Source organism: Streptomyces tanashiensis (assembly GCF_014648895.1).
Classification (GTDB): Bacteria; Actinomycetota; Actinomycetes; order Streptomycetales; family Streptomycetaceae; genus Streptomyces; species Streptomyces tanashiensis.
Genome location: NZ_BMRZ01000012.1, coordinates 115343 through 230685, shown reverse-complemented (window position 1 = coordinate 230685; position 115343 = coordinate 115343). Strand labels below are relative to the sequence as shown.

General features: G+C 72.1%; 92 protein-coding genes and 1 pseudogene (2 of these 93 running past the window's edge). 53 read left to right on the top strand and 40 right to left on the bottom strand.

Features of this window, described 5'->3' with window-relative positions:
- From IE237_RS29430 to IE237_RS29415, 4 genes are all read left to right on the top strand, one after another.
- A protein-coding gene (locus IE237_RS29430) for an MFS transporter (protein ID WP_189805144.1) crosses the window boundary here: on the top strand, positions 1-1056 show its 3' portion. Its footprint begins 312 nt before the window's first position; 1056 of the gene's 1368 nt are visible here — the last part of the coding sequence; its start codon lies beyond the left edge, outside the window; it ends in the stop codon at positions 1054-1056.
- A 165-nt stretch (positions 1057-1221) separates the two neighbouring features.
- Complete coding sequence (locus IE237_RS29425) at positions 1222-1752, top strand: MarR family winged helix-turn-helix transcriptional regulator (RefSeq protein WP_370468311.1); 531 nt, start codon at positions 1222-1224, stop codon at positions 1750-1752.
- Between the two features lie 108 nt (positions 1753-1860).
- Positions 1861-2814, top strand: coding sequence for a formylglycine-generating enzyme family protein (locus IE237_RS29420; RefSeq protein ID WP_229842958.1), 954 nt, complete (start codon positions 1861-1863; stop codon positions 2812-2814).
- 153 nt (positions 2815-2967) lie between these two features.
- Entirely contained in the window at positions 2968-5325 is a 2358-nt protein-coding gene (locus IE237_RS29415) for an arylsulfatase (RefSeq protein WP_189805142.1), read from the top strand.
- Between the two features lie 136 nt (positions 5326-5461).
- On the opposite strand, the gene IE237_RS29410 is transcribed toward IE237_RS29415, so the two are convergent.
- Entirely contained in the window at positions 5462-6136 is a 675-nt protein-coding gene (locus tag IE237_RS29410) for a DUF998 domain-containing protein (RefSeq protein ID WP_189805141.1), read from the bottom strand.
- Positions 6137-6290: 154 nt separating this feature from the next.
- Between IE237_RS29410 and IE237_RS29405 the strand changes: the two genes are divergently transcribed.
- The 5 genes from IE237_RS29405 to IE237_RS29390 all read left to right on the top strand — a co-directional run bounded on the left by IE237_RS29405 (position 6291) and on the right by IE237_RS29390 (position 13363).
- Positions 6291-6614, top strand: a complete 324-nt coding sequence (locus IE237_RS29405) for a YciI family protein (RefSeq protein ID WP_189805140.1) — start codon at positions 6291-6293, stop codon at positions 6612-6614.
- A 74-nt stretch (positions 6615-6688) separates the two neighbouring features.
- Positions 6689-7975 carry an RNA polymerase sigma factor gene (locus IE237_RS40945; protein WP_308433123.1) on the top strand — a complete coding sequence of 429 codons (1287 nt, stop codon included), beginning with the start codon at positions 6689-6691 and terminating at the stop codon, positions 7973-7975.
- Positions 7897-8670, top strand: coding sequence for a site-specific integrase (locus IE237_RS40940; protein WP_229842966.1), 774 nt, complete (start codon positions 7897-7899; stop codon positions 8668-8670). The genes IE237_RS40945 and IE237_RS40940 overlap by 79 nt, the downstream gene beginning before the upstream one ends.
- Positions 8671-8930: 260 nt before the next feature.
- Entirely contained in the window at positions 8931-11252 is a 2322-nt protein-coding gene (locus IE237_RS29395; RefSeq protein ID WP_189805139.1) for a M9 family metallopeptidase, read from the top strand.
- A gap of 308 nt (positions 11253-11560) precedes the next feature.
- Positions 11561-13363, top strand: a complete 1803-nt coding sequence (locus tag IE237_RS29390) for an ATP-binding SpoIIE family protein phosphatase (protein WP_189805138.1) — start codon at positions 11561-11563, stop codon at positions 13361-13363.
- 106 nt (positions 13364-13469) lie between these two features.
- Here the strand turns inward: IE237_RS29390 and IE237_RS29385 are convergent, their stop codons facing one another.
- Positions 13470-13805: a YkvA family protein gene (locus tag IE237_RS29385; protein WP_189805137.1), complete on the bottom strand. Its 336-nt coding sequence runs from the start codon at positions 13803-13805 to the stop codon at positions 13470-13472.
- A gap of 244 nt (positions 13806-14049) precedes the next feature.
- On the opposite strand from IE237_RS29385, the gene IE237_RS29380 reads away from it, so the two are divergent.
- A complete protein-coding gene (locus IE237_RS29380) occupies positions 14050-14418 on the top strand; it encodes a ribosome maturation factor RimM (protein WP_189805136.1) in 369 nt (122 codons plus the stop codon).
- A gap of 146 nt (positions 14419-14564) precedes the next feature.
- The gene (locus tag IE237_RS29375) at positions 14565-15317 is read left to right on the top strand and encodes a hypothetical protein (RefSeq protein WP_189805135.1); all 753 of its coding nucleotides are present in this window, start codon (positions 14565-14567) and stop codon (positions 15315-15317) included.
- 67 nt (positions 15318-15384) lie between these two features.
- Here IE237_RS29375 and IE237_RS29370 read toward each other — a convergent pair whose 3' ends face one another.
- From IE237_RS29370 to IE237_RS29340, 7 genes are all read right to left on the bottom strand, one after another.
- Positions 15385-16623, bottom strand: coding sequence for a hypothetical protein (locus tag IE237_RS29370; protein WP_189805134.1), 1239 nt, complete (start codon positions 16621-16623; stop codon positions 15385-15387).
- A gap of 89 nt (positions 16624-16712) precedes the next feature.
- Complete coding sequence (locus IE237_RS29365) at positions 16713-18809, bottom strand: hypothetical protein (protein WP_189805133.1); 2097 nt, start codon at positions 18807-18809, stop codon at positions 16713-16715.
- Positions 18810-18907: 98 nt separating this feature from the next.
- Complete coding sequence (locus tag IE237_RS29360) at positions 18908-20944, bottom strand: hypothetical protein (protein WP_189805132.1); 2037 nt, start codon at positions 20942-20944, stop codon at positions 18908-18910.
- 150 nt (positions 20945-21094) lie between these two features.
- On the bottom strand, positions 21095-21955 hold the full coding sequence (locus IE237_RS29355) for a thermonuclease family protein (RefSeq protein WP_189805131.1): 861 nt from the start codon (positions 21953-21955) through the stop codon (positions 21095-21097).
- A gap of 67 nt (positions 21956-22022) precedes the next feature.
- The gene (locus tag IE237_RS29350) at positions 22023-23210 is read right to left on the bottom strand and encodes a peptidoglycan-binding domain-containing protein (protein ID WP_189805130.1); all 1188 of its coding nucleotides are present in this window, start codon (positions 23208-23210) and stop codon (positions 22023-22025) included.
- Positions 23211-23438: 228 nt separating this feature from the next.
- Positions 23439-23744 carry a hypothetical protein gene (locus IE237_RS29345; RefSeq protein ID WP_189805129.1) on the bottom strand — a complete coding sequence of 102 codons (306 nt, stop codon included), beginning with the start codon at positions 23742-23744 and terminating at the stop codon, positions 23439-23441.
- A gap of 47 nt (positions 23745-23791) precedes the next feature.
- Complete coding sequence (locus tag IE237_RS29340) at positions 23792-24121, bottom strand: hypothetical protein (RefSeq protein ID WP_189805128.1); 330 nt, start codon at positions 24119-24121, stop codon at positions 23792-23794.
- Positions 24122-24817: 696 nt separating this feature from the next.
- Here IE237_RS29340 and IE237_RS29335 point away from each other — a divergent pair.
- Positions 24818-26851, top strand: a complete 2034-nt coding sequence (locus tag IE237_RS29335; protein WP_189805127.1) for a hypothetical protein — start codon at positions 24818-24820, stop codon at positions 26849-26851.
- 140 nt (positions 26852-26991) lie between these two features.
- Positions 26992-27789 carry a DUF4389 domain-containing protein gene (locus tag IE237_RS29330; RefSeq protein WP_189805126.1) on the top strand — a complete coding sequence of 266 codons (798 nt, stop codon included), beginning with the start codon at positions 26992-26994 and terminating at the stop codon, positions 27787-27789.
- A 39-nt stretch (positions 27790-27828) separates the two neighbouring features.
- On the opposite strand, the gene IE237_RS29325 is transcribed toward IE237_RS29330, so the two are convergent.
- Positions 27829-29337 (bottom strand): DUF4246 domain-containing protein, encoded by a 1509-nt coding sequence (locus IE237_RS29325; RefSeq protein WP_189805125.1) that lies wholly within the window; start codon positions 29335-29337, stop codon positions 27829-27831.
- A 240-nt stretch (positions 29338-29577) separates the two neighbouring features.
- Between IE237_RS29325 and IE237_RS29320 the strand changes: the two genes are divergently transcribed.
- Positions 29578-31377, top strand: coding sequence for a S8 family serine peptidase (locus IE237_RS29320; protein ID WP_189805124.1), 1800 nt, complete (start codon positions 29578-29580; stop codon positions 31375-31377).
- 100 nt (positions 31378-31477) lie between these two features.
- On the opposite strand, the gene IE237_RS29315 is transcribed toward IE237_RS29320, so the two are convergent.
- The 3 genes and pseudogenes from IE237_RS29315 to IE237_RS29305 all read right to left on the bottom strand — a co-directional run bounded on the left by IE237_RS29315 (position 31478) and on the right by IE237_RS29305 (position 32839).
- Positions 31478-31795: a helix-turn-helix domain-containing protein gene (locus tag IE237_RS29315; RefSeq protein ID WP_189805123.1), complete on the bottom strand. Its 318-nt coding sequence runs from the start codon at positions 31793-31795 to the stop codon at positions 31478-31480.
- 464 nt (positions 31796-32259) lie between these two features.
- A pseudogene (locus IE237_RS41640) lies at positions 32260-32457 on the bottom strand (helix-turn-helix domain-containing protein); the annotation flags it as partial.
- Positions 32458-32554: 97 nt separating this feature from the next.
- On the bottom strand, positions 32555-32839 hold the full coding sequence (locus IE237_RS29305; protein WP_189805122.1) for a cupin domain-containing protein: 285 nt from the start codon (positions 32837-32839) through the stop codon (positions 32555-32557).
- 203 nt (positions 32840-33042) lie between these two features.
- Here IE237_RS29305 and IE237_RS29300 point away from each other — a divergent pair, with 203 nt between their 5' ends.
- The 3 genes from IE237_RS29300 to IE237_RS29290 all read left to right on the top strand — a co-directional run bounded on the left by IE237_RS29300 (position 33043) and on the right by IE237_RS29290 (position 35191).
- Entirely contained in the window at positions 33043-33555 is a 513-nt protein-coding gene (locus IE237_RS29300; RefSeq protein WP_229842957.1) for an ATP-binding protein, read from the top strand.
- Positions 33556-33677: 122 nt separating this feature from the next.
- Positions 33678-34529 carry an RNA polymerase sigma factor SigF gene (locus IE237_RS29295; protein ID WP_189805121.1) on the top strand — a complete coding sequence of 284 codons (852 nt, stop codon included), beginning with the start codon at positions 33678-33680 and terminating at the stop codon, positions 34527-34529.
- Positions 34530-34570: 41 nt separating this feature from the next.
- On the top strand, positions 34571-35191 hold the full coding sequence (locus IE237_RS29290; protein ID WP_189805120.1) for a VanZ family protein: 621 nt from the start codon (positions 34571-34573) through the stop codon (positions 35189-35191).
- A 97-nt stretch (positions 35192-35288) separates the two neighbouring features.
- On the opposite strand, the gene IE237_RS29285 is transcribed toward IE237_RS29290, so the two are convergent.
- The 4 genes from IE237_RS29285 to IE237_RS29270 all read right to left on the bottom strand — a co-directional run bounded on the left by IE237_RS29285 (position 35289) and on the right by IE237_RS29270 (position 50643).
- On the bottom strand, positions 35289-38348 hold the full coding sequence (locus IE237_RS29285; protein ID WP_189805119.1) for a class I adenylate-forming enzyme family protein: 3060 nt from the start codon (positions 38346-38348) through the stop codon (positions 35289-35291).
- Positions 38349-38511: 163 nt separating this feature from the next.
- Positions 38512-41889 carry a non-ribosomal peptide synthetase gene (locus IE237_RS29280; RefSeq protein ID WP_189805118.1) on the bottom strand — a complete coding sequence of 1126 codons (3378 nt, stop codon included), beginning with the start codon at positions 41887-41889 and terminating at the stop codon, positions 38512-38514.
- Complete coding sequence (locus tag IE237_RS29275) at positions 41886-47465, bottom strand: non-ribosomal peptide synthetase/MFS transporter (protein ID WP_189805117.1); 5580 nt, start codon at positions 47463-47465, stop codon at positions 41886-41888. The genes IE237_RS29280 and IE237_RS29275 overlap by 4 nt, the downstream gene beginning before the upstream one ends.
- Positions 47466-47568: 103 nt before the next feature.
- Complete coding sequence (locus tag IE237_RS29270) at positions 47569-50643, bottom strand: non-ribosomal peptide synthetase (protein ID WP_189805116.1); 3075 nt, start codon at positions 50641-50643, stop codon at positions 47569-47571.
- A gap of 551 nt (positions 50644-51194) precedes the next feature.
- On the opposite strand from IE237_RS29270, the gene IE237_RS29265 reads away from it, so the two are divergent.
- The gene (locus tag IE237_RS29265; protein ID WP_189805115.1) at positions 51195-52124 is read left to right on the top strand and encodes a RimK family alpha-L-glutamate ligase; all 930 of its coding nucleotides are present in this window, start codon (positions 51195-51197) and stop codon (positions 52122-52124) included.
- Positions 52125-52171: 47 nt separating this feature from the next.
- Here IE237_RS29265 and IE237_RS29260 read toward each other — a convergent pair whose 3' ends face one another.
- Positions 52172-52381, bottom strand: a complete 210-nt coding sequence (locus IE237_RS29260) for a hypothetical protein (RefSeq protein ID WP_189805114.1) — start codon at positions 52379-52381, stop codon at positions 52172-52174.
- A gap of 272 nt (positions 52382-52653) precedes the next feature.
- Between IE237_RS29260 and IE237_RS29255 the strand changes: the two genes are divergently transcribed.
- The gene (locus tag IE237_RS29255) at positions 52654-53877 is read left to right on the top strand and encodes an MFS transporter (RefSeq protein ID WP_189805113.1); all 1224 of its coding nucleotides are present in this window, start codon (positions 52654-52656) and stop codon (positions 53875-53877) included.
- 5 nt (positions 53878-53882) lie between these two features.
- The gene (locus IE237_RS29250) at positions 53883-54962 is read left to right on the top strand and encodes a sugar ABC transporter permease (RefSeq protein ID WP_189805177.1); all 1080 of its coding nucleotides are present in this window, start codon (positions 53883-53885) and stop codon (positions 54960-54962) included.
- On the opposite strand, the gene IE237_RS29245 is transcribed toward IE237_RS29250, so the two are convergent.
- A complete protein-coding gene (locus tag IE237_RS29245) occupies positions 54949-56115 on the bottom strand; it encodes an acyl-CoA dehydrogenase family protein (protein ID WP_229842956.1) in 1167 nt (388 codons plus the stop codon). The two genes, IE237_RS29250 and IE237_RS29245, sit on opposite strands and share 14 nt — an antisense overlap.
- A 211-nt stretch (positions 56116-56326) precedes the next feature.
- Here IE237_RS29245 and IE237_RS29240 point away from each other — a divergent pair, with 211 nt between their 5' ends.
- On the top strand, positions 56327-58114 hold the full coding sequence (locus IE237_RS29240) for a CoA transferase (protein ID WP_189805111.1): 1788 nt from the start codon (positions 56327-56329) through the stop codon (positions 58112-58114).
- Complete coding sequence (locus IE237_RS29235) at positions 58111-59766, top strand: class I adenylate-forming enzyme family protein (RefSeq protein WP_189805110.1); 1656 nt, start codon at positions 58111-58113, stop codon at positions 59764-59766. Before IE237_RS29240 ends, IE237_RS29235 begins: the two co-directional genes overlap by 4 nt.
- A gap of 66 nt (positions 59767-59832) precedes the next feature.
- Here IE237_RS29235 and IE237_RS29230 read toward each other — a convergent pair whose 3' ends face one another.
- Genes IE237_RS29230 through IE237_RS29220 form a run of 3 tightly spaced genes read right to left on the bottom strand, consistent with a single transcriptional unit; the run spans position 59833 to position 62095 of the window.
- Positions 59833-60636 (bottom strand): metal ABC transporter solute-binding protein, Zn/Mn family, encoded by an 804-nt coding sequence (locus IE237_RS29230; RefSeq protein WP_189805109.1) that lies wholly within the window; start codon positions 60634-60636, stop codon positions 59833-59835.
- Positions 60585-61463: a metal ABC transporter permease gene (locus tag IE237_RS29225; protein ID WP_189805108.1), complete on the bottom strand. Its 879-nt coding sequence runs from the start codon at positions 61461-61463 to the stop codon at positions 60585-60587. Before IE237_RS29225 ends, IE237_RS29230 begins: the two co-directional genes overlap by 52 nt.
- Positions 61460-62095 (bottom strand): metal ABC transporter ATP-binding protein, encoded by a 636-nt coding sequence (locus IE237_RS29220; protein WP_189805107.1) that lies wholly within the window; start codon positions 62093-62095, stop codon positions 61460-61462. The genes IE237_RS29225 and IE237_RS29220 overlap by 4 nt, the downstream gene beginning before the upstream one ends.
- A gap of 214 nt (positions 62096-62309) precedes the next feature.
- On the opposite strand from IE237_RS29220, the gene IE237_RS29215 reads away from it, so the two are divergent.
- From IE237_RS29215 to hypE, 15 genes are all read left to right on the top strand, one after another.
- The gene (locus IE237_RS29215) at positions 62310-64031 is read left to right on the top strand and encodes a hydrogenase maturation protein (protein WP_189805176.1); all 1722 of its coding nucleotides are present in this window, start codon (positions 62310-62312) and stop codon (positions 64029-64031) included.
- A gap of 34 nt (positions 64032-64065) precedes the next feature.
- Complete coding sequence (locus tag IE237_RS29210; protein WP_189805106.1) at positions 64066-65148, top strand: NADH-quinone oxidoreductase subunit B family protein; 1083 nt, start codon at positions 64066-64068, stop codon at positions 65146-65148.
- Positions 65149-65238: 90 nt separating this feature from the next.
- The gene (locus IE237_RS29205; protein WP_030689662.1) at positions 65239-67023 is read left to right on the top strand and encodes a nickel-dependent hydrogenase large subunit; all 1785 of its coding nucleotides are present in this window, start codon (positions 65239-65241) and stop codon (positions 67021-67023) included.
- A complete protein-coding gene (locus IE237_RS29200) occupies positions 67020-67580 on the top strand; it encodes a NifU-related iron-sulfur-binding protein (protein ID WP_189805105.1) in 561 nt (186 codons plus the stop codon). The genes IE237_RS29205 and IE237_RS29200 overlap by 4 nt, the downstream gene beginning before the upstream one ends.
- Positions 67577-68236, top strand: coding sequence for a DUF5947 family protein (locus IE237_RS29195; RefSeq protein WP_189805104.1), 660 nt, complete (start codon positions 67577-67579; stop codon positions 68234-68236). The genes IE237_RS29200 and IE237_RS29195 overlap by 4 nt, the downstream gene beginning before the upstream one ends.
- Positions 68233-68871, top strand: a complete 639-nt coding sequence (locus tag IE237_RS29190; RefSeq protein WP_189805103.1) for a DUF6084 family protein — start codon at positions 68233-68235, stop codon at positions 68869-68871. Before IE237_RS29195 ends, IE237_RS29190 begins: the two co-directional genes overlap by 4 nt.
- A complete protein-coding gene (locus tag IE237_RS29185; protein ID WP_189805102.1) occupies positions 68868-70265 on the top strand; it encodes a hypothetical protein in 1398 nt (465 codons plus the stop codon). Before IE237_RS29190 ends, IE237_RS29185 begins: the two co-directional genes overlap by 4 nt.
- A complete protein-coding gene (locus tag IE237_RS29180) occupies positions 70262-70792 on the top strand; it encodes a hydrogenase maturation protease (protein ID WP_189805101.1) in 531 nt (176 codons plus the stop codon). Before IE237_RS29185 ends, IE237_RS29180 begins: the two co-directional genes overlap by 4 nt.
- A gap of 7 nt (positions 70793-70799) precedes the next feature.
- A complete protein-coding gene (locus IE237_RS41400) occupies positions 70800-70928 on the top strand; it encodes a DUF6893 family small protein (protein WP_268253748.1) in 129 nt (42 codons plus the stop codon).
- 140 nt (positions 70929-71068) lie between these two features.
- A complete protein-coding gene (locus IE237_RS29175) occupies positions 71069-71491 on the top strand; it encodes a hydrogenase maturation nickel metallochaperone HypA/HybF (RefSeq protein WP_189805100.1) in 423 nt (140 codons plus the stop codon).
- A gap of 2 nt (positions 71492-71493) precedes the next feature.
- Positions 71494-72189: a hydrogenase nickel incorporation protein HypB gene (gene hypB, locus IE237_RS29170; protein ID WP_189805099.1), complete on the top strand. Its 696-nt coding sequence runs from the start codon at positions 71494-71496 to the stop codon at positions 72187-72189.
- Positions 72186-74651, top strand: a complete 2466-nt coding sequence (hypF, locus tag IE237_RS29165; protein WP_189805098.1) for a carbamoyltransferase HypF — start codon at positions 72186-72188, stop codon at positions 74649-74651. The genes hypB and hypF overlap by 4 nt, the downstream gene beginning before the upstream one ends.
- A 10-nt stretch (positions 74652-74661) precedes the next feature.
- Positions 74662-74979 carry a HypC/HybG/HupF family hydrogenase formation chaperone gene (locus tag IE237_RS29160; protein ID WP_189805097.1) on the top strand — a complete coding sequence of 106 codons (318 nt, stop codon included), beginning with the start codon at positions 74662-74664 and terminating at the stop codon, positions 74977-74979.
- Entirely contained in the window at positions 74976-76151 is a 1176-nt protein-coding gene (gene hypD, locus IE237_RS29155) for a hydrogenase formation protein HypD (protein WP_189805096.1), read from the top strand. Before IE237_RS29160 ends, hypD begins: the two co-directional genes overlap by 4 nt.
- A 4-nt stretch (positions 76152-76155) precedes the next feature.
- Positions 76156-77256, top strand: a complete 1101-nt coding sequence (gene hypE, locus IE237_RS29150; protein ID WP_370468310.1) for a hydrogenase expression/formation protein HypE — start codon at positions 76156-76158, stop codon at positions 77254-77256.
- A 2-nt stretch (positions 77257-77258) separates the two neighbouring features.
- Here hypE and IE237_RS29145 read toward each other — a convergent pair whose 3' ends face one another.
- The 3 genes from IE237_RS29145 to IE237_RS29135 form a co-directional block, all read right to left on the bottom strand.
- On the bottom strand, positions 77259-77489 hold the full coding sequence (locus IE237_RS29145; protein ID WP_189805095.1) for a hypothetical protein: 231 nt from the start codon (positions 77487-77489) through the stop codon (positions 77259-77261).
- Positions 77473-77730, bottom strand: coding sequence for a DUF6400 family protein (locus tag IE237_RS29140; protein WP_189805094.1), 258 nt, complete (start codon positions 77728-77730; stop codon positions 77473-77475). Before IE237_RS29140 ends, IE237_RS29145 begins: the two co-directional genes overlap by 17 nt.
- A 208-nt stretch (positions 77731-77938) precedes the next feature.
- Positions 77939-78583, bottom strand: coding sequence for an HdeD family acid-resistance protein (locus IE237_RS29135; RefSeq protein ID WP_189805093.1), 645 nt, complete (start codon positions 78581-78583; stop codon positions 77939-77941).
- A 211-nt stretch (positions 78584-78794) separates the two neighbouring features.
- Between IE237_RS29135 and IE237_RS29130 the strand changes: the two genes are divergently transcribed.
- Both IE237_RS29130 and IE237_RS29125 read left to right on the top strand, forming a co-directional pair.
- On the top strand, positions 78795-78983 hold the full coding sequence (locus IE237_RS29130; protein WP_189805092.1) for a CsbD family protein: 189 nt from the start codon (positions 78795-78797) through the stop codon (positions 78981-78983).
- A gap of 104 nt (positions 78984-79087) precedes the next feature.
- Entirely contained in the window at positions 79088-79870 is a 783-nt protein-coding gene (locus IE237_RS29125) for a CPBP family intramembrane glutamic endopeptidase (RefSeq protein ID WP_229842955.1), read from the top strand.
- Between the two features lie 27 nt (positions 79871-79897).
- On the opposite strand, the gene IE237_RS29120 is transcribed toward IE237_RS29125, so the two are convergent.
- The 3 genes from IE237_RS29120 to IE237_RS29110 form a co-directional block, all read right to left on the bottom strand.
- Entirely contained in the window at positions 79898-81619 is a 1722-nt protein-coding gene (locus IE237_RS29120; protein WP_189805091.1) for an alpha/beta hydrolase, read from the bottom strand.
- 57 nt (positions 81620-81676) lie between these two features.
- Complete coding sequence (locus IE237_RS29115; RefSeq protein ID WP_189805090.1) at positions 81677-81958, bottom strand: SHOCT domain-containing protein; 282 nt, start codon at positions 81956-81958, stop codon at positions 81677-81679.
- Between the two features lie 108 nt (positions 81959-82066).
- Positions 82067-82444 carry a DUF6325 family protein gene (locus IE237_RS29110; RefSeq protein WP_370468314.1) on the bottom strand — a complete coding sequence of 126 codons (378 nt, stop codon included), beginning with the start codon at positions 82442-82444 and terminating at the stop codon, positions 82067-82069.
- Positions 82445-82747: 303 nt separating this feature from the next.
- On the opposite strand from IE237_RS29110, the gene IE237_RS29105 reads away from it, so the two are divergent.
- The 3 genes from IE237_RS29105 to IE237_RS29095 all read left to right on the top strand — a co-directional run bounded on the left by IE237_RS29105 (position 82748) and on the right by IE237_RS29095 (position 88196).
- Positions 82748-84271 (top strand): MFS transporter, encoded by a 1524-nt coding sequence (locus IE237_RS29105; protein ID WP_189805172.1) that lies wholly within the window; start codon positions 82748-82750, stop codon positions 84269-84271.
- Positions 84272-84302: 31 nt separating this feature from the next.
- Positions 84303-85508, top strand: coding sequence for a glutaminase A (gene glsA / locus IE237_RS29100; RefSeq protein WP_189805089.1), 1206 nt, complete (start codon positions 84303-84305; stop codon positions 85506-85508).
- Positions 85509-85610: 102 nt separating this feature from the next.
- Positions 85611-88196 (top strand): CLIPPER-2 domain-containing protein, encoded by a 2586-nt coding sequence (locus IE237_RS29095; RefSeq protein ID WP_189805088.1) that lies wholly within the window; start codon positions 85611-85613, stop codon positions 88194-88196.
- Positions 88197-88275: 79 nt separating this feature from the next.
- On the opposite strand, the gene IE237_RS29090 is transcribed toward IE237_RS29095, so the two are convergent.
- The gene (locus IE237_RS29090; protein WP_189805087.1) at positions 88276-89070 is read right to left on the bottom strand and encodes an SGNH/GDSL hydrolase family protein; all 795 of its coding nucleotides are present in this window, start codon (positions 89068-89070) and stop codon (positions 88276-88278) included.
- Between the two features lie 392 nt (positions 89071-89462).
- On the opposite strand from IE237_RS29090, the gene IE237_RS29085 reads away from it, so the two are divergent.
- From IE237_RS29085 to IE237_RS29070, 4 genes are read left to right on the top strand one after another with little or no spacing between them, the layout of a single operon-like run.
- On the top strand, positions 89463-89951 hold the full coding sequence (locus IE237_RS29085) for a DUF1269 domain-containing protein (RefSeq protein ID WP_189805086.1): 489 nt from the start codon (positions 89463-89465) through the stop codon (positions 89949-89951).
- Positions 89952-90000: 49 nt separating this feature from the next.
- On the top strand, positions 90001-91095 hold the full coding sequence (locus IE237_RS29080) for a baeRF3 domain-containing protein (RefSeq protein WP_189805085.1): 1095 nt from the start codon (positions 90001-90003) through the stop codon (positions 91093-91095).
- A gap of 39 nt (positions 91096-91134) precedes the next feature.
- Entirely contained in the window at positions 91135-91776 is a 642-nt protein-coding gene (locus IE237_RS29075; RefSeq protein ID WP_189805084.1) for an FxLYD domain-containing protein, read from the top strand.
- Positions 91777-91796: 20 nt separating this feature from the next.
- On the top strand, positions 91797-92300 hold the full coding sequence (locus IE237_RS29070) for a DUF1269 domain-containing protein (protein ID WP_189805083.1): 504 nt from the start codon (positions 91797-91799) through the stop codon (positions 92298-92300).
- Between the two features lie 107 nt (positions 92301-92407).
- On the opposite strand, the gene IE237_RS29065 is transcribed toward IE237_RS29070, so the two are convergent.
- From IE237_RS29065 to IE237_RS29055, 3 genes are all read right to left on the bottom strand, one after another.
- Positions 92408-93208: a TIGR01458 family HAD-type hydrolase gene (locus IE237_RS29065; RefSeq protein ID WP_189805082.1), complete on the bottom strand. Its 801-nt coding sequence runs from the start codon at positions 93206-93208 to the stop codon at positions 92408-92410.
- A 62-nt stretch (positions 93209-93270) separates the two neighbouring features.
- On the bottom strand, positions 93271-94848 hold the full coding sequence (locus IE237_RS29060; protein WP_189805081.1) for a glycerol-3-phosphate dehydrogenase/oxidase: 1578 nt from the start codon (positions 94846-94848) through the stop codon (positions 93271-93273).
- Complete coding sequence (locus tag IE237_RS29055; RefSeq protein ID WP_189805080.1) at positions 94845-95444, bottom strand: TetR/AcrR family transcriptional regulator; 600 nt, start codon at positions 95442-95444, stop codon at positions 94845-94847. The genes IE237_RS29060 and IE237_RS29055 overlap by 4 nt, the downstream gene beginning before the upstream one ends.
- A 75-nt stretch (positions 95445-95519) precedes the next feature.
- On the opposite strand from IE237_RS29055, the gene IE237_RS29050 reads away from it, so the two are divergent.
- Positions 95520-97115: an FAD-binding oxidoreductase gene (locus IE237_RS29050; RefSeq protein ID WP_189805079.1), complete on the top strand. Its 1596-nt coding sequence runs from the start codon at positions 95520-95522 to the stop codon at positions 97113-97115.
- Positions 97116-97147: 32 nt separating this feature from the next.
- Positions 97148-98029 carry a diacylglycerol/lipid kinase family protein gene (locus IE237_RS29045; RefSeq protein WP_189805078.1) on the top strand — a complete coding sequence of 294 codons (882 nt, stop codon included), beginning with the start codon at positions 97148-97150 and terminating at the stop codon, positions 98027-98029.
- A 91-nt stretch (positions 98030-98120) separates the two neighbouring features.
- Here the strand turns inward: IE237_RS29045 and IE237_RS29040 are convergent, their stop codons facing one another.
- Positions 98121-99407 carry a DUF2254 domain-containing protein gene (locus IE237_RS29040; RefSeq protein WP_189805077.1) on the bottom strand — a complete coding sequence of 429 codons (1287 nt, stop codon included), beginning with the start codon at positions 99405-99407 and terminating at the stop codon, positions 98121-98123.
- A gap of 265 nt (positions 99408-99672) precedes the next feature.
- Here IE237_RS29040 and IE237_RS29035 point away from each other — a divergent pair, with 265 nt between their 5' ends.
- Entirely contained in the window at positions 99673-101520 is a 1848-nt protein-coding gene (locus tag IE237_RS29035; RefSeq protein ID WP_189805076.1) for a glycoside hydrolase family 15 protein, read from the top strand.
- Between the two features lie 24 nt (positions 101521-101544).
- Here the strand turns inward: IE237_RS29035 and IE237_RS29030 are convergent, their stop codons facing one another.
- The 7 genes from IE237_RS29030 to IE237_RS29000 form a co-directional block, all read right to left on the bottom strand.
- Positions 101545-103320 (bottom strand): cation:proton antiporter, encoded by a 1776-nt coding sequence (locus tag IE237_RS29030; RefSeq protein WP_189805075.1) that lies wholly within the window; start codon positions 103318-103320, stop codon positions 101545-101547.
- Positions 103321-103367: 47 nt separating this feature from the next.
- Complete coding sequence (locus tag IE237_RS29025; protein ID WP_189805074.1) at positions 103368-104426, bottom strand: cytochrome d ubiquinol oxidase subunit II; 1059 nt, start codon at positions 104424-104426, stop codon at positions 103368-103370.
- On the bottom strand, positions 104423-105907 hold the full coding sequence (locus IE237_RS29020) for a cytochrome ubiquinol oxidase subunit I (RefSeq protein ID WP_189805073.1): 1485 nt from the start codon (positions 105905-105907) through the stop codon (positions 104423-104425). The genes IE237_RS29025 and IE237_RS29020 overlap by 4 nt, the downstream gene beginning before the upstream one ends.
- Before the next feature lie 35 nt (positions 105908-105942).
- A complete protein-coding gene (locus IE237_RS29015; RefSeq protein WP_189805072.1) occupies positions 105943-106782 on the bottom strand; it encodes an SDR family oxidoreductase in 840 nt (279 codons plus the stop codon).
- A 162-nt stretch (positions 106783-106944) separates the two neighbouring features.
- Positions 106945-108549, bottom strand: coding sequence for a GMC oxidoreductase (locus IE237_RS29010; protein ID WP_370468306.1), 1605 nt, complete (start codon positions 108547-108549; stop codon positions 106945-106947).
- Positions 108550-108673: 124 nt separating this feature from the next.
- Entirely contained in the window at positions 108674-109591 is a 918-nt protein-coding gene (locus IE237_RS29005) for a cyclase family protein (protein ID WP_189805070.1), read from the bottom strand.
- A gap of 32 nt (positions 109592-109623) precedes the next feature.
- On the bottom strand, positions 109624-111153 hold the full coding sequence (locus IE237_RS29000; protein ID WP_189805069.1) for a gluconokinase, GntK/IdnK-type: 1530 nt from the start codon (positions 111151-111153) through the stop codon (positions 109624-109626).
- Positions 111154-111462: 309 nt separating this feature from the next.
- Here IE237_RS29000 and IE237_RS28995 point away from each other — a divergent pair, with 309 nt between their 5' ends.
- The 4 genes from IE237_RS28995 to IE237_RS41395 form a co-directional block, all read left to right on the top strand.
- Positions 111463-112338, top strand: coding sequence for a universal stress protein (locus IE237_RS28995; protein ID WP_268253747.1), 876 nt, complete (start codon positions 111463-111465; stop codon positions 112336-112338).
- A gap of 55 nt (positions 112339-112393) precedes the next feature.
- Positions 112394-113236: a hypothetical protein gene (locus IE237_RS28990; RefSeq protein WP_189805067.1), complete on the top strand. Its 843-nt coding sequence runs from the start codon at positions 112394-112396 to the stop codon at positions 113234-113236.
- Between the two features lie 193 nt (positions 113237-113429).
- Positions 113430-114779, top strand: a complete 1350-nt coding sequence (locus tag IE237_RS28985; RefSeq protein WP_229842952.1) for an MFS transporter — start codon at positions 113430-113432, stop codon at positions 114777-114779.
- A 51-nt stretch (positions 114780-114830) separates the two neighbouring features.
- On the top strand, positions 114831-115343 hold the start of the coding sequence (locus IE237_RS41395; protein WP_189805066.1) for a hydantoinase/oxoprolinase family protein. 819 nt of this gene lie beyond the right edge of the window; the window shows 513 of its 1332 coding nt (coding positions 1-513); the start codon lies at positions 114831-114833; its stop codon lies off the right edge, out of view.

Here is a 115343-nt window from a genome sequence, read left to right as displayed (position 1 = left end):
CTCGCCAGCTGCGCCGTCGCCCTCTCCGGCGGCATCGAGACCTTCTCCCTCTTCCGGTTCGTGCAGGGCCTCGGCATCGGCGGCGTCGTGCCCGTCGCGGCCACCTACATCAACGAGATCGCCCGCTCGGACAGGCGCGGACGCTTCGTCCTGCTCTACGAGATGATCTTCCCCGCCGGCCTCGCCGCGGCGACGCTGGTCGCGGTGTGGGTGGTGCCGCACTTCGGCTGGCGCGCCATGTTCGGCATCGGCACCCTTCCCGTCGTGATCGCCGCCCTGCTGCCCCGCCACGTCGCCGAGTCACCGCGCTGGCTCCTCGCCCGCGGGCGTACCCGGGAGGCCGAGGAGGCCATCGCCCGCATCGAGGCCGAGGTCGCCCGTGCCACCGCGGAACCGCTGCCCGCGCCCGCCGCGGACCTGTGCGAGGAGAACACCTCCCGCGGGCGATGGGCCGACCTCTTCCGCGGGCGCTATCTGCGGCGCACCGCCGTCGTGTCCGGTCTCTGGTTCGTCGCCTACTACGTGAACCACGGCATCTCCACCTGGCTGCCGTCCCTGTACACGAAGCGCTTCGGCCTGGACCTGACCACGGCGCTCGTCTACACCCTCCTCAGCAACGTCACCGGCCTGCTCGGCACACTGGTCGTCGCCCTGCTGGTCGACCGCGTGGGCCGCAGGGCCGCTCTGACCGCCGCGCTCGGCGGAGCCATGCTCTCCCTGGCCGCGCTCGCCCTCGCTGGCGCGACCTCGGGTGGTCAGGTCGCCGTCTTCGCGTCCTGCACGACGTTCTTCCTGTACGCGATCAACGCGGGTCTCTACCTGTACTCGCCCGAGCTCTACCCCACCTCCAACCGGGCCAAGGGGGCGGCCTTCGGCGGCCTGTGGAACCGCCTCGGTGTCATCGCGGGACCGGTCGCCGTCGGCGGCGTCATCGCCGCGGGCGGCAGCCTCGCCCTGGTCTTCGCGCAGCTCGCCGCGGTGGCCGCAGTCGGCGTCGTGATCGCCTGGTTCGCCGTGGAGACCAAGGGGCGGACGCTGGAGGAGATGAACGCCTGACCCGCCCGGCGGTCCTCGCGCCGGACGCTGTGGAGAGAGGCCGTGGCCCGGAGCAGGTTCACCGCTCCGGGCCGCAGCCCTGCGCTCATTCCCTCAGGGGTAAGATTCTTGGCACTGTAAGAACCCGACGGGGTATCGGCAGGAGCCGTTGCGAGGGGGATGGGGATGGCCGCATCGAAGCCCACGGACCGGGACGCCGTGGCGAAGGTGATCGAGGACTGGGCGCGCGAGCGGCCTGACCTCGACACGAGTCCGCTGGAGGTGCTCGCCCGGCTCCACCGCTCCTTCCTGCGCTACAGCACCCGGCTCACCACCTCGATCGAGCGGCACGGACTGTCCGTGGCCGGCTTCGACGTGCTGACCGCCCTGCGGCGGGCCGGGGATCCCTATCGGCTCACCGCGGGACAGCTCGCCGACTCCGGGCTGGTGTCGTCGGCGGGGGTGACCCTGAGGATCGACCGCCTGGAGAAGGACGGCCTGATCACCCGCGAACGCGACGCAGACGACCGCAGGATCGTCTACTCCCGCCTCACCGAGAAGGGCCTGTCGACGGTGGACACCGTGTTCGCCGAGCACCTCGACAACGAACGCCGGATGCTCGCCGGCCTGTCACCCGCCGAGCGCCGCTCGATCGCCCGGCTCCTGGGCAAGCTGGAGACCTCGATCCTGGCCTCGGACGAGCTCCCGGCCGAGTGACGGCGCGGGAGCCACCGAGTCCCGCACGACGACGTGGGTACCCGGACGCAGCCGCCGGGACGCGCGTCGCTGCGCGGCCGACGTCCGGAGATGGGGCACGGTGGCGGCATGAGCATCACGGTCCCGGCGCGGACGGCGGTTCCGCCCAAAGGCATGGCCCGCATTCCCGGCGGAACGTTCCTGATGGGCTCGGACGCGTTCTACCCGGAGGAGCGGCCGGTGCATCCGGTGGCGGTGGACGGGTTCTGGATGGACGAGCATCCCGTGACGGTCGCGGAGTTCCGGCGGTTCACCAAGGACACGGGGTACGTCACCGTTGCCGAGCGGGACATCGACCCCGCCGACTTTCCCGGCGCCGACCCGGACGCGCTCGTACCGGGAGCGCTGGTGTTCGGGATGACGTCCGGGCCGGTGGACCTCGACGACTGGCGTCGGTGGTGGTCGTACCGGCCCGGAGCCTGCTGGCGCAGGCCCCTGGGACGGGACAGCACGGTGCACGGGCGGGAGCTGCACCCGGTGACGCAGGTGGCGTTCGAGGACGCCGGCGCGTACGCCTCGTGGGCCGGCAAGGAACTGCCCACCGAGGCGGAGTGGGAGTTCGCCGCCCGGGGCGGCCTGGAGGGCGCGGTGTTCGTGTGGGGCGACGCGTTCACACCGAAGGGCCGCCGCATGGCCAACACCTGGCACGGAGCCTTCCCCTGGCAGTACCTCCCCGCCTCGGCGAAGCATCCCACGCCCGGCACCACCGCCGTCCGTGCCTTCCCGCCCAACGGCTACGGCCTGTACGACATGGCGGGCAACGTATGGGAGTGGACGTCCGACCACTACACCGAACGGCACCCGGACCCGGCGCCACGCACCTGCTGCGCACCGCGCAACCCGCGCGTCGACCGCCCGGCGGCGGACGCTCCGGCCGAGGAGCGGTTTCCCCGCCGGGTCACCAAGGGCGGCTCACACCTCTGCGCACCGAACTACTGCCTGCGCTACCGCCCGGCCGCCCGGACCGGCCAGAGCGAGGACACCGCCACCTGCCACCTCGGCTTCCGGTGCGTCGTCCGCTGACCTCCGCCACCGAGGGCCGGCCCGGCGCGGGTCACCCGTTCGTACGGCCAGGCATGCGGCCCCCCGGTCACGCACACAGACTGGCAGGCACGCCCTTGCCGTCGATCGGCCGCCCGGGGCGGGGAACGACTTCCACTCGCTAGGGGCTGAGCCATGTCCGACACGTTCCGCGGTGTGATCAACATCGACGTCCGCGACTCGGTGTCCGACTGGGCTCCCTACCAGCAGCCGAAGGCGCCGGAGGGCGCGCCCAATGTGGTGTACATCGTCCTGGACGACGTCGGGTTCGGGGCGATGAGCTGCTACGGCGGTCCCATCGAGACGCCGAACATCGACCGCATCGCCGCCAACGGCCTGCGCTACTCCCAGTGGCACACCACGGCCCTGTGCTCGCCCACCCGCTCCGCGCTGCTGACCGGGCGGAACCACACCACCAACGGGATGGCGTGCATCAGCGAGGCGGCGATCGGATTCCCCGGCGCGAACGGGCACATCCCGGCCGAGTGCGCGACGCTCGCCGAGGTCCTCGTGGACAAGGGCTACAGCACCGCTCTCGTCGGCAAGTGGCACCTGTGTCCGGAGGACGAGATGAACCTCGCCTCCACCAAACGCCACTGGCCCACCGGCCGCGGCTTCGAGCGGTTCTACGGATTCCTCGGGGCGGAGACCAGCCAGTGGTACCCCGACCTGGTCCACGACCAGCATCCGGTCGAGCAGCCCGCCCCGCCGGAGGAGGGATACCACTTCGGCGTCGACATCACCGACCGGGCCATCCAGTACATCGACGACGTCAAGGCCATCGCTCCCGAGCGGCCCGTCTTCCTCTACTACGCGCCCGGCTGCGCCCACGCTCCGCACCAGGCGCCACCCGAGTGGATCGAGCGCTACCGCGGCAGGTTCGACGCGGGGTACGAGGCGATGCGCGAGGAGATCCTCGCCCGGCAGAAGCGGCTCGGGCTCGTGCCCGAGAACACCGAGCTGCCCCCGGTCAACCCGATCGGCACACCCGACACCCGCAGCGGCCCCGGCGGAGAACCGTTTCCGCCCCTGGACTACACCCGTCCGTGGGACGAACTCGGTGCCGACGAACAGCGGCTGTTCGCGCGGATGGCCGAGGTCTACGCCGGGTTCCTGTCGCACTGCGACGACCAGGTCGGCCGACTGCTCCGCTACCTGGAGGACATCGACCAGCTGGACAACACCCTCTTCGTCGTGGTGTCCGACAACGGCGCCAGCGGCGAGGGCGGTCCCAACGGCTCGGTCAACGAGAACAAGTTCTTCAACAACGTCGCCGACGACCTCGCCGAGAACCTCGCGATGATCGACAGGCTCGGCAGCGTGGAGACGTACGGCCACTACCCGAACGGCTGGGCCATGGCCTTCAACACCCCGTTCAAGATGTGGAAGCGGTACTCCTTCAACGGCGGCACCTGCGACCCGTGCATCATCTCCTGGCCGTCCGGCATCGCCGCCCGCGGTGAGGTCCGCGACCAGTACCACCACGCCATCGACATCGTTCCCACCGTCCTCGACTGCCTCGGCCTCGACCTCCCCAACACCGTCAAGGGCTACCGGCAGATCCCGCTCCAGGGCGTGAGCATGCGCTACAGCTTCGACTCCGCCGCCCTGCCGTCCGCCAAGGCCACGCAGTTCTACTCGATGCTCGGCACCCGCGGCATCTGGCACCAGGGCTGGAAGGCCGTCACGACCCACCCCGCCATCAGCGGCTGGAGCGACTTCCACGAGGACACCTGGGAGCTGTACCACACCGACACCGACCGGGCCGAGCTCGTCGACCTCGCCCAGCAGGAGCCCGGCAGGCTCCAGCAGCTGATCGGCCTGTGGTTCTACGAGGCCGGCGTCAACCAGGCCTTCCCCCTCGACGACCGCTCCGCCCTGGAGATCCTCTCCACGCCCCGGCCGGAACTCACCCCGGCGCGCAACCGGTACGTGTACCGGCCCGGCGGCTCCGAGGTCCCCGAGTCCGTCGCGGTCAACGTCCGCAACCGCTCCTACTCCATCGGCGCCCTCGTCGACCTGCCCGGTCCCGGCGCCTCCGGCGTGCTGTTCGCACACGGCGGGCGGTTCGGCGGCCACGCGCTCTACGTCAAGGACGGCCGGCTGACGTACGTGTACAACTTCCTCGGTAGCGAGGAACAGCGGATCACCGCGACCGAGGAACTGCCCCGCGGGGAGAAGCTGATCCTGGCCGCGTCGTTCGAGAAGGACGGCGAGGTGTCGCCCGGTGTCGCCACCGGCGTCCTCAGCCTGCACCACGGGGACCGGAAGGTCGGCGAGGGCCGGATCAGGACACAGCCCGGCAGGTTCACCCTGGCCGGCGAGGGCCTCAACGTGGGCAAGGACGGCGGTGACGCCGTCACGGCCGACTACCCCGGGGCCGCCCCCTACGCCTTCACCGGCGGCACCCTGCACCGTGTCGCCGTCGACGTCAGCGGCGAGCCTTACATCGACCTCGAACGCGAGGCCGAGGCCATGCTCGCCCGCGAATAGGAGAGGACGGGCCCCTGAGGCCGTCATCGTCGCCGGACGAGAGGGGTGACGCGACGGGTCGTTCCCCGGGACCGCGCGGGCACGAGCCCGCGCGGTCCCGGGGAACGACCCCCGTCTGCGCCGTCGGCCGACGGCGTCAGAAGCCGCGGCGGTACTGAGCCGCGACCACGGAGAGCCAGATCATCGCGGTGATCACTCCGACGGCCAGGGTCAGGGTGCCCGCGGTGCCCCCGCTCATCGCCCAGCCGTTGCCGAGCAGCAGGGCCGTACCCGCGACGCGGGAGGCGACGGCACGCCCCCGCTGTCCGGCACGGCCGAAGTGGTGGCCCATGACGTAGCAGGCGGCGATCAGCGCGGTGAAGGTGACCGAGCCGGCGGCGAAGTGGGCGTAACTCTGCCAGGACAGGGCGGCGGGCGTCCCTTCCGGCGTACCCACGGGGAATCCGTCGACCGGGTCCATCACGAAAGCGCCCGCGGCGATCATGCCGATGCCGCTGATCCGAACGAGCCGTGGTGCCCACGTGCCCCCGGGAGTGCCGCGCAGGGCACGACGCAGGCCGACGGAGCCGACGACGGTCAGGAGACCCGCCAGCACGAAGTCGGTGATCTGGATCCAGCCGAGTGAGCCGTTGCTGAGCGCGCTCAGCGGGTGGCGGGTGATGTCGTAGCCCTCGCGCGTCGCGGCCTGGGCCAGGGCCACGGCGGCCCACAGGGGCTGCGCCACGACCGCGACGGTGAGCAGGGAACGCGTGGAGGCGGGGGAGGGCGCGACGGACGTGGTGGTCTGCGCGGGGCTCTGGACGCTGGTCATGGCGGGTGACTCTCTTCCTCTGGGGCGGACTTGCTTCTCGCTGACACGTCGATCGAGCCATGTGACAGGGAACGCGCCGCTTCCCTGTCACATGGCGATGATCGACGCTTGGGCAGAAGGACCCACCAGAACGACGAGAGAAACAGAGATCCCCATGCGCTACCTCATGACGACCAAGCCCACCGACACCGCCCCCGACGAGAAGCTGTACGCCGAGATGGGCCGGTTCATCGAGGAACTGACCGCGGCCGGCGTACTCCTGGCCACCGGCGGCCTGGAGCCCGGCGGCATCCTCGTGACCTCCTCCGGCGACGAGATCACGGTGACGGACGGGCCCTTCACCGAGGCCAAGGAGGCCGTCGCCGGCTTCGCCCTGATCGAGGTCCGCTCCCAGGAAGAGGCCATCGAGCTGGCCCGCCGCTTCCGCAGGATCGTCGGGGACGGCCAGAGCGTCGTCCAGCAGGTCTTCGGCCCCTGACCCGCGGCCACACCCGTACGACAGCACCCGCCGCGGCTTGCGACCGAGCCGGGGCGGGTGCTGTGATCGTCCTCGTGCCGGACGTTCACCGCACCGTCGATGCGGCCTGGAAACTCGAGTCGGCGAAGATCGTCGCCTCGCTCACCCGCATGGTGCGCGACGTCGGCCTCGCCGAGGAACTGGCCCAGGACGCCGTCGTCGCCGCCCTCGAACAGTGGCCGGTCTCGGGCGTCCCCGACAACCCCGGCGCCTGGCTCACGACCACCGCCAAGCGGCGCGCCGTCGACCACCTCCGGCGCTCCCAGCGCCTCGAGCGCAAGCAGGAGCAGCTCGCCCACGAGCTGGAACAGCAGCACGGCCCGGACGCGACGCCCGACGCCGAACCGGACGACGTCCTGCGGCTGGTCTTCCTCTCCTGCCACCCGGTGCTGCCGACCGAGGCGCGGGCCGCCCTGACGCTCCGGCTCCTCGGCGGTCTGACGGCCGAGGAGATCTCGCGCGCCTTCCTCGTCACCGAGACGGTGATCACCCAGCGCATCGCGCGTGCCAAGCGGACGCTGGCCGAGCGGCGCGTACCGTTCGAACTGCCGGAGCGCGACCGCCTCGCCGAGCGGCTCTCCTCGGTCCTCGAAGTGGTCTACCTGATCTTCAACGAGGGATACTCGGCGACCTCCGGCGACGACCTCATGCGGCCCGGACTCTGCCTGGAGGCCCTGCGCCTCGGCCGGCTCCTCGCCGAGCTGGCCCCGCGCGAGCCCGAAGTGCACGCCCTGGTGGCGCTGATGGAGATCCAGGCGTCCCGCGCCGCCGCGCGCACCGGCCCCTCGGGCCAACCCGTCCCCCTGCACGAGCAGAACCGGGGGCGCTGGGACCAGCTGCTCATCCGCCGCGGCTTCACCGCGATGCTGCGGGCCAGGGAGACGGGCGGCGGCGCACCCGGCCCGTACACGCTCCAGGCGGCGATCGCCGTCTGCCACGCGCAGGCGCGGAGCGCCGAGGGCACCGACTGGACCCGGATCGCCTCCCTGTACGAGGCCCTGGCCCGGATCCTGCCGACGCCGATCGTGCGGCTGAACCGCGCGGTCGCCGTCGGAATGGCGTACGGGCCGCAGGCCGGGCTCGACCTTGCCGACTCACTGCTCGCCGACGCCGTGCTCAGCGACTACCACCTGCTCCCGGGGGTCCGGGGGATCTGCTGGCGCGGCTCGGCCGCCACGACGAGGCCCGCATCGAATTCCGGCGGGCCGCGTCCCTCACGAAGAACGCCGCCGAGCGCGCCTTCCTGGAGCGGCGCGCGGACGCGCTCGGCGACGCCGCACCGCCGGGCCGGACGCTCGGGCAGGCCGCCCACGACTTCCTGAGCCGGGAGGAGCTGGACGCCGCGACGCGCCGCTCGTACGGGCAGACCCTGCGCCGCCTCTGCCGCACCCTCGGCGAGCAGCTGCCGCTCACCTCCCTGACCGCCGACGCGGTGACGCGTGTGTTCGTGACGACCTGGGGCGGGGCGGCGGCCGCGACGTGGAACCGGCACCGTTCGGCCGTCCGGTCCTTCGGCGCCTGGGCGGCCCTGGACGACCCGGCCGCCGGGCTCGACCGCCGTACGGAGACCCGCCCCCGGGCGCGACCGCTCGACTCCGCGCAGCTCGACGCGGTCTGGGACCTCCCGGACCTGCCGCTGCGCGAGGAGACCCTGTGGCGGCTGCTGCACGAGTCGGCGGCCGGCGTCAGCGCCGTCCTGGCCCTGAACGTCGAGGATCTGGACCTCGACGACCGCCGAGCGCGGGCGGGCGACACCTGGGTCGCCTGGCGCTCCGGAACGGCCCGCCTGCTGCCCCGCCTGCTCGCCGGGCGGACGCGGGGGCCGGTGTTCCTCTCGGACCGCAGACCCGGCCCGGCACGGACCCCGGGGTCGGCGGACCTGTGCCCGGAAACGGGCCGCCGCAGGCTCTCCTACGAGCGGGCCGAGTACCTCTTCAAGCAGGCGACCAGGGCACTGGACCCGGCCCGCGACGGCTACACCCTGCGGCGCCTCAAGCCCCACCGACGCGCCCGCTGAGCACCTGACCTGACCACTCCTCAGGACACCCCCTGCCCTCGGCAGGGGGTGTCCTGGTGCGTTGCGTTGCGGGGCCGGGGTGCCGAAATCGTCATCCAAGCGGTCATACAGGGGTGTTGGGGGGACCTTTCCGTGGCTCCGGTCGACGAATCCTGCCAGAGGTCTTCCAGAACAATGCGACATGTGAAATTTTACACGTCACGTGTCAGCCGCCCGTGCTTCCCCGCACGTGGCCACAACGGCCCCGGAGGCCCCCACAGATGTATCCCTTCCGGATACCGAAGACCCGCGCGCGAAGACTCCCCGTGCTCGGCGCGGCCGTATTCATCACCCTCGGCCTGTTCGCGCCGCAGAGCCAGGCCGCCCCCGCCGGCGCCACGGCCCGCACCGGTGCGCACGCCGAGGGAACCGCGGCCTCGGCGCCGCGGGCGATCCCGGTCCCCAAGTCGCCCCATGCGATCAGCGACAACCCCCGCTTCCGGCTCTCCTCGCAGGACAGTGCCGAGGAGTCCCCCCTGCGACCCGCGCCGGCCCTCAAGGCGAGCAAGCGGTCGTCGGCCGCCGCCGCGGACGCGTGCGGTGACCTGTCCGGCGTCATCAACGCCACGGGCGGCGCGCTGGTCCAACAGCTCAAGGCGCTTCCTCAGATCACCTGTACCTACCCGCTGTTCAACCTCACCGGGGAGAACGCGCGGAAGGCCTTCCGCGAAGCCCAGATGGTGACCGTCGCCGACGCGCTGCGCGACGCCTCCGCCACGTACGCGGGCAACAACAGCGCCTCCGTCGGGCAGTTGGTGATGTTCCTGCGTGCCGGCTACTACGTGCAGGACAACAACGCGGACGCCGTCGGCGCCTACGGCCCGGCCCTGGCCGGCGCGGCGCGCGGTGCCCTCGACGCCTTCTTCGCCTCCCCGCGCAGCAAGGACGTCACCGACGCCAACGGCGAGATCCTCAACGAGGTCGTCACGCTGATCGACAGCACCCACGAGGCCGGCCGGTACGCCGGCGTCGTGAAGTGGATGCTCGGCGGCTACGACGGCACCTGGCCCGGTCAGATGAACCTCGCCATGGAACACGTCGAGTGGGTCGTCGAGAACGGCTTCAAGGCCAAGAACGACGACCGCGGCTGGCGGGCCGCCCTCAAGGCCGACCCCGCCATCCTCGACACCTGGGCCGGATTCATCACCCGCAACGGCGCCCAGCTGAACCGCCTCGACGTCGTAAGCAACGTCGGCCGCCACCTCGGTCACGCCCTCGACATCCCCGAGCTCAAGGACCGGGTCCGGCCGCTCCTGAAGGACCTCATCAACCGGTACCCGAACGTCGGCCCCACCGCGCCGATCACCATGAACCTCGGCTGGTACACACGCCAGTACGACCGGGGCAACTGCGCCGCCTACGCCATCTGCGACCTGGGCGAGCGCGTGCTTCCCGCGGTCCTGCCGATCCAGCACACGTGCACCCCCGGCCTGAAGATCCGGGCCCAGGACATGTCGCCCGGCCAGCTGGCGAGCACCTGCACGAGCCTGGTCGCCCAGGACGCCTACTTCCACCGGGTCATCGGCGACAAGGGCGCGATCCCCGGTGACGTGAACACCGACCTGGAGGTCGTCGCCTTCGACGACTACACCCAGTACGCCCTGTACGCCTGGGCCATCTACAACATCGACGTCGACAACGGCGGCATGTACGAGGAGGGCAACCCGGCCGTCCCCGGCAACCAGGCCCGCTTCATCGCCCACGAGGCCAGCTGGCTGCGCCCGGACTTCCAGATCTGGAACCTCAACCACGAGTACACCCACTACCTCGACGGCCGCTACAACATGTACGGCGACTTCGAGGCGGGCATCACCACGCCGACCATCTGGTGGGTCGAGGGCATCGCCGAGAACATCTCGTACGGCTACCGCAACGAGCGCAACGCCGACGCGATCGCCGAGGCCGGCAAGAAGACGTACAAGCTCAGCGACCTCTTCGACACCGTCTACGGCCAGGAGGAGGACCCCCAGGTCAACTCGGACCGGGTCTACCGCTGGGGCTGGCTCGCGGTCCGCTACATGCTCCAGAAGCACCCCGCCGACGTCCAGACCGTGCTCGGCAAGTACCGCGCCGGTGACTGGACCGGGGCCCGCACCGTACTGAAGCAGACCATCGGCACCCGCTACGACGCGGACTTCGCGACCTGGCTGACGACCGACTGCGCGACCGCCGACTGCGGTCCGCTGCCCGACGCCCCGACCGCCGCCGCGCCGCTCTGCACCCTCAGCGACCCCCGTCAGTTCGACCAGAACTGCCGCCGGGACAACCTCGCCGCCACCACCGGCAACTACAGCTACCACTTCGTGTACCTGCCGGCCGGCGTCAAGCAGCTGACGATCACCAGCAGCGGAGGCACCGGCAACGCCGACCTGTACTACGGAGGCAGCAGCTGGGCCACCACCAGCGGCTACCAGGCGAAGTCCACCAACGCCGGGAACAGCGAGAGCCTGACGATCGACAACCCGCCGTCCGGCTGGATCTACTTCAGCCTCGCCGCCGCCCAGAACTTCAGCGGGGTGAGCCTCTCCACGCAGTCCAAGTAGGCGACGCGACGCTGCGATGAGCGAAGCGGCCCGGAGCCGCCGCTGATCGACGCGGTCGATCGACACCACGGAGAGGCGCCTGACCCGGCAGAGCGGGGTCAGGCGCCTCTTCCGAGGCCGGCCCGGAAAACGGTCACCGTGCGTGACCGCCCGGCGACCGGATGTCCCGTCCCCCCGACCACACCGCCAGGCGGAGGACCGCCGCAGCCCGTCTTCCCCGCCGACCCGGCCAGGAGCAAGCCAGTCGGCCGGAAAAGGGTGCATGCTGGGCACCGACAGCATCGAGTTCCTGTCGGGAGGTCGAAAGAGTGAACGGCGGCGAGGGGAGGCGGCGCCTGGCCGCCCGCGCTTCGGCCGGAAAGGGTGCCGCGGCGCACCGCTCGGCCGGTGCCCGCAGGCGGCTCGCCCGGGGCGGCGGCGAGGTGCCCCTCGACCGGCTCACCACGCGCGGTCGACTCGCCTGGCTGAATTCCGCCGGCTCCAGGATCGGCACCACCCTCGACCTGGAACGCACCGCCCAGGAGCTGGCCGAGTTCACCGTGCCCCGCTTCGCCGACGGCGCCGCCGTCGACATCCTGGAGAGCGTCCTGCGGGGCGACGAGGGAGCGCGCTGGACGGGTACGGGCACCCCGCTCATGCGGGCCACCGCCCTGTGCGCCGTCGAGACGCTCTCCTCCCTGGAGCCCACTCCGGTGGGCGAGACGACCTCGGCGAACGCCGAGGAGGCCCACGAGACGCTGCTCCACCGCTACTGTCTGCGACAGGGCCGACCGGTCCTGGTGAGCCGCATGAGGCACGACGACTACGTCAAGGTCGCGCCCACGGAGCGGGCCGCGGCGAAGATGCGAGCCGCCGGAGTGCACAGCTATCTCGCCGTGCCCCTGATCGCCCGCGGGCTGCTGCTCGGCAGCGCGGACTTCGTCCGCGGCCGCGGAACACCACCGTTCTCCTCCACCGACCTCGCGCTGGCCGAACAGCTCGCCTCCCAGGCCGCCGTCTACATCGACAACGCCCGGCTGTACGGACGCGAGCGCGAGCACGTCGTCTCGTTGCAACGCGCCCTGCTGCCGCGCGCGACCCCGGTGACGCCCGGACTGCGCGTGCACGCCGAGTACGCGCCCTCGGCGGCCCACCACGGCGTGGGCGGCGACTGGTACGACGTGATGGCCCTGCCCGGCGGACGTACGGCCCTCATGGTGGGCGACGTCATGGGCCACGGGCTGCCCGCGGCCGCCACCATGGGGCGCCTGCGGACGGTGGCCCGCACCCTGATGACCCTGGACATGGCCCCGGAGCGCGTCCTGGCCCGGCTCGACCTCGCCACGCGTGACCTGGAGGACGAGCAGGTCGCCACCTTCCTCTGCGCCGTCTTCGACCCGGCCGACTCCACCTACACGCTGGCCAGCGCCGGGCACCTGCCACCGCTGCTCCTCGACGGACAGGGCTCGGCCGAGTTCGTGGACGTACCCGTCGGCGCGCCGCTCGGAGCGGGAGTGATTCCGTACGATCCGATCCGGCTGAAGGTGCCCAGGGGCGGCAGCCTGGCCATGTACACGGACGGTCTCGTCAAGTCCCGGCACGCGGACATCGACGACCAGCTGGACTGTCTGCGCACCGCGGCGCGCGGCCTGGCACCCGAGGCTCTCGAGGCGGGCGGCCTGATCGGGTGCGCCCCGGCCGACGCCGCCCGTTTCGACGAGGCCGTTCTCCTCGTCGCGAGGACGGAATCGGAGGATGCGGCCGACCTGCGGGAGTGGCAGCTGCCGGAGGGAGGGCGGGCGGCGTCGGTCGCCCGGCACCTGGTCACGGACCAGCTCGCCACATGGGATCTGACGGAGCTCGCCGACGTCTTCGAACTCGTCGTCTCCGAACTCGTCGGGAACGCCCTGCGCTACGGCAACGGCCCCGGCAGAATCCGGCTGCTGCGCGGGGACCGCCTCGTCGTGGAGGTCTCGGACACGGGTCCCGACCTGCCCCAGATCCAGCACGCGGATCTCAGCGACGAGGGCGGCCGGGGGCTCCAGCTCATCAACATGCTGTGCCGCCGCTGGGGCTCCTGCCGCACCGTGACCGGCAAGGTGGTCTGGGCGGAACAGAACCTGCCTTCCTGAAGCCTGCCCCTCCTGAGGACGCCCCTCCTGAGGGGCCCCCTGAGGACGCCCCTCCTGGGGGCGCCTCTCCCGCGGGTGTCCGCACGCCGGGGCCGGTTCCGGCGCCTCAGGGCCGCCGGAGCCGCTCCCGGACGGCGTCCGGACCGGCCGGGACGGGGAATCCCCCGGGGCCCGCCCCGCTCTTTGCGACGGCCGCGTGCAAGGCCCGCAGGGCGAGCAGAAGGAAACCGATGTCGTCGAGATAGACCGGGTCCGGGATCAGATCGATCGGCGAGATCGTGTAGACCACCGCCGCCCAGAACAGGGCCTTGGACTGCAACGGGACGCCGGCGTCCATCAGCAGCCGCCGGGCCCGGAAGACGCGGACGAGCAGAACGGCCGCGCATCCCGCCACCACGAGCACGAGAACCACGGCCACGATGAGCCAGAGGGAGCCGTCCATGCTGTCTTCCTGCCGGTCGGTGTCGAGGCCGCACCCGTCGTGGGCGGCGCTTACAAGGCTACGACGCGAGCCCGCCGTCCGGCCCGCTCCGCCCACGGCCGGGAGAAGCCCCGGGGCATGCATGGCGCGACCCGGGGCAGGCGATGCCCAGGCGGGGATCGCGCCCCGCCGCGAAGGACACACCGAGAAAGGGGACGGCGGCGATCCGCCGACCGTCCTCGCCTACCGGAGGAGTTGTTTTCGCGTGAGCGAGCACGTGTGGAGCTACAGGTCGACCGCGGGTCATCTGGCCGGCACCGTACTGACCGGCTACAAGGTCGAGGCGGTCGACGGCCGCATCGGGAAGGTGGACAAGCACTCCGACGAGGTCGGTGACGCCTACCTGGTCGTGGACACGGGGGCATGGATCTTCGGCAAGGAGGTCCTCCTTCCGGCCGCCACCGTGGTGCGGATCGACGTCGACGAACGGAAGATCTTCGTCGACCACACCAAGGAGCAGATCAAGGATGCTCCCGAGTTCCACCGCGAGAAGCACCTCGACGACCCCGGCTACCGCTATGAGCTGGGCACCTACTACGGACTGGGAGGCCCCTTCGGGGGCCGGATGGTCTGAGAGCCGGCATGGAGGAGGGCCGGTCGGTGACCGTGCAGGTCAGAGGCAGGGTGCGCGGGGGATCCGGACTGCGGCCCGGAAGCGGTGTCGATATCCTGGAATGGACCGTTTCATGGGCTTTCTGACGCGCGTGCAGGAGTGAAGTCATGGACCTGCTGCCGGTCGAGATCAAGGTCAACATCGAGGGCGACGTCGCGGGGGCGCTGTCGGCTCTCGGTTCCGGGCAGGGCGCGATGATGACGCGTCGTATCTGGTTCGCCGAGGACCAGGACGGCGTCGCGCAGGGGAAACTGCTGCTGCTGGAGGGCGGTGTGATCGTACGGTTCAGGATCGGCGGCGGTCCGGACGACCTGGTCGTCAAGCTGCGCCCCTGCACCCACGAACAGTTGGTCGGCCGGTTCCAGGACCCGTTCGAAGTGGCGCCGATCACGTACAAGATCGAGCAGGACCTGTCGAGGAACGGCCGGGTGCTGGCGGCCTCCCTGGCGCACACCCACCCGTCGGGCACACTGGCGCCCGCGGTGGAGCCAGGGGCGGATTCCTCCGTGCCGCTCGACGCGGTGCAGGACCAGTTCCTGCACGCCTGCGCGCGCGACGTCGAGTTCGACAGGCTGGTCGCTCTGGGGCCGATCTTCTCGACGAAGGTGGACGACGTTCCGCTCGATGACCTCGAGGTCGACCTGGAGGCATGGTCGGCCGCCGGTCTGCACTTCCTGGAGGCCTCGATCCGCGTGAAGCCCAAGGACGGCGACGACGCGGAGGAGTTCGAGGAACGGGCCGAGCGCAAGCTGCGCAAGCTGGAAGAAGCCGTGCTCGCACGCGGAGTGACGCTGTCCGAGGTCGCCGACAGCAAGACCCAGCGCGTACTGACCGCGTTGGCGGCCGCCGCACAGGGCTGACGTGGCCGCCGCAAGGGCTGACGTGCTCGTCAGCCCTTGCGGCGCGGTCGTTGTCAGATGGCAGCCGTCAAATGGCGATCACGGTCAGGTACTTGTCCAGCTCGGTACGGGCCGCCGCGGCCACCTCTGCCAGACCGCCTTCGATCGTGCGCTCGACGGCGACAGTGCCCTGAGTGATCAGGACCTGCTGCAGGTGCACGCCCCCGGTGGGCGCTTCGCTCTTGAGCGTCACCCGCGCGTCGCCGAAGACCTCGGTCCACCACGCGGGTGCGGGGGGTCCGCCCTGGCCGGCCTGGGGGGCATCGGCGTCGGTGACGTCGAAGAGCGATCCCTTGGCAAGGCTGAAGACCGCCTTCCGGAGTTCGTCGGTATCGCTGAGCCATGAGGCGACGGAGGAGCCCAGGAGCACAGGGCCGACGGTCGGCGTGGGGCCGGTCCCGGTGGGCGCCGTGTCGTTGCCGCTGGTGGCCGGGCGGGTCTCGGTCACGTGGGTACGCACGGCGCCGGCCGTGAGCGCGGCGCGGTACGCGGCGCCCGCGGCCCCGCCGCCGGGCCAGGGTTCGCCCGGCGGCACGGCCGCCGCGAAGACCCCGTGCAGTTTGTCGATGTCGATGTCGACGTCCGTGGTGATGGTCGCCTGCCCGGTGTCGAAGAGTTCGGTGAGCACGTTGCGGACGAGGAACGGCGGCGCGGCGGCGTCCCGCAGGTTGGTCACGACCGCTTCCGCCGCGGCAGGACTGAAGGACACCAGGAAGGAGCTGCGTGCCTGGATGTCGATGCCGCCTCCCGAGCCCCCTTGGACGCTCATGAGCAGCGGGCCGGGGCCGCTGGGCGGGTGCTCCACGACACATGACACGGCGTTGGCCGTGATCGGCACCATGACGAGTTCGGGTGCGGGGCTCCCGGACCCGTGGGCGAACAGGGAGGCGATCCGGGCGGGCGGATCGGCGTGGTCGTGGTCCGTGAGCTTCTGGACGATGCGGGCCTCCGCGCCTTCGGGCAGGGCAGCCGTACACGCGAACGTGCAGGAGCCGCCCAGGTACTCGGGCTGGGGAGTCACGGGGGCCCGGACCATGGCGGTGGCCGAGAAGTCGAGGTCGGAGCTGCCGGACCGGGTCGCCACGGTCACCCGCGGCGGCTGGAAGTAGTACCGGGTGGGTCGGCCCGCGGCCGCGAGGCCGGCGTTGAGCGCGTCGGGCCGGATGTGGACGCCGACGGCCGGATCTCCCGGCCCGCCGCCGTCGATGTCGATCACGAGCGAGTCGGGCCCGAAGACCGGCCCTGCGGGGAAGACGCTGTCTGGCATCGCACACACCCCAGTCGGTGGAGGGAGTTCGTGTGGTCGGAGGGTTGTCGTCAGGGGAACACGGGGCCGGCGGCCGACGGTCGCGGTCGTCAGTGGATCGTCGACGACGTGACGACGAGGATGGGCGCGTCGACGAAATCGTGTACGACGGAGACGGTCCGGCTGCCGGAGGTCGTGGTCAGGGTCAGCAGGACCGTGCTGTCCAGGCCCCTGACGGCGGAGTCCACCGGCAGCGACACGTGCACGAAGTCGACGGTGTGGGACGGACTCAGCGTGAACGAGGGGGCGGAGTCGCCGGGGTTGGCGGCGAGCGTGATGTCGACCTTGATCGTGCTGACACCCTCCGCCGTGAAGTTGAGACCGGCGGCGTTCACGGTGAGCGGGTGCTGCACCTCCTGCACGGTGTGGGTGCGGAAGGCCAGGAACGTCAGCATCGCGGCCTTCGGCAGCGGAGCCGCCACCTCCAGAGCACGCTGCACCGCGACCTCGGTGCCCGCTCCGACGCCCGCGAGGGTGGTGGTCTGCAGGGCGGCCAGGACCTGGCCGCCGAGGGGGACGACCGGACCGGGTTCCGCTCCGTCCCGGATGTCGGCGCAGCGGAGGAGCTTGAGGTCGAGCGGCCCCTGGTTGAGGGCCTTGGTGCTCGGCGGTGGTCCGGGCTGTCCTGTGGTGGACAGTTCGTCACTGTGGGCGGTGTTGCGCAGGTTCAGCAGCAGCGAGGTGCGGACGGGCTGGGGGAAGACGTCGTCGAGCCGGACCGCGAGGGAGCCGAACAGCGGCGGCGGCCCGGTCGCGGCGAGCTGTTGCAGGAAGAGGTTGACGGTGGTCGTGGCAGGTGTGGGCCGGTCGTCGGTGATGTCGACGCTGACGGTGACGGTCGTTCCGTCGCCGTCGGCGAACGCCGCCCGTCCTGCCGGGAAGCCGTCCAGGGTGGACGGGGTACGGGAGTCCAGGCCGCCGGGCAGGGCGACGCGCAGGGTACGGCCGACGGCCTCCGGGATGTCCGGGACATCCGCTCGCAGACGGGCCATGTCGATCGGGTCGACCATCGGCGCGACGGTGAAGGTGAAGTGGAACCGGCAGCCGCTGAGGGTGGCGGGCGACTCGTCGACGATGGAGTCGCAGGAGGCGCGGGCGCCCTGCGCGGTGACGAGAATCCCGTAGGCGGCGGGTACGGCGATCACCGTGCCGCTGACCTGGCCGAAGAAGACGCGCCGGACCGAGGGGTACTTGTCCGAGATGTTGCCGAGCGTGGTCAGTTCGCGGTACTCGGAGCGCTGTCCCGCGAATTCGCTGAGGTCCTTGATGTCGATGATGTGCCGGCTGAGGCCCATGGACGTGATCGTGAACCGGCTGCGATAGGCGTCGGTGTTGAACTTCAGCCCGAGGCGCAGGGTGCGATGGAATCGCGCCTTCGAGGGAAAGAAGACGTATCGGCCGATCTGGTTGATCAAGAGAGGCAGGAAGGGGGCGCCGGCCGTGTTGCCGCCGTCGCCGAACACCTCGAACTGGAATCCGTGGAAGATCGAACCGTGCACCGGGAATCCGACGTCGGGCTCCGTCACGAGAGCCGTCTGATAGCCGGAGTACGTCGGAGCGAACTCCAGCCTCAACCCGCCGCTGCGGGTGAGGTGCGCATAGGCGGCCTCGACCAGAAAACCGCTCAGCTCGAAGCCGGCGACGAACCCGGTCTCTCCGTTGCGCTTCGTGGTGCCTTCCACCGGAACATCGGTGACCACTCCATCGTTGCCCGTGAGGGGAATGATCAGCGTGACCCCCGGGTCCAGGTCCGGCACCGGCCGCAGGCTGAACTCCGCCTCGGCTGAGAGAAGATGCTCAGGGATCACGGCATCGATCGACACCTTCAGGACGGCGGTGTTGAAGGGGCCTCCGTCCTCTGCGACGCTGCCGGGCTGCTCGGCGTCGAATGCGAATTTCGGGTCTTCGCCGAGCTGGTCGTCGATCAGGGTGAACTCCGGCAGGTACCAGAGCGTGGCGGCATCGGTTCCCACCGCGTCGTGGAAGAAGTTGCTCTCCAGACGAGGCATCTCCCTGACGTCCGCCGGCAGTTCGGCGCTCCTCTCCTCGTTGAGCACCGATTCGATGTGCTCACCGAAGCGCCCCGCCAGCCAGTGTTTCGGCTCCGCGACGAGGAACTCGTCGAATGCCTGCTCGATGTCAGCCATGGTCTCTCCCCATCAGGGGCGTCGCCGGGTTGCCGCACCCGCCCCGGACGGCGCGTGCGCCTGTCCGGGGCCGGGGGCCGGTGCCATGCGGAGAGTGGTCACACGGTGGCGTTGGCGGCTGCGGCCACGTACCGGTTGACGGTCTCGATCTTGTCCGCCGGCGGCTTAGGCAGCGGGGTGAAGAGCTGCCTAATGTACTTGATCCGGCCTGCCGGCACGGGAATCCGCACCGGCTGGTCGGTCGAGTAGAAGACGGGCTCGTCGGTGAAGTTGGGCCCGCTCACCTCGACGCTCATGGTGTAACTGATCTCGGTTTCTTGGACGTACTTGTCGGAGTACACCTCCCACAGTGCGTTCTTCACGTTCTCCTTGGTCACCAGGATCGGCGCGAACGTGTCCGGACCGATGGTCGGCGTGATCTGGACGATGACATTGGGCGGGAGTCGGAGCGGCGAGAGGAAGAAGCCTACGAAGACGTAGCCCACCGCGCTGGCGGTCATGACAGGGGCGTGGTCGTCGGTCAACTCTTCGATCACCGCCACCGCCGGGTCGGTCGGAGCGATGGCCGGCGAGAGATTGACGCGGGGGTCCTGGCCGTCGAAGATCAGCTTCCGCCGCAGCTTCACCTGGTCCGACGGCCAGCCGTCGACAGGGGTGTCGAGGCGCAGGAAGGAGATGTTGACGAAGTCCCTGGCTGTCGTCTCATCCCAGACGGCGGGCCGGACCGGGCCGCTGGGCTGCGTCTCACCGGGGACGTAGTGCTGTCCGCTCGTCCGCATGGACAGGTTGACGTGGCCGTCCTCCGTAGGCCTGGAGAAGTCGGGGTAGCCGGCTTCGAGCTGGACGGCCTGGAGCGGGTCCTTCAGCTCGGTGCCGTCGGGCAGCTTCTCGGTGAAGTTGACCCTGCTGAATCCGGCGACCTGGACCTTCTTGAAGAACTCGCCGATGTCGACGATGAACAGGTACTTGTTCAGATTGGCCTGCACGGCGGGCACCAGACCGGTCAGATTGCCGGTGACGGTCTGCTCCACGGTCACCGTCTGGTCGAGGATCAGCGTCTGGTCGACGTGGACGCCGTTGTGGGCGTGCGTGCTCTTGATCGACACGGCGGAGCCGCCGAACAGCTCGCTGAACCACCCGCGGTCGGCCGTCGCCTTGGAATCGGTCTTGGCCGGGTCGAAGTCGAAGATCTCGTGCTTGACCATGTCGATCGCGGTCTTCCTCATCTGATCGACGTGGTCGTCCACCCACTTCTTGGTGGCCGGGTCGAGTGGCACCCCGTTGTTCATCGTCATGTGCGTGGTGATGCCGCCGGTCGTCAGGCAGCGTTGGTATGCGAACTCCGCAGCGAGCGAGTTGATCCGGAAGAGTCCGCCGGTCGAGACCGCGGCCGAGAACGAGTCGAACACCTTGTCGATGTCCACGTCGATCGTGATCGTGACGCCGTTGATGTAGAAGCTCTCCTGCAGTGCGTTCTCGACCAGGAACGGCGGCGCGCCGCCTTGCTTCAGCGTGCTCGCGATCTGTCCGGCGGCAGGCAGGTTGCAACTGATCAGGAAGGAGCACAAGCCCTGCGCCTCGATGCTGCCCTTGCCGGCGTGCTGGGCGGTCATGAGGATCTTGCCGCCGGTGACGGCCGGGTCCTGAACGAAGCACCTGACGGCACTGCTGGTGATCGGAACGATGCCGAGCGACGGAGGCGGGTCGCCTTGCTGGAAGTTGAAGAAGGGTCCCAGCCGGCCCCCTGGAATCTCGTGCTCCCGCTGCTTCAGCTTCTCCAGCACACCCGTGATCACGCTCGGCGGGATGCCGAACGTGGTCGAGAACGAGCAGAACCCGCCACCGAGTTCGGACCCGACGAGGTCGGCCGGGGAGACATTGGCCTCCTCCGACAGCAAGCCCTTGAACAGGGTCATCTGGAAGTTGAAGTCGTCCGGGAAGTCGTGCTTCTTCGCGAGGAAGACCTCCGCGGGCTGGAAGTAGTACTGCGTGGGCATGCCGGCTTCCCGTAGCTCCGGGTTGTGCGCATCCGGGTACACCTGGAGCTGGAAGTCTCTTCCTGTCTCGTCATTGGCGGTGACCATGATGAAGTTCGGGCCGAACAGCGGTCCGACTCCCGATACGAAGGCGGTCATGAGCGGAACTCCCCGCTGGTGGAAGCAGCAGATCTGTTGGAGGAACCACCCGGTCCGGCCCGGCGCACGGGATCGCAACCCCGTGTGCGTCTCGTCGACAGACGGGTCGGACGGCGGGTGCGCTGTGGAATTGTTTCGGTCGGCGGAATGTCAGGCGTCCTCGAAGACCAGGTCCTCGGGCTGATGCGTCATCCTCACCGTGTGGCCGTTCGTCACCTCGACGATGTGGTGGAGGCCGGCGCGTCGTTCGCCGGTCGACAGGACGGAGTAGCGGTCCTGGACACCGGCCAGGAAGGCGGGGAAGCAGGCCAGGGGCATGTCCAGCCGCAGGTAGTCCATCGCGCGGCGGAACAGCTTCGGGAGGATCACCACGTCGTCGGTCAGCGAGGACAGCCCCGTGATCTTGGCCCCGGCGGTGGTCACGTCGCTCGCCCACAGGCCCTTGCGTGCCTCGCGCGCCTGCACGGCCACGGCGGCCATCTCCGTACGGAGACTGGTGAACAGACTCCGGTAGAAGGTGGGGTACGCCAGCCCCTCGACGAGCAGATGGTGATTGACCGTCGTGCGCAGCACGCCGACGTCCACGTCGATCTCCAGGCCGCTGGTGCCGGGCGCGGCCCCCGCGCCGGCCAGGGCGATGCAACGGCCGTGGACATCGGAACCGCGGGTGAGGACGAAGCCGGGAACCGTCTCCGGGGTGGTGGCGGTCACGGTCTCGTTCTGTTCGCGCTGGACGTCGGTGAAGCCGAGCGTCTTCAGCAGGTCGTCGCGTGCGGCGTGGGCGAACTGGAGCGGCTGGTGGTCACGGGACGGGCCGTAGTGGGTCTCGAGCGCGTCGACCGCGTCGAGACGCAACTTCGCGCGTCCCACGGCACTGTGCTCGACGGCCCGTCCGCCGCCTCCGCCGACGAGGCTCCACTCGGCCGGGTCGTCGGCCGTGAAGTGGACCGTGTCCCCGTCCGGTTGCGACCCCTTGATGTCGTAGAAGCCCTTGATGAGCAGCATGGGCATGGCGACTCCTCAGCAGTGGGTACGTTCCACCCCCGGAGGCGTCCTCGAAAGGGCGCGGTGATCCGCGCTACACGACATTGCGAAGATCTTGAAGGTACTGCTGGACGAAAGCATTGAATGCCGTCTGCAGGTCCTGTTCCTCCTCCAGCTCGGGATCGACCCCGTCGGGATCCGGACCGAAGACGACGTCTCCGAGGCCGTCGGGCTGGAACTCGCTGAGGTCCGCGGCGGCCATGAGGTTGTTGAGGTGGGTGGACGCCAGCTCGGTCTCCGTCGCGTCGCCCGGCGTCAGGCTGCCCGCGGTGTCCTCCAGCCCGGCGGCGCTCTGGAAGTCCGTGAGCGCACCGGCCGTCTCCTCGCTGAACGCACCGTCGATGGAGATGAGTGATCCGTCTGTACTGGCCCGCCAGTCGTTGACGAGCGCCTGGACGTACCTGACGTCCTGAGGGTCGTTGACCCCGTCCGGTCCGACCGAGCCGCCCATGGGGGAGTTGAGGACGAGTACCGCCGGGCCGAGCACGCCGCCGCCGAAGATGACGATCGCCGCGGCGGCCAGCGCGGCGAGCGCGGCGATGACCGCCGAGACGAGGATCGCCTTGGCGAGTGCCTCCAGCAGTTCCCCGTCCACCTCCACGCAGATCTCGTAGACGATGACGCCCTCGGCTATCTCCGGCTCCGTCGCGCGCCTGTAGTGCAGGGAGACCCTGCAGGGGACGATGCCGAGATAGTTGCGCTGGTAGAACGTGATGGTGCGATCGGGACTGAACTGGGTGCCCTTTTCGTACTTCTGGAAGTTCGGTCTGGTCACGGCGAGGAAGTCCACCAGCGACAGGAACGTCTCGACCTTGGCCCTCGCCGCCTCCCTGCCCTCGATGGAGTTGGGCTTGATCTCGTAGAACTCCATGCGCACGCCGGGCTCGTGGGTGATGATGTCCGGCACCGCGAACCGTTCGTTCTCGTCGTCACCAGGATCGACGGGCTTCTTGCGCTGCTCGCACGAACCCGAGATGAACCCCTCGTCCGCCGGATCCAGCTGCTGGCGGGTGGCGAGAAAACTGGCGAGGAATCGACACCGCGTCGTATCGGACGTCTCGTCGAAGAAGTCCGTTCCGGTGCCACCGCGTTGGTACGGGTTGCACCCGCCCTTGCTGAAACAGTAGTCCAGCCTGACGACCCACTCGACGACCGTACCGACCTTGGCCGCCGCCCAACGGGGGGCACCGGCGGCACGGGGCGTTGTGCAGAACTTCGCCACGGGAGTCACCCTCCGTGTGCGCTTTGAGTGTTCCTGCCGAATGATCTAACACTCTGTGACGAGTGCTACCTGCTAGCACAATTTCCCACTACCAGCATATCCAGGCGGCGCCGGACCGCAGCTCGGAGACGGGTGCACGGCGAAATGAGAGGTTGGCGCGTCAACCAAAAGACGCGGGATGTCCCGCACTTGTCGAAGCGGGCGCGGGACGCGGGGCGGCCCGGTCGGTCAGAGCTTGTCCACGCACTCGGTGAACGCGAGGATCAGCAGCGCCCACGAGGCGCCGCCGAGCAGCCCCACGAAGCAGGCGGCGGCCGTGGGGCCGAGCAGTTTCTCCAGGATCTTGATGATCACCCCGGCCGCGATGCCGGCCAGCGCCAGTACGAGGGACCTGTCGGAGTCGCGCAGGTTGCGATTCCACTCCACGACCCGGCGGATCGCGTCGGCCCCCAGGTTGCGCAGGTCGTCGATGATCGAGTCCACCGTGTTCTCGACCCGGGCTCCGTAGCAGTCAGCGAATTCCTCGATCGCCATGTCTCTTCTCCTGTCTCTTTCGTTGCCGGCCCCCTGCGGAGCGGTTCCTAGACCTGACCACCCTGCACCTGGTCCAGGGTTTCGCGTGTCGCCTGGAGGAGCTCGGTGAGCCGCATGTTCGGAGTGCTGTCGTAGGCGGCGAGAATGGTCGAGATCTCAGGTGCGATGTTGACCGACGGATCGGCCAGAACCGAGCACACGGTGAATTCGAGTGAGCTCTCGTCGAATCCTTCGCGTACGGCGTCGTCCATGCCACTCATGAATCCGTTGATGTTGTCGAGCGCACCGCCGATCACATCAGGCGCGGGAACGTCGGCGGCATCCATCTGGATGCCACGCTGTGCGAGCGCCGCTGCGAAGTCCTCTTCGAAGGCCATGCGTGTTCTCCTCGATCGGAATCCCTGTGACGGAGCACCGAGCGGCCCCGGCCAGGCCCCATCCTGAAGGAGAACGGAGATCCCGGCGCGCTCCTTGATCCGTGTGGAGCACCAGGAGAAGCCGAACGGAACGGCGCGGGTCGCCCACACGGCAAGGGTCTGTCCGGCTGCCGAGGTGCCGGTGCGCCCCATCGGGCGAGAGCCGCCGCAGGAGTGATCTCCACCGCCATTGCGGTGAGGGTTCACGGTGCACCGTACGGACACCCGCCCGGCAAGTGGCGGTTCCACGGGAATCAGAACTACAGTCGAAGTAACTCCACAGCGCACCCGTCGGCTGGCCTGCATGCCCACGAGGGAGCGGTGTTGTTCTGATGCACCCGGTCGTACCGGGTGACTCCCCCCAGCGGATCAGCCGACTTTCGGCAGGGATTCCACGGGCCCGACTTCATCGACGAGCGGGCTTGTCATCGGCCTCGGAGCCGGCCCGGGTCCTGCCTGGGAGATCGAGACCACCGACCGGTTCGCCGCAGCCGCCGACGTCACCACGTGACACCACCGGACCGCATGCACCGCTGGTGCGGGCTGAGCCGCGCCGCCCGTCCTGGACGCGACGGATCGCCCCGACGGGGAGTGACCATGGCACAGATGGAGCAGGCGTTCGATGAATTCCTTGGAGCGGAGCCGAGGCATTGGCTGGTGGGACGGACGGGAAACCACATCGACTCGGTGGTCAATGAGAGCAGGACGGCCGAACTGCCCGGGGACGCGCCGTTGCTCCCACGTCTGGAGAGCGGCGCTGCCCCCGACGTGCTCGCCTTCGGCCCCTTCGCCGACGCGACGTGGTTCCTTCCCTCGTACTTCCTGCCGGCCCAGGACCCGAAATTCGCCTTCGACGTCGTCCAGCGCCGCGAGGAGGTCGCCGAGGGGGGAAAACCGTTCAACCACGCCTCCTTCACCCTGACGTTGAAGGAGGACCTGTCGCAGAGCGTCCTCTCCACCGTCCTGTCGGGTCAGCTGCACCCCGTGCCGGACCTGAAGCCGATCGTGGATCTGGTCGTGCCCGTCACGGTGACCGGGGGCGTGGTCGTCGACCAAAGAGTGCGGGGCACCACGGCCACGGTCAGCGGGACCCGTTTCACCGTCACCTTCCAGCTGGAGGATCCGCTGGTGAAGGTCGCCTACGCGCACCTCACGCTGGGTGGGAATCTACGGCTGGAGTTCGAGACGACCTACTCCGGGTACCAGACGGCCCTCGTGACGCAACCCGACACGGGCTTCCCCGTCCACGGGCCGATCTTCCAGGGGCATCAGTTCGAAATCTTCGGTGACGGCGGCAACAGCGGGGGCACTCCCTTCGAGCCGTCCCTCATCGACCGGATCGGCCAGTACGTCTTCTTCCCCTGCACCGCCCTCTTCCGGCGCAGCGTGCCGCTCGGCCTCCACTTCAACACCGACGACCACCGCCGGCGGTTCACCGTCACGTCCGACGGCGTGAAGCGGACCATCATCGACGGCAGGGACCTGGACGAATTCGCGCGACCGCGTTCGGAGTTCCACGAACTGACGACGCTCGGGGACATCGCGACGAAGTACCCGTCGCTCCAGCGCATCTTCTTCGGCCAGGTCAGCGGAACGGTGATCGCGATCCCGGACTCCTATGGAATCCTGGTGACCGAGCAGGGCGCCCACGCGGCCCTCGACTCCATCGTCGACGAGTCGCCCGACACCTTCAGCGGCTGCCGGTTCCATTTCACCTTCACGGTCGGTCCGATGGCCGACCCGATCGACATGGCCCGCCTGAGGGCGGACGTCACCGGCATCCCGGAGGCCGTCGGGCGCACCCTGCGCGTCGTGCTGCCGAGCGGTCTGGACTTCCGGACTCCGTCCGGCCTCCCAGGGTTCCCGGCAGGAAAGGTCGCCTTCGCCGATGGCGACGGCACCACCATCCAGGTGAGCGTCGACATCTCCGACGACCGGCCCACGCCGGCGGCGACCCTGGTCAACCTCTTCCTGCAACAGCTCGCCTCGCCGGGTCCGGCGCCGCTGTTCGGCACGGTCGCGGTCCGGCTCGACGACCTCTTCCCCGATCCCGTGCGTGCCCGGTTGCTGCTGAACCTGCGCGAGACCGCGCACAGCGGTGACCTCGTGACCACGCGGCAGCCCGGATCACCGCCCAGCGCACAGGCCTCGAACCTGGGACCACTCGACCTCAAGCTGCTCGGATGCGCCGATGTCAGAGACGGCCAGGGCCCGGACCCGGTCGTCCCCCTCGGGGGCCGGGTGCTCGAAGCCCGCCAGACGACCTCGCTCCAGGGCGTCGGTGCCGGCACGGTGGTGGAGGTGTCGCGGGTCCTGGAGGTGGCCGTTCCCCTGCCGAAGCCCGACATGCTGAGCTTCGTCGCCTTCCACACCCACACCGTGCAGGAGGTGCAGCACCCCCTCACGGTGAACGCGGCCGGGCTGAACTTCGCCGCGGAAGGCGTCAGCACCCTCGAGGCGGAGATCACGCTCATCGCCAACCCGGGGGATCCGGTGCCGACGCTGACGCTGAGTCCGTCCCACACCGTCGACTTCGTGCACGTCTCGCTGCCGGTGGAATCCGCCTTCACCGGTCTGGACAGCACGGTGGTGCTGACCGTGAACACGGCATCCGGCGCGCGTACCGTCTCCGTCGCACATGACTTCGTCGACCAGCCCATTCTCGTCGTCACGTCGTCGACGATCCACTGACGTGGCGAGAGCACCCGTCGAACGACGGGAGGGTCCCGTGTGGTCCTACCGGCCCCCGTGGCGGTGCGAAGGAGCGTCGGCTGCGGCAGCATCGACGTGACCTGGGAAAGACCGGGAAACGGGAGAGACGGGAGGCGGCCATGGCGGCAGGTTGGGATCCCCGACCCTCGGCCGATGACGACGGAGTCGAATGGCGGCCGGTGCTGGACGTGCCTCCGCCGGGGCAGCAGCGCCGCTGGACGGTATTCCTGCGCTGGCTGCTGCTCCTGCCACAGTTCATCGTCGTCGCGGTGCTGTCCTTCGCCGCGTTCTTCGTCACGATCGCGGCCTGGTTCAGCGCCCTGGTCCTGGGCCGGCTGCCCGACTCGATCGCGTCCTTCCTCGGCTCGGTCCTCGCCTACCAGACCCGGGTCTCGGCCAGTGCGACCCTGCTCGTCGACCGGTACCCGCCGTTCTCCTTCGACGCCCCCGACTACCCGGTGCGCATCGAGTTGCGCGCCACCCCGCTCAACCGGCTCGCCGTGCTGTTCCGGCTGATCCTCATGATCCCGGCGGCGATCGTCAACAGCCTCGCGCAGGCCGGCTGGTTCGCGATCTGCTGGGTGTTCTGGCTGATCGGCATCGTCCTGGGCCGCCTGCCCGAGCCGGTCTTCGGCGCCACCGCGGCCGTCGTCCGGTACCGGATGCGACTGGTGGCCTACGCCACGATGCTGACGCCGGTGTACCCCAAGGGACTCCTGGGCGACACCCCCGAGGCCGCCTCGCAGCCCGCGTACTCCGCGACGCGTCCGCTCCGCCTGAGCACCGCCGCGCAGGTCCTGGTCTGGCTCTTCCTGCTCCTCGGGCTCGTGGGTCACCTGACCTCGGGCACGGTCGACTACGACGACGAGGGCGACGATCGCCCGGAGGCGGCCGCCGCACGGGTCCCCGGCGCCTGAGCGGAGGAGCGGGACTGCCGCCTCGGGAGCGGAAGGCGCTCAGTGCTCGCAGAGGGAGAATTCTCGTTCGTAGAGCTGCTCGTTGTGCTCGTCGACGAAGAACTTGCGTTCCCGCATGAGCTGCTCGCGGAAGTCCCTGGCCTGTTCCAGCGTCATGGTCGAGGTGTCGGACCACGGTTGCTGGGGCGGCACGTCGGATGTGGAGACGATCCTCTCCGACGGGTCGACCAGGAAGAAAGCGAGAATCTTGCGGTGTCCCGGCCGGGTGGGGTCCGTGAGGCGGAATGAGTCGACGCGGTGCTGCAGGATGTTCGGGAACGCCAGGCAGCGGCCCGCCGGCGTCGCTGTCGATCCGAGCATCTGGTTCAGCGCGTCCTCGTCCTCCAGGCCGTAGACCTCACGCAGACCGTCGTCGTCGTTCTGTTCGTAGTGCGGGTCGTCGAGTGCCGCCCGGAAACTCAGCCGGCTCTCGGTGATGTTCTCGCTGTCCCAGTAGAAGATGCCGGTCGAGACGATCCGCTCGTTCAGCATCCCCTCGACATGCCACGAACCGCCGGCGTACTCGGGCTCGTCCGGGGTGAGATGAAGGGTCGCGAGCTTGACGATGACCTGGAGACCGCGACCGCGCAGGTCGACCCGGGCGGATGCGTCGGGCGACTCGGGCGGGGTGAAGGCCGGGGCGTCGGGGACGGCCGGGCGGCGGTTCTCCCACCAGTCGTCATGAGCCCGGCCCCACGCGCGGCGGGCTTCCGCGTACGCCTCGTCCTCACTGAAGGAGGATCTGCTCGGATACTCCGGCCCCGAGTCGTACCACCCGAAAGGATCGGCCTCGATCCGCGGGGGCCGCGGATGGCGCAGATCGGTGAGCACGTTCTCGAAGAGCGGGCGCAGGCGCGCGAACAGGTCCGGCAGGACGGCGGCCAGTTCGTGATGGACCTCGGGGTGAACGTTGTTCACGTACGAACGGAAGGTGACGTCGCCGTCGTCACTGACGTCGGCATCCGTGGGCAGCCACTGGAACCTCTCCGAGAACTCGTACTTCGCACAGCGGTCCGCCGGGTTCTCCCAAGCCCGCTCGGGCGCGCCGCTCGCCTCCCTCACCAGGCAGAACAACGAGGGGTGAACCAGATCCAGTACCTGGCCGCCGGATCCCGGGTGCCAGTCCCTCTCCGCCTCGGGGACCTGTTCCAGCACACGAACCGCCTCGCGCAGCCTGGTCCTGAGCTTGTCGTCGATCAGCGTGTCCGAATGCCACACTCCGTCGACGCCGGACACCTCGACACCGGTTCGTTCGTCCCGCAGCGCCGCGTAGTGCGCGAGTTCGGCAAGCACATAGCGGATCTGCGCCTCGGTGAGGCCCTGGGCGATCGCCTCCCGCGTCCACCTCGCGACGATGTCGGCGTCGTTCCTCTTGTCGAACCATCCCGGCTTCGCCCGGATGGCCGCGCTGCATTCCATCATCTGAAGTTCGCGCAGTGTGCGGGGTGTTGCGAAGGAAAGGGAGCGGGACGCCTGGAAAGGGAGCGGGAAGGCGGACAGGCCAGTCAATTCTCTTGGTCCTCCGAGTCGGCGTGCGGTGGCCGGAAGAATACGTCAGCGGACTGACACAGCAGCCGGGGTCCCCGTCCCGCCGGTCCGGGAGCGAGGGCTCGGGAGCAGTCGCCCGAGGGCCCGCGGACGGCCCTTCCCCCGCTGTCGGAATGGCGACAGTGCCGGGATTCCGGCATACCCATGCGCTTCCGCGGCCCCTACTGTCTGGCCGACATCCCACCCCCACTTGGAGGAAGCATGAAGCGGTTCGCGATATCCGCGGGCCTCACGCTGGCAGCTGCCGCGGTGTTCGGCCCCCTTCCGGCAGCCGCGCAGGACGCTCACGCGGCGCCGCAGGAAGGCGCCCGGTACGTCGTCGTCCTGAAGAACGACGCCGCCGCCGACCCGGTCTCCGTCGCCCGTTCCGCCGCGGGCGTCCGGCTCGGCTCGGTCTTCCGCTCGGCGCTCGACGGTTTCTCCGCCGAGCTGACGCCGACGGCCGTGGCAGCACTCCGGAACAACCCCGACGTCGCGTACGTCGAGAAGTCGGCCGTCGCCCACGCCCACGGTCAGGCAACGCCCAACGGCACCGCCCGGATCGGGGCCACCGCCAACACCGGGCTGAAGGTCGGTGACGGGCGGGACGAGCGCGTCGACGTGGACGTCGCCGTCATCGACTCCGGCATCGACTACACCCACCCCGACCTCAACGTGGTCCGCCGGGTCAACTGTGTCGCCGTCACCTCCTGTGTGGAGAACGCGGGCATGGACGACAACGGGCACGGCAGCAACGTCGCCGGCATCGTGGGCGGTCTCGACAACGGGATCGGCTACGTCGGCGTCGCCCCCGGAGCCCGGCTCTGGTCGGTCAAGTCGCTCAACAGCAAGGGGAGCGGCAGCACCGAGGAGATCGTCAACGGCATCGACTGGGTGACGGCGCACGCCGACCAGATCGAGGTCGTCAACCTGAGCCTCGGATTCGACGGCACGGTCCAGGCGGTCGACGATGCCGTCAAGCGTGCCATCGCCAAGGGCATCGTGGTCGTCGTCTCGGCCGGCAACGACAAGCGCGACGTCGCCGAACAGAGCCCCGCCAACGTCGCCGACGCGATCACCGTCTCGTCCCTCAGCGACGGCGACGGCAAGCCCGGCGGCCTCGGCGGCTTCGCCTGGTGCAACGCGAAGAACACCAACAAGGACGACACGCTCTCCGACTTCAGCAACTTCGGACGGGGCGTCGACATCGCGGCCCCGGGCGACTGCATCCGCTCCGCGTTCAAGGACGGCGGCTACTCGAACTACAGCGGTACGTCCCAGGCGGCCCCGCACGTCGCCGGCGCCGCCGCGTGGCTCACCCGCGGCAGCGCCAAGCCCACCGACAGGGCCGGAGTCCTCGCCGTCCGGGACCGGCTCGTCGCCACCGGCAACACCAACTGGACCGACACGTCCGGCGACGGCGCCAAGGAGCCCCTGCTCGACCTGACCGACACCGCCGCGTACCCGGCCGGAGGCACGGCCGGGCCCCAGGCGACGTTCGTCCCCGACTGCGACCGGGCCACCCGCGCCTGCACCTTCGACGCCTCACTCACCGGCGGCAGCGGACTCTCGTACAGCTGGGACTTCGGTGACGGCACCACCGGCACCGGCGTCAAGCCCTCCCGCACCTACGCCGCCTACGGCACCTACACGGTGAAGCTGACGGTCACCGACTCCTCCGGCCGCACCGGCCGCAACCAGACCACGTTCCGGCTGCTCGCCCCGAACCACAACGACAGGCCGACCGCCAAGGTCGACGGGTTCTGCACGGTCAACGGGCACTGCTCGCTGAACTCCGCCGGCTCGTACGACCCGGACGGCACCATCGCCTCGTACCGCTGGGACTTCGGCGACGGCACCGCGGGCACCGGTGCCGACGTCAGCCACCAGTTCCCCTCCACCGCCTCCGGCAGCTACCGGACCACGCTCACCGTCACCGACGACAAGGGAGGCACCGGCGCCGCCTCGACCACGGTCACCTGCACCAGGGGCCAGTGGTACATGACCTGCTCGATCGGCTGACCCACCCCGCACGACCCCGGGAGGGGCCCCTCCCAGGACGCCCGGTGCGGCCCACGGCCGCACCGGGCGTCCCCCTTGCCCGGCTCGGGAGCGCGAGGGACTACGCGGGATCCTCCCGGTCCCCGAGGTAGCCCTGCAGTCCCGCCTGGAGCCCGGCCTGGAAGCGGGTGCGTGCGCCGAGGGTGTCCATGATGCGGCGCATGTGGCGTTCGATGGTGCGCTGGTTGAGGCCGGTCCTGCGGGCCGTGGCCTCGTCCGTGCACCCGACGGCCGCGTAGCCGAGCAGAAGCCGGTCGAAGTCGCTGAGCCCGCCCGGCTGCTCGTGGCGCCCGGTCGGCCACAGGGGAGTGGCCCGCTGCCAGAGGAGTTCGAAGAGGGAGACGAGCGCGCCGAGCAGCGGCGAGTCGTGGAGCACCACGGAGTGCCGGTCCTCGGTGAGCTGACCGGGACGAGAGCCGTGGTGCCGTCGGCGATGAGGGCCTTGAGCGGGACGCCGTCGAGGACCCGGGCCTGCTCTCCGTGGGCGGCGAGGTCACGGGCCAGAGCATGCTGCTCCGGTTCGAGCAGCGACTCCCGGTCGTAGAGGGTGCGATAGCGCACGCCCTGGGCCATGCGATCGCGCTGGACCTCGGCCTGCCTGCCGACCCCCTCCAGGATGTACGGGGGCTTGTCGAAGGTGAGGATCTCCTCACGGGCGGAGCACTGCGTCTGCAGGAACAGCCGGACGTTGGCCTCGGCTCCCTGAACGACCTCGACCGCCGGCTCCCGGCCCGTCCCCGCCTCCCACAGCAGGGTCAGCTCCTTCGCCTCCGAACGGGTGCGGTCCAACTGCTCCTGCCGGCGCGCGATCAGGACGTCCACGGCGGGTCCCGGAGGCGCCGGCCGGTACCGGACGGGCCGGGTGGGGGTACGGGAGACGAGCCCGGCGTCCTCCAGTGCCCTCAGCCGGCGGCGCAGCGGCGCCGGTGGGACGCCGAGCGCCTCCGTCAGGTCGGCCAGCGTCCGGTCCGGACCGGACAGCAGCAGCCGGTACAGGCGCTCCTCCTCCTCGCCGACACCCAGTGCCTTGAGCGTTCCCACCACGATCCCCTCCTGTCGGTTCCCCGACAACGACGGTATTCCGGCGGTCCGTGCTCCACCAGGGTCCGTGGCCGGGCCGCCGGAACGGGCGGCGGCGCTACTTCAGTTCGATCTCGACGAAGGCCAGCGGGGCGGTGCCGGCGTTGACGACCTCGTGTTCGCCGCCGGCCGGGCGCGCGTAGGACTCACCCGCCCTGAGCTCGGAGACGGTGACCGTGCCGTCCCGGGCGATCACATGGGTCCGCCCGTCGGTGACGGGGACGACGACATAGTCGTACGCGTGGACGTGGCGGCCGGTGGACTGGCCGGGCTCGAAGTCCCAGCGGGTGACGCGGACCCGGTCGTCCTCGTGCTGCGTGCTCGCGCGGGCCGTGGTGGTCATGGTCGCTCATTTCGCCGTCGTCGGTTCCGGGCGCCGCGGCCGGCCGGCGGTCACCCCGAGCGGCAGGTTAACCGCTCGACCCCCCTGCCCCGGGGGAGGAACCGACCCGACCCGCCCACGGCCGGGAGAGCCGGTACCCGCCCCACCTCTTCCCCGACACGTCGCCGGTGTGTGTGATCCCTGTCGGGGGCGGTGTGGGAACCGTGAAGAAGGGAAAGGCGGGGTACGAGGTGGCCAGCGCGCCCACCCATCCGGACGAGGGGAGTACCAGCGCCATGACGGACGCGATCACCGCGGAGCGTGCGACACCGGAGCCCCTGCTGTCCGCGAGTGTCGTCTACGACAGCGCCTCCGACGGCGGCGTGATCGCCGCCGCCCGCGCCTTCACGGCCGACTTCCTCGCGGACGCCCCGTCCGTACGGCGTGAACCGGTGGCCGGCGAGCGCGTCGAGCTGGCGCAGTTGGTGGTCAGTGAGCTGGTGACCAACGCGGTCCGGCACACGGTCGGCCCCTGCCGACTCCTCCTCGAGCTGCGTCCGGACACCCTGGAGATCTCGGTGTTCGACCGCGCCGCCGCCGCCCCCGTCCCCCGTGGACACGATCCCCGCCGCATCGGACAGCACGGCGTCGAGATCGTCGTCGCCGTCTGCGACAGCCTGAGCGTGGAGCCGGAACCGGAGGGGAAGAGGGTCCGGGCGTGCCTCTCCCTCCTGTAGACGCACGCCGCCGCTCCCGCCACGTCTCTCCAACTCGTCCGTGTGGACTTCAAGGTTCCGGGTAGGCGAGCTGCCACGGGGCCATGAAGCTCGGCCCGGGACACACGTGAAAGGGGAACGGTGTGACGGTCACCACGATGTCGGCCACGGGAATGCAGTCCGGAACGGGAACGCTGCCGATGGTCCCGGACGCGTTGGCAGTCGCGCCGAAGGACGCACGGGCCCTGTCGAAGGTCTTCTTCCGGGAACTCGCGGTGCTGGAGGAGGGAACGCACGAGCACCAGTACGCGCGCAACACCCTCATCGAGATGAACATCAGCCTCGTCCGCTACGCGGCCGGACGCTTCCGCCATCGCGGCGACGAGATGGAGGACATCGTCCAGGTCGGCATGATCGGACTGATCAAGGCGATCGACCGCTTCGAGCTCTCGCGGGAGGTCGAGTTCACCACGTTCGCCGTGCCCTACATCGTCGGCGAGATCAAGAGGTTCTTCCGGGACACCTCCTGGGCGGTGCACGTACCCCGCCGTCTGCAGGAGGCCCGGGTGGAACTGGCCAAGGCGACCGAGGAGCTGAGCACGCGCCTGGGCCGGACGCCCACCGTCAGGGAACTCGCCGAGCTGATGAGCCTCACCGAGGAAGAGGTCACCGAGGCCCGGCTCGCCTCCAACGGCTACAACTCCTCGTCGCTCGACGCCGCGCTGAGCGGCGACAACGAGGACGGCGACGCCGCCCTGGCCGACTTCATCGGCAGCGAGGACCCCGCCATGGAACTGGTGGAGGACTTCCACGCCCTGGCCCCGCTCATCGCCGACCTCGACGAGCGCGATCGGAAGATCATCCACCTGAGGTTCGTCGAAGAACTCACCCAGGCCCAGATCGGGGAACACCTGGGCTGCTCCCAGATGCACGTCTCCCGTCTTCTCTCGCGCACCGTGAAGCGCCTGCGCCAAGGCCTGCTCGAAACCGCCTGATCCGGTCGAGCACCACCTGGGAGCTTGAGGAGGAAGCGAACATGATCGGTCGGAGAGCGTGGGGGAGACGGGCCGGACCGGCCGGAGGCAAGGCGGCGGCGCCCGTCGAGCCCGGTGCCGAGCAGGGCGGGTCCCCTCAGGAGCGGGGTGAGTCGGAGCCGGTCCGACGAGGCCCGGGGCGGTTCGTGCGGGCTCTTGTCGCCGTGGCGGCCCTCGCGGGCATGGTGGCGTTCGCCGTGGTCCTTGCCGGACTCACCCTGGAGGCCTCGCCGGCATCCGTCCCCCTCACCCACAACAACCTCACACCGGGCCGGTCCATCGAGAACTACCTCGACCAGCCCGGCTTCCTGGAGACCGTCAAGCAGCTCGGGGGAAACATCGCCCTCGGCGTCCCCTTCGGGATTCTGCTGCCGCTGCTGTCGCTCAAGGCGCGCGGATTCCTCCGGGTCGCGCTCGCCACCGCGGCCACCATGCTGCTCGTCGAGCTGGTGCAGGGCGCGCTGATCACAGGACGTGCCTTCGACATCGACGACGTCCTCCTCAACACGGCGGGAGCACTCCTCGGCTACGTGCTCGTCGGCCGGCGTCTGGGGCGCGCCGTCCACCCTCGCACCCGGCCCCGTCGGTGGAGGCGTCGACGCCTGGGCGACTCGTCGGCCTGACCCCGTGGCGCGAAGAGGTGCGGGCAACCGGCCCCGCCACGCCTGACCCGGGTTCCGGCCGGGCGTGGCGATGCCGTCGGCAGCGTCCGGCCGCAGGTCACCCGCAGGCGGTGGCCAGAGCGGCGGTGAACTCCTCGGCCAGTTCGGTGATCACGGGGAGGTCGAAGGCGAGCGCGTTGTACTGGAGCCAGCACCTCAGGCCGCCGTCCGGCTGCTCGACCACGGTCAGCTCGGGCACGCCCCGGTCGCCGCCCGGAAGCGGCCAGGGCACGGTGCTCCCGCGCGGCAGCTCCCAGGGCTCGCAGGCCAGGCCGGGGAGCTGCGCGGGCGCGGCCCACGCCTCGTAGCGGATCCAGGCCGCGAACGGCACGGACGGACTGAACTCGGCGAACGGGTAGAGCTGGTGGTCCAGTGCCTCGCTGTAAACGCCCCTCAGACGGTCCACCAGCTCGGCGAAACCGGGTCCCCCGCTCGCGTCCACCCGCAGCAGCAGCGACTGGACGAAGCAGCCCACCGTCCGCTCGGCGTCCGGGCGGGGGCGGCCGGGCACCGGGGTCATCACGACCAGGTCGGGGTGGCCGCTGCGGCCCGCGAGCAGTCCGGTCCACGCCGCGGTGACGGCCAGGAAGGGGGTGGCGCCCAGCTCGGCCGCCCGGGCCCGCAGGGCATGGGCCAACCGTGCCGGCACCACGAACTCGTGCGCCGTGGTGAGTACTTCGTCCACCGCCCGGCGGCCGGCGAACCGCTCGACGGCCTCCGGCGCTCCGGCGAGCGCGGCCCCGAAGTGGGCCCGGGAGGCCGGCCAGTGCGCGTTCGCCCAGTCCACCAGCTCCTCGTAGCCCGGGCCCGATCGGGCGGGCGGTGCCGACCGGCCCCGCCGCAGCGCGGAGTAGAGGACACCGAGGTCGGCGAGGAGCACACCCACCGACCAGCCGTCGGACACCATGTGGTGCATCGCGACGAGCACCACGTGGTCGGTCTCCGAGCGGCTGACCACCAGCAGGCGCGTCATCGGGTCGCGGGCCAGGTCGGTGAGACGGTCGCGTTCGGCAAGCAGCAGGGCGTCCACCTCCGCGTCCGTGGCCCCCGGAGCCTCGGTCAGCGTGATCCGCACCCGGGGCTCCTCGTCCAGCACCGCCCGCACCACCCCGTCCGCCACCGCCTCGAACCGGGTGCGCAGCGCCGGATGGCGCCGGACCGCCTCGGCGAGTGCGAGGCCCAGGGTCTCCGGTTCGAGCCGGTCGGCCACCCGGAACAGGGCCGTCACCGCGCCGGCGTCCCGCCCGGGTGCGTCGGCCATCCACCGGAAGAAGTTCTCCTGCTGCGAGGTGAGCGCCACGGCGTGGGGCTGGGCACGGAGCGCGGCCAGGTAGGGCGTCACGGTCTCCGTCCCGGCCGACGCTCCGGCAGCCGCGGCCGGCCGCCGGTCGGGGTGGTCCACCCAGGCCGCCTGGGCGCGCAGCGAGGGCCGCTCGAAGACCACGCCGGTGCCGACCCGGATCCCGAACTCGGCGCTGATGCCGGTGGCGAGCTGGACCGCCCGGAACGAGTCGCCGCCGAGCGCGAAGAACTCGGCCGCCACGTCGGTGACCGGTCGGCCGAGCAGGCGCCGCCAGAGTCCGGCCAGACGCAGTTCCGTCGGGGTGACCGGGGCGACCACGGGGCCCGTGGACTCCGCCGACACGTCGAACAGCGGGCGGAGCCGGTGCTTGACCACCTTGCCGCTGGGGTTACGGGGCAGGTCGTCCGCGAGCAGGATCCGGACCGGCAGCTCGGTCCGGCTCAACCGGGCGCTGAGGAACAGCCGCAGCTCGTCCAGGTCCAGACCGCCGGCCCCGGCCACCACCACCGCCACCGGCACGGCGCCCATCACGGGGTGCGGGAGGCCGAGCGCGGCGGCGTCGGCGACCGCGGGGTGCTCGTGCAGCGCCTCCTCGATCCGCAGCGTGGAGACCTTCAGCGCACCGCTCTTGATGACGTCGCTCTCCCGGTCGACCAGGTACAGGTAGCCGTCCGCGTCGAGGCGTCCGACATCGCCCATCCGCACCCAGCCGTCCCGGAACACCTGGGCGCTCCGCCCGGCGGCGCCCAGGTAGCCACGGGGCGGTCCGGGCTGGCGCAGCCAGACCTCGCCGGCCTGCCCGGCGGGCAGCGGCAGCCCGTCCGCGCCGAGGATCCGGAGGTCACGGGGGTCCGCCGGGCGGCCCAGGGAGCCGGGGCGGCGCGCGTCGACCACGGTCGAGATCTGCGCGGGCGAGGCCTCGGCCGAGGTGTACGTGTTGACCAGCGTCGCGTCCGGCAGCGCCGCGGCCAGCGCGGCCGCCACCGGCACGGGCAGCGCGGCGGCGGAGGAGTTGACCAGGCGCAGACTCCTGAGGTCGTACCGCCCGGCGGTGCCCGCGTTGACCAGTTCGATCACCATCGAGGGCACCAGGAAGGCGGTGCCGACGCCGAACGTCTCGACCGCGATGCCGAACTGATCCGCGTCGAAGCGCGGCAGGCTGAGGGTGGTGGGCGCGGCGGTCAGCGCGCTGAGCAGCATCACCTGACCCGCGTTGGTCCCGATCGGGAAGGCGTGCAGGGCATGCCGCGAGTGCGCGTAGGCGCGGCGGCGGGGGTGCGCGGCCAGGCCGGCGGTCAGGTTTCCGTGCGCGGCGACCACGCCCTTGGGCGCGCCGGTGGTGCCGGAGGTGGCGATCACCTGGGCCGGGTCGGCCGGGCCGACCCGGTGCGGCGGGCCGGCCGGCGGCTCGGGGTGCGCCGCGAGGAGGGCGTCCAGACGCAGCTCCACGAGTCCCGGGACGGCGGGCAGCCCCCCGTCCGTCAGGACCGTGCCGGCTTCGGCCAGCGCGGCCAGGGCGGCGGCATCGGCCTCGGAGAGGTCCTCACGGACCGGGACGGGCACCCCGCCCGCGTACTGGACGGCGAGGAAACCGACGGCGTACCGCTCCCAGCGCGCGTTGGAGAACCGCAGCACCACCCTGTCGCGCGGGGCGACCCCGGCGGCGGCCAGCCCGACGGCGGCGCGCAGCGCCTCCTCGCGCCAACGGCGGTAGCTGAGTTCCCCGCCGCCGACGACCTGCAGCGCCGTGTGGTCCGGGTGTTCGGTGGCCCGCGCGTCGAGGAGCTCGGGGACGGTCGTCGCGGCGGGCGGCACGGTGGTGGCGATGGCGTTCTCCAGTGCGATGCGGTGGGAGGTCGGACGGGACCCTCACGTCGTCGAGTACGTGAGCGGCCGACGGCGGATCCGGGGGTGGGGGAGAGGCGGGCTCGGGTCGCGCCTGACGGGCCGGAGGGGCCGGCGGGACCCGAGCACGGAGTCAGCCCAGGCGGCCGGCGGCCTCCTCCTCGCTGAGGGCGTCGATCTCGGCGATCAGCAGCGCCTCGATCCGAGCCGCCAGGGCTGCCGGGGTGGGGCTCTCGAAGGCGTCGCGGATCGACAGGTCGACGCCGACGTCGGCCCGGACGTGGGCGGCGACCCGGGTGACCAGGAGCGAGTCCCCGCCGAGCGCGAGGAACTCGTCCAGCACGCCGACCTGCGGTATGCCGAGCACCTCCTGCCAGAGTTCGACCACCAGGGCCTCGGCCTCGGTGCGGGGCGCCAGGTATCCGGCGGCCGCGCCCGCCGGGTCCGGGTCGGGCAGGGCCGCGGTGTCGAGCTTGCCGTTGGCGGTGAGCGGGAGGGTGTCGAGCAGCACCACGGCGTCCGGCACCATGAAGGCCGGCAGCCGCCGCGCCAGGTGCTCGCGCAGTTCGCCCGCCCGCGGGGGAGCGGCCGCGGGCAGCTGCCCGGCGGCCGCCCGCGGGACGGCGTAGGCGATGAGTCTGCGGCCGTCGCGTACCAGCACGGCCGCACGGCCGACACCCGGGTGGGCGGTGAGGGCGGCCTCGATCTCGGCGGGCTCGATCCGGTATCCGCGGATCTTCACCTGGTCGTCGGCGCGGCCGAGGAACTCCAACTGCCCGTCGGCGCGCCACCGGACGCGGTCTCCGGTGCGGTACATCCGGCCGTCCGCGGCGTCGGTGAACGGATCCGGCAGGAAGGCCTCAGCCGTCAGCTCGGGCCGGGTCAGGTAGCCGCGCGCGAGGCCCTTGCCGCCGATGTACAGCTCGCCCTCGGATCCGGCGGGCAGCAGGCCGCCGCGCCCGTCCAGGACGTAGAGCCGCACCCCCGGCAGCGGGCGGCCGAGCGGCGGGCGCTGTGCGGCCGCGGCCCCGCTGACGGGACGGCCGCCGAGGTCGCCCGCGGTGACGATGACGGTGGCCTCGGTCGGGCCGTAGGTGTTGACCAGCCGGATGCCGTCGCCGTGCCGCTCCCGCCACTGGGCGAGGGTGGCGGCGCGTGCCTCGGAGCCGCCGAGGATCACCAGGCGCAGCGCGGGTGGCCACGGGGCCTGGTCTCCGAGCGCGACCAGTTCCTGCCAGTACGCGGTGGGCAGGTCGAGCACGGTGACGGACCGTCCTGCCGCGCCGCGCAGAAGGTCGGGCAGGGTCCGGCCGCCGCCGGGCAGCAGGACGACGCAGGCGCCCGCGGTGAGGGCGGGCCAGATCTCCTCGGCGTGGGTGTCGAAGCCGAGGGAGGCGAACTGGACGATCCGGTCGCCCGGCCCGAGCCGGTAGCCCTCCGGTCCGGCCATCCACCGGACGCGCTCGGCCAGAGCGGCGTGCTCGACGGCGACGCCCTTGGGGGCACCGGTGGAGCCCGAGGTGTAGAGGACGTACGCGAGACCGCCCGGGTGGGTCCCGGGCAGCGCGGCCACAGCGGGCACCGTGCTGCCGGAACCGCTGCGCGTGGCACCGGTCCTGCCGGCACCGGTCCGCCCGGCCTGCGGCTCCTCGACCGGCGGCTGTCCTGCCGGCTGCTCCTCCGCCTCCGGCCGCTCTGCCTCCGGCTGTTCCGCCTCCGGCTGTTCCGCCCCCGGCCGCCCGGTCTCGGTGTACGCAGCGCCGACGGCCAGTACCGGGACCCCCAGCTCCGGACGCTCGCCTCCGGTGAGCAGCAGCGCGGCGTCCGCCTCGCCGAGCATCAGCCGCTGGCGCTCGGCCGGGTGGGCGGGGTCGAGCGGCAGGTAGCCCGCGCCCGCCTTCCAGATCGCCAGCAGGGCGGTGACCAGTTCGAAGGAGGGCTCGATCCGGACGCCCACCGCCCGGCCGGCCACAGGACCCAGCCGTACCGCCAACTCGTCCGACGCACGGTCGAGTTCGGCGTACGTGAGGAGGCGTCCCGCGCATTCGAGAGCGGGCGCGTCGGGGTGGGCCGCGACCTGGTCGGCGAAGCCGCGCAGGACCGACCGGGCGTCCTCGACGACGGCGGGGCCGGTGCCGAGGGCCAGCAGCGCGGCGCGCTCCTCACCCGACAGCAGCCAGTCGCCGTGCAGCGGGACCTCCACGTCCACGACGGCCGCGGCGAGCAGGTCGCGCATCCGCCGGGCCAGGGCCTCGACCGTGGCGCGCTCGAAGAGCTCCCGGTCGAAGCAGAACGAGAGGGTCATCCCGCCGCCGGGCGTACGCCAACTGTCCAGCAGCAGATCGGTCTTGGCCCGGTCGAAACCGGAGTCCATGCTCGCCGTCCGGACGCCCGAGGGCAGCGCGGACCCCTCGTCGGCGCCGGCCAGCTGGTACTGGCTCTGGTGGACGAACACCGCCTGGTAGAGGGGGCCGACGCCGGGCAGTGCGGGGAGCCCCAGTGCGGCGGCCACCCGCTCGACCGGGATGTCCTGATGGGTCAGCGCGGCCATGGTGGCCGAGCGCACCCGGCGCAGCACGGTGCGGAAGCCGGGCTCGCCGGTGAGGTCCGCGCGGATCACCCCGGTGCGCGAGAAGTAGCCGAGCAGGGCTTCGTGGGCGGTCTCGTTGCGGCCGGCCAGCGGGGTTCCGACGGCGAAGTCGTCGCTGCCGCTCCACCGGGCCAGCACGCACTGGTAGGCGGCGAGCAGCACCATGAACGGGGTGCAGCGCTGCTCGCGTGCGAGGGCGTCGAGTCCGGCGACGAGATCGGGCCCGAGGGAGAGGTCGGCGAAGCCCGCCGGATGGGTGGGCTCGGAGGGCCTGGGGTGGTCCAGCGGCATCCGGAGGACGTCGATGCCGGTCAGTCGCCCGGTCCAGTGGCGGAGCGCCTCCTCGGCCGCCCCGCCGTCCAGCCTCGTCCGTTCGGAGCGCGCGAAGTCGCCGAACTGGAGCTTGAGGTCCGGAAGTTCCACTGCTCCCTCGCCGATCTCCTCCCGGTACAGCCTGATCAGCTCACGCCACAGCACGGTGAACGACCAGCCGTCGGAGACGATGTGGTGGACCACCACACCCAGGGCGTGCTCGTGCTCGCCGGCGCTCACCAGGACGGCCCGTAGCGGCGGACGCTCACCCAGGTCGAAGGGGGCGTTGACGAAGGGGGCGCAGGCCGCGGTGAAGGACTCCTCCGCGGCGTCCGGGATCGGGACCCGTGTGAGCTCGATGTCCCGTACGGGTTCCACGAGCTGGACGGGGTGCTCGCCGTCCATGGCGAACCGGGTGCGCAGCACCTCGTGCCGGGCGGTGAGCCGCGTGAGCGCCGCACTCAGGGCCCGAGGGTCGATCGGGCCGCTCCAGCGCCGGTTCAGGTACATGTTGAACCCGGCGTCCTCCGGGTTCAGCTGCTGGAGGAACCAGAGGCGGCGCTGCTCGTCCGTCAGCGGATGGCGGGCGATCGGGGTCGGGGAGGTCATGCGTTCCTCTCGCTCTGCGCGCGGGCCTTCAGGGTCTCCAGGCCGATCAGGTCGTCGGACTCGGCGTCCGGGACTTCCCTGTCGAACCGGGCCAGGACGGGGATGCAGAAGCTGATCAGGGCCAGTGCGGCCATGGCGAGGCCGAACACCAGGTAGAGCAGGCCGATGCCGCGCCCGTCGCCGGTGCCGATCAGGGCGCCGACGCTGGAGGCCAGCGCGCCGCCCTCGTCCATCAGGGGCTGGAGCAGCTCGGGGCCCATCGGGGCGACCAGAGCGAAGCCGATCGGCAGGGTGGACCAGGCGACCATGGTGTTCACCGCGATCACCCGGCCGTGGAAGCGCATCGGCACCTTCGTCTGGACGACGGTGGCGTAGATGCCGTTGAGCAGCGCGAGGCCGTAGGTCATGCCGAACGCGCCGACGGCGACCACGGTCACCGAGGGCCGCAGGCCGGTGACGAAGCAGGCGGCGGCCAGGCCGAGGGCGGCGAACAGGACGCCGCGCAGGCGCATCCGGCGCGGGCCTCCCCAGACCAGCAGGGTGAGGCCGCCGATCACGGCGCCCAGACCGGCGGCGGTGGAGACCCAGCCGGCCGCCGCGGTCGAGGAGAAGGAGAGCACCAGCGGGGTGACGAGCAGGAAGAGCGGGGAGAGGAAGACGTTCAGCACCGCGAACCAGAACAGCATGGCCCTGAAGTGGCGGCTCCCGAGCGCCCGTCGGAAGCCCGCCCGGATCTCGGCGCCGACGCTCTCGCGGCGGGTGGCGGCCATCGCGTCGGGGAAGCGCACCGCCAGGGTGACGCCGGTGGCGATCAGATAGCTGACGACGTCGAAGACGAGGATGCCGCCGAGACCGATCAGGTGCAGGATGCCGACCGCGATCAGCGGGACGAGGAACTGCGCCAGGCCGAGGGCCATCTGGACCACGCCGTTGGCGCGGCCGAGGAAGCGCTTCGGCACCAGCTGCGGCACCGCCGAGCCCCAGGCGACGCGCTGGAAGGCGAGCGCGGCGGAGAGCACGGAGATCATCGCGTAGGCGTGCCAGACCTCCAGCGCGTCACCGAGGTAGAGCGCGAGCAGGACCGCCTGGGTCAGGCCGGCCGCGATGTCGCCCCACAGCATCACCCGGCGGCGGTCGCCGCGGTCGACGATGGCGCCGGCCAGCGGGGCGACCACGACACCGGGCACCAGGCCGAAGGCGGCGAGCAGGCCGAGCTGGAACAGCGAGCCGGTCTGCAGGTAGATCCAGATCGGCAGGGCGAACTCGGTGAGGGCCGAGCCGATCATCGAGAGCTGCTGACCGGTGGCGATGGTCAGGAAGCGCCCCATGGACGGGCGGACGGGGCGGCGCTCGCGGGTTCCGCCCGGGTGCCCGGACCGCTCCGGGTCCCCCGGCCGCGCGGCTTCCGCCGCGGTGCCGTTCCCCGTCCCCGCTCCGTCGCGGGACAGGCCCGCCAGCCACCAGGTGGCGTCGGCGGTGCGCTCGTGGCGAGCCTCCTCGCCGGCGGCGATCGAACGATGCACCCCCGTCAGGATGTCGGCCAGTTCCTGTGCCCGGTACTTGAGGAAGAAGTGGCCCGCTTCGTCCAGGACCACCACGGCGGCGGTTCCGGTGATCCGGTGCCACTCGCGGAACCGCTCCTGGTAGAACTCGGTCGCCGGGTCGCGGTCGCCGCAGACGGCGATCACCGGCGCCGTGAGGGTGCCGCCCTCGCTCTCGTACAGCTCGCCGAAGTAGCGTTCGGCGTCCTTGGTGCCGACCCGGCGGTTGTGCACGATCAGCCGCAGCTGGTCCTCGTCGACCTCGTCCACGTCCAGGCCCGCCGCGGCCAGGGCGTTGATCATGCCCTGGTCGCTGCGCAGCCGGGCCGACAGCTCGGCGAAGCGCTCGGCCAGCGCGGCGCCACGGCCCTTCGGGCGGGCGAACGGGAAGATGCCCCCGAGGTGCACGGCGTCGATCTCCCGGCCGGCCGCCTCCACCCGACGGGCGATCTCCACGGTCAGCCGGACGCCGACCCCGCAGTGCCCGTAGAGCACCAGCGGTCCGGCGACGTTCGCGACGATCTCCTCGGCGCAGAGCCGGGCGACCTCGTCGACGTCCATCGCCTCCTCGCCCAGCTCGTGGCCGGGGACGGCGAGGGAGTGCAGGGCCCAGTCCGCCGGCATGGCGTCGGCGAGCGGCTTGTAGATCAGCGCGCTGCCGCCGCCGTACGGGGCGCAGATCACGCTGGCGGCCACCTCGCGGCGTTCGGGGGTGAGCAGGTGCAGCAGCCGGTGCGGGCCGCGGTCTCCCCCGGGGGCGGTCACCAGTCCGGCGAGCCGACGGACCGTCGGGTGCTTGAAGAGGTCCATCACCCCGACCGGGGTCGCCAGGTCGGGGAAGGCCCGGCGCATCCGGGCGACCACCTGGGTGGCGAGCAGGGAGTGGCCCCCGAGGTCGAAGAAGTCGTCCAGTGCGCCGACCCGGGGGACATCGAGCAGCTCCGCCCACATGGCGGCGATCACCTGCTCGGTCTCGCCCTCGGGGTCGACGTGGTCGCCGGCGGCCGGGCCGTCCGCGGGCTCGGGGAGCGCCTTCCGGTCGACCTTGCCGTGGGCGAGCAGCGGCAGCCGCTCCAGCACCACGTAGCGGGCGGGGACCATGTAGTCCGGCAGGACCTCGCCCAGGGCGGCGCGCAGGTCGGCGGCGGACGGCGGTTCGCCACCGGCGGGGCGTTCCAGGTAGGCGACGAGGTTCTGTCGGACGCCCTCGCCGCGGGCCAGGACCACCGCCTGGGTGATGCCGGGCAGGGCGGTCAGCGCGGCCTCGATCTCGCCGGGCTCGACCCGGTAGCCGCGGACCTTGATCTGGTCGTCGCTCCGGCCCAGGTACTCCAGTACCCCGTCGGCCCGCCAGCGCGCGAGGTCGCCGGTGCGGTACATCCGCGGGCCGCCGGTCTCGGGGGAGCCCGGGCCGGTGCCGTACGGATCGGGCAGGAACCGCTCGGCCGTCAGGTCCGGCCGCCCGAGGTAGCAGCGGGCCAGCCGGTCCCCGCCCAGGTACAACTCACCGGTGACACCCGGCGGAACCGGGTGGCGGGTCTCGTCGAGGACGTAGCAGCGGCCGCCCGCCAGCGGGGTGCCGATCGGGGTGCTGCCCGGCGCGTCCAGGCCCTCGGCGGTGACCTCGTGGACGGTGATCCCCACCGTCGCCTCGGTCGGCCCGTAGTGGTTGAACACCGCGCACCGGCCGAGCGCGGCGATGCCCGCCGCCCAGGACCAGTTGCCGGCCTCGCCGCCGAGGACCAGCGCCCGGCGCGGCAGCAGCCGGTCGAGCGGTGCGTCGGCGGTCAGCGCGGCCAGGTGGGACGGCGTCATCTTCAGGTAGTCGATGCCGGCCCGCTCGATCTCCGCGGCCAGTTCCACGCCCGCGATCCGGCGCGGCAGCAGGTGCACACGGCCGCCGGTCGTGAGCGCCAGGTAGAGCATGGTCATGCTGAAGTCGAAGGAGAGCGACTGCAGCAGCCCGTAGGAGGCCCCGGGCTCGATCCGCAGCCGCTCGCGCGCGCCCGCCAGGTAGTTGAGGAGCTGGCGGTGCTGCACCGCGACCCCCTTGGGCGTACCGGTGGAGCCCGAGGTGTAGATCACGTAGGCGAGGTGGTCGGCGCCGGACACCTCCTCCAGAGGCGCTCCGTCCCCCTCGCCCGTGTCGGCGGCGTCGTCGGTCAGCAGGTCGGCCGCCGGGTGGTCGCCGAACCGCGGTCGCAGCACGGTGTCGGTGATCAGGACCTTCGCTCCGGCGTCGGCGACCAGGTGGGCGAGCCGGGCGGGGGGCTGCTCGGGGTCGAGCGGCAGATACCCGCCGCCGGCCTTCAGGACGGCGACCAGCGCCACCGCCAGCTCGGGGGACTGCTCCAGGCAGACGGCCACCCGGTCGTCCGCCCCCACGCCCAGCGTCCGCAGACGCCGGGCCATGGCGTCGGCGCGGCGGTCGAGGTCGCCGTAGGTCAGCGTGCGGTCCTCGAAGACCAGCGCCGGCGCCTCGGGTGTCCGGGCCGCCGTCCGGGCCAGCGCCTGGGTGAGCGTGGCGGGACCGCCTTCCGGCAGCGCGGGACCGGAGGCCCAGGTCTCGAGGACGGCCGTGCGCTCGGCCGCGGTGAGCAGCGGGAGCCGGTCGACCGGCAGCGTGGGGTCGGCGACGCCGGCCGCGGTCAGCAGCTCGAACCGTTCGGCGAGGCGCTCGACGGTGCCGGCGTCGAAGAGGTCGGTGCGGTAGGTGAGCAGACCGTAGAGGCCGCCGTCGGCCTCCTCGCGCATGTAGAGGGCGAGGTCGGCGTGGGTGGTGGTGGCCTCGTAGCCGAATCCCCGGGAGTCCAGGCCCGCGGGGCCCGACGCGGGACCGGCGGCGCGGTCGCCGTAGTTCTGGAAGGCGAAGGTGGTCTGGAAGACGGCGGCGCGGCTGACGTCGCGCTCCACGGCGAGGTCGTTGACCATCTGCTCGAACGGCACCTCCTGGTGCGCGTACGCGTCGAGCGTGGTCTCGCGGACCCGGCTGATCAGCTGACCGAACTCCAGTTCGGCGGAGAGCCGGGCGCGGATCGGCAGCATGTTGACGAACGCGCCCACCACGTTCTCGAGTTCGCGGTGGAGACGGCCGGCGACGGCGGAGCCGACGGCGAAGTCGCGCCGGCCGGAGTGCCGGCCCAGCAGGGCCTGGAACGCGGCCATGAGCACCATGTACGGGGAGGCTCCGTACGCCCGCGCCACCTCGCCGATCCGGCGGGAGAGCTCCGGGCTCCAGCGGAACTCGGTCGCGGCCCCGTCGAAGGTGAACACGGGCGGCCGGGGGCGGTCGGAGGGCAGCTCCAGGGCCGGGACGCCGTCGAGGGCGGTGCGCCAGTAGTCGCGCGAGGCGGCGAGGTGCCCGTGCTCCAGACGGTCCCGCTGCCAGGCCGCGTAGTCCCCGAACTGCACGTCGAGACGCGGCAGTTCACCCGGGGTGCCGTGGGCGTGATGGGCGTAGCGGACGTCGATCTCGCGGTTGAGGAGGTCGATCGACCAGCCGTCGCAGATGATGTGGTGCATCACCAGGGCGAGAACGTGGTCGTCCTCGGCGACCCGGACCACCAGGGCGCGCAGGAGCGGGCCGGTCCGGAGGTCGAAGGGCTCCGCGATCAGCGCGCCGAGTTCGGCGGCGGCGCGCGCCTCCGGGTCGGGGTCGGCTCCTGCGTCCACGTGCAGGGCGGCGAACGGCGCGGGTTCGGCGACCCTCACCTCGGCCGTACCGCCTTCGGTGGTGCGGAAGGTCATCCGCAGGCTTTCGTGCCGGGCCACCAGGTCGGTCAGCGCGGCGTCCAGCGCGGCCCGGTCGAAGGGGCCCCGGAGGCGGCGGGCCGGCGCCAGCGTGTAGGCCGTGGAGCCGGGAGCGAACTGGTCCATGAACCAGAGCCGTTCCTGGCCGCTGGAGAGGGGCGGTGCCGTGCCCGCCGGGCGCGGGTCCACCACCCGGGCGGGGGCTGAGGCGCCGCGCAGCCGTCGGCTGAGCAGGGCGCGCTTGGCTTCGGACCAGCCTGCGGGCAGGTCCTGGGTGTCCGTCATCGGGTTCCTGTTCGGGGCGTTCGGGGAGGGAGTCGGAGGGTGCGGACGCGGCGGGGGCCGGGCACGGCCGAGCGGCCCGTGCCCGGTGTGCCGGGGAAGGGGTCTACCGGCGCTCGCGGACGGCGGCGGCGATGGCGGCCGGCGTCGGGAGGTCGAAGAAGACGTCGAAGTCGACGTCCACGCCGAGCGCGTCGCGGATGCGGGCGGCGATCTGCACCACCGTCAGTGAATGCCCGCCGAGGTCGAACAGGTCGTCCTCGGGGCCGACGTCGGGGAGGTTCAGCACCTCGGCCCAGATCCGGCGGACCGTCTCGGTCGTCTCGTCGCCGGTACCCGCGGCCTGTGGCGCCGGAGCCTCGCGTGCCGGAACCGGCAGGGCGCGACGGTCCAGCTTGCCGTTGGGGGTGAGCGGCAGGCGCTCCATGACGAGCCAGCGCTGCGGCGTCATCGCGGCCGGGAGCGTGCGCGTCAGGAAGTCGCGCAGGCCGGAGGGGTCGGGCGCCGGGGCTCCGGTGGCCGGCACCAGGTAGCCGGCGAGAAAGGGCTCACCGTCGTCCTCGGTGCGGACGGCGACCGCGGCCTGGGCGAGGGCCGGGTGCTCCAGCAGAGCGGACTCGATCTCGCCGAGCTCGATCCGGTGGCCGCGGATCTTGACCTGGTCGTCGATCCGGCCGAGGAAGTCGATGTCGCCGTCGGGTGTCCGGACGGCCTGGTCCCCGGTGCGGTACAGCCGGGTGCCGGGCGGGCCGAAGGGGTTCGGGACGAAGCGTTCGGCGGTGAGTTCCGGCCGGCCGAGGTAGCCGTGGGCGACGCCGTCCCCGCCGATCAGCAGTTCGCCGGGGATGCCGAGCGGGGTGGGTCGCAGGTGTGCGTCGACCACGTAGACCTGCGTGTTGGCGATCGGACGGCCGATCCGGACCTGCTCGGGGTCGGCGGGGATCTCGGCGCAGGTGGACCAGACGGTGGTCTCGGTGGGCCCGTACACATTGAACAGCCGGGCGGTGCGGGCGCGCAGTGCGCGGGCGAGCGGGAGCGGAAGCGCCTCGCCGCCGGCCAGAGCCGTGACGGTGGTGAGCGGCCCGATGCCCGTGCCCGCCGTGAGCATGACCCGCCATCCGGACGGCGTGGCCTGGACGTGGGTGACGCCCTCGGTGCCGATCAGCGCGAGCAGCCCGGGGCCGTCGACGGCGAGGCCGTCCGGGGCCAGGACCAGGCGGCCCCCGGTGATCAGCGGCAGGTAGAGCTCCAGCGCGGAGATGTCGAACGAGAGCGAGGTCAGGCCGAGCCAGGCGTGCCGAGGGCCGGAGTCGAGCCGGTCGGCGAAGGAGGTGAGCAGGTTGACCAAGGCCCGATGGCCGACGGCGACGCCCTTGGGTCGGCCCGTGGAGCCGGAGGTGTAGAGGACGTACGCCACGTCGTCCGGACCCGGGGAGGCGCCGGGGGCGCCCACGGCCGCGTCCTGCGCCGACGGCGCCGGGAGCCGCAGGACCGCCGGGGCGGCGGCGGCGACCGCGGGCGCGGGCTCGCGGTCGGCGAGCACCAGAACGGCTCCGGAGTCGCGCAGGACGCCGGCGAGGCGCTCGGCCGGATAGCCGGGGTCCAGGGGCAGGTACGCCGCGCCGGTGGCGAGGGTGGCGAGCAGCGCGGCGGGCAGGTCGGCGGTGCGGCCCAGATGGAGGGCGACCAGGTCGCCGGGCCGCACACCAGCGGCATGCAATGCTGCGGCCAACTGCGCGGAACGGACGAGCAGTTCGCTGTAGCTGAGGTGATGGCCGCCGGCGCTGACCGCGATCGCGTCGGGGGCGGCGGCGGCCTGGGCGCGGACCAGGTCGAGCACGGTCCGGTCGGCCGGATAGGGCCGGTCCGTGGCGTTGGGCTCGGTGGTGACGGCCCGGAGTTCGGCGGCGTCCAGGAGGGGCAGGTCGAGGAGCCGGGCGCCGGGCGCGGCGACCGCGCCGGCGAGCAGGGTGCGGTAGTGGCCGGCGATCCGGCCGGCCGCGTCCGGGCCGAGGACGGCCGGGTCGTACTGGAGGCTGAAGTCAAGCCCTCCGCTCGGGGTGCCGGGGGCCTCGACGATCTGGAGATGGAGGGTGTTGCGCGCCGCGCGGTTGTACACGGCCCAGTCGATCCGGGCGCCGGTGTCACCGAAGTCCGGGTCCGGGCCGCGCCGGCGGTAGCCGAGCGAGACCGCGGTCAGACCGACCCGGGGGGTCAGTCCGGCGACGGCGGTGCCGAAGGGCACCTTGCGGTACGGGTATCCGGCCCGCAGCTCGGTCCGGACGGCGGCGGCGAACTCGGTGAACGTCTGTGACGCGTCGGCCACAGGCGCGTGGACGGGCAGCTCGTTGACGAACATCCCTATGTCCTGGCGGAGTTCGGGCGACCGCGTGGAGAGCGGGACGGACACCGGTACCGCTTCGCCGCCGTAGCGGCGCAGCAGCCCGTGCAGGGCCGCGAGCAGGAACTCGAAGACGGTGGTGCCGCCGAGGGCGGCCGTGGTGGCCAACCGGTCCGCCTCGGCGCCGTCGAGGCGCCATGCGATCGCCTCGCCGGACCCGGCGGCGGCAGGGGTGCGCGGCGCGCCGGGCAGGACCGGTTCGGTCGCGGTGGCCCAACGCGGTCCGTACCACTCGGCAGCCCGCCGTACGGTGTCCGATGCCGGTGCCTGCGGCGTGGCCGGCTCGGTCGGTGCGGGCAGGGGCGCCGAGCCGTACGCGGCTGCGAGGTCCCGGGTCAGGACGTCCTTGGAGTTGCCGTCGAAGACCGAGTGGTGGGCGGTGACCAGCAGTTCGGCGCTCCCGTCGGCGCGCCGGTACAGGGTGAAGCGGCTGAGCGGGCCGGTCTCCAGAGCGAACGGGCGGGCGACCTCCTCCTTCAGTCGCCTCTCCAGATCCGCCTCGTCCGCGGGCGCTTCGTGCTGCACCAGTTCGGGCCGCCGCGCCGCGGGTTCCTGCCAGACCTGGCCGTCACGTTCCACCAGGCGGGCGGCCAGGGCCGGATGGCGCCTGGTCACGGCGGCCACCGCGCGCCCCAGCGCCGCCGGGTCGATCCGGTCGAAGGAGATCCGTACAGGCATGTGGAACGCCTCGCGGGCCAGTCCCAGCCGATCGGTCAGCCAGACGCCCTGCTGCGCCGGGGAGGCCGGTATGCGGTCGGTCAGGGAGAGGACTTCGGACATGGGCGGCTCACTTAGGACGTGGGAGCGGAGTGGAGGAGCAGCAGGGGTGAAGGTGCGGACGTGCCCTTGGTCGAGGGCCGCCGCACGTCGGTGCTTCGGACGCCGACGACATTGATCGGCGGCCGTGTTCGGAGACGCCACCGGCCGCCGTGCGGCTGAGGTCCACCCCCCGGGGACCGGCCGACGGCCGTGCGCGGTCAGGATCGCCGGACACGCCAGGATGCCCCGAGGCGTCTGGTATCTCCGGGCCCGTCCGATGAAGACCATTGGTCCAGACCTGTCGAGAGATTCGCACAACCTCCACACACCGTCAAGAGCCGTCCACCGCCCGGAATCAGCCCCCATGTCCGCGCCCGCTCAACCGACTTGCACCCAAACATCCGTGTGTATGATCGACACTGACAGTGCGTCAAACTCCCAGCGTCCGGCGGCAGATCGGCCTGACCCGGCCCGCATCCTGGCCGCCGCCACCGGCCCCCGAGGTCAGGCGCAGGCCAAGGTGACCGCGGACCTGGAGGGCGCCGGTGAGCGAAGGGGCGGGCATGTCGTCGGTGGACGAAGCACGTGCCTGGCTGCTGCTGTGCCCTGGCCGCCGCCGGGGCGCGGACGGTGCTGCCGGCAGGGACCCGGGGCCGGTCACCTCGTCGCTCATCGCCGCCTTCGCGGCGGAGCTCGGGCATCGGACCGCGGTGGTGCACAGCAGCCGGCTGGTACTCGGCGTGGAAGGCGGACGGCTCACGCTGGCCGACACCGGCGGGCGGCCGGTCCCCGCGCCCGCTGTGGCCTACGCCCGCCTGTCGACGCCTCGGCTGTCGGCCGACAGGGAAATCACCCTGCTACGGCACCTGGCCGCGATGGGCACGCGGCTGATCAACCCCGCCGAGGCGGTCCTGACGGCCGTGAACAAGTTCTGGCAGATCCAGCAGCTCGCCGCCGCGGGCATCCCCGTCCCCGACACCCGCAGCCACACCGACGCGCCCCTGGAGCACGTGCTCGATGCCGGTGTGCCGGAGCCGTGCGTGGTGAAGGCGGTGCGTGGCCATCGCGGCCGACGGGTGTTCCTCGCCACCGACGACAAGTCGCTGCGTGCGGTGGTGGGCAGTCTGGACGACCGGCACCCCTATCTCCTTCAGCGGTACGTCGCCCACTCCCACGGCCGGGACCTGCGCGTCATCGTGGTCGACGGCCGGGCCGTGGCCGCCGCCGTGCGTACAGCCCGTGACGACCGTCTCGTCTCCAATCTGGCGCAGGGCGGGACCCACACCGTCTGCACCGGCCGGCATCCGGACGCGGAGGCGCTGGCCGTCGAAGCGGCCGGCGTCATCGGCCTCGGCGTCGCCGGCGTCGATCTCCTCTTCGAGGCGGACGGTTCCTTCGCCGTCTGCGAGGTGAACTGCAACCCCACCTGGCGGCCCGACATGCCCGGCATCGCCGAAGCCGTCGCCACGGCGTGCCGCAGCCGTCTCGAAGCATCCGGCTGAACGCCGCCGTATCCGCCCCCGTCCTGAAAGGGCTGCCGCAACAGCGTTCAGTGGTGCGTGTGACTCGTTCCGGGGGTCGGACTCGTCGTGGACGGCGAGTCCGTGTCAGGGCCGACCGGCCCCACGGCCGCTCCGAGCGCGTACGACCCCAGGAAGACCAGAGCCATCAGCAGGAGGAATCCGACGAGGACGACGGGCGGTGACCGGAACCGCCCTGTCGCCTTCGCGGGGGACGACGGTTCTCGTGGCGTGCTCATCGGCGGCCTCTCCAGGGCGTGTTGTACGGCGCCGGAGGGATCGGGCCGTGTTTCCGGAGGAGTCGGACGGTCGCACCGTCCGGTTCCCGGCGCCCCTCCCCGGAGGCATGAGGGCGGGTACAACCGTCTCGCGGCCCCCACCCCTTGCCGGGTCGGGAGGCCGCGACTGTGACGTGTCGCACAAGAGCGCCCCGGGAACTGCCGGCAGCGCCGCGACGACTCCTCCGAGGCGACGGCGTTCGGGCCCGAGCGCCGAAGGGGAGGGATACGCGGTGAGGAGCGCAGGTACGGCGGCGGAAGCACCTCCCGACACCGGAGAGGGGGCCGCCCGCGGACTGACCGCGCTCCTGACGACGGCCATGGCCTTCTCGATGATGCAGCTCTTCCTGCTCGGAGCGCTGGGCCCCCGTCTCGTCGACCGGCTCGGTGTCTCGGAGACCGTGCTGGGCCTGACCACCACCGTGGGCTTCGGCACGGCGGCCGTCCTCTCGCCCGCCGGCGGCCGGATCGTCGACCGCGTCGGTCCCCGCCGGGCCCTCGTGACCCTGCTCGCCCTCTCGGCGGTGGCGTTGGCCCTGATCGGTGCCGCGCCCGGCTCCGGTCTGCTGCTCGTGGCCGTCGCGCTCGGCGGCCTGCCCCAGGCGCTGGCCAACCCGGCGACGAACAAGGCGATCCTGGCGTCCGTTCCGGCGCCGAGGAGGGGCGCGGTCACCGGCACCAAGCAGTCCGGTGTCCAACTGGGCGCTTTCGTGGCCGGGCTGCCCCTCGCCGTGGCCGCGAGCGCGATCGGCTGGCGGGGCGCGGTCTGGGTGGCCGCCGGTGCGGCGCTCCTCGCGGCCCTGTGGGCCCGGCGCGCGCTGCCGGCCGACGCGTCACCGCCGCCGAGGGGGGCCGCGAGCGGTCCGGCGCCGTCCCGCGCCGGTGGCCCCGTGCCCTGGCTGGCCGCCTTCTCGCTCTTCCTCGGTGCGGGCATCGCCTCCGTCAACACCTACCTCGCCCTGTTCGGATCCCAACGCCTCGGCATGGGGCCCACGGTGGCGGGCGCTCTGGTCGCCGTCCTCGGCATCGCCGGGATCGCCGGCCGCGTCGGCTGGTCCCGGGCGGCGACGCCCGGCCGGGCCCCGTGGCTGCCGGGCCTGCTCGCGGGCGGGGCGGTGGGAGCGGCCGTGCTGCTGGCCGCCGCCGTCCGTGTCGGCCCGCTGGTGTGGGTGGCCGCCGTGGCGGTCGGCGTGTTCGCCGTGTCCGGCAACGCCGTGTCGATGGTCCTGGTGATGCAGCGGTCCGCCCCCGGCCGGGCCGGGCAGGACTCCGCGCTGGTCGCCGCCGGCTTCTTCGCCGGGTTCGCGGTGGGCCCGCCCCTGTTCGGGCTCCTCGCGGAACGCGGGCGGTACGGGGAGGGCTGGGTCCTGGTCGCCGCGGAGTTCGCCGTCGCGGGGGCCGTCGCGGTCGCCTGGGCGGTACGGGACCGCCGTACGCGCGGGGACGGTCCGCGTTGACCGCCGTGGGCTGGGCCGAGGAAGCCCTCGGGCTCGTCCTCCGCCGCGCGGGGGAGACCTCGGAACAGGTGGGTGACCGCTTTCCGCTGTACGCCGAACCGGCCGACGGCCGCTGGACCACCACCGGACGCGGATCGTGGACCGGCGGCTTCTGGGCGGGACTTCTCTGGCTGCGGGCCGGCCGCACCGGAAGCGACGCGGACCGTACCGCGGCTGCCGCCGCCACCGCCCGGCTCGCCCCCTGGGCCGAGGCCGACACCGCGACCCGCGGCCTCATCCTCTGGTACGGCACGGCCCTGGCCGCCGGGGACGCGGCGGCGCGGGCCCTGCGGGAGCGTGCGGCGAAGGCCGCCGTCGACGCCTTCGACCCGGCACTCGGTCTCGTCCCCTGGGGCGCGGCCCTCGGCGGCGCACGGCTGCGGGCCCGTACGGACGGCGTCCCCGGTCTCGTACCCCTGCTGGCCTCGGCCGGGCCCGAGGGCCAGGCGGCGGCCGCCGCTCACCTGCACCGCCACCTGGACCTGTGCCTGCCCCGCGAGGGCGCCGGGCGCCCCCGCCCGGCATGGCGCCGGGACGAGACGCGCGGATGGACGGCCGAAGCCGATCCCGCACCCGGCTGGACCCGGGGCGAGGCATGGCTCCTCCTCGCCGTCGCGGACGCCCTGCTGCTCGCGCGGGCCCCGTCCTGGCGATCGGACCGGCTGACCCGGGCGGCCGAACTCCTCCTCGCGGACTGCGCGATGCTCGTCGGCCCCCTGGTCCCGCCGACGGACGCCCACCGTCCGGACGGCCCGCCCGACACCTCCGCCGCGGCCATCGCCGCGGTCGCCCTCCTGAAGCTCGCGCGCGTCCCCGGAGCCGCGTGGTCGACGGCGTGCGCCTCCCGCGCGGAGGCCGTCCTGCACCGGCTCGCGCACGACCACCTCACCCGGCCGGGCGGGACCCGGCCGGCCGGCATGCTCCTCGACGGCTGCTACGACGCGCACAGCGGCACGGCCGTCCGCCACGAACTCGTCTGGGGCGACTTCTTCCTGGCCCTCGGCCTGGCGGCGCTCCTCGGCCGCGCCGACCTCAGGCGGGTGTGACCGCGGAGCCCCGACGGCTCCGCAGGACGCGGCGGGCGACGGAGGAGACGTGTTGCTCGTCCGGCCCGTCGAGGATCCGGGCCGTCCGTCCCGTACGGAACAGCGCCGGAAGCGGTGTGTCCGGGCCGAGCCCGGCCGCGCCGAAGACCTGGACGGCCCGGTCCGCGACCTCCTGGAGCGTGCGGGCCGCCGCCGTCTTCGCCAGTCCGACCTCCACGTGGGCGTCCCGTCCGGCGGCGACCAGCGCCATCGCCTCGTGCACGAGCGGCCGTGCCGTCCGCAGCGCCAACAGGGATTCGAAGACGTGCTGCCGGACCAGCTCGCGGTCGGCGAGCGGTCCCCGTGCGCCCTGACGTGCCACGGCGCGGTCACAGAGGAGGTCGAAGGCCCGCTGGGCCTGGCCGAGCCACCGCAGCGCCCGGAGCGTCCGGCCCAGTTGGAGACGCTCGCCGGCGACGGCCAGGGCCTGCCCGGCGTCTCCGACGAGGTGATCCTCGTCGACCTCGACACCGTCGAACTCGATCTCGTACTGCCCGGTCGCGCCCAGGATCGGCAGCTCGCGCACCACCCGGAACCCGGGGGAGCCGGTCGGCACGAGGAGGAGGGAAAGGCCGGTGCGGTCTCCGGCCGATCCGCCGGTGCGGGCGAGCACGGTCACGAGGTCCGCGTCGCCCGCGTGCGACACGAACCACTTCCGCCCGGTGACGCGCCAGCCGCCGCCGGGCCGTCGCTCCGCACGGGTCGCCGTGAGCGCGGGCTCGGTCCCGGGGGTGTCCGGCTCCGTCATCGCGTAGCAGGTGCGGAGGTCGCCGGAGACCAGGCGCGGCAGGTACTCCGCGCCCACCCGTGCGGATCCGTGCCGGGACAGCATGGTCACGTCGAGGAGGGACGCCGACCCGAGGGCCGCAGGACCGTGGTCACTGGCACCCTCGGTCTCGGCGATCGTGGCGTACGCGCTCAAGGACAGCCCGCCGCCGCCCAGTTCGGCCGGGAGAGGGAGGGCCCACAGGCCGGACGCACGGGCTTCCGCGCGCAGCCGCTCCCGCAGGTGGGTGGCGGTGGCACCGCCGGCGTCGAGATCCGGCTCGGAGGGGAAGACGCGGTCACGGACGAACGCGGAGACCTTCTTCCGCAGCAGATCGACATCAGTCACGTCGTGATCCGTTACGTCATGGTCCGTCACTGTTTTCCTCCATCTCGGGAACTCGACAGAACACGCGTCCGACTGCCTGCCCGTGGAAGTGGTCGGGCGTACCGGCTCCCCGGTTCCCGCGACCGTGAGGTTCCCCGCGTCCGTGCAGTTCCCCGTGACCGTGAAAGACCCCGTGCGACGGCCCTCACCGCCGCGCCAGGAGAGGAGAGCCATGGCGTCATCAGCGACCGCGCGCACCGCGGTCCGCCGCCCGCTCGACACCGCCCGTCCGCTCGACGCACTGCGCTGCGACCTCGGCGGCCCCGCGGCCCTGACCCGCGTCGTCTCCGACCATCTGACGCGGCTCGGGGCGAGGGTCCGGGACGGCGGCCCGGGGCGGACCGCGCTCGGCGGCGGCGGGTTCGCGCCCGTCACGGCCCGCACCGACTGGGGACCGGCCGGATCCGGGATCGAGGACGAGGCGACCGCCCAGGCCGTCACCGGCGTCATGGCCGTCCACGGCCGACGCCACGGGACCCCGCGCGGCCTCGGCGTCGACCATCTGGCCACCGCCACCGGCGTGCTCACCGTCCAGGGCCTCCTCGCCGGGCTCATCGGCCAGGCCCGGGGCGGCCCGCCGGCCCGGGAACGTACGACGACCGCCGACCGGGCCGGGCTCCTCACCGTCTCCCAGTACCTCGCCGCCGCCGGTGCCGACGAGCCGGAGGTCGTCGAACCGGCCCCCGGCGGGCCGCCGTTCACCTCGTCCGACGGTGTCCTGTTCGAGCTGGAGACGCTCGACCCGGGGGCCTGGGCGGAGTTCTGGCGCGCCCTGGAGGCTCCCGCCGACGCGATACGGGCGGGCTGGCGGCCCTTCCAGTTCCGGTACGCCACCGCCTGCGCGCCCTTCCCCGTCGACCTGCACGAGGCGACCCGGCGGCACCCGTGGGCGCGGATCCGGCGGGCCGCCGCGCTGTCCGAGGCCGAGGTGTGCCGACTGCGCACGCTCGCCGAGCGCGCCGCCGAGGACGACGGCGCCGACCCGTGGACGCTGCGCGCGCTGGGCCCGGGCCGCCTGTCCACGACAACGGCTGCCACGGCGGACCGGCCGCTGGCCGGCCTGACCGTCCTCGAAGCGGGCCGCCGGATCCAGGCGCCGCTCGCCGCCCACCTGCTGGGCCTGCTCGGCGCCCGCGTGATCCGGGTCGAGCCGCCGGGCGGCGACCCGCTCCGGGGGATGCCGCCCGCCTGTGACGGGATCTCCGCGCGCTGGCTCGCCCTCAACCGGGGCAAGGAGGCCGTCGAGATCGACATCAAGGCGCCCGGCGACCGGAGCCGCCTGCGCGAACTCGTGGCCGACGCGGACGTGTTCCTCCACAACTGGGCCCCGGGCAAGGCCGCCGAACTCGACCTCGACGCCGAGCACCTGACCGCCGTGAACCCGTCCCTCGTCTACGCCTACACCGGCGGCTGGGCCGACCGCCTCGACGACGCGCCCATGGGCACCGACTTCATGGTGCAGGCCCGCACGGGTGTCGGGGAGGCCGCCCATCCCGCCGGTGAACCGCCCGTGCCGTCCCTCATGACGCTCCTCGACGTCCTGGGCGGTCTGCACGGCACCGAGGCGGTCCTCGCCGGCCTCCTCCTGCGCGAGCGCACGGGCCACGGCGTACGGGTCGACTCCTCGCTGCTCGGCGCGGCCGACACCCTCCTCGCCCCCGCCCTGCGCCGGGCCGCCACCGGCGCCGATCCCCGTCACCCCGCCGGGTTCCGACACCCGCTCCGTACCTCGGACGGCTGGATCGCCCCCAGCGACACCAGCGCGCCGGCCGCCGCGGCGTACGACGTCTCGGGGATGTGCACCGAGGACGCCCTGGACCAGCTGCGCGCCCACGGCCTGACGGCCACCGCCGTCACCACCGACCTGTCCGCACTCCACCACGACCCGCGCCTCTCCGGCTCGATCAGCCGGGACGCGCACGGTGCCCCCGCCGTTCCCGACCCCTGGAGCTTCGCGTGACCGTCACCCTCACCGACCTGCTGCCCGCCGAACTCCGCCGCTCCTGGGTGGTGGACGGCACCTGCCCGGACCTCGACCTCTACAGCCTCTACCGCGCGAGACAGATCGCCGACCTGCACCGCACCGCCGTGATCGACGCCAGAGGCACGCTCTGCTACACCGCGCTCGACCGCAAGGTCCGATGTCTGGCCGAGGGCCTGCGCGGGCTCGGCATCGGCGCCGGGGACGTCGTCGCCGTCCAGCTCCCCAACAACCGCGACGCCGTCATCGCGGATCTGGCACTGGCCGCGCTGGGCGCCGTCGCCCTCCCCTTCCCCGTGGGGCGCGGCGCCGTGGAGGCCGAGTGCCTCCTGCGCCGCGCGGAGGCGGTGGCGGTCATCGCCGCGGTCGAACACCGCGGCCGGCACCACGCCGCCGACCTCCGGGCCCTCGCCCCGGGGCTGCCCGCCCTGCGGCACGTGATCGCCGCAGGACGGGGCATCGCACCCCAGGGAACGGCTCCGCTGTCCCGGCTGCTGCGGACCGAGCCCGCCGGATTCGTCCCGGCCCGCCCCGACCCCGACTCCGCCGCCCGCATCCTCGTCTCCTCCGGCTCCGAGGCGGAGCCGAAGATGGTGGCCTACTCCCACAACGCCCTGGCCGGCGGGCGCGGCAACTTCCTCGCCTCCCTCATGCCCGACGGCACCCCGCCCCGCTGCCTCTTCCTCGTGCCGCTCGGCTCCGCCTTCGGCTCGAACGGAACCGCCGTCACCCTCGCCCGGCACGGCGGCACCCTGGTCCTGCTCGACCACTTCACACCCGAGGCGGCACTGGCCGCCGTACGGGAGCACGAGCCCACCCACATCCTCGGCGTGCCCACCATGATCCGGATGATGCTGGAGGCCCTGGAGAGGACGGACGGCCCGCTGCCCACCCCGACCGCGCTCGTGCTGGGCGGCGCGCCCCTCGACGAAGCCACCGCCTCGGCCGCGGCCGAGGCGTTCGGCTGCCCGGTCGTGAACCTCTACGGGTCGGCCGACGGCGTCAACTGCCACACGGGACTGGGGCATGCCGTACCGCCCACCGACCGCTCGGGTGTCGTCGCCGGCCGTCCCGACCCCCGGGTCACCGAGATCCGCATCGCCGACCCCGAGACGCACGAGCAGCTGCCCGACGGGCGGATCGGGGAGATCGTCTCGCGCGGGCCGATGACCCCCCTCCGCTACGTGGCCTCCCCGGACCTCGACGCCCGCTACCGCACCCCGGAGGGCTGGGTCCGGACGGGCGACCTCGGCTTCCTCGACGACGAGGGCGTCCTCCATGTCGTCGGCCGGCTCAAGGACATCGTGATACGCGGCGGTGCCAACATCAGCCCCGCCGAGGTCGAGCGCGCACTCGTCGCCCACCCGCAGGTGCGGGACGTCGTCTGCGTCGGCGTGCCGGACCCGCTGATGGGGGAGCGGCTCGCCGCCTGCCTGGTGGGCAAGGGATCGAAGGTCCCGACGCTGACGGAACTCGGGGTGTACCTGGCCGAGCACGGACTCGACCGGCACAAGCACCCCGAGCACCTGCTCGTGCTGCCCGAACTGCCCCTCACCGCCGCCGGAAAGCCCGATCGCGCCGCGCTGCGGCGCCGGATCGTCGAGCGGGGAAGCGCCCTCGTCGAAGCCTGACGGCAGGACGCACGCAGGGGGAGGGTCGCCGACGGCGGCCCTCCCCCTCCCGTAGGCGGCCCGGGCTCAGCCCATGGCCTTCTTCAGCTCGGCGGCCGCCTTGCGGTACACCGCGAGGAGGTCCAGGTCCTCGCCCGGATAGTTGACGATCTCGACCTGCTCGGCGCCCGAGTCGGGCAGCACCGTGCCCGTCGACATGTGCGCGTTGTCGAGGACGTACGCGGGCTTCTTCGCCGACAGCGAGGCGAGCTGGGCCGGGGTGACCGGCTCGGGGCCGTACGTGCCGACCGTCGTGGCGCCCGCGAGGCCTGCGGCCCAACCGGTGAAGACCTGGCTGACGACGGCCGGGCTCTTCCCGTTGGGCCAGGCGGCCTTGAGCTCGCCGTTCAGCTTCGCGACCTCGCCGTCGAGACGGGTCTTCCACCGGGCGGCGGCGTCCTTCGTACCGAACAGGCCGCCCAGACGGGTCACTTCGGCACCGGCCTTCGCCGGGTCGTTGTCGAGGTTCACCTCGACGAGCTTCGCCTTCGAGCCGGCCGCCTCCTTGATCTTCGCGGCGTACGGCTCGAACGGCGCGTACAGCACGAAGTCGGCCTTCGCGACGGCGGCCAGGTCCGAGGGCTTGGGGTCGTAGTCGGGGGCGTGGTGCACGGATCGGGGCACGATCACCGTGACGTCCTCGGCCCCGGCGGCCTTCGCGAAAGCGCCCTCCCAGGTGGTCGTCACCACCACCACGGGCTTGTCGTTCTCGCCGTCGGTGGGACCGGACGAGGCGGCGTCCTCGCCGCCGCACCCGGTGAGCAGCGGCAGGGCCGCGCTCAGTGCGACGAGGGAAGCGATGCGGGTGTGACGGACGCGGGTGCGCGCCATGAGCTGGTTCTCCGTTCGGGAATGAGATGTGCGGCGAGGACCACGGCCCCCGCCGTCAGGACGAGGACCGGGCCCGGAGGCCAGTCCAGCCACAGGGCCAGGAGGAATCCCGTCGCGTTGACGGCGACGCCGATGCCGACGGCCCACAGCGTGATCGACCACAGCGAGCGGCCGAGGCGGCGGGCGGCCAGCGCCGGCAGCAGGGTCAGGGCGTCGACGAGGAGTGCGCCGGTCAGCTTGATGGCCCCGGCGACCGCGACGGCCACGAGGACGAGCAGCGCGGTGGTGAGGAAACGTACGGGCACGCCCGAGCACTGCGCGAGCTCACGGTCGTACAGCAGCAGGCCCACCTCGCGGCGCCGCCACCAGAACAGCGTCGGCACGGCCACGGCGAGCACGCCGAGCACCACGAGGTCGGTGGTGCCGACCGACAGGATCGACCCCCAGAGGAGGGCGAAGGCGCCCGAGGCGTTGACGCCGGAGACGGCGAGGAGAAGGAGCGCGGCGGCGATGGCCAGGCTCATGAGCAGACCCATCGCCCCGGACAGTCCGGCCGGCGTCCGCGCCAGTGGGGCGACGCCCGCACCCGACAGGGCACAGGCGACGAGGGCGCACAGCATCGGATCGAGCCCGGTCAGAAGGCCGACGGCGATGCCCAGCAGGGCCACGTGCATCATGGCGAACCGCACCGGCATGATGTCGAGCCCGACGATCACCACTCCGATAACCGGCAGCCCGACGGCCGCGAGCAGCAGGGCCACCCCCGCCCGCTGGACGGGCACGAGCTGGAGCATGGCGCCGAGGTCGGCGCCCGCGAGCGTGTTCACCGCACCTCCCGCAGCCGCCCGGCGGCCATCTCCAGGACCCGGTCGCACCGTTCGGCCAGCGCCCGGTCGTGGGTCACGACCACCAGGGTGACCGGCAACGCGGTCAGCACGTCGGCCGCCTCCTCCTGCCCCTCGAAGTCGAGGGCGGCGGTCGGCTCGTCGGCGAGGAGCACCTGCGCGCCCGCCGCGACACAGCCGATCGCCCGCGCCAGGTACATGCGCTGCAACTGCCCGCCGGACAGGGTGTCCACGGGCCGCGCGGCCAGGGCACCGACCCCGAGCCGTTCCGCGGCCTCCGCGGCCTCGGCCGACGCCCCACTGCTGGCCAGGAGCTCGTCCCCGCGCAGCGGGAACCGTCCGGCGGCGGGTTTCTGCGGGATCCAGGCGCACGACCGCCGCCGCCACGCATACTCGGCGGCGGAGCGCGCTCCGCGCCCGCCGACCTCTATGGTGCCGCTCGTGTGCCGGTGCAGTCCGAGGACCGCGCGCAGCAGCGTCGTCTTCCCGGACCCGTTCGTCCCGGTCAGCGCGATCCGCTCACCGGCGGCGATCTCCAGATCCACCCCCACCACGGCTTCGTTGCGGCCGTGCCGGCAGGCGACCCCGCGCATGCGTATGTCCAGTCCGCCCATCCTCCGCCTTCCGCCGCTGCCGTGCCGGTGCGGTGGAGGAGTCGGACGGGAGGGGCGTCCGGTTCCCGCCAATCGGTCGGACGCACCCCTCGAACGGGTGAGGTGCGGGCTCCGTCACCCCGCTGCCCGGCTCGAGCTGTCCGATGATCGCAGGCGGCTGGTGGACCGCGGTCTCTCGCGGCCGCTCGTCCACCGCGACCCGGAAAGGCCGTCCATGCGCATCCTGCTCGTCGCCAGCAGCTTCAACAGCCTCACCCAGCGGGTCCTGGTCGAGCTGTCCGACCGCGGGCACACCGTTCCCGTGGAGGTCACCCCCGACGGGGATGCCGTGCGCGAGGCCGTGGCACGTCACGCGCCGGATCTGGTCGTCGCCCCCCTGCTGAAGGCCGTCGTGCCCCGCGACGTGTGGACGGCGCACCGTTGCCTGATCGTGCACCCGGGGCCCGTCGGCGACCGCGGCCCGTCCTCGCTGGACCACGCGATCCACGACGGGGTCGAGGAGTGGGGCGTCACCGTCCTCCAGGCCGACGACGAGATGGACGCGGGCGACGTCTGGGCGTCCGCAGCCTTCCGCGTCCCGGAGGTCGGCAAGAGCGACCTGTACCGCAACGAGCTGTCCGACGCCGCCGTGGACGCCGTGCTCCGCGCCGTGGAGCGGGTCGCCGCCGGGGCGGCACCGCGTCCGCAGACCGGCGAGGTCCGCGCCCGTCCCGCTCTCCGGCAGGAGGAGCGCCGGATCTCGTGGGGCGAGGACACCACCGAGACCGTTCTGCGCACCCTGCGGGCCGCCGACTCGCAGCCCGGTGTACCGGACCGGCTGCTCGGGGCCGAGTGGTTCCTGCACGGCGGCCACGCGGAGGACGGTCTGCGCGGGCGGCCCGGAGCCCTCCTCGCCACCCGGGCGGGCGCGGTCTGCCGCGCCACCGTGGACGGCGCGGTGTGGATCCCCGAGCTCCGCGCCCGCACCGGCCCGGGCAGGCCGCGTGCCTGCAAGCTCCCCGCCACCCTGGCCCTCGCGGGCCGGTTGCCGGAGCTCCCCGAACTGCCGGCACCCGCCGACCCGGCGCCGGGACGGCGGACCTGGTCCGACATCCGGTACCAGGAGCGGGGACCGGTCGGCGTGCTGTCCTTCGCGTTCCCCGGCGGGGCGATGAGCACCGACCACTGCCGCCGCCTGCTGGACGCGTACGAGACCGCCCGCGGGCGCCCCACCTCCGTCCTGGTGCTCGGCGGGCAGCGCGACTTCTTCTCCAACGGCATCCATCTGAACGTCATCGAGGCCGCCGCCGACCCCGCCGCCGAGTCCTGGGCCAACATCAATGCCATGAACGACCTGGTCGAGGCGGTTCTCACCACGACCGACCGGCTCGTCGTGAGCGCGATCGGCGGCAACGCCGCCGCCGGCGGGGTGATGCTCGCCCTCGCCGCCGACGAGGTCTGGTGCCGTTCGGGTGCGGTGCTCAACCCGCACTACCGGCGCATGGGCCTGTACGGATCGGAGTACTGGACCCGGACCCTGCCCGGGAGGGTGGGCGAGGCCCTGGCCGCGCGCCTCACCGAGGAGGCCCGCCCGGTGTCCGCCGCGGCATCGCTGGACATGGGTCTCGTCGACCGGGTCGTCGACTGCGGACCCGGGGAGTTCGCCGCCGAGATCACCCGATCGGCCCTCCGCCTGGCATCCCATGGCGGTCTGCAGCCGCGGATCGCGGCGAAGAAGGCGGAGCACGAGCGCCGCGAGTCCGTGGCTCCCCTTGCGGTCCACCGTGAGCAGGAGCTCTCCCGGATGCGGTCGATCTTCGACGATCCCGCCGCGAGCTATCACGCGCGGCGCCGGGCCTTCGTCCGGAAGGAGGCCCCCCGGCGGCGCTCCCGGACGGTCCAGGTGCGGGCGGGGGCGGATCGGCCGACTGTGGAACAAGACCCAGGCCTGACATGAGGCCTTCGCCCCACCCCTCCTCAGGAGGCGACGCATGAGCGCAGTGAAGCCGGCACCGGTCGAGGACCAGGGCGCCGCACCCGGCAGTGAAGAGAAGCCGATCCACATCCTCTGGATCAACGCGGGTCTGAGCTGCGACGGAGACTCGGTGGCCCTGACCGCCGCCATGCAGCCCAGCATCGAGGAGATCGCCCTCGCGGGGCTGCCAGGGCTGCCCAGGATCGCGGTCCACTGGCCGCTCATCGACTTCGAGTGCGGTCCGGTGGGCGGCGCCGACACGTTCATCGAGTGGTTCTTCAAGGGGGAGCGGGGCGAGATCGACCCGTTCGTGCTGGTCGTCGAGGGATCCATCCCGAACGAGGCCATCAAGCAGGAGGGCTACTGGAGCGGCTTCGGCGACGACCCGGAGACCGGTCAGCCCATCACGACCAGCGAGTGGGTCGACCGGCTGGCGCCCAAGGCCCTCGCGGTGGTCGCGATCGGCACCTGCGCCACGTACGGCGGCATCCACGCCATGGCGGGGAACCCGACCGGCGCGATGGGCCTCCCGGACTATCTCGGCTGGGACTGGAAGTCGCATGCCGGCATCCCCATCGTGTGCGTGCCCGGCTGCCCCATCCAGCCGGACAACTTCGCGGAGACGCTGACGTACCTGCTCTACCAGGCGGTCGGCTCCGCGCCCATGATCCCGCTGGACGACAAGCTCCGGCCGACCTGGCTGTTCGGGGCGACCGTGCACGAGGGCTGCGACCGGGCCGGCTACTACGAGCAGGGCCAGTTCGCCTCGACGTACGACTCACCGAAGTGCCTGGTCAAGCTCGGCTGCTGGGGCCCCGTCGTCAAGTGCAACGTCCCCAAGCGCGGCTGGATCAACGGTGTCGGCGGCTGTCCGAACGTCGGCGGCATCTGCATCGCGTGCACGATGCCCGGATTCCCGGACAAGTTCATGCCGTTCATGGACGAACCTCCCGGCGGCAAGGTCTCCAGCACCGCCAGCGGCGTGTACGGCTCCGTCATCCGCCGCCTGCGGAACATCACGGCCAAGACCGTGGACAAGGAGCCGAAGTGGCGGCACACCGGCGAGCGCATCACCACCGGCTACCGGCCGCCCTGGTGACCGTGACGCCCGCGCACCACCCCCTCAGCACCCCCCATCCACCCCACTGTTCGCACAGACGAAGAGTCGACGAAGGGCAGCACAGCGACCATGGCATCTCCGGCGAAGACGACGGGTGACGGCTCCGGCCTTGTGGAGATGGCCTGGGACCCCATCACCCGGATCGTGGGCAGCCTCGGCATCCACACGAAGATCGATTTCAAGCAGAAGCGCGTCGCGGAGTGCTACAGCACGTCCTCCGTCTTCCGTGGCTACAGCGTCTTCATGCGGGGCAAGGACCCCCGCGACGCGCACTTCATCACCAGCCGCATCTGCGGCATCTGCGGTGACAACCACGCGACCTGCTCGGTGTACGCGCAGAACATGGCGTACGGCGTGAAACCCCCGCACCTCGGTGAGTGGATCATCAACCTCGGCGAGTCCGCGGAGTACATGTTCGACCACAACATCTTCCAGGAGAACCTGGTCGGGGTCGACTACTGCGAGAAGATGGTCCGCGAGACCAACCCCGGCGTCCTGGAGCTGGCCGAGCGCACCGAGGCGCCGCACGCCGCCGAGCACGGCTACCGCACGATCGCGGACATCATGCGCTCCCTCAACCCCCTCGAAGGCGAGTTCTACCGCGAGGCGCTCCAGGTCAGCCGCTACACCCGGGAGATGTTCTGTCTCATGGAGGGGCGGCACGTCCACCCCTCCACCCTCTACCCCGGCGGTGTCGGCACGGTCGCGTCCGTGCAGCTGTTCACCGACTACATGAGCCGCCTCATGCGCTACGTGGAGTTCATGAAGCGGGTCGTCCCGCTCCACGACGACCTCTTCGACTTCTTCTACGAGGCGCTGCCCGGCTACGAGGAGGTCGGCCGCCGCCGTGTGCTGCTCGGCTGCTGGGGCGCGCTCAACGACCCCGAGCACTGTGACTTCACCTACGCCAACATGACCGACTGGGGCCGGCGCATGTTCGTCACCCCCGGCGTCGTCGTCGACGGCAAGCTGGTCACCAACGACCTCACCGAGATCAACCTCGGCATCCGCATCCTGCTCGGCAGCTCGTACTACGAGGACTGGCAGGGCCAGGAGCAGTTCGTCACCCACGATCCGCTGGGCAACCCGGTCGACCCGCGCCACCCGTGGAACCAGCACACGATCCCGGCGCCGCAGAAGCGGAACTTCGACGACAAGTACAGCTGGGTCATGTCCCCGCGCTGGTTCGACGGCAAGGACCACCTGGCACTGGACACCGGAGGCGGCCCGATCGCGCGCCTGTGGTCGACCGCGCTCTCCGGCCTCGTCGACATCGGCTACGTCAAGGCCACCGGGCACAGCGTCGTCATCAACCTCCCCCGGACGATGACCAAGCCGGAGACCACCTTCGAGTGGAAGATCCCGAAGTGGAGCAACGCCCTGGAGCGCAACCGCGCCCGGACGTACTTCCAGGCGTACGCGGCGGCCGTCGCCCTGCACTGCGCCGAGAAGGGCCTGGAGGAGGTCCGCGCCGGACGCACCCAGACGTGGGAGAAGTTCGAGGTGCCGGACGAGTCCATCGGCGTCGGCTTCACCGAGGCCGTACGGGGTGTCCTCTCGCACCACATGGTCATCAGGGACGGCAAGATCGCCAACTACCACCCCTACCCGCCGACGCCGTGGAACGCGTCCACGCGGGACACGTTCGGGACCCCCGGACCGTACGAGGACGCGGTGCAGAACACCCCGATCTTCGAGGAGAACACGCCCGAGAACTTCAAGGGCATCGACATCATGCGCGCCGTGCGCAGCTTCGACCCCTGCCTGCCGTGCGGCGTCCACATGTACACGGGCAACGGCCGGACCGTGAAGCAGATGCACGTGCCCACCGGCCTGAGCGGTCTGGCCGGATGAGCACGACCACCGCCGAACAGGCGGGCCGACGCGTCGAGGAGGTCCTTGACCGGCTGGCCGAGAACGGCGACGCCGAGGCCTGCGCGGCCGCGGAGGAAGTCGTACGCGTCCTCATGGAGTTCTACGGCAGCGGCCTCGCCCGCGTCGTCGAGCTCCTCGGGCGCCCCGCCGCCCGCCCGCCCGCCGACCCGCTGGCCCCGCTGCTCGCGGACGAACTCGTCGCGAGCCTCCTCACCCTGCACGGACTGCACCCCGAGGACGTGCCGACCCGCATCGACCGTGCCCTGTCCGCCCTGCCGCAGCCCGTGGAGAACGCCGGATTCGACCCGGAGACGGGCATCGTGCGGCTGCGGGCCACCGCCTCGACCGGCTGCGGCTGCTCCGGCACCCAGGAGTCCGTACGGCAGGCGGCGCTGGACGCCCTCGCCTGCTTCGCCCCCGAGGTGACCGGCGTGGAGCTGGAGAGCGGTGCCCCGCGCGAACCGGCGCTGCTCCAGATCGGCACCCGTCCGTCCCTCGCGGGCGCGGACGGCCGCTCATCGGCCACCGCCCGGTGAACGGGCCGCCGAACAGCGCCGTCCGGCCACCGGGGCCCACCGGCCTGCGCCGGTTCACCACCCCCCGCCCGCCCCGCGAGGAGCGCTGCGAACTGTGCGGCGCCCCGCTGGCGGCCGAGCAGCGTCATCCGCATCTCGTCGACACGGACAAGCGGGCCCTGGTCTGCGCCTGCGGCCCGTGCGCGCAGCTCATGGACCGCTCCGCCGCCTCCCCGGGGCGGTTCCGGGCGGTCCCCGGCCGCTTCCTGAGCGACCCGGACCACCGGATCGACGACCGGGCCTGGGAGTCGCTGCGCATCCCGGTCTCGGTCGCGTTCTTCTTCCGCAACTCCGCCCTCGACCGGCCGGTGGTGCTCTACCCGAGCCCCGCCGGCGCCACCGAGAGCGAACCCGACGAGGAGGCCTGGCGGTCCGTCCTCGACGCCACGCGGCTCGCCGCCCTCCTCGAACCCGACGTCGAGGCCCTGCTGCTGCGCCGCCACGAGGGCCGCACCGAGTGTTTCCTCGTGCCGATCGACCTCTGCTACGAACTGGTGGGCCGCATGCGACTGCACTGGCAGGGCTTCGACGGAGGCGCGGAGGCGCGGGCGGACCTCGACGCCCTCTTCGGTCACGTCCGGGGTCTGGCCCGCGAGCCGCAGGGGAGCAGGCCGTGACCGAGTTCTCCTTCGCCTGCACCGACGTCCGCGCCGACGCCTACGCCGCCGGACCCACGCTCGTGTTCCGGCTGCGGATCACCGCCACCGGCGGCACCCGGGTCCACGCCATGGCCCTGCGCTGCCAGATCCGTGTCGAACCCGCCCGGCGCGGCTACGACGACCACGAGGCCGCGGCCCTGGGCGACCTCTTCGGCGAACGCTCCCGGTGGGGCAGCAGCCTCAACCCCGTCCAGTTCGCCCAGGCCTCCGTCATGGTGCCCGGCTTCACCGACGAGATCGAGACCGACCTCGTCGTGCCCTGCACCTACGACACCGACATCGCCGCCTCCCGGTACTTCCGGGCGCTCTCCGACGGTGACATCCCGCTGCTCCTGCTCTTCTCCGGCACCGCCTTCACCGGCGCCGGCGGCTTCCACGTCGAGCCCGTTCCCTGGGACAAGGAGGTCTCCCACCGCATGCCCGTGAAGGTCTGGCGCGAGATGATCGACCAGCACTTCCCCGGCTGCGGATGGATCCGGCTCCCCGGCGACGCGATGGACGCCCTGCTCGCCTACCGCTCGCGCCGGGCCCTCCCGTCGTGGGAGGCCACCGTCGAGTCCCTGCTCGAAGCGGCGGGGGAGAGGACACCATGACCACGGTCGCTTTCACCCCCGGCACCGAGGCACGGTTCGCCGTCGCCCGGCACGTCGCCGACGCCGTCCTCTTCGAGGGGTACGTCCTCTACCCGTACCGTGCGTCCGCCGCGAAGAACCGGCTCCGCTGGCAGTTCGGGGTCCTGGTGCCGCCGTCCTGGAGCGCCGCCGCCGAGGAGCACGACTTCCAGCTCACCGAGTGCCTGATGGAGCCCAGGACCGGCGCCCAGCTCGCCGTGGAGGTCCGCTTCCTGCGCGCCCAGCGGCGTACCGTCGAGGAACTCCGCGAGGACGGGACCTTCGCGCCGACCGGCGAACTCCGCCTGGCCGACCGGGTCCTGGTGCCATGGGACGAGGGCGTCGAGGAGCGCGTCACCCTCACCGTGCCCGTCGCCGACCTGCGGGGCGACGGCACCGCCCTGCCCTTCACCCGCCCCGCCGCCGAGGAGACGGAGGAGGTCACCGACCCCGACGGACGCGTCCTCGGCCGCCTCGTACGCCGCCGCGAGGAGATCAGCGGCACCCTGCGGATCTCGGCGGCCGAACTCGACGGCCCGTACCGTGTCGAGCGCCTCACGGTCACCGTGGAGAACACCAGCGCCTGGACCGCCGAGCCGGACACCGACCGCCACGCGGCACTGCCGTACTCCCTCGTCGCCACCCACACCCTGCTCCGCCTCGACGGCGGCGCGTTCCTGTCGATGACCGACCCGCCGGAATGGGCCAGGGGCGCCGTCGCCGCCTGCCGCAACCTGCACACCTGGCCCGTCCTGGCCGGCGAACCCGGCCGCGACGACCTGCTGCTCTCCTCACCGATCATCCTGGAGGACCACCCGGCCATCGCGCCCGAGAGCCCCGGCGCCCTCTACGACGCGACCGAGATCGACGAGATCCTCGCCCTGCGCACGGCGGCCCTCACCGACGAGGAGAAGCGCGAGGCCAGGGGGACCGACGCGCGTGCGGCGGCCGTGATCGAGCTGGCGGACACCATGCCGCCCGAGGTCCTCGAACGTCTCCACGGAGCGGTACGGAGCCTCCAGAGCGTCACCGGACCCCCGAAGCCGGCCGGAGACTTCCTCGAACCCGAGACGCCCTGGTGGGACCCGGGCGGCGACACCGGTGTCGACCCGGGCAGCGACCACGTCCTCGTCGACGGACACGAGGTCCGCGCAGGCAGCAGGGTCGTCCTGCGCCCACGGCTGCGCCGCACGGACGCCCAGGACCTGTTCCTCGACGGGCGCACCGCGCTGGTCGAGGCGGTCCTCCACGACGTCGACGGCGGAGTCCACATCGCGGTGACCGTGGAGGACGACCCGGGCGCCGACATCCGCCGCGAACAGGGCAGGTTCCTCTACTTCCAGCCCGACGAGGTCGAACCCCTGGAGGACGAGTGAACGGCCCCGCACCCGAAGCAGGGGCGTCCGGCCCGGCCCGCACCCTCGTGGCCGGGGTGGGCAACATCTTCCTCGGCGACGACGGCTTCGGCGTGGAGACCCTGCGGCGGCTCACCCGCGAGGAACTCCCCTCCTCCGTCGAGCTGGCCGACGTCGGAGTCCGGGGCGTCCACCTCGCCTACGAACTCCTCGACGGCTGGGACACCCTCGTCCTCGTCGACGTCACCGCCCGCGGCGGCGAGCCCGGGACGCTGTACCTGATCGACGCCTCGGACGCCGACGACCGGAGCTCCGGCCAGGAGCCCTCGCCGCTCGACGGCCACCGGATGACCCCCGACGCCGTCCTCGCCCTGCTCGACACCCTCTGTGCGGGGACCGGGGCCGCTCCGCCACGGCGGATCCTCGTCGTCGGCTGCGAACCCGCCTGCCTCGACGAGGGCATCGGGCTCAGCCCGCAGGTCGCCGCGGCCGTACCCGAGGCGGTGCGCATGGTGACCGGACTGGTCCGCCAGGACGCCGTCGTATGACCGCCGTATGAAGACCGAAACGGAGAGCTCCATGCAGAGAAACCTCCTCGCCGCCACCGTCGCCCTGGCCGTCGTGGCCGTCGTCGTCGGAGTCCTCCCCGACCTCCGGCGCTATCTGCGGATCAGCCGGATGTGACGCCCCCCGCGGGTGCGGTGGCGGCGGCTGCACCGAATGGACGACACCGCCGTCCGGCCCCGGCGCGCCGGGCGTTCCCCCGCCACCCCCCGTTCTCTAATGGCGCACGAGCCCCACCCCCGCGCCCAGGACGGAGACCGATGCACGAGATGTCCCTCGCGGTCGCCGTCGTCGACCAGGTCGAGACCGTGGCGCGGTCCCGCGGGGCCGTCGGCGTCAGCAGCATCGAGCTGGAGGTGGGCGAGCTGGCCGGCGTCGTCGCCGACGCCCTCGCCTTCTGCTTCGAACTCGCCTGCGCCGGAACCGTCGTCGAGGGCGCCGAGCTGATCACCCGTACCGTCCCGGGCACCGCGCGCTGCGCACGTTGCGCCGAGGTCTGGGCGGTCGGCATGCCGCCGCTCCTGCTCTGCCCCGGCTGCGGCGCCGCCGCCGACGAACTCGTCTCCGGCCGCGAACTCCGGATCCGCGAGGTCCGCTGGGCCGACCCCGAGAGCGGGGAGGCCCGCCGGACCGACGCCGAGGTCCCGCGCGAACATCGCCAACCGATCACCGAGGAGAGCTGAGCATGTGCCGAGCCGTCGATCTCCAGCGCGCCGTTCTCGCCAAGAACGAGGCCGCGGCACAGATCCTGCGAACCGAACTGAGCGCCCGCGGCACCACGGTGGTCAACCTGCTCTCCAGCCCCGGCAGCGGGAAGACCGCCCTGCTGGAGCGCGAACTGCGCCTCGCCGGCGAACGGGGCGTCAGCGCCGCCGCGCTCACCGCCGACCTCGCCACCGAGAACGACGCCCGCCGCCTTGCCCGCTCGGGTGCCCCCGTCAAGCAGGTGCTCACCGACGGCCTCTGCCATCTGGAGGCCGACATGGTCGCCCGGCACCTGCACGACTGGCTTCCCGAGTCCACCCGGCTGCTCTTCGTCGAGAACGTCGGCAACCTCGTCTGCCCCGCCGGCTACGACCTCGGCGAGTCGCTCCGCGTCGTCCTCGCCTCGGTCACCGAGGGGGAGGACAAGCCGCTCAAGTACCCCACCGCGTTCGGCCTCGCCCAGCTGGTGATCGTCACCAAGACCGACATGGCCGAGGCCGCGGAGTTCGACGAGGCGGCCTTCCGCGCCCACGTGCAGCAGGTCAACCCCGGTGTCGAGATCGTCCTCAGCTCGGTGCGTGACGGCCGGGGAGCGGGCGCGCTGCTCGACCGGGCCCTCGCCGTCGCCGAGGGGAACCGTGTCCACACCCCGGTGATGGCCCGGGCCGGCGCGTGACCACGGCACGGCCCGCACCCGCATCCGCACCCGCATCCGCACCCGCCACGGCCCCGCGGCGCAGCCGTGTGGTCGTCCGCGGCGTCGTGCAGGGCGTGGGCTTCCGGCCCTTCGTCTACGCCCTCGCCACCGGGCTGCGCCTGTCCGGCCACGTCACCAACACGGCGGACGGCGTCGTCGCGGAGGTCGAGGGAGATCCCGCGGACGTCGCGTCCTTCTGCGCCCGCCTCGCGCCCGACGCCCCGCCCCTGGCAAGGGTCGAGTCGGTCGAGTCGGCCGAGGTGACCGCGCGCGGCGGCAGCGGGTTCACGATCGTGCCCTCCCGTCAGGGCGGCGCCGTCCGCACCCTCGTCCCGCCGGACACCGCCACCTGCGACGACTGCCTCGCCGAGCTCGCGGACCCGGCCGACCGGCGGCACCTGCACCCCTTCATCACGTGCACCCACTGCGGCCCGCGGTTCACGATCGTCACGGGACTGCCCTACGACCGGGTCCACACCACCATGGCCGGCTTCCCGATGTGTGCGGACTGCGCCCGGGAGTACGCGGACCCGGCCGACCGGCGCTTCCACGCGCAGCCCGTCGCCTGCCCCCACTGCGGCCCCCGGCTGCGGCTGGTCACGGCACCCGGCTGCCCCGCCTCCTCCGGTACGGATCCGGCCCCCGGGCACGACCGGACCGCCCCCGATCCCGGTGCCGACCCGATCGCCGCCGCGCGCGGGATGCTCGCCTCCGGCGCGATCCTCGCCGTCAAAGGGCTCGGCGGCTACCACCTGGCCTGCGACGCGACGAACGCCGACGCGGTGGCCGAACTGCGCCGCCGCAAGGCGCGCGGTGACAAACCGTTCGCGATGATGGCCGCGGACCTCGCCGACATCGAGCCCCTCGCACACCTCTGCCCGCTCGAACGTGAACTCCTGACCGGCGGCGTCCGGCCCGTCGTCCTGCTGCGCCGCCGGCACGACGCCCGGCCGCGCCCCGGGGCCGCGCCGGCGCCGAGGGTGGCGCCGGGCAGTCCTGACCTCGGCTTCATGCTCCCGTACACCCCGGTGCACCACCTCCTCCTCGGCCTCGGCACGACGGACCGGGAAGGGCCACGGCTGCTGGTCATGACCAGCGGCAACCTCGCGGGCGAGCCCATCGTCACGGACGACGCGGAGGCACTGACCAGGCTCGCCGGTCTGGCGGACGCCTGGCTGCTGCACGACCGTCCGATCCATGTCCCCTGCGACGACTCCGTCGTCCGCGTGTGCGACGGGGAGCAGCTGACGCTGCGCCGCTCCCGGGGCTACGCGCCGCTGCCGGTCGCGCTGCCCGTGGAGGTCGCCCCGGCCCTCGCCGTCGGAGGGGACCTGAAGAACACCTTCTGCCTCGGCGACGGACGCCAGGCCTGGCTCTCCTCCCACATCGGCGACATGGACGACCTCGCCACCCAGCTCGCCCTCAGCTCCGCCGAGCGGCAGCTGGAGTCCGTCACGGGCGTACGGCCCGGGCTGCTCGCCGCCGACCGCCACCCCGGCTACCGGTCCACCCGCTGGGCCCGCGAGCACGCGGCGGACCGGCCCGTCGTCCCCGTGCAGCACCACCACGCGCACGTCGCGGCGGCGATGGCCGAGAACGGCCTCGACGGCACGGCTCCCGTGATCGGCGTCGCTTTCGACGGCACCGGCCACGGTCTCGACGGCGCCGTGTGGGGCGGTGAGTTCCTGCTCGCGGACTACGCCGGGTTCGCGCGGTTCGCGCACCTGGCCTACGTCCCCCTGCCGGGCGGCGACGCGGCCGTACGACGGCCCTACCGCATGGCCCTGTCCCATCTGCGTGCCGCCGGCCTCGCCGCCGACCCCGCCCTGCCCTGCGCGCGAGCCTGCGCTCCCGAAGAACTTCCCGTACTGGAACGGCAGTTGGCGAGCAATCTGAACTGCGTGCCCACGTCCAGCATGGGGCGCCTCTTCGACGCCGTCTCCTCCCTCGCGGGGATCTGCCACCACGCGGGATACGAGGCACAGGCCGCGATCGAGCTGGAGGCCGCGGCCCTGCGCGCACCCGCCGAGGCCGAGGACGGACGCTACGCCTTCCGGCTCGGCGCGCCGCGGGCCGGTGCCCCGCTCACCGCCGACCCCGCACCCCTGCTGGCCGCGGTCGCCGCCGACGTGCTGGACGGGACCCCCGCGGCCGTCGTCGCGGCGCGGTTCCACCACGCCGTGGCCCGGCTGGTGCGGACGGTCTGCACCGCCGCACGCGACGGGACAGGCGTGGAGACCGTGGCCCTGACCGGGGGAGTGTTCGCCAACACGGTGCTCTCCTCGGCCTGCGCCGAAGGACTCCGGGAAGACGGCTTCACCGTGCTGCGCCATCGCCTGATCCCGCCGAACGACGGCGGTCTGGCTCTCGGCCAGCTCGTCGTGGCCGCGCGGAGCACGGACCTGGCGGCTCCCGGCACGCCGCGACGAGAGCGACAGTGAGGAGACACCCATGTGCCTGGCGGTACCAGGAAGAGTGCTGGACGTCGAGGACCGGGACGGCACCCGGATGGCCACGGTCGACTTCGGCGGAGTGGTCAAGGAGGTGTGCCTGGAGTACCTGCCGGACCTGAGACCCGGCGAGTACGCCATCGTGCACGTGGGCTTCGCCCTCCAGAAGCTCGACGAGGAGTCCGCCAAGCGGACGCTGGAGCTGTTCGAGACCCTCGGCCTGCTCCAGGAGGAGTTCGGAGACCCGTGGGAGGCCGCCGAGGCCGCGGGAAGCGAGTGGCAGGCGCAGGACGACGTCCACGGAGAGGTGCGGCCGTGAAGTACATCGACGAGTTCCAGGACCCGGCCCTGGCGGGCCGGCTGCTCGACGAGATCCGTGCGAAGGTGACCCGGCCCTGGGCCCTGATGGAGGTCTGCGGCGGCCAGACCCACAGCATCATCCGGCACGGCATCGACCAGCTGCTGCCCCCCGAGATCGAGCTGATCCACGGCCCGGGCTGTCCGGTCTGCGTCACTCCGCTGGAGATGATCGACAAGGCCCTGGAGATCGCCTCCCGGCCAGAGGTGATCTTCTGCTCCTTCGGCGACATGCTCCGCGTCCCCGGCACGGGCCGCGACCTGTTCCAGGTCCGCGGGCAGGGCGGCGACGTCAGGGTGGTCTACTCCCCGCTGGACGCGCTGCGGATCGCCGAGCAGAACCCGGACCGGGAGGTGGTCTTCTTCGGCATCGGCTTCGAGACCACGGCGCCGCCCAACGCGATGACGGTCCATCAGGCGCGCAAGCGGAACATCCGCAACTTCAGCCTGCTCGTGTCCCACGTCCGCGTCCCCCCGGCGATCGACGCGATCATGCGGTCCCCGGACTGCCGCGTCCAGGGATTCCTCGCCGCCGGCCACGTCTGCAGCGTGATGGGCACGGCCGAGTACCCGGAGCTCGCACAGCGCCACCGGGTGCCGATCGTGGTCACCGGCTTCGAGCCGCTCGACATCCTGGAAGGCGTACGCAGGACCGTGCTCCAGCTGGAGCGGGGCGAGCACACGGTCGAGAACGCCTACCAGCGCGCCGTGACGGCCGAGGGCAATCCGGCGGCACAGGCGATGCTCGGCGATGTCTTCGAGATCACCGACCGGGCCTGGCGCGGCATCGGCGTCATCCCGGACAGCGGCTGGCGCCTCTCCGAACGCTACCGGGACCACGACGCCGAGCACCGCTTCTCCGTCGAGGGGATCGACACCCGCGAGCCCGCCGAGTGCCGCAGCGGCGAAGTCCTCCAGGGCCTGCTGAAGCCGAACGAGTGCGAGGCGTTCGGCACCACCTGCACGCCCCGCTCCCCGCTCGGCGCCACGATGGTGTCCAGCGAGGGCGCCTGCGCCGCCTACTACCTCTACCGGCGGCTCGACGCGGCGACCCCGGGACAGCGGCCTCCCGCGGCGGCCTCCGCAACCCCGTCCCCGGTCACCGCCTCCCTGGAGGGCAGCACCCTTGCCTGACACCGTGCCCGACACCACCGTCAGCACCGTCCCGGCGGCCGACGCCGCGCAGCCGGTACCCGACATGCTCTCCTGGACCTGCCCCGCGCCCCTGCGCGACCAACCACGCATCGTCATGGGCCACGGCGGCGGAGGAGCGCTGTCCGCCGAGCTGATCGAGCACGTCTTCGCGCCCGCCTACGGCGGACCGGCCCTCGCCCACACCGCCGACGCGGCCGAGATCCGGATCGGAGGCGCCCGCCTCGCGTTCTCCACGGACTCCTTCGTGGTGCGCCCCCTCTTCTTCCCCGGCGGCAGCATCGGCGACCTCGCCGTCAACGGGACCGTGAACGACCTCGCCATGAGCGGCGCCCGGGCGAGTCACCTCTCCTGCGGGTTCATCCTGGAGGAAGGCGTCGAGACCGACGTGGTCGCCCGCGTCGCGCAAGCCCTCGGTGCCGCGGCGCGCGCGGCCGGCGTCCAGGTCGTCACCGGTGACACCAAGGTCGTGGAGGCCGGCCACGGCGACGGCATCTACATCAACACCTCGGGCGTCGGACTGATCCCCGACGGAGTCGACCTGCGCCCGCAACGGGTCGTGCCCGGCGACGTGGTGATCGTGAGCGGCCCGATCGGCCTGCACGGCGTGGCGATCATGAGCGTGCGGGAGGGCCTCGAATTCGGTGTCGAGATCACCAGCGACTGCGCACCGCTCGGCGGCCTCGTCGAGGCGATGCTCGCCGCCACGCGGGACCTGCACGTGCTGCGCGACCCCACACGCGGTGGCCTGGCCGCCTCGCTGAACGAGATCGCGGCGGCGTCGGGCACGGGCGTCGTCATCCAGGAGCGCGCCGTTCCGATCCCCGAGGCGGTCGGCAACGCCTGCGCGGTGCTCGGACTCGACCCCATGTACGTGGCGAACGAGGGCAAGCTCGTGGCCTTCGTCCCGCGTGACCACGCCGACGCCGTACTGGCCGCGATGCGCGCACACCCCCTGGGCGCCGAAGCGGCGGTGATCGGCGAGGCGGTCGAGACCCACCCGGGCATGGTGGTGGCGCGTACCGGACTCGGCGGCACGCGCGTCGTGGACATGCCGCTCGGAGAGCAGCTGCCCAGGATCTGCTGAACTCAGACCCGGCGGCCGCGCCGCTCGCGGGAGGTGTCGAGGGTCCACATGTGGGTGCAGTTCGGGCACTGCAGGTGGACCCGGGGCCCCTTGTTCGCGATCAGATAGCGCCAGTGGCTCCGGCAGTTCCGGCGGTCCAGGCACGTCCCGCAGTCACGGGAGTCGTCGCAGCCGGGGCACGCGACCCAGGCCCGCCGGGCCGGGTCGGCGTGGGGATCAAGCGGAAGACGCACGGCCCGGCACCTCCCCGGGCAGGACACCGGCCGCGACCAGCATCGCGTGAAGCCGCTGCTGCTCCTCGTCCAGGCCCGAGTACAGCAGGGCGTGCGCCGCCTCCTCCTCGCGCAGGACGGCCACGGGGTCCCAGTCGGGCCCGAGGGCCGCCACGACCTCGGCACGCCGTCGTGCCTCCTCGACGGTGAGGTCGATACTGAAGCCGACCAGGTCGGAAGGCGTGTCGGGGCCGTGGTTCATGGGGGGACTTTCGGGGTGAATCGAACAAGTACGCCACCACGTCTACCAGAGCGCACGGCGCGTACGGAAGGGTCCGGCCTTCCTTCGACGGCCCCTGTGGCGCACCTCATGCCGAACGGGCGGAAGCACTGACCGGCGGTTCCACGGGCAGGACGGCGAGCGGCGTCGAGGCGACGCGCCCGTCAGGCGGGATCGAGGTCCGCGCCCGTCATGCGGCCGGGCCGGACGCGTCGTGGCCCGTGATGCCCGCCCTGCGCAGGGCCGACCGCCATGCCAGGGCGGCCGCCGCCTCGGCCAGGCCCATGAGGACGAGCCACAGCCCGAGCAGCCTGGTCAGGGCCCGGGCCGACTCCGCCGGAAGCGCCAGGACCACGATTCCCGCGACGATGCCGAGGACCGCGACGGCCATGACGACGCCGCGGTGCGGCATGTTCTTGGTGGCGATGGCGGAGTACAGGCTGACGATGCCGGACACCAGCCAGACGGCGCCGACGATGAGCGAGAGCGCGGAGATCGTCTGGAGCGGGTTCCTCAGGCACAGCACCCCGCCCAGGACACACAGGACGGCCACGATCAGGCCGGGCACGCGGTCGCTGTCGCGGCCGAACACGGCCACGAAGCGGAAGCCGCCGATCACCAGCAGGTAGAGCCCGATGAGCACGGCCAGGACGTGCAGGGTCACGTCCGGCCAGACGAGCGCCAGGATGCCCGGCACGAGTGTCGCGATCGCCGCGCCGAGGAGCCACGTCCAGGAACGGCCGAGACGTGCCAGCTGGTCAGCCGGGTCGACCGCGGGAGCGGTGCCCGCCTCGCCGGCCATGTCCTCGGGTGCGGAGCCCTGTGACGTTGTCATGTGTCCTCCTCCCGCTCGCCCGAGCGGATCGCCGGGGAAGTCCTCGACGCTCGGGGGAGTGGCCACGGCGACCGTGTGAGCCTCCCGTACAAGTCTCCACCCTCCGCGTGCCCGCCGCCTCACCTGCTCCCACGAGAGCCTGCCGACGAGCACCCGGGGTCGTCCGAACCTAGCGTGGAGTGTGGGAACGACCGGACGGAGGATCACGAGCATGAGTGACGCCATGGACAAGGCCAAGGGCAGGCTCAAGGAGATCGCCGGAAAGATCACCGGCCACGAGCGCCTGGAGGCCGAGGGCAAGACGGACCAGACGAAGGCCAAGCTCCGTCAGAAGGCGACGAGCATGCGCCACCGCGCCGAGGGAATCGTGGACTCGCTCAAGCGCGATCACCGCTCGTAGCCCTCCACCACGCCCCACGGCCGTCTCCCCCGGGAGGGGAGGGGATCCACGATCCGCCGCCTCAGCAGGAGCCGCCGCCTCAGGAGAAGGACGGACTCACTCTGGTGTCCCGCCGCGATCCCGACGAGGGCCGCCGGCCCGCCGTACGAGGGCCCCGCTCCCCGGACGACCCGCCGAGGGCCCGGTGGCGCGGGCCCATCGGCACCGGGCCCGCCGTCGTCCTCACGGTCGCCGTTCTCGTGGCGGCCAACCTGCTTCTGCACCGCTGGACCGGCCCGCTCCGCCTGATCGCGGCCGTCGCGGTCGCCGCCCTGCTCCTCGGGGTGCTCCGTTGGGCCGGCGGCACGGCGGCGGACGCGGGGCTGGCCCCCGGGACACGGGCGCGAGGTGCCCGCTGGGCATCGGTCCTGATCGGGATCGTCGCCGCCGTCTACCTCGTCGGAGCGCTGCTGCCGGCCACCCGCTCGCTGTTCGAGGACCGGCGGTACGACGGGATGACCGGGGGCGAGCTGGCGGTGCGCGTTCTCGTGGTGGTCCCCGTCGGCACCGTCCTGGTGGAGGAGGTCGCCTTCCGCGGAGTGCTCTACGGACTGGTGCGCCGGGCCCGTGGGACGGTCTGGGCGACCACCGTGTCGAGTCTGCTGTTCGGCCTGTGGCACGTCCTGCCGTCCCTGCACCTGGCGACCGCGAAACCCGCGCTGACCGGCGTCTTCGGGGAGTCCGCGCTCGGCTCCGTCCTCGCGATCGGCGGGGCCGTGCTGTTCACGGCGGCCGCGGGCGTCCTGTTCTGTGAACTGCGCCGCCGCAGTGACAGTCTGCTGGCGCCCATGGGCCTGCACTGGGCGGTGAACGCGTTCGGCTACGTCGTCGGCTTCGTGCTGCGCTGACCCCGCGGCCCTGAGGGGCGTCCGTGATCAGTGGCTCGGCTGGATGACCTCGCGCAGCCGGTCCAGGTCCTGTGGTGTGAAGCCCGTCGGCCGCATGACGGCGTTCCAGCCGTCGACGTACGCGGCCTTGTACGTGTGACCGTGGCCGTCCGGCACGCCCGTGGAGAACGGCAGGTCCGCGGTCACCTGCCAGAACGTCACGAAGGGGATCCAGACCATCTCTTCGAGCACGTCGCCGCCGGGCGCCTCGCCGATCCAGTCGGGCTCGGAGAGCGCCAGGTCGGGGCTCCACCAGACGATCGGGTCGGACGGGTGCATGAGATACAGCACCCGCGTACCGTTCCAGGGCTCATCCTTCGGCAGGATCCCCGTGGTCGGGTCATCGGTGAACCGTACGGTCCGTCCCTGCTTGTAGACGGGTTCGATCTCCGGGCTTCCCCCGTCGCGGTGGTCGCTGAACTCGCGGAACAGCGTGTTGAAGTTCGGGGGGCCGGCGAACAGGGTGCCGGCGGTGCGGTTGCGCAGGTCGTACTCGCCGCTGAAGGCCGTCTCCCCGCCGAACGACCCCAGGCTCTCGCCCGCCACGAACAGCCGCGGACGCTGATCCTGGGGGAGCTTGGACCAGACGTCGTACACCGCGTCGAAGAGCTCCCGGCCGGCCTCGCGCGCCTTCGACTGGTCCACGAGATACGACAGCCACGACGGCAGGTACGAGTACTGCATCGCCACGGTGGCCGCGTCTCCGTCGCCGAGGTACTCGAAGGAGTCGACGGCGGCTGGATCGACCCAGCCGCTTCCCGTGGTGGTCATCACGAGCAGGTTCGCGCGCTGGAAGCCACCGGCCCGTTCGAGGTCCGCGACGGCCCGCTCCGCGCGCGACTCGGCGTCGTCGGAGGTCGCGAGCCCGGCGTAGGCCCGTACGGGTTCCTGCGCCGGGCGGTGGGTGAACGTGCCGATGTCGGCGGCCGAAGGACCGTCGCCGGTGAAGGCCCGGCCCTGCCTGCCCAGCGAGTCCCACGGCACCAGCGACCCCGGCCCGCCGGAGCGCAGCGTCGACGTGGGCTGGCGCACGCCTTCAGGCGTCTCCGTGTCCCGCAGCGAGAACGCCTCGTTGGCCGCGTTCACGAAGCCGGCCAGCAGGACCCCGCTGACGAGGGCCCACGCCAGACCCGCCACGACGACCCAGCCGACCACTCCCGCCGCGCGCGGTCCGATCCAGCGGCGGAGGTGGCGGGCGAGCCATCGGTACAGACGCCGGAGTCCCCGGCCCGCCAGGAGCAGCAGCCAGAAGACGAGCGCGGCCACGAACGGGCAGGCGAGGGTGGTGAGGAGGTTGTAGTCGGTGACCCCCATGAGCCGGCGGATCTCGTGCTGCCAGTACTGGCCGAGCCCGAAGGACAGGCCGAACAGGACGATCGCGCAGATGATCAGGACCCGCCACGAACCGGGCGACGCGCTCCGCGCCTCCCGGTCGGCGAACGCCCGCCACACGTAGGCCGCGACCACGCCGAGCCCGTACCCGATGGCGGCGCTGATGCCGCAGATCAGCCCCTGGAGGATCCCGCCGCGAGGGAGCAGCGACGGGGTGAAGGAGAGGCAGGCGAGGAGAAGGGCACCCCAGCAGCCGGGGAGCGTGAGGCTGAGCGACCGGCGCTGCCAGAAGCCGGCGGCCGGTTCGGCGCCTTCGCTCTCCGCTTCCTCGCTGTCGGGGGAGCCCTCCGGAGGGGGCTGGTGCAGGTCAGGACTCATGGCTGTCCTCCCGGGGAAACGATCCCAAGTCCCGACCCGCCGTGCCACCCAGGCCGGTCAGCCGAGGATTCGACGCTTCTGCTCCTCGAACTCGGCCTCGGTGAGCACTCCCTGCTCCTTGAGCTCACCCAGCTGCTTGAGCTGGTCCAGCTTGCTCTCCATGCCGTCGGACGGCGCCGGAGCGGGGGCCGGTGGCGGGGCGGCGGCGGGCGGCGGTTCGGCCGCCTGCGTCTGAGCGGCCCAGCGACCCTGCTGGCGGCGGGACACGCGGTTGGACACGGCGGTCGCCGTACCCGCGACGACCGCAGTGCGGGCCACTCCGCGAAGTAGACCTGGCATCGCTTTCTCCTCTGCTGTCTCACGTCTCACGCGACGTCTGTGTCACGCCTCACGCGACGTCGTCGAACGGCTTCCGGGCCTGTCGGCTTCGGATCCGAGGGCGACGGGTCACGCCGATTCCTCGGCCGCTTCGAGCGAGGCGAGGAGGGCTTGTACGGGCACCCGCCCGGAGGCCACCAACTGGGCTCCGCCCCGTCGGAGGGCGGTGGCGAACGGCGCGGCCCACACGTTCTCGTAGATCAGCAGACCGGCGGAGTTGCCGGGCTCCACGGCGGCCGCGGCCTCCTCCAGGTCGTCCTGGCCCAGCAGTCCCGACTGGGCGCCTTCGAAGACGGCGAGGTCGAGATTGCCGTCCCCGGTGAGATCGGCGATCTCCAGAGCGGTCACCGAACCGTCCTCCTCCTTCCTGATGAACATCAGGTCGAGGAGCCGGATGATGCCGCGCTCCACCAGGTCGACCAGGAGAGGGAAGGCCTCGCCCGTCATGTGGTTGCCGGGAAACTCGACCACCACATAGTCGATGGGGCCGATCTCGTCGTATTGCTCGGTCACAACGTCACCTCTGAATCGTGGAGGCCCCTGGTCGCCATTCCAACACCGGACGTCGCGCGGTGCATCCGGGACGGATCCGCCTCGACCACGGTCCGGCCGAGCCCGCGCGGCATGCGCGATGCGACGGACGGGATCAGACTGGGCAGGGTGAGCAGCCGGACGGAACCTGGTTCGCAGCAGCCTCCCGCGCAGCAGGAGGGCGGGCGGCTCCCGAACCAGACAGTGGCACTCGCGGCGATGATGTTCGCGGTGGCGATGACGTTCATCGACCAGACCATCGTCTCCATCGCCGCCCCCGACATCGTGCGCGAACTGGGCCTCTCCAGCTCGGGCATGCAATGGGTGGTCAACGCCTATCTCCTCGCCCTCGCCGCGTTCTTCGCCCTCGGCGGCCGCCTGGCCGACCTGTACGGGCCACGGCGCGTCGTCGTCATCGGCACCCTCGTCTTCGTCGTCGCCTCGGTCCTCTGCGGCTGCGTCCCCTCCGGCGACTACGCCCAGCCCTGGCTCATCACCTTCCGGGCCGTGCAGGGTCTGGGCGCGGCGCTGCTCTTTCCGGCGGCGCTGGCCGTGGTCGTGGCGGTGTTCCCCGTCGAACGGCGGGGCAGGGCCCTCGCCCTGTTCTTCGGGATCTCCGGAGCGCTGACCGCCGTCGGCCCGCTGCTCGGCGGCTGGCTCACGTCCGCGTGGACCTGGCGCGCCGTCTTCTGGGTCAACGTGCCGGTCGCGATCGTCGCCCTGGTCCTCACCGCCCTCGCGCACATCGCGGACCGCCCGCGCCCCGGAACTCTCGACGTGCCCGGCGCGGTCCTCATCGCCGCCGGCATGGGCCTGAGCGTCCTCGGCTTCCAGCAGGCATGGTCATGGGGCTGGAGCAGCTGGGCGACCTGGCTGTGCGTCGTCGGCGGCCTCGCGATCCTGTACGTGTTCGTACGGTACGAGCGCGGCCTCCGCCATCCGCTGATCGACCTGCGGGTCTTCCAGGACAAGGCGTTCAGGGTGGACGCGGCCGTGCTGTTCTTCGCGATGCTCGCCTTCGTGCCGGTGTTCTTCTTCTCCTCCGTCTACGCCCAGGTGTCCCTCAGCGCCTCTCCCAACCAGGCGGCGCTCTTCCTGCTGTACTTCTTCGTCGGCTTCGCCCTCGCCTCCCAGTGGGGTGGCCGGATCCTCGACAAACGGGGTGCGCGCCCCGCGCTGAAGGCGGGAACGATCCTGGGCGCGGTCGGCTTCGCCCTGTGGGCCAACGAACTGACGAACCTGTCCATGCACGACCAGTGGCCCTACGTGGCCCTCGCCGGCGCGGGAATCGGCTTCATCATGGCCCCGGCGTCGACGGACGCGGTCAACCGGGCCATCGGCGCCTCCTACGGCGAGGTCACGGGCATCACCCAGACCGTCCGCAACTACGCGGCGAGCGTGGGCCTGGCGGTGTTCGGCACCCTGCTGTCCCGGGCCATGACGGAGAACGTGACGGACACGCTCCGGGCACGCGGGATCGCACCCGCCGTCGCGGACCAGGTCGCACGCGGCATCACCGACTCCGTCTCGGGCCACGGCGACGCCACCCCGCCGACCGGCACCGGCCAGGTCGCCGAAGCCACCCGCGACGCCATGTCGGCCATCCAGATGGACTTCGCCCAGGCCAACCAATGGGTCTTCTACGGCATGGCCGTCGCCCTCGCTCTCGGTTTCCTCTTCGCCGTCCGCCACCCGGGCGACCGCGCGACCCCGAAGGACCCGGCCCCGACGCCTCCGGAGTGACCGGGCGGACGGGCCGCCGAGGAGTGCGGAGATGAGCGACGCGGCCTCCGACGTCGTCACCGAGGCGCTGGAGGAGCTGCGGCAGCGGCTCCAGGGCCTGGACGAGGGCGCGGTCGCCGACTACATCCCCCAACTGGCCCAGGCCGACCCCGACTGCTTCGGGCTCGCCCTGGTGAGCATGGACGGGCACCGCTACCGGGCCGGCCGCTGCGACACGGAGTTCACGCTCCAGTCGGTGACCAAGCCCTTCGTCCTGGCCCTGGCCCTGGCCGAGCTGGGGCCGGAGGCGGTGGACCGCCGGGTCGGCACCGAGCCCAGCGGGGAGGCCTTCAACGCCATCAGCCTGGACCCGGCGACCGGCCGCCCGGCCAATCCGATGATCAACGCGGGTGCCATCGCGGTCACCGCCCTGGTCCCCGCCGCCGATCCGGCCCGGCGTTTCGCCCGCATCCTGGACTGCCTGGGCCGCTTCGCCGGACGTCCGCTGGCGGTCGACGAGGCGGTCTACCGCTCGGAGGCGGAGACCGGCGACCGCAACCGGGCGCTGGCCTACCTGATGCGGGGCACCGGCGCGCTGGCCGGCGACCCGGCCGAGGCGGTGGAGACCTACTTCCGCCAGTGCGCGGTGCTGGCCACGGTGGACGACCTGGCGGTCATGGCGGCCACCCTGGCCAACGGCGGGGTGAACCCGGTGACGGGCGCGGTGGTGGTGCCCGAGCCGGTGGCGGTCCGGGTGCTGGCGCTGATGGCCACCTGCGGGATGTACGACGCGGCCGGCGACTGGATGGTACGGGTCGGGCTGCCCGCCAAGAGCGGGGTCTCCGGCGGTCTGGTCGCGGCCGGACCGGCCCGCTTCGGGATTGCCGTCCACAGCCCGCCGCTGGACGCCGTCGGCAACCCGGTCCGGGGCGTGGCGGCGCTGCGCGAGCTCTCCGGGCGCTTCGGCCTGCACCTGATGCACAACCCCGCCCCGGCCGCCGCCACGGTGGTCTCGCTGCGCCGGGACGAGCACGGCGGGGAGGTGGCGGCGCAGGGCGCGCTGGACTTCACCGCGGCCGAACGGGTGGTGTTCGCCCTGGGGGAGTGCGCCCCGGAGAGCCCCGGGACGGTGCTGCTCGACCTGGACCGGGTGACCGCGGTGGACACCACGGCCGAGGCGATGCTCCGCCGGGCCCTCGACCTGCTGACCGAGCAGGGTCACACGGTCACCGTCACCGGCCTCCCGCGCGAGGGCTAGCGGCAGCGCCCGGGGGTCCGTCTGTCCACTCAAAAGGGCGAACGTTACTGAAATAGTAGCATTATGTGATATCTCGTGACGCTCGGTGTCCATAGTCCTGTCATGACGAGAAGTGACTGCGGACCCCCGAGGCCGCGTACCCGGGCGCCCCGCGTCGTGGCCGTGGCGGCGATCCTCGGGATTCTGGGCAGTGGACCGGCCGGCTCCCTCGCCCACGCCTCGGGCTCCGACGACCGACCTGCGGCCCCCGCCCCCCGTGCGGGCGCCCCGCTGCTCGGCGAGACCTTCACCGGCGCCACCGCCGACGCCCGGTTCACCGCCGTCGGCGCCGCCTGCCTCACCGGCGCCGCCCCGGCACCCGAGGGCTCCGGCGACCATCCGCTCATCGGCTGCCCGACCCCCGGCGTCGGCCCGGTGCCCCCGCAGAACGGCGCCCCGCACGGATACCTGAGGCTCACGGACTCCGGGAACGACAAGAGCGGCGCCGTCCTCTTCGACCAGGCACTCCCGGCCGGCAACGGCCTCGACGTCACCTTCGACCAGTGGCAGTACGGCAGCACCACGCCCAACAATCCGGCCGACGGCATCTCCTTCTTCCTGGTGAACGGCGACGTCTCGCTCGACCACCCCGGAGCCTTCGGCGGAAGCCTCGGCTACGCCCAGAAGCTCCCCGACGACAACCCCAACCTCGAGTTCCTCCCCGGCGTCGACAGCGGCTACCTGGGCGTCGGCCTCGACGTCCTCGGGAACTACTTCGGTGACTGGGAGCACCGCGGCAACGGCTGCCCGACCCGCTCCCCGGCCGGCACCGGCTTCCGCGTCCCCGGGCCCGGCCGGAACATGGTCACCGTCCGTGGCCCGGGCGACGGCACCGTCGGGTACTGCTTCCTGACCGCGACGACCGGCAACCTCACCACCACCCCGCCGTGGCCGTCCACCCTGCCGGGCTCCCTCCAGGGCCCGCTCACCACCCTGCCGGCGAATGTGACGCCGCAGCAGGCGGAGACCCTGCTCGAACCCTCGCGGCGCCGGGTGAACGTGCACCTCACCCCGGCCCCCGCCCCGGTCCTCACCGTCTCGATCGACTTCAACGACGGCCAGGGCATGCGCCAGGTCCTCCAGACCCAGGCTCCGGAGCCCGTGCCGTCCACCTACAAGTTCGGCTTCGCCGCGTCGACGGGCCTGTTCACCGACGTGCACCTGATCCGCAACGTCTCGGTCAGCACCGAACAACCGCTGCCCGAACTCAACCTGGTCAAGCAGGTCCACGAGCCGAGGCCGGGCGAACTCGTCGCCGGCACCCCCGTCGCGTACGACTTCGTCGTCACCAACGCCGGCAACACGCCGATCAACGACATCGCGGTCCACGATCCGACCGTCGGCGACATCGACTGTCCGGTCGCCGTCCTCGAACCGGGGCGGACGATCACCTGCACCGGCACCTACCTGATCACCGCCGCGGACGTGGCCCGGGGTCACGTCACCAACACCGCGCGCGCCACCGGCACCTCCGGGGGCGACCCGGTCACCTCCCCGGACTCCACCGTCAAGGTGCCGATCGAGGCGCCTCCCGGCATGACCGTCGTCAAGAGCGTCGACGCCGCCGAGCCCTTCGACGTCGGTGACACCGTGCCGTACAGCTATGTGGTCACCAACGAGGGCGGCACCGAGATCACCGGCCTCGCCATCACCGACGACCGCGTCACCGGCATCACCTGCGACTCCGCCACGCTGGCCCCGGCAGGCAGCCCAGGCGACAGCACCACCTGCCGCGGCTCCTACACCGTGACCGCCGCCGACGCCCAGACCGGACACGTCACCAACACCGCCAAGGCCACCGGCACCTCCGAGAGCCGGCCGATCGAGTCGCCGCCGACCGAGGCCACCGTCACCGTCGTCGGCACCTCCTCCCTCGGCCTCACCAAGAAGGCCGACACGGCGGGCCCGGTCCGCGTCGGACAGACCGTCACCTACACGTACACCGTGACCAACACCGGCCGGACGCCCCTGAACGACCTCGCCGTCCAGGACGACCACGCGCCCGACGTCACGTGTGACGCCACCACCCTGGCCGCCGGCGAGGACACCACCTGCCGGGCCACGTACCGGGTGACCGAGGCCGACCTCGCGCTCGGCCACCTCACCAACCAGGCCCGGGCCACCGCGACCGACCCGCGCGGCGGCACCGTCCTCAGCCCGCTCGCCGAGGTCACCCTGAGCGTCGTCGGCGTCTCGAAGCTGACCGTGACCAAGAAGGCCGACACGGCCGGACCGGTCAAGCCCGGCGACCGGATCACCTACACGTACACCGTGGCCAACGAGGGATCGACCTCCCTCGAAGACATCGCCGTCACCGACGACCGCGCCGCGGACGTCGTCTGCGAACCGACGACGCTGGCACCCGGCGCCCGTGCCACCTGCCGCGCCACGTACACGGTCACCGAGGAGGACGCCCTCGCCGGCCACGTCACCAACACCGCCAGGGCCACGGGCACCGACCCCGCCGGCGGCACCGTCGAGAGCCCGCCGGTCCGGCTCCGCGTCCCCGCCGTCTGCCCGCCCCACGGCTACGACTGGGGCTACGGCCACGGCGGCTGCGAGGACGGTGATCACGGCTACGGCGACAACGGCTACGGCGCCGGCCACGACAAGACCGCGAAGCGGCCCGGGAAGGAGACCGCGCGCTGACCTGACCCCCCTGGGACACGGGACCGGACCGAGCCGCCGAGCGGCCGGTCCGGTCCCTTCGTCAGCCCGGGGGCAGCGGTCAGACGGCCGAACGGAAGGCGGGCAGGTAGCCGCCCGACTGCCCGGCGGCCTTGGGATGGTAGGAGTTGGAGACCGGTACGGACAGGCTGTGCAGCCAGGAGTCCGAGGAGCAGATCTCGTGGCCCGTGAACTCGTCGACGACACCGGAGAAGGTGAAGCCCGCGTTCGCCGCCTGCTTCGCCAGCACACCGTTGAGGGTGTCGGAACCCCGGTTGATGGCCGCTCGCTCGGTCTCGCTGAGTCCGGCGATGCAGGTTCCGGACAGCTTGTAGAACCGGGGGTACCCGAGGACGATCACGTGCGCCTGGGGCGCGCGGCTGCGGATGTCTCCGTAGAGGGCGGAGAGACCGCCGGGCAGCGTGCTGTTCATCTTCACGACGGCGGCGTTCACGGCCGCGACGCAGGTGGCCTCGCTGTTGAGCACGCACGTCTGCATGATGTCGGCGAACCCGACGTCGTTGCCGCCCGCCGTGACGCTGACGAGGGTCGTGGACGCGTTCAGCGGAGCGAGCTGGCCGCTGCGGACGGTTCCGGTCGTCGCACCCGAGCAAGCGGTGAAGGAGAACGAGGAGGGGGAGTTGGCCGCTGCCCACAGGCTGGGGTAGGCGTTGGTGCTGCGACGGCAGTCGCCGCTGTCCGAGAGGTAGCTGCCCGCGCCCACGCCGGAGGAGTACGAGTCCCCGAGGGCCACGTAGCGATGGCCGGCGGCGCCGGCCGGCTGGGCCGCTCCGAGGGCCGCGGCGGCCACTGCGAGCACGGTCGATGCAGACAGCACGAATCTTCGCCAGAGCATGGCGATCAGCCTCAAATCCAGAGTGGGGGAGGTGAGTTGGTTGAACGCGACACTTCTAGCAGGGCGGAGATACCGGCGGGTAGCCCTCGGGACGGAAGTCGTCCGCTTTGCGCGCATGTTTAGTTCTCCGCGCGTAGACTCGTCCCGATTGCGCCCTGTGCGCGCGTCCGGCGACGGTGGGCCGGGGCGGCTGCGGCGAGCGGCTCGGGGACGGCGCTTCGGCGCCGGAGTCATCGAGCCGCGACTCCCCTCCGTACGCCCGTTGAGGGGATCACCGAGTCGCGACAGGGCGTATATCAGGACAAGATGACACTTCGTGGCCCTGGAGAGGCCGCACAGGCCCCTTCGCAGGAGGGGAGACCGTGAGGATCCCCATCTCCGAGGAGGCGGGAATGGCTGAGCTCATCGTCATCGGATACGACGACCCCCACGTGGCCGAGCAGGCGTTCGCCACGGTGCAGGACCTGCAACGGGACTACGTCGTGCACCTGAACGGTCTCGCGGTCGTCTCCGTGGACGCCGACGGCGCCACCCATGTCGACACCAGCAGCCGCATCATCGGCGTCTCCGCCGCCTCCGGGGCCATGTGGGGAGCCATCTTCGGTCTCCTCTTCCTGCTGCCCGGGGTCGGGCTCCTGACCGGAGCGGCCCTCGGCGGCCTGGTCGGCAAGCTCAGCAAGTCCGGAGTCGACGAGCAGTTCCGCCGGCAGGTGGCCGACCTCCTCAAGCCCGGCTCGGCCGCCGTCGTGATCATGGCCTCGAAGCTCACCGAGGACAAGTTCACGGTGGCGATGCGGCCGCACGGCGGCACCGTCCTCAAGACCTCGCTCAGCGACGAGGACGAGAAGGAACTGGCCGAGCAGCTCGCCGGCCCCCAGTAGCCGGGCCCCGCCCCGCAGAACCACCGGAACTCGCCAGGAGGGCTCCCTCATGAACCCCGCGCTCAGCAGCGACGTACTCGCGAAGCTGCGACAGCCCCGCCCGTACCCCGCCGTGTCCCTCGTGATGCCGACGCACCGCCGGGAGCCGGACAACGCCCAGGACCCCGTACGCCTGCGCAACCTCGTGGCCGCGGCGGAGAAGGCGGTCCAGGACGATCCGGCAGTGACCCGCGAGCGGCGCGCGGACGTCCTGGACCAGCTGCGCCGGGCGGTGGCGGAGGTCGACCTCGCCCACGCCGAGGACGGTCTGGTGATCTTCGTGGCCCCGGGGGAGCACCACGTGTGGTCGGTGGCCCGGTCGGTGCCGGAGCGCGTCGTCCTCGCCGACACCTTCCTCACCCGCAACCTCGTCGCCGCCCAGGCCGCCGAGCAGCCCTCCTGGGCGCTCGCCGTCGCGGCCGACCGGGTCTCGCTCTGGAGCGGCAGCCCCGAACGGCTCACCGAGCACACCGGGGACGGGTTCCCGCTCACCCGCAGCCTCGAGGACCCGGACGCGGAACGCAAGGAACGCGTCGGCGACCTGCCCAGCACCTTCCAGGACGAGGCGACCCGCCAGTTCCTGCGCGAGGCGCACACGGCCCTGCGCGCGGTGCTCGCCTCCGAGCCGCGCCCGCTCTACGTGATCGGTGAGCCGGTCGCACTCGCGCTCCTGGAGGAGACCGGGCCGCTCCCGCAGGACACGACGCCCGTCCACCGCGGAGGACTCGCGAGCGGCCCCGCCGCGGCGGTCCACGAGGCCGTCGAGCCCGCCCGCGCCGCCCGTGAGGCCGCCGGGTCGACCACCGTCATGGCCGAGCTGGGCGCGGCCAGGGGGCGCCGCGAGTTCGCCGGCGGCCTCGACGAGGTGTGGCAGGCCGTGAAGGAGGGCCGGATCAGACTGCTCGCCGTCGAGGACCACTACCGGACCGTCGTACGGGACGAGGGCGGCCATCTGGAACCGGCCGAGCCCTCCGAGGCCGGGGCACGGGACGACATGGTCGACGAGATCGTCGAACGGGCCCTCGACACCGGAGCCGAGGTCCGGTTCGTACGCGACGACACCCTGCTCGACATGGACCGCATCGCCGGCGTCCTGCGCTACTGACGACGGCCGCACCACGGCAAAGAGAAGAGGACGGATCCTGTGAACCCCACATCGGCGGGTGCGAGGCGGTCGGTGCGCACCCGGGCGGTGAGCGCGGCAGCCGCCGTCGTCGTCACGGCTCTCGGAGCCGCCGGTCTCGTGTCCTGCGACACCGGGAACGACGACACCGGCGGTCCCGCGTTCAGCGAACGCCCCACAGCCCCCGACACGGCGCGCTTCTCGGGCGAACCGCCGTCCTCCGTCGCCTCCTCGGCGTCGGAGGTGGTCGAGTCCGCCCGGGCGTCCGCCTCCTCGGCGGCGGCGTCGGCGTCCGCGCGCGAGGCCTCGCGCGCGGCGTCCGTCGGGGCGGAGATCGAGCGTTCCCGGCAGGCGGCCGAGAACGCTCTGAAGGACGTGCAGGGACAGGGCAACGCGCTGGGCGAGGTCGGCATGACCGGCAAGCCCAGGGCGGACACCGGAGGCGTGCTGACCGTCGTGGTGACCATCACCAACAAGACGTCAGAGGAGGCCTCCTACGCCGTACAGGTCGACTTCCTCGACCCTTCGGGCAAGGTCGTCGAGACGCAGTTCGTCGGTGCCGAGGACCTCGAACCGGGTGGACGCAAACAGCCGTTGGTCATCAGCAGGCAGCCTCCTGAGCCCGTGCTCACCCCGAGGCTCACCAAGGCAGAGCGGTACTGACACTGACACAGGAGAGCGGTATGTCCGAACTCATCGTCATCGGCTACGAGGATCGTGCCGTAGCGAACAGGGCCTTCACCAAGGTCCAGGAGCTCGACGGCAAGTCCGAGATCGACCTGACCGGACTCGCCATCGTCTCGGTGGACGCCGACGGCGAGATCCATGTGGACACCCCGTCCAGGAGAAAGGGGCAGGCCGCCATCGATGCCACCGCCGGCGCCCTCTGGGGGATGGTGTTCGGCATCTTCATCCTCACGCCGGGGATCGGCGTCGTGGGCGCCGCCGTCGGAGGGCTCATCGGCAAGCTGAACCAGATGGGCCTCGACAACAAGTTCCGCGACAAGGTGCGGTCGCTGCTCGAACCGGGCTCGACGGCCGTCGTGATCATGGCCTCGACGGTCGCCGAGGACAAGTTCACCGCGGCCATGGACGAGTTCGGCGGAACCGTGCTCAAGACCACGCTCTCGGAGCAGAGCGAGCGGGAGCTGGCCGAGCAGCTGACGGGCCCGGACGCCACGGCCTGATCCGGCGGACGGCCCCCGAAACGTACTGGAACCGGCCCCCTCCAGGGGGCCGGTTCCACGTGTGGGGGTGAGGTTGCGGGGCTTCCGGAGCGGTCCGTCGGGACGAGTCAGGGCCGAGGCGTCCCGCCGTCCTCGGCGGCGAGCAAGGCGGGCAGGCCGGCGATGGAGTCGAGGACGTGGTCGGGTGTGCCGGAGGCGGCGCGGTGCGTCTCGGGGAGGTACTTGCCCGTCCTCACCAGGACGCCGGTGATGCCGGACCGTTGGGCGGCCAGCACGTCGGATTCGATGTCGTCGCCGATCATCAGCGCCTCCTCCGCGTCGACGCCGAGATGGGCGAGGGCGCTCGCGAAGAACGCGGGGGCCGGTTTGCCTGTCACCTCCGCATGGGTGCGGGCGGCCTTCTCGAGCCCTTCGAGGAAGGCCCCGGTGTCCAGGTCGAGGCCGCCTTCGGTGCGCCAGTACAGATTGCGGTGCATCGACACCAGCCGGGCCCCGCGCTGCAGTTGGCGGAAGACCAGGTTGAGGGCCTCGTAGCCGAACTCGGCCCCGGCGCCGCCGAGCACGACGACGTCGGCGTCACCCTCCTCCACGAGGGTGACGCCCGTCAGGTCCTCCCGTACGTCACCGCTGTTGAGCAGGAGGCAGCGCGCGCCGGGAAAGCGCTCGCGCAGATACGCCGCCGTGGCCGCCGGGGCGGTCAGAACGTCTCCCGCTTCGACGGGGAAGCCCAGGCCGGCCAGACGTGAGGCGATGGCGGCCCTGGTCCGGGAGGTGTTGTTGGTGACCAGCGCGACGCGGAGCCCCGCGTCACGCAGCTGTTCCAGGGCCGAGACCGCTCCCGGCAGAGCCTTCCAGGAGACGGTGAGGACGCCGTCGATGTCGACCAGGACCGCTCGGATTCGTTCCATGGAGCCGACGGTAGCCGCGAGGCCGGACACCCGCGCCTCACCGGCCCCGACGACGCCGCACGTCACTGCGTCTGCGCGCTACGGGCGAGGGCCTCCAGGGCTGCTCCTTCGGCCGTGGAGCGGTCCTCCGGGACCAGGCCGATGCGGGTGCGGCGGTCGAGGAGGTCGGAGGTGTCGAGGGCGCCTTCATGGCGGACGGCCCAGACCAGTTCGGCGCCCGTGACCGGGTGTCCGGGGACGACGGGCTTGCCGAGGGCGGGGTCTTCGAGGCCGAGCGCGTGCACGGCGGGGGCCTCGGAGCCGTAGCGGTGCACGAGCCGGGCCGGGACGTCGAGCCCGGCGAGGACCTGTGGCCGGGCGGCGCCGACGAGGGGGACGGAGGCGGTACGGCACGGGCCCGCGGTCAGGCTCCCGGCGGCCACGGCGGCGTCGACGGCGTCCTGGGCCATGCGGCGGTACGTGGTCAGCTTGCCGCCGACGACGGTGACGACGCCGGAGGGGGAGGTGAGCACGGCGTGCTTGCGCGAGATGTCGGCGGTGCGGCCCGCCGCGTCCCGGGTGTCGAGCAGGGGGCGCAGGCCCGCGAAGGCCCCGACCACGTCGGCGCGCTGGACGGTGACGTCGAGGGCGGAGCCGAGGACGTCGAGGAGGAAGCCGATGTCGGTCTCGGGGACCTCCGGCACGTCGGGGATGTCGCCGTCGACGGGTTCGTCGGTGAGGCCGACGTACACGCGTCCGTCGCCCTGGGGCAGGACCAGGACGAAGCGGTTCGTCTCGCCGGGGATCGGGATGTGCAGGCCCGCGGAGAGCCGGCCGAGGTCCTCGGAGCGCAGGACGAGATGGGTGCCGCGCGAAGGCCGCAGACGTACGTCGTCGACGAGTCCGCCCGCCCAGACGCCGGCCGCGTTGATGACCGTGCGGGCGCGGATCCGCAGCTCCTGGCCGGTGGTCTCGTCGCGGACCAGCGCACCGTCGCGGTGCAGCTCCAGGGCCCGGGTGCGCGTGAGGACGTGGGCGCCGTACGCGGCCGCCGTGCGGGCGATCGCGGTGACCAGCCGCGCGTCGTCGGAGAGCCGGCCGTCCCAGGAGAGCAGTCCGCCGCGCAGCCCGGTGGGCCGCAGGGCCGGGGCGAGATGGCGGGTCTCGACGGCGGACAGCGTGCGCGGCTGGGGCAGCGTGCTCCGCGAGGTGCGGGCGCTGACGCGCAGCAGGTCGCCCGCGAGGAATCCGGCGCGGGCGAGGGCGGCCTGGCCGCGGCTGACGAGCGGGGTGAGGGGCAGGACGAAGGGCTGCGCGCGGACGAGGTGGGGGGCGGTGCGCTCCATGAGGATGCCGCGCTCGACCGCGCTCTCGTGGGCGACGTCGAGCTGCCCGGACGCGAGGTAGCGCAGTCCGCCGTGGACGAGCTTGGAGCTCCAGCGGGAGGTGCCGAAGGCGAGGTCGTGGGCGTCGATCGCGGCGACGGTGAGCCCGCGGGTGGCCGCGTCGAGCGCGGCTCCGGCCCCGGTGGCACCGAGCCCGACGACCAGGACGTCGACCACGCCGTCGGCACTGCCGTCGGCGAGCCGCTCCAGTTCGTTCAGGCGCCGCCGGGCGTTGAGGGAGGAACCGGGCAGGGCGGGGCTGCTCGTGGGGTTCATGGGGCGATGGTCCTCTCCAGCAGGGTGCGCAGCTCGTCGAGGAAGGCGGCTTCGCTCAGTTCGGGATCGGTGTCGTCGGTCATGGTGCGCAGCGAGAGCGTGAAGGACTGGACGACGAGCAGCAGGGACCGGGCCTGCAGGTCCGGCCGGACACGGCGCACGGAGCCGTCCTCGTGGCCGTCCTCGAGTGCCGTGTGCAGGAGCCCGAGCAGGGCGTCCTGGCTGGCGCCCCGGCGGTCGAGGATGTACGGCAGCAGCAGCTCGGGGTCGACGTCGATGATCTTGTGGAAGAGCGGGTGGGCCCGGAACGCCGCGGCTCCCGCGACGAGCCCCTCGACGATCCGCTCCCGTTCGGGCCGGTCCTCGTCGGAGGGCGGCATGGCGCCGGCCGCGACGGTGATCCACTCACGGGTCATCAGGTCACCCACCAGGCTGCGCACGTCGGGCCAGCGCCGGTAGATCGTCATCCGGGACACGCCCGCGCGCCGGGCGATGTCGGTGAGGGTGGTTCGCCGTACGCCGACGGCGAGCACACAGTCGCGTGCGGCGTCGAGCACGGGATCTGTGTCTTCATGGTTGTGACGAATGGGCGTCATCTGTCACAGTGTAATGCCAGCGTCGGCCGAATGGCAGCGCCATCCGTGAAACAGACCGTAAGGAACCCTTTCGAAGTGGACATGTTGTGGAGCGGTTGGGGCGACCCGGCCAAGGCGGCACCCCTGCCCGACTCGGTGACCGGCCTGCTGCGTGACCTGCTCGGCGTCACGCCGCGTGAGAGCGGCCCGGCCGCCCTCGCCGACATCGAACCGCCCGCCCCGGCGCTGACCGACGAGGCCCGCACCGCGCTGCGGGCGGCCGTCGGCGCCCCCGACGCCCTGCGGGAGGACGCCGAGAGCCGCATCCGGCACACCCGCGGCAAGTCGACCCCCGACCTGCTGCGCATCCGCGCCGGCGAGGTCGACGACATCCCCGCCGCGGTCGTGCTGCCGGGCGACCACGACGAGGTCCTCGCCGTGCTCCGCGCCTGCGCCGAACACGGCGTCGCCGCCGTGCCCTTCGGCGGCGGCACCTCCGTCGTCGGCGGCCTCGCGCCCACCACCAAGCGGCCGTTCGTCGCGCTCGACCTGCGGCGGCTCGACCAGCTGCTCGCCGTCGACGAGGTGTCCCGCACCGCGACGCTGCAGCCCGGTCTGCGCGGCCCGCAGTGCGAGGCGCTGCTGAACGAGCGGGGCTGGACCCTCGGGCACTTCCCGCAGTCCTTCGAATGGGCGACCGTCGGCGGCTTCGCCGCGGCCCGCTCCAGCGGCCAGGCGTCGGCCGGATACGGCCGCTTCGACGAGATGGTCCTCGGCCTGACCGTCGCCACCCCCGAAGGCACCCTGGAGACCGGCCGGGCCCCGCGCTCGGCGGCCGGCCCCGACCTGCGCCAGCTGATCCTCGGCTCCGAGGGCGCCCTCGGAGTGATCACGGCCGTGACCGTGCGCATCCGTCCGCTCCCCGCGAAGCGGGTCTACGAGGGCTGGCGCTTCGCCTCCTTCGAGGCCGGCACGGCGGCACTGCGCCGACTCGCCCAGGACGGCCCGCGGCCCACGGTGCTGCGGCTGTCGGACGAGTCCGAGACCTTCATCGGTCTCGCGCAGCCGGACGCCATCGGCAGCGCCGGACTCCCGCAGAACCCGGGCTGCCTGGCCATCGTCGGCTACGAGGGCACCGAGGAGGAGACGACGGCCCGCCGCGCCGCCGCCCGCGAGGTCCTCCTGGCCTGCGACGGCGAGCTCATCGGCGAGGAGCCCGGCGACAAGTGGGAGCACGGCCGGTACAACGCGCCGTACCTGCGGGACGCTCTGCTCGACGCCGGCGCGTTCGCCGAGACGCTGGAGACCGCGGCCTTCTGGTCCGCCGTCCCCGGCCTCTACACGGCCGTGCGGGACGCGCTGACGAGCACCCTCACCGAGGCCGGCACGCCGCCGCTCGTCATGTGCCACATCTCGCACACGTACGAGAACGGCGCCTCCCTGTACTTCACCGTCGTCTCCGCCCAGGGAGAGGACGCCGTCGCGCACTGGGAACCGGTGAAGCGGGCGGCCAACGACGCGATCCTGGCCGCGGGCGGCACCATCAGCCACCACCACGGCGTCGGCACCGACCACCGCGACTGGTACGCCCGGGAGATCGGCCCCCTCGGCGTGCGCATGCTGCAGGCCGTCAAGGCCGAGGTCGACCCCTCCGGTGTGCTCAGCCCCGGTGTCCTCATCCCCGTCCGCTGAACCCTACTTCTGCTCGCCCGGAGGCCAGATCCATGCGACAGTTCACCGCCGTCGTCAACCCCACCGCAGGGGGTTCCAGCGGCACGGCGGGTCTGCTCCCGCTGGCCCGTCTGCTGCGGGAGGCGGGCGCGAGGCTCGACACCGTCTACAGCCGCAGCCTGGAGCACGCACGCGAGCTCGCCCTGGACGCCGGGGCACAGGGGCACGTCGTGCTCGCCGTCGGCGGTGACGGGATGGCGGGCTGCGTCGGCGGTGCGCTCAGCGGTACGGACACGGTCTTCGGCCTGGTCCCCGCGGGGCGCGGCAACGACTTCGCGCGCGCCCTGGGCCTCCCGACCGACGCCCCGCGGCTGGTCGAGACGCTGCTCCACGGGGAGCCGCGGGCCGTCGACACGATCGAGGTGGAATCCGCCGTGCACGAGCGGACCTGCGTCCTCGGAAGCGTGTACGCGGGCGTCGACGCGGTGGCCAACCGCCACGCCAACGCCTCCCGCCTGCTGCGCGGCGCGGCGTCGTACTACGCGGGCGGCCTGCGAGCGGTCCTCGCGTGGAAGCCGGCCGCGTACCGCGTCACGATCGACGGGGTGAGGCACGAGCGCACCGGCTACACCGTGGTCGTGGCGAACTCGGGCTACTACGGCTTCGGGAGGAAGGTCGCACCCGGCGCACGCGTCGACGACGGGATGCTCGACGTCGTGGTCATCAAGCAGGCTCCGAAACGTCTCTTCTTCGCCATGATGAACGAACTGAAGGCAGGCGTGCACGTGAACCGGCCCGAGGTCGAGATCCTGCGCGGCAAGGAGATCCGCCTCGAAGCGGACCGCCCCCTCCCGTACGGAGCGGACGGCGAGGTCGACGCGACCCTGCCGGTGACGCTCAGGGTGCGGCCCGCCGCTCTGAACGTCCTGGCCTGACCAGGACGTCCGCGGGCCCGTCGGGCCCGGCACACCGGGTGCCCGGAGGGAGCGACGCCTCCTCCGGGCACCCGGCCGCGTCCAAAGCCCCCTACGAGGGATACCGCCCGCCGATGCCCTGGTTGTCGGGCTGTTGCGCGATGGCCCGGCGGGCCGGGTCGGTGAACTCCCGCTCGATCGACTCCCGCAGCAGGCCGATCTCCGCTCGCACGGCGGCGTGCTGAGACTGCGGCAGGATGCCGAGCAGGTCCTCGAGCATGGCGCGGAGCCGACGGCAGACCTGCACGGAGGAGCCTCCGTACTCGCGGATCTCGCAGACGGCGAGCTGAAGGAAGTTCTCCCAGTCACGCCCCGGGAGCACCAGCCGGGCGTGCCCGTCGCGATCGGCCAGCACATAACGACCGGGGAGGCGTGCACTGCCGACCGTGTGCAGGAAGGACTCGATGTAGTTGACCACCTGCACCGCGGTCGTCGGGTCGTTCACCGCGGGCGAGAGGGCCCTGATGGCGATGTCGACGAGGACCCTCAGGGCGAAGGCGGGGTCCTGTTCGATGGTGCGCTCGGACCCGAGGGCGACGAGATCGGTCACCCGGTCCGGGTCCGGTTTCGACGTGCCCCCGTGGACCTCGATGAGGACCGTGCCGGGCGGCACGAAATCGCCGATCAGCCGGGTCACGACGAAGACGCAGTCGTGGCGCGCCGCCTCCGCGACCAGCCCGGCCACGTCGAACGCCTGGATGGCTCCACCGCTTCCGGTGCGCACGCGCATCACCGGACCGTCGGACGGCACGGTTCCGTCTCCGCGGGGCGCCGCGTCCCGGATGGCCGCGGCCCCGCTCGTGAAGACGGCCTCTCCCATGCGGGTGACCAGTTCGGCGATGGCCACCGGTCTGAGGCTGTGGGTGAACCTGTTGAGGTAGATGAGCAGGAGGACGAGGCTGACGGCCACCGCCACGCCGGCCAGGGTCACCCCGAGGTCGGGGACGGAGTCGGTCTCGACGCTGCGCAGCAAGGAGAACGCGAACGCGAACGTCCCGGTGAAGGTCGCCAGCACCGCCTTCTGCAGCCGGTCCCGGTACCACAGGCGCATGTAGCGGGGGGAGAGGGTTCCCGTCGCCTGCTGCACGACGAGTACGCCGATGGTGACGACGAATCCGAGCAATGCCACCATCGCCCCCACGATGGCGGAGAGCACGCCGCTCGCCGTCGTCGCCGAGTAGTGCCAGCCGCTCGGCGGCCGGTCCGTGCTGTCGGCGACGAGCGCGAGCTCGGCGAGCAGGACGCCGAGGACGAGACCGAACAGCGGCACGATCCACAGACTCGCCTTGATGTACTGCCGCAGCCTGAACCTGGCTGCCCAGGACGTCAGGACGCCCACGTCACGCCTCCTTCACCCGGAGGAGTCCGGTGCTCATGAGGCACACGAGACCGCGGGCTCCCTCGGCGGGAACGCTGCCCTCCCACGGTAGAGCCCTTCCCGGGGCGGCGCAGCGGCGGAGCTCCCGTCGCCGCCCGGTGCGACCGGCTCGCCAGGACGGGACGACCCTGTCGGCCTAAGCTGGCCGAATGGCGCCCGGATCACGTCCTCGGGTGCCGCGCCACGGCGCCCGATCGTTGTCTACCGGGGCCGAAAGGGGCTCAAGATGGACGACTATCCCCTGATCGAGAACCACGGCCTCATCGGTGATCTGCAGACCGCGGCCCTCGTGACCACCGATGCGACGATCGACTGGTTCTGCTGTCCGCGCTTCGATTCGCCCAGCGTCTTCGGCGCCCTGCTCGACCGGCGGAAGGGCGGCCACTTCACCGTCAGGCCGGCCGCGGACGCCTACACCACCAAGCAGCTGTACCACCCGGACACCGCCGTGCTGGTGACGCGCTTCATGACCGAGGCCGGGGCGGGCGAGGTGGTCGACTTCATGCCGGTGACCGGCACGACGGCGACGGACCGGCACCGTCTGGTCCGCATGCTGCGCTGTGTGCGGGGCAGCATGACCTTCGAAGGGGAGATCGCCCCGCGCTTCGACTACGGGCGCAAGCCCCACGAGCTGCACCTCACCGAGCACGGGGCCCTCTTCACCTCGGAGGACCTGGACCTCGCCGTCCACGCGGTCCGCGAGCCGCAGGACGATCGGCTGCTGACCGACCTCTCGGGCGACAAGGACCTGCGCTTCCGTCTGACCCTGCGGGCGGGGCAGCAGCGCGGCATGATCCTGGAATCCTCCCCCGGCGGGCCGCCGCACGAGGTCCGGGTGGGGGAGTTCGACCGGCTCTTCGACGAGACGGTCGGTTTCTGGCGCTCCTGGCTGGGCCAGTCCACCTACGAGGGCCGCTGGCGGGAGGCGGTGGAACGTTCGGCCGTGACGCTGAAGCTCATGACCTACGCGCCGACCGGCGCCCTGGTGGCCGCCCCCACGACGGGGCTGCCCGAGCAGGTGGGGGGCGAGCGCAACTGGGACTACCGGTTCACCTGGATCCGCGATGCCTCGTTCTCGGTGTACGCCTTGCTGGGCCTGGGCTTCACGGAGGAGGCGAAGGCGTTCATGGTCTGGCTGCACGACCGCGTCAAGGAGAAGGCCGGCGAGGCGAACGGCACCGGGCCGCTGAACATCATGTACCGCGTCGACGGCACCTCCGACCTGGTCGAGGAGACCCTGGACCATTGGGAGGGTTACCGCGGTTCCGCACCGGTCCGCATCGGCAACGGAGCCGCGAGCCAGCTCCAACTGGACATCTACGGCGAGGCGCTCGACAGCATCTACTTCGCGCACCGGCACGGCATGCATCTCGACACCGGAGGCTGGAAGGCGCTGCACACGCTGCTCGACTGGCTGGTCGACCACTGGGACCAGCCCGGAGAAGGGCTGTGGGAGACCCGCGGCGGCCGGAAGGACTTCACCTACGGCCGCGTGATGTCCTGGGTCGCCTTCGACCGCGCCCTGCGGATCGCCTACGACGACGGCCGTCCCGCGGCCCGCGGGCGCTGGGTGGACGCGCGCGACGAGATCTACGCGCAGGTCCTCAGCCGGGGATGGGACCCCGAGAAGCGGGCATTCGTGCAGCACTACGGCGACGACGTGCTCGACTCCTCGCTGCTGCGCATGCCGACGGTCGGCTTCATCACGCCGGACGATCCGAAGTGGAGGACGACCCTGGCCGCGATGGACCGCGAACTGGTCAGCGACAGCCTGGTCTACCGCTACAACCCCGAGGCGTCACCCGACGGACTGCGCGGCTCCGAGGGCACGTTCTCCCTGTGCACGTTCATGTACGTCGACGCCCTGGCGCGGGCCGGACACACCGACATGGCCCGGCTGGTGCTGGAGAAGATGCTCACCTACGCCAACCACCTGGGCCTGTACTCCGAGGAGATCGCCCTGACGGGACAACAGCTGGGCAACTTCCCCCAGGCTTTCACGCACTTGGCGCTGATCGACGCGGCCATCACCCTGAACGCGAAGCTCAATGGAGCGCGCGGGGGCGGAAGTTAGCCGCACGCAGCCGGATTGCGGGGTTCACTGTCCGCCGGCCGGCGGGACGGCACCGAGGAGAACGACGGTGTCGCCCTCCTGCAGGACGGTCTCCTGCCTCTCGGTGACCGGGACCAGCCGCTGGTCGGCCCGTACCACGAAGAGGGTCTCCTGCTCCGGCGGCAGCGGGGCGGAGGCCGGCTGCACCACGAACCGGGCGCCCTGCTCGTAGCGCTCGGCCAGGACGTGACGGACGAGGGAACGGCCGAAGAGGATGTCGCCGCCGGTGTAGGGAGCGACCACTCCATGGCTGTCGTGCGGGGGGCCGACCCGGTAGACGGGACCCTCGACGTTGTCCTGCATCACGACCGAGGCGAGCGCGTTGAAGTCGTCGTCGTCCGTGGCGAGGAACACGGCCGTCACTCCCTCCAGCCGCGCCCCGGGGTTGATGGCCGTGGCCAGCAGATCGCCCTTGGCCAGGTCGAGCCCCGTCGCCTTGATCCGTTCCCGCTCCTCGTCGAGCCCCGCCCACATCAGCACGTCAAGTCCCGCCGACCGCAGGGCCCTTCCCAGGTCGACCACCCAGGCCTCGCCGCCCACCAGGAGGATGCGTGTGCCCGCCGGTTTGACGACGCCCAGTCGTCTGGCCATGGGGGCGGCCGTCAGCGAGTAGAGCAGGACCGTTCCCACGATCACCAGGAACGTGACGGGAAGGATCTTCGCGGCCCCGCTCTCCCCTCGCTGGACCAGGCTGGCGGAGAACGTCGATGCCGTGGCCGCCGCGACGATGCCGCGCGGGTCCATCCACCCGATGAAGATCCGCTCTCCTCGGCCCAGCCCCGAGCGCGCCGTCGCGGCGAAGGCCACGAGCGGCCGCACCACCAGGACGAGCATCACGATGAGGGCGAGCGCGGGAAGGAGCACCGGTACCAGGGATGCCGGGGTGACGGTGGAGGAGATGGAGACGAACAGCAGCCCGATGATCAGCTGGACCAGGGTCTCGAAGAAGGGGCGCCGGGCCGGCATGTCGAAGCCGCGGATGTTGGCGACGGCCAGACCCGTGACGATCGCGGCGATGAGCCCCGTGTCGTCCCGCACGATGTCGCAGCCCGCCGATACGGCGATCACCGTGGCGAGTTGAGCCAGCGTACCGAGGGTCTCGCCCAGCCGAAGGGTCCGCAGCGTGAACCACAGCAGCGCGGTCCCCGCGGCCCCGCCGACCAGCCCCACGAGCAGGCTGAGACCGAACTGCCCCAGCTGGTATCCCCGGCCGATGTCGACCTGGTGCGTCGTGGCGATGGCGTGGAAGGTGAGCGCGCCGAGGATGCCGCCGATCGGGTCGGTGAGAGTCCCCTCCCAGATGAGAATGCGTCGCACCTTGTCGGTCGGCCGCACGAAGTCGAGCAGCGGACCGACGACCGTGGGGCCCGAGACGACGAGGATCACGCCGAGCATCGCGGCCACGCGCAGCGGCATGTCGAACATCGCCGGTGACACCGTCGCGACGACCAGAAACGTGAGCAGCACCCCGTACGCCAGCAGTCGTCCCACGATCCCCCGGGTGTGGCCGGCGAGCTTGCGCAGGTCGAGCCCCTGTCCGGCGTCGTAGAGGATCACCGCGACGGAGAGCGACACCAGGTCGGAGAAGGCCGGCCCCAGCAGCTTGTCCGGATGAATGACATCCGTCATCGCGCCGGCGGCGAACCCGACCGGCAGCAGGATGATGAGGGCCGGGAGGCGCAGCCTGCTCGCCAGGATCTGCGAGCCGGTGGCGAGCACCACCGTCAGGGCGAGTCCGAGAAGGATCTCGTCGTCGGTCACAGCGGCTTCCTTCGTGGGATTTCGGGCGCGAGAGGGGGAGCGGGCGGTCAGCCGCTCGGTGCCGTGTTCTCGCCGTCCGTGCCGCTTCCTCTGCGCAGCTCGGCGTCGGTGAGTTCTTCCAGCTCGCCGCGGGTGTCCAGCCAGTAGAGGAGGACGACGGCCGGCACGACGAGCACGAGGGCCACCAGGGTGACGATCGCCAGCCACGTCAGTGTCGCGGGCGCGCCCGCGGCGTCGGCCACGGTCAGCGAGGTGGGGAGGAGGTACGGGCGTTGGGCCATGCCCCAGGCGATGACGGCGGAGGCGACGACCCCGACCGCCGTGACGCGCATCCACGCGCCGGGCGTCCGCAGGAGCAGCCAGGCCGTCGCGAGGGCGGCCGCTCCGGCCAGGACGACGAAGAGCAGCCCCAGACCGTGCGTGAGCCCGTGCCACACGTAGGGGGAGTCCTCGTGGGTGACGAACCCGGTGATCACGGCCAGGACGGTGAGGACGGCGAGGCTGCCCAGGGCCCGCCACCTGAAGTAGCCGACCAGATCCGTCGCGCCGAACCGGCGTGCGTCCCCCGTGAGGAAGACCGCGCCGACGAAGGCCGTCGCCGCGATGGCGATCAGCCCGAACATCACGCTGGTGGGGTTGGCCCACGCGTCCACCGAGGCCTCGGTACCGGGCGCCACCCGCCCTGACGCGACCCCGCCGACGGCGGCCCCGAGGAAGAACGGCGTGACGACCGAGGCCACGGCGAACACGGCACCGTACAGCCGTCGGCCGGCGAGCCGCCGGGAGGGCTTGCGGAACGCGAAGCCGGCGCCGCGCAGGACCATGCCCACGACAGCCAGTGCCAAGGGGAGCCACATCGCCGTGAACACGGTCTGGAACAGAGGGGGGAATCCGGTCCACATGACGACGAGAACGAAGATCAGCCAGACGTTGTTGACCTCCCACACGGGGGCCATGGCGTGGTCGATGAGCCATCGGGGCCGTCTTCCGCGTTCCGCGCCCCCGGCCGTCAGATCCCAGAAGCCGGCCCCGTAGTCGGTGCCGCCCGCGGAGGCGTACGCGGCCACGGCGAGGAGCAGCACCACGGCGATGAGGTCGGCGGTCATCGGCGGCCGCCTTCCGCCCCGGAGGCTCCGCCGTCCGGAGCGGGGGCGTCACCCGCGGGGACGGGCGACCGTGGTCCGTAGGGAGTGTCCGTCTCCGGCGCGAGAGGCGACGGCCCTCCTGCCGCCCGCTGCTCGTCGGCGAGCCGCCAGCGCGTACGCATCTTGAGGAGGATGACGAGGAACGAGGCGAAGAGGAACACGTACACCGACATCACCACGGCGAGCATGATCCAGAGAGTGGTGGAGCGGGTGGACGTGACCGCCTCGGCCACACGCATGTTCTGGTAGACGATCCACGGCTGGCGCCCCACCTCGGTGGCGATCCAGCCCGCCTCGACGGCCACGACGGAGGCGACGCCCGCACAGGCCGCGGAGCGGTAGAACCACTTCGACGCGGGAAGCCGTCGGTGCCGCAGCCAGACCAGGCCGTACCAGAGGGCGAGCAGCACCAGTGCGGACCCGATCAGGACCATGAGGTCGAAGGCCCAGTGGGCGATGGTCGCCTGCACGGCCGTGGGGCGCTGGTCCGCCGGCACGGAGGTCAGTCCCCTCACCTCGGTGTCCGGGCTGAATCCGGCCAGGACGGAGTCGAGCAACGGGATCTTGATGCCGCCCGAGACGCTGCCGTCCTCGTTCAGGCGCCCGAAGAGGTACTCCGGTACCCGGGTGTCGGTCTTCCAGACGATCTCCAGCGCGGCGAACTTCACCGGCTGCTTGTGGAACACCGACCGGGCGAGGGAATCGCCCAGGACGAACTGCAGCGGAGTGGCCACCGCGGCGATGGTGAACGGGACGGCGAAGCCGAGCCGGTGGTAGTGGTCCCGGCGGCCGCGCAGCCAGCCCACGGCGTAGACGCCGGACACCACGAAGCCCGCGGTGAGGACCATCGCCACGACGAAGTGCCAGTACTGCGGCCCGAACATGGGCGTGAAGATCGCCTTCCAGACGTTCACGTCGACCGGGTTGCCCGCGGAGTCCAGGGAGAAGCCCTGGGGCGTGTTCATCCAGGAGTTGGCGGCCAGAATGCCGAACGCCCCGAGCAGCGCGGCAGCCGGGAGGGGCAGCCCGAGGAGGAAGTGCGTACGGGGCTTCAGCCGCCGCCATCCGTACAGATAGATCGCGATGAGTACGGCCTCCAGGAAGAACGCCCAGGCCTCGACGCCGAATCCGATGCCGAAGACATCACCCCACCGGCCCATCAGCCCGGGCCAGAGCAGGCCGAACTCGAAGGACAGCACGGTGCCGGTGACGATGCCCAGCGCGAACTGCACCGCCATGACGGCCGACCAGCGCCGCGCCAGGAGCAGTGCCGTGGCGTCCTCGCGCCGCAGACCGCGGTAGTGCATCACGAGGGTGATGAAGGGGAAGGCCACGCCCAGGGGTACCAGGATGATGTGGGACGCCAGGGTGAAGGCCATGAGTTCCCGGGCCGGCAGGAGTTGGGCCGGGGCATCCGCCAGCAGGTGGAACGAGGTGGGCATACACGCCTTCGCTGTTCGTGACGTCGGGAAGAGGGTCAGCCGCCGGTGGCGAAGCCCGGGAAGAGGGTCATCCCGCCGTCGACGTAGAGGGTGGTCCCCACGACGTAGTCCATGAGGTCGGAGGCGAGTGCGACCACGGCGTGGGCGATGTCGTCGGGGTCGCCGATCCGGTCGTACGGGATCAGCTTCAGGAGGTCCTCGCGGGCCTCGGGCGTCTCCCAGGCGGCACGGTTGATCGGCGTCCTGATCGCCCCCGGGGCGACCGCGTTCACCCGGATCTTCTCCGGCGCGAGCTCCTGGGCCAGGGTCTGCATCATCATCTGCACACCGCCCTTGGAGGACGCGTAGTTGACGTGGCCCGCCCACGGGATGATCTGGTGCACCGAACTCATGCAGACGATCTTCCCGGCGGCGCGGGACACCTCGGGGACCACGCCGCGGCGCCGGAACTCCTTGGCCGCCTCCCGGGCGCACAGGAACTGACCGGTGAGATTGACGTCGATGACCTTCTGCCACTGGGCGAGGGTCATGTCGGTGAGCCGGGCGTCCCGCTGCAGTCCCGCGTTGGCGACCAGGATGTCGATGGTCCCGAACTCCTCGACCATGCGGTCCATCATGGCCGTGACCTGGTCCTCCTGGGACACGTCCGCCTCGTACGCCGCCGCGCGCACCCCGAACGAAGCGATCTCCTGGACCACTTCCTCGGCGGCCTCACGGCCCGCCACGTAGTTCACGACCACGTCGGCGCCGGCTCGCCCCAGGCCGATGGCCGTGGCCTTGCCGATGCCCGAGTTGGCGCCGGTGACCAGCGCCTTCTGGCCTCGCAGCAGATGTGTGGGGATCACACCCTGTGGTGCGTCCACGGTGGGACCCATGATGCCCTGCCTCTCGTCGCCGGCGGCCGCGCTCCGCCCGGCTGCGGGCGGCCAGGCACGGAGGTCACGGAACCACCGGTCGCGGCGGTCGGCATGCAGGGAGAACCCCCGTTGGGCCGTTGGGCCGAGCGTCTTCGTCCGATCGGACCAGCGTCCCGGCTCTCAGCCCAGCCGGGCCATGAGGTGGTCGCCGACGCGCAGCGCGTTGGCGATGGCCGTCAAGGACGGATTGACCGCGCCGATGCTGGGGAAGAAGCTCGTGTCGACGACGTAGAGGTTGTCGAGGTCGTGGGCCTTGCAGTTGACGTCCAGCGCGGACGCGGCGGGGTCGGTGCCGAAGCGCACGGTGCCCGCCTGGTGCGCCGTCGCACCGATCGGCATGCCCTTGTGCAGATAGATGCTGTGCGACAGCAGGTGGTGCTCGTGCATGCCCAGGTGGCCGAGCATGCCCTGCAGCTTGTGCCGCAGCCGCTTCAGGCCCTCGATGTTGTTCTTCTCGTCGAGAGCGAGGTGGATGCGGGCGTCATCGTCGAGGGTCACCCGGTTGCCGGCCAGGGGCAGGTCCTCGCCGCACAGCCAGAAGTCGACGGCGTGGTGCGCCAGCACCTCGAACGGCATGTCCGGTGTCACCGCACCGGCCCACCGCGGGGCCTCGCCGTGGATCTGCTCGGCGTCCGACTTGCCCAGCATCTGGATGCCGCCGAGCGGGTAGTCCCAGTCGTCCGCCCCGAAGTACCAGTCGTGCAGGGCCAGCGTCTTCTGGAACTGCGTGTCGTTGGGCTCCTTCGACACCGCCATCAGGGCCAGGTTGTTGTGGCGCATGTAGAAGCGGCCGACCACGTCGGAGCTGTTCGCGAGACCGTTCGGATGGCGCTCGTTCGCCGAGGCAAGGAGCAGCGCCGCCGAGTTGACCGCCCCGCACGAGACGACCACCACATCCGCCGTGAACCGGACCTCCGAGCCGTCGGGCAGCCGGCCGACGACCGCGCTGACCGTGCGTCCACCCGCATCGGTCTCCAGGCGGACCACCTGCGTGTCCGTGACCATCTCGACGGCGGGGTGCCGCAGAGCCGGCTCCACGCAGATGACCTCGGCGTCCGACTTGCCGCGCACCAGACACGGAAAGCCGTCCACACGGTTGCACCGGATGCAGACACTGGAATGGCCGGCCCGCCCCCCGTCCTCCTGGCTGAGATCGACACCGATCGGCAGGTGGAAGGGGTGCAGACCACGCTTCTCCAGGTCGTCGCTCAACTGCTGGATGCGCGGCTCGTGCTCCACGGGCGGACGGGCGTACGGAGCGCTCGCCGCGCCCTCGGTCGGATCCTCTCCGTGCCGTCCGTGGACGAGATAGAGGTGCTCGGCCTGGGTGTAGTACGGCTCCAGGTCCTCGTACCGGATCGGCCAGGCGGGGGAGAGGCCGCCGTGATGACGGAGCTCGCCGAAGTCCTCGGGCCGCAGCCGGAAGAGGGCGGCGCCGTAGAACTTGGTGTTGCCCCCCACGTAGTAGTTGACCTCGGGAGGGAACTCGTTCCCGTGCTGGTCGATCCAGAACTCCGGCGCCCGGTACTTGCCCTTGACGAACACGGCCGTCGAGTCCCAGTTGTCCCGCTCGCGCGGCAGGTAGCCGCCGCGTTCGACGAGGAGCACGCGTTTGCCGGACGGGGCGAGCCGATGGGCGAGGGTGCCGCCGCCGGCGCCGGTGCCGATGATGATGACGTCGTAATGAGGGGCGTCGCCCACGGCGACCACCGTCCTTGAGATCATGGCCCTGAACTGGCCTCGGACCCCTTCTCCCCGCGGCGCGGGGCCGAGCGTCCCACCCGTTCGAACGTAGCCGCCCTCCCTCTGGACGGCGACCGGAGCGGCGGTCGCCGGCCGGCACCGCCGGTCACAGCACCGCGATCGGGTTCACCGGCGAGCCGGTGGCTCCGGGCAGCCGCAGCGGGGCGACCGCGCACAGGAAACTCCATCGCCCGGTCTCCGCGCAGACCGGGACCAGGTCCTCGAACTGCAGGTAGTCCATCAGAGGGATGCCCATGGCATGGACGGCCAGGACGTGCACCGGGAAGGAGATGCCCTGCACCGTGCTGGGCGCGGTGTCGTTGTTGCCGTCCCCGCCCAGGACGGCCACCTTCCGCTCGGCCAGGAACCCCACGGCGGCCGGATGGAGGCCGGCCCGGGCCGTCGCCGCGTTCCACGGGCCGAGTTCCGTACGGCGGAGACGGTGTCCCACCCGTACGAACAGCAGGTCTCCCGGTCCGACGCGGACCCCTTGCGCGGCCTCGGCGGCCGTCAGATCGTCCGAGGTCACCTGGTCGCCGGGTTCCAGCCAGGGCACGCCACGCAGCCGCGGGATGTCCAGCAGCACACCCCGGCCGACGATGCCGTTCGCGGCCGATTCGACGGAGAGGGCACGGGCACCCTCGGGCGTGACACTGCTCGCGGACACCCCGCCGTACAGCTCCCCGTCGAGCACCACGTGGCAGAGCGCGTCGAGATGACTGTCCGCGTCCCCGTGCACGTTCATGGCGAAGCGGTCGGTGGCGAAGTGCAGCCCGTCCGCGCCGAGTGCGTCCGGAGCGGGCCCGGTCATCACGTGCACCGCGGGCTCGGGGTCGTCGGGGCCCGGCACGGTCTCGATCGGAGCGGCCAGCGACACCGTACGCCCGAGGCGGACCTCCGCGACGGCCGCCACCACCCGCTCGGGCGTCACATGGCGGAGCGCGCCACGCCGCCGGTCGACCGCCGACCGCGCGGACTCCCGCCGCAGTCGCTCGTGGAGCGCCCGGAAGTCCTGCGCGCTCATACCCGGCACGGCCGAGGGCGGTGGGGGCGGGGTCACGGCGGCCCCCACGGGCTGAGGCCCCACCGGAGCACATGCGTGGCGCCCGGTTCCAGCAGGGTGAGATCCGTGCCGCTGCGAAAGGCGTCCGGCGGACAGGACATGGCCTCCACGGCGACACCGCGGCGCCGCCGCTCGGGTTCGGCCAGGGTGTCGCCCGTGTACACCTGTACGTACCGCGTGCCCTCGCCGAGCCACAGATCGACGCCCCGCAGCCCCGAGGGATGCGCCAGCCGCACGACGGCCCGGCCGTCGGGGGCGCGGTCGAGTCCGGTGAAGGCGGTGTCCAGGCGCAGACCGCCGATGGGGCGGGCGGTGCGGAAGTCGTACGGGGTGCCGTCGACGGGTTCCCGGCCGATCGGCAGACCCCGTTCGTCGGTACGCAGCAGATACCGGGCGGGAACGGTCAGCAGGGCACGGTCGACGAGCTCGGTGCCGACCGTCAGATAGGGGTGCTGCCCCACCCCGTAAGGGGCGGGCTCCGTCCCGGTGTCGGTGGCGTGGACGGTGGTGCTGAGCCCTTCCGGCCCCAGCCGGTACTCGACCCGGACCTCCACGAGGAACGGATACCCCGGCTGAGGGCAGAGCGTCGTGCCGAGCGTCAACGCGTCCTCGGTGCGGGCGAGGGGTTTCCACAGGGTCCAGCGGAGCAGTCCGTGGATCGCGTTGTTCCTGTCGACCTCCGTCAGGGGGAGTTGCAGGCTCCTGCCTCCGAAGTCGTAGCGCCCGTCGCCCACACGGTTCGGCCACGGGATGAGCAACTGGCCTCGTCCGCCCGTGATGGCGGACCCCGCGGGGAACGCGTCGAGCAGAGGCCGGCCGTGCACGACGTAGTCGCGCAGGGCGCCGCCCAGCTGGACGACCACCGCGCTCTGTGCTCCGTGAACCAACCGCCATGACTCGCCCGTGGGGCCGGGGGGCTCCGCGGGCCCGTCGCCCGCGACGGCACGGGCGGCCCGGTCCGTGTCCGCTGGGGCCGCCGGTACCCCGACGGCTGATTCCCGGTGCATCAGCGACAGCACGGCTGTGACGACGGCCTCCGGAGACTGGTCGATCTCCACCACCAACGGGTGCTCATCCGGCCCCGGCTCCTGGAGGACCGCGAGCTGGGTGTCCAGCAGGTCCGCCGGGAAGAAGTGGCCGCGGCGCGCGCCCAGCCGGGACTCCAGCAGCTCGCGCGAGCCGTGCAGGTACACCAGAACAGCTTCGGGACGCCCTGCGAGCAGCCTGTCCCGGTAGTCACGCCTGAGTGCCGAGCAGGCCACGACGGCCCGCCGACCGGCCGCGGTGGCCCGGTCCATCCACTCCCCGACCGCTTCGAGCCAGGGCTCCCGTTCGCTTTCCGTGAGGGCATGGCCCGCGGCCATCCTGGCGCGGTCGGCCTCGGAGTGGAACGCGTCCGCGTCCTGGTACGTCCAGCCCAGCCGATCGGCGAGGAGGCGCCCCACGGTCGACTTGCCCGAGCCGGCGACGCCTACGACGAGCACCAGACGGGGCTGCCTGTCGGTCGCTTCTTCGCGTGCCATGGTCCTCCACGTCGTCCGCTCGACGAGGTGTCTCCGCCCGGTGGGCCGGACACCTCCAATCTGACCCCCGTCGTCCCCCGGCGCATGTCGGAGAGACGGGCGAAACGGCCGGGAGGAACCTCCCCGGACGAGCGCGTTCCCCCACCCGTACGGCGAAGGGGCGGGCATCCCGGTGTCCTCCGCCGGACGGGGTACTTCGGCGGCGTCGTCGAACGCCGCGCACGCCATCGGTTCGGCGACTCGGTAGCTTCTCGACCGAGTGCTCTCGCACAAGGACGCCCGTCGGCCCCCTGTGAGGGCCTGTCGACGATGGCCCGAAGCGAGGAGAGCGGCGTGTCCCGACCTGTCACTGTGGGAGTGGACGGCTCTGAAGGAAGCGTGGCGGCGGTGGACTGGGCCGCAGACGAGGCGGCGCTGCGCGGCGACGGCCTGCGACTGGTGTACGCCACACGCTGGGCGGAGCATCAGCTGGGCGCCATGAAGGTGTCGCACGAGGACCGCGCCGACGCGGCGGAAGGCGTGCTGGCCGAGACCGAGCGGCGCGTCGGGTCCCGGCAGCCGGACCTCGCCCTGACCGCCGACGAGGTCGAGGACGCGCCCGTCAGCGTGCTGCTCGCCGCCGCCGCCGAGGCGGAGCTGCTCGTCGTGGGCTCGCACGGGCTGGGGAGCGTGCGCGGCTTCATCGTCGGTTCGGTGGGGCAGGAGGTCATCGCGGACGCGGAGCGTCCTGTGGTCCTCGTACGCCCCGGATACGAGAAGGACAGCTCCGGCGGGTCCGGGAAGGACAGCCGCCGGAAGGTGGTCGTCGGTCTGGACGTGAACGACGTCAAGGAGGAGCTCCTGCACTTCGCGTTCGATTTCGCCGGGCGGCACCGCGTTCCGCTGGAGATCGTGCACACGTGGCACGAGTCCTTCGTCCACCACGCCGACGCGGCCGCGAAGGACGAGAAGGCGGCGGCACTCGCCGGCGCGGTTCGACCGTTCCGGGACAGGTTCCCGGGGACGGCGGTGACGGAGGTGTCCGCTCCGGGACGGCCGGCCGAGCATCTCATCGAGGCCGCGTCGGACGCCCGCCTCGTGGTCGTCGGCCGGCGCAGGGCGGCCAGGGGCTCTCACATCGGATCGGTCACCCACGCCGTGATCCACCACGCCTCCTGCCCTGTCGCCGTCGTACCGCACGCCTGACAGATGGGGACACCGGACATCAGAGGAGACAGGACGACGTCCCCGGGCTCGTGTCGTGAAACCGACTGAGCACCGCGCCGAAGGCGCGGGACCGTTCACCACCCGGCTCACCTGGCACCCCGCCGAGGGCCAGACGGTGGTGTGGGAGTCACGGCTCGCGCGCAAGCGCGGGGCGCTGTCCGTCCGCGGCCCCGGGGGCACGGTCGCCAGGTCCACGTCGGCCGATGCCGAGGGCCTCGCTCGTCTTCGGAGGCTCAACGCCGTCGCATCGGGTGCGTTCTTCCTCGGCGGACTGCTCTTCGCCCTCGGCGCCGGGGTCGCCCAGTTCGGCTCGGGCGACCCGGTCGAGAGCGCCTCGATCTACTTCGCGGGCGGACTGTTCTTCAACCTGGGGGGCTACACCTCGCTCCTGCAGGTCCTGAACGCGCCCCGCCACTCCGAAGGGGGCGGCTCACTGGCGACGACCCGCTGGCGGTGGTGGGGGTACGAGCCGATGCGTCTGGACTGGCTCAGTACGTTCGTGCTGTTCACCGGAACGCTCGTGTTCGGCGTCAACCTGCTGGACTCCTTCCTGCAGGGGCTCTCCGTCCAGCAGATCAACCGGCTGATCTGGACTCCCGACGTGGTCGGGTGCGTGCTGTTCCTGGTTTCGGGCCATCTCGCGTTCGCCGAGATCTGCCATCGCTCCCGGCCCTGCATCCACTCGCGCAGCCTCGGCTGGTGGGTGGTCGCGGTGAACCAGTTCGGGTCGGTGCTCTTCATGATCTCCGCACTGGCCGCCTTCACCCGGCCCAGCACCCAGAGCCTGATCAACACCGACATCGCCAACTGGGGGACGTTGTGCGGTGCGCTGTGCTTCGCGCTCGGCGGTGTACTGCAGGCCTTCGAACGGCCCTAGGACGGGTCGTCCCGGGCCGCCGCCGTCCCTGCGGCGGGGGACGTCAGGCCGATGTCTGTGCGCCGGGCACACTCACTGCCGGGGTGGCTGTGCTCGCAGCATGGTTCCGGCCGTGATGGCCTGTTTATGGTGCCTCGCATTCACACCGAACCCGATGGTGTGCGTCTCGGTACCAGTGCCAGGAGGGCAGCCGATGAGCGCAGTCTCAGTACAGTCCGGAACCGCCGGAGTCCCGGACGGGGCCGACGGTCCGCAGCCCATGGGTGCCTACTTCGAACGCATGCCGTTCGGGAAGGCCCACGTGCTGATCGCCCTCGCGCTGTTCATGGCCTTCGTCATCGAATCGTGGGAGCAGCTCGCTCTCGTCTACGTCTCCGCCGACCTCGGCGAGGCCTTCGCCCTCGACGCCGGACGGATCGGCTGGGTTCTGTCGGCCGTGGCCCTCGGCATGATCCCCGGCGCGCTCGTATGGGGGCCGGTCGCCGACCGCATCGGACGCCGCGCCGTGTGCCTGTGGAGCCTCGGTTCGTACGGCGCCGTGGCGCTGGCCAGCGCCTTCTCGCCGGACTTCACCACGCTGATGATCACCCGGGTGATCTCGGGGATGGCCCTGGCCGGCATCTACACCGTCACCTTCCCCTACTTCCTCGAACTGCTCCCGGTCAGGCTGCGCGGCCGGGCCGCGGTCTACCTGTCGATCGGCTGGCCCATCGGCGTGCTCGCCGCCGTGGGGGTGACCCAGGCGCTGTCCGGGATGGGCTGGCACGTCGTGGCCATGGCCAGCGCGCTGGCCGCCCTGTGGGTGTTCGCGATCCGGGCCTGGGTGCCCGAGTCGCCGTACTGGCTGGCCGCCCGCGGCCGGCACACCGAAGCCCGGGCGGTGCTCCTGAAGCTCGGCGCCGAGGTCCCCGAGGGCACCCGCTTCGCCGTGGTCGAGCACGAGCGGGCCGGCAACCCCCTCGCCCTGCTGCGCGGCCGGCTGCTCCGTATCACCGTGCTCATGCTGATCGTGAACTTCGCGTTCAACTGGGGCTACTGGGGACTGCAGACCTGGCTGCCCACGCTGCTCATGGAGAAGGGCCTGAGCATGTCCGGCAGCCTCGGGTTCGTGGCGCTGAGCGCCCTCTTCATGATCCCCGGCTACGCCTCGGCCTCGTACCTGACCGGGCGCTTCGGCCGCAAGAAGGTCTTCCTGCCGTACGTGGCGGCCGCCGCGGTCAGCGGCGTGCTGTTCGCGTACTCCGGCAGCCTCACCCAGCTGTACGCCGCCAACTTCGCCCTGTCGTTCTTCAGCCTCGGAGCCTGGGGTGTCTGGAACACCTGGAACGGCGAGTTCTACCCGACCGCATGGCGCGCCACCGGCTACTCCTGGGCCACCGCGGCCCAGCTGATCTCCACCTCGGTCGCTCCGTCGGCCGTCGGGTACCTGCTGGCGCGTGCCACCGGGTTCTCCTCCACCGTGCTGTTCATCACCGCGTTCCTGGTGGTGGCGCTGGTGGCGGCCGTGCCGCTGCCGGAGACCGAGGGCCGCGATCTGGAGTGATGCAGAGGGGCGAAGGGTGACAGGATCATGCGGGTGAGGCTGGGAGTGGACGTGGGACGCGTCACCACCGTCGCCGTGCTGGTCGGGCCGGACGGCCGGACGGTGGCGCGCGCGGTGGTGGACAGCGTTCCCGGCCTCGGCGAGAGTCTGCGGGCGGTGCTCGCCGCGCTGCCCGGGGACCGGACCGGTGAGGTGGACGCCGTCGGCCTCACCACCGACCTGGAGCGCCGCCCGTCGCGGCTGCGACCGGTGGCCGCCTTGCGGATCGCCCCGCCCAGCCATCCGTCCCTCGGACCGCTCGCGGGCTGGCCCGCGCAGGCCGCCCGCGAGGTGGGGACGCTCCACGCGGTCGTCCCGGGCGGATCCGCGCTCACCGGGAGGCAACTCGCTCCGCTCGACCGGGCGGCGGTCAGGGACTTCGCGCAGCGGGCCGCCGACGACGGTGTCACCGCCTTCTCGGTCGCCGCGGCCGGCGCACTGACCCGCCCCGACCCCGAGCTCGCCGCCGCCGAGATCATCGCCGAAGCCGTGCCCGGCGCGGAGATCACCTTGTCGCACGAGCTC

Excerpts from the sequence above, each read along its gene's own strand:
- IE237_RS29425 (WP_370468311.1), top strand. The coding sequence starts at position 1,222 with ATGGCCGCATCGAAGCCCACGGACCGGGACGCCGTGGCGAAGGTGATC.
- IE237_RS29420 (WP_229842958.1), top strand. The coding sequence starts at position 1,861 with ATGAGCATCACGGTCCCGGCGCGGACGGCGGTTCCGCCCAAAGGCATG.
- IE237_RS29415 (WP_189805142.1), top strand. The coding sequence starts at position 2,968 with ATGTCCGACACGTTCCGCGGTGTGATCAACATCGACGTCCGCGACTCG.
- IE237_RS29410 (WP_189805141.1), bottom strand. The coding sequence starts at position 6,136 with ATGACCAGCGTCCAGAGCCCCGCGCAGACCACCACGTCCGTCGCGCCC.
- IE237_RS29405 (WP_189805140.1), top strand. The coding sequence starts at position 6,291 with ATGCGCTACCTCATGACGACCAAGCCCACCGACACCGCCCCCGACGAG.
- IE237_RS29395 (WP_189805139.1), top strand. The coding sequence starts at position 8,931 with ATGTATCCCTTCCGGATACCGAAGACCCGCGCGCGAAGACTCCCCGTG.
- IE237_RS29385 (WP_189805137.1), bottom strand. The coding sequence starts at position 13,805 with ATGGACGGCTCCCTCTGGCTCATCGTGGCCGTGGTTCTCGTGCTCGTG.
- IE237_RS29375 (WP_189805135.1), top strand. The coding sequence starts at position 14,565 with ATGGACCTGCTGCCGGTCGAGATCAAGGTCAACATCGAGGGCGACGTC.
- IE237_RS29370 (WP_189805134.1), bottom strand. The coding sequence starts at position 16,623 with ATGCCAGACAGCGTCTTCCCCGCAGGGCCGGTCTTCGGGCCCGACTCG.
- IE237_RS29365 (WP_189805133.1), bottom strand. The coding sequence starts at position 18,809 with ATGGCTGACATCGAGCAGGCATTCGACGAGTTCCTCGTCGCGGAGCCG.
- IE237_RS29360 (WP_189805132.1), bottom strand. The coding sequence starts at position 20,944 with ATGACCGCCTTCGTATCGGGAGTCGGACCGCTGTTCGGCCCGAACTTC.
- IE237_RS29355 (WP_189805131.1), bottom strand. The coding sequence starts at position 21,955 with ATGCCCATGCTGCTCATCAAGGGCTTCTACGACATCAAGGGGTCGCAA.
- IE237_RS29345 (WP_189805129.1), bottom strand. The coding sequence starts at position 23,744 with ATGGCGATCGAGGAATTCGCTGACTGCTACGGAGCCCGGGTCGAGAAC.
- IE237_RS29340 (WP_189805128.1), bottom strand. The coding sequence starts at position 24,121 with ATGGCCTTCGAAGAGGACTTCGCAGCGGCGCTCGCACAGCGTGGCATC.
- IE237_RS29330 (WP_189805126.1), top strand. The coding sequence starts at position 26,992 with ATGGCGGCAGGTTGGGATCCCCGACCCTCGGCCGATGACGACGGAGTC.
- IE237_RS29320 (WP_189805124.1), top strand. The coding sequence starts at position 29,578 with ATGAAGCGGTTCGCGATATCCGCGGGCCTCACGCTGGCAGCTGCCGCG.
- IE237_RS29305 (WP_189805122.1), bottom strand. The coding sequence starts at position 32,839 with ATGACCACCACGGCCCGCGCGAGCACGCAGCACGAGGACGACCGGGTC.
- IE237_RS29290 (WP_189805120.1), top strand. The coding sequence starts at position 34,571 with ATGATCGGTCGGAGAGCGTGGGGGAGACGGGCCGGACCGGCCGGAGGC.
- IE237_RS29280 (WP_189805118.1), bottom strand. The coding sequence starts at position 41,889 with ATGACCTCCCCGACCCCGATCGCCCGCCATCCGCTGACGGACGAGCAG.
- IE237_RS29275 (WP_189805117.1), bottom strand. The coding sequence starts at position 47,465 with ATGACGGACACCCAGGACCTGCCCGCAGGCTGGTCCGAAGCCAAGCGC.
- IE237_RS29270 (WP_189805116.1), bottom strand. The coding sequence starts at position 50,643 with ATGTCCGAAGTCCTCTCCCTGACCGACCGCATACCGGCCTCCCCGGCG.
- IE237_RS29260 (WP_189805114.1), bottom strand. The coding sequence starts at position 52,381 with ATGAGCACGCCACGAGAACCGTCGTCCCCCGCGAAGGCGACAGGGCGG.
- IE237_RS29240 (WP_189805111.1), top strand. The coding sequence starts at position 56,327 with ATGGCGTCATCAGCGACCGCGCGCACCGCGGTCCGCCGCCCGCTCGAC.
- IE237_RS29230 (WP_189805109.1), bottom strand. The coding sequence starts at position 60,636 with ATGGCGCGCACCCGCGTCCGTCACACCCGCATCGCTTCCCTCGTCGCA.
- IE237_RS29220 (WP_189805107.1), bottom strand. The coding sequence starts at position 62,095 with ATGGGCGGACTGGACATACGCATGCGCGGGGTCGCCTGCCGGCACGGC.
- IE237_RS29215 (WP_189805176.1), top strand. The coding sequence starts at position 62,310 with ATGCGCATCCTGCTCGTCGCCAGCAGCTTCAACAGCCTCACCCAGCGG.
- IE237_RS29210 (WP_189805106.1), top strand. The coding sequence starts at position 64,066 with ATGAGCGCAGTGAAGCCGGCACCGGTCGAGGACCAGGGCGCCGCACCC.
- IE237_RS29205 (WP_030689662.1), top strand. The coding sequence starts at position 65,239 with ATGGCATCTCCGGCGAAGACGACGGGTGACGGCTCCGGCCTTGTGGAG.
- IE237_RS29200 (WP_189805105.1), top strand. The coding sequence starts at position 67,020 with ATGAGCACGACCACCGCCGAACAGGCGGGCCGACGCGTCGAGGAGGTC.
- IE237_RS29185 (WP_189805102.1), top strand. The coding sequence starts at position 68,868 with ATGACCACGGTCGCTTTCACCCCCGGCACCGAGGCACGGTTCGCCGTC.
- IE237_RS41400 (WP_268253748.1), top strand. The coding sequence starts at position 70,800 with ATGAAGACCGAAACGGAGAGCTCCATGCAGAGAAACCTCCTCGCCGCC.
- IE237_RS29175 (WP_189805100.1), top strand. The coding sequence starts at position 71,069 with ATGCACGAGATGTCCCTCGCGGTCGCCGTCGTCGACCAGGTCGAGACC.
- hypB (WP_189805099.1), top strand. The coding sequence starts at position 71,494 with ATGTGCCGAGCCGTCGATCTCCAGCGCGCCGTTCTCGCCAAGAACGAG.
- IE237_RS29160 (WP_189805097.1), top strand. The coding sequence starts at position 74,662 with ATGTGCCTGGCGGTACCAGGAAGAGTGCTGGACGTCGAGGACCGGGAC.
- IE237_RS29140 (WP_189805094.1), bottom strand. The coding sequence starts at position 77,730 with ATGAACCACGGCCCCGACACGCCTTCCGACCTGGTCGGCTTCAGTATC.
- IE237_RS29135 (WP_189805093.1), bottom strand. The coding sequence starts at position 78,583 with ATGACAACGTCACAGGGCTCCGCACCCGAGGACATGGCCGGCGAGGCG.
- IE237_RS29130 (WP_189805092.1), top strand. The coding sequence starts at position 78,795 with ATGAGTGACGCCATGGACAAGGCCAAGGGCAGGCTCAAGGAGATCGCC.
- IE237_RS29120 (WP_189805091.1), bottom strand. The coding sequence starts at position 81,619 with ATGAGTCCTGACCTGCACCAGCCCCCTCCGGAGGGCTCCCCCGACAGC.
- IE237_RS29115 (WP_189805090.1), bottom strand. The coding sequence starts at position 81,958 with ATGCCAGGTCTACTTCGCGGAGTGGCCCGCACTGCGGTCGTCGCGGGT.
- IE237_RS29110 (WP_370468314.1), bottom strand. The coding sequence starts at position 82,444 with ATGACGGGCGAGGCCTTCCCTCTCCTGGTCGACCTGGTGGAGCGCGGC.
- IE237_RS29105 (WP_189805172.1), top strand. The coding sequence starts at position 82,748 with ATGATGTTCGCGGTGGCGATGACGTTCATCGACCAGACCATCGTCTCC.
- glsA (WP_189805089.1), top strand. The coding sequence starts at position 84,303 with ATGAGCGACGCGGCCTCCGACGTCGTCACCGAGGCGCTGGAGGAGCTG.
- IE237_RS29095 (WP_189805088.1), top strand. The coding sequence starts at position 85,611 with ATGACGAGAAGTGACTGCGGACCCCCGAGGCCGCGTACCCGGGCGCCC.
- IE237_RS29090 (WP_189805087.1), bottom strand. The coding sequence starts at position 89,070 with ATGCTCTGGCGAAGATTCGTGCTGTCTGCATCGACCGTGCTCGCAGTG.
- IE237_RS29085 (WP_189805086.1), top strand. The coding sequence starts at position 89,463 with ATGGCTGAGCTCATCGTCATCGGATACGACGACCCCCACGTGGCCGAG.
- IE237_RS29080 (WP_189805085.1), top strand. The coding sequence starts at position 90,001 with ATGAACCCCGCGCTCAGCAGCGACGTACTCGCGAAGCTGCGACAGCCC.
- IE237_RS29070 (WP_189805083.1), top strand. The coding sequence starts at position 91,797 with ATGTCCGAACTCATCGTCATCGGCTACGAGGATCGTGCCGTAGCGAAC.
- IE237_RS29065 (WP_189805082.1), bottom strand. The coding sequence starts at position 93,208 with ATGGAACGAATCCGAGCGGTCCTGGTCGACATCGACGGCGTCCTCACC.
- IE237_RS29060 (WP_189805081.1), bottom strand. The coding sequence starts at position 94,848 with ATGAACCCCACGAGCAGCCCCGCCCTGCCCGGTTCCTCCCTCAACGCC.
- IE237_RS29055 (WP_189805080.1), bottom strand. The coding sequence starts at position 95,444 with ATGACGCCCATTCGTCACAACCATGAAGACACAGATCCCGTGCTCGAC.
- IE237_RS29045 (WP_189805078.1), top strand. The coding sequence starts at position 97,148 with ATGCGACAGTTCACCGCCGTCGTCAACCCCACCGCAGGGGGTTCCAGC.
- IE237_RS29035 (WP_189805076.1), top strand. The coding sequence starts at position 99,673 with ATGGACGACTATCCCCTGATCGAGAACCACGGCCTCATCGGTGATCTG.
- IE237_RS29025 (WP_189805074.1), bottom strand. The coding sequence starts at position 104,426 with ATGACCGCCGACCTCATCGCCGTGGTGCTGCTCCTCGCCGTGGCCGCG.
- IE237_RS29020 (WP_189805073.1), bottom strand. The coding sequence starts at position 105,907 with ATGCCCACCTCGTTCCACCTGCTGGCGGATGCCCCGGCCCAACTCCTG.
- IE237_RS29015 (WP_189805072.1), bottom strand. The coding sequence starts at position 106,782 with ATGGGTCCCACCGTGGACGCACCACAGGGTGTGATCCCCACACATCTG.
- IE237_RS29010 (WP_370468306.1), bottom strand. The coding sequence starts at position 108,549 with ATGATCTCAAGGACGGTGGTCGCCGTGGGCGACGCCCCTCATTACGAC.
- IE237_RS29005 (WP_189805070.1), bottom strand. The coding sequence starts at position 109,591 with ATGAGCGCGCAGGACTTCCGGGCGCTCCACGAGCGACTGCGGCGGGAG.
- IE237_RS29000 (WP_189805069.1), bottom strand. The coding sequence starts at position 111,153 with ATGGCACGCGAAGAAGCGACCGACAGGCAGCCCCGTCTGGTGCTCGTC.
- IE237_RS28995 (WP_268253747.1), top strand. The coding sequence starts at position 111,463 with ATGGCCCGAAGCGAGGAGAGCGGCGTGTCCCGACCTGTCACTGTGGGA.
- IE237_RS28985 (WP_229842952.1), top strand. The coding sequence starts at position 113,430 with ATGAGCGCAGTCTCAGTACAGTCCGGAACCGCCGGAGTCCCGGACGGG.